This is a genomic window from Akkermansiaceae bacterium, assembly GCA_019634595.1.
Lineage (GTDB): Bacteria > Verrucomicrobiota > Verrucomicrobiia > Verrucomicrobiales > Akkermansiaceae > Luteolibacter.
Genome location: JAHCBC010000007.1, coordinates 1 through 115343 on the forward strand (window position 1 = coordinate 1; position 115343 = coordinate 115343).

The window sequence follows — 115343 nt, forward strand, 5'->3', positions numbered from 1 at the left end:
GTCGCCGTTCGGGTAGGGCTGGAAGCGGACCGGGTCCTCACCGCCTTCACCGGAGTCCGACTTCGCGCCGATCCGGTTCATGGCGATGGCGAGGGTCTCGTGGGCCTCCGGGGACAGCGCGCCCAGCGACATCGCCGCTGTGGTGAAACGCTGGCGGATCGTCTCGATAGACTCGACTTCCTCGATCGGGATCGCGCCACCCGCAGACGGCACGAATTCGATCAGGTCCTTGATCGCCACCGGATTGACTTCCAATGAGACACGCACATATTCCTCGTAATCCTCGGCACGACCGGATTTCACGTAGGTGTGGAAATTCTTGATGTTTTCCGTGGTGAAAACATGGCGCTCACCGGACTTCCGGTAGCGGTTGTAGCCCGGGTCACCCAGGTCGAGGGTCTCGCCGACAGGGACTTCCACTTCGTAGGCCGCGCGGTGGCGGATGAGGGACTCTTCCGCGATTTCCGCGAAGCCGATGCCGCCGATCTTCGAGGAAACGCCGGTGAAGGAGAAATCCACGACATCTGTGCCGATGCCGATGGCTTCGAAGGTCTGGGAACCCTGGTAGGAGTTGAGGACGGAGATGCCCATCTTCGACATGATCTTGAGCAGGCCCTTCTCCAACGCCTTGCGGTAGTTGGACATGGCCTTCTCGGTGCTGATGTCGAGCTTGCCCTTGCCTTTGTCCGCGGCGACGAGCTGGCGGACGGTGGCGTAGCCGAGGTATGGGCAGACGGCCGTCGCGCCGAAGCCGAAGCAGCAGGCGATCTGGTGCACGTCCCGCGCTTCACCGGTCTCGATGACCAGGGAGGCACGCATCCGCTTGCGGATCCGGGTGAGGTGGTGGTGGATCGTTCCGATCGCCAGCAGCGTCGGGATCGGCACCTTGCCGGCGGAGGTCGCCCGGTCGGAAAGGATGAGGATGCTGTGGTTCGACTTCACCGCTTCCTCGGCTTCGAGGCAGAGCTTGTCGAGGCGGGGCTTGAGGCCTTCCGCTCCGCTGGAGGCGGCCCAGGTGCAGTCCAGCGTGACAGCCGGGAAGCCTTCCTCGCCGAGGTCCTTGGTCTTCTCCAGTTCGTGTTCGAAGAGGATCGCGCTTTCCAGGCTGACGGTGCGGCAGTGGCCGGGAGTTTCCTCAAGGAGATTCCGCTCCGGTCCGAGGCCCGCGCTCAGCGACATCACCGCCCATTCGCGGATCGGGTCGATCGGCGGGTTGGTCACCTGGGCGAAGAGTTGCTTGAAGTAGGTGTAGAGCAGGCGCGGGTGGGTCGAGAGGACCGCCAGCGGGATATCATCCCCCATGGAGAAGACGGCCTCCTGCGCACCCTTGATCATCGGCGGGAAGACCATGTCCAGTTCCTCGAGGGAGATGCCGTGGGCGACCTGCTGGCGGGAAAGGTCCAGCGGGGTGAAGTCGATGTCCGGCGCGTGGGCGGAGGGCGAGACGAACTTGCGCAGTTCCAGGCGGTTCTCGTCGATCCAGCGGCGGTAGGGCTTCTGCTGGGCGAGTTCTTCCTTGATCTCGCGGTCCATCTTCAGCTCACCGGTCAGGGTGTTCGCCGACATCATCTGTCCCGGGCCGAGGCGGCCCTTGCGGACGATGTTGGAGTCCTCGAAGATCACAGCACCCGCTTCGGAGCCGATGTAGAGGATGCCGTCAGCGGTCACCTTGTAGCGGGACGGACGGAGGCCGTTCCGGTCGAGCGAGGCGCAGAGCTTCGTGCCGTCCGTGAAGACGAGGCCCGCAGGACCGTCCCATGGTTCGGAGAAGGAGCGGTTGTATTGGTAGAAGGCGCGGAGGTTGTCGGAAATGTCCTCGTCGTTCCGGTAGGCGGGCGGCACCAGCATGCACATGGCGTGCTCCGGGGAGCGGCCGGACAGGATCAGCAGTTCCAGCGCGTGGTCCAGCGAGGCGGAGTCGGACTCGCCGTGGCGCATCAGGTCCTTCACCAGATCGATCTCGTCACCCCAGATCGGGGAGGAGAAGAACTCCTCGCGGGAGGTCATCCAGTTGCGGTTGCCTTCCACGGTGTTGATCTCGCCGTTGTGGCACATGTTCCGGAACGGCTGGCCGAGCGGCCAGGCCGGGAACGTGTTGGTGGAGAAACGCTGGTGGTAGAGGGAAATGGCGATCTCGTAGTCCGGATCCTGCAGGTCCAGATAGAACGCGCGCAGGGCGGCCGGCATCGCCAGCGCCTTGTAGGACAGCAGACGGCTGGAGAAGGACGGCATGTAGAAGCCGTGGATCTCCTTCGTTTGGTGCTCGATCTCGCGGCGGCAGAGGTAGAGCTGGCGCTCATAGACATCCGCCTCCATGCCCGCTGGCTTGAGGAGGAGCAGGTGCTCGATCTGCGGGCGGCTTGCCTGGGCGATCTTGCCCAGCGCGTCCACATCCACCGGCACCTCGCGCCAGCCGATGCGGGTGATGCCGCGCCGGTCGGTCACCTCGGCGGCGATCTTCTTGATGTCCGCCGCCGCGCCTTCGTTGTCACGGGGGAAAAAGAACACGGCCACGCCGAGATCGGCCTCGTTCTCCAGCGTGTGGCCGAGCTTTTCAGCCGCCTTGCGGAAGAGCGGGTAGGGGATCTGGGTCAGCACGCCGGAGCCGTCACCGGTCTTCATGTCCGCATCCACCGCACCACGGTGGGTCATGCAGCAGACGGAGGTGAGGGCGTGATCGAGGATCTGGTAGCTGCGTTTTCCCTTCAAGTGGGCGATGGCGCCCATGCCGCAGTTATCATGTTCCTGGGAAAGCCGGTGGAGTGAACCGGGAACGAGCGGGGTGCTTGAATGGTAGAACGGATTCATCTGGGATTCTCTAAATCAAAGAGGTAGAAGCCGGAGTGGGGACAGATGGTCCCTACCTCCGGCGCTGGCCGAATAAAAGCGACCGGGGAAGGTCTGCCAAGCAGGAATTGTGCCCGGAATGCGACAGCCGCCGCGGAGATTCACAAAATGGGGCTTTCCTCCGGAGCGCTTGGCTCCGGGCTGAGGAGGCCGTGCTTCACGAGGAAGCGGTCCATCGCTCCGACGGTCAGTTCGAAATTCTGGTGACTCACGTTGAAGTTGAAAAAGCTGTGGTCAGCCCGTTCGAAATCAACCAGTTCAATCGAATTCCGCCTCCAGCGCAGGCGGCGGCGGAATTTCTCCACTTCATCAAAGGAGGAGATCCGGTCGGATCTGCCATGGAACATCAGGATAGGAGGGAGTTTGCCCCGCACCAGTGAGGTCGGACTCAGCCGCTTTGCGGTCTTCGCATCCGGGAAACGCGCTCCGTGGGGAGACTTCGGGCCGGTGTTCACCGTCGCACTGAAAAGGACCAGCGCCTGGGGGCGGCAGTCCACGCCATCCACCGCCGGGAGATCCTTCTCCTTCGGCAGGGTGGTGAGCAGGGCAAGGTAGGCCCCCCCGGCTGCTCCGCTGATGGTGATGCGGGCCGGGTCGATGTTGAGGGTCTCCGCATTCAGCCGGATCCAGCGGATCAGCTCGCGGGCGTCTTCGACCGCCTCCACCGGGCCGGTGCCATGGCGGGAGGTCGTGCGGGTTTCCGCCGCCACGGCGACTGCCCCACGGCTGGCGAAGTGGAGGCAGTGGGGGACGAACTGGGTCGGCATGGCCGCGTCCCAGAAGCCACCATGGAAAAACACCACCGCCGGCCTGGGAGTGGCGCTGATGCCCTCCGGCTGGAAAACGTGCGCCAGGATCTCACCCTGCGGGGTGGAGTGATAGACGTAGGAAGCGGAGTCCTTGAGCATCTCGCGTTCACGCGCCTCTCCGATAGGTGCCACCTTCTGCAAAATGCTGCTCATACCAATAAAAACGCGGCTCTCCCACACAAGTGGGGAGCGGCGCGATTTGTTTGTTGTGGAAAGGTGGGTCTTGTCCAATCTTTTGCCTCATGATCCGTGCATTTTTTGCAGTTTTCTTTTCCTTCACCGTGGTTGCAGCAGCCCAGGAAGATCTCCGTCCGGCGCTTGAAACCACTTACAACACATGGCGGCAGGCAATCGTGAACAGGGATTTCGGCGCATGGGAGCGGGCCACGGCCAGCAACCGGCGGATCGAGGTGAGGAATCTCATCTACTCGGAGAAGCGGCCTTTCCCGGCGAGCATTTTCAACATCCCCGGGTCTCCGCCCGCCTTGCAGGGACTCAAGTTCCTGGAGGCCACCCAAAGCGGTCCGACGGCAAAGGCTTCCTATTTCGGTAAGATCGACTTCCAGGTCGATGGTACGCCCACGGACAACCTGCTGGTGCTGTCCTTCATCCGGGAGGGGAATTCATGGCTCTATGACCGGGCGGACTTCGTGAATCTGGTGGCTCTGCCGGAGGTGAGGAGGGAATTGGCCGAAGGGAAGCTGGATTACCTGGCGGAGACGCCGGAGGCGCGCGCGTCCGGCCAGTTGCCACCTCCGGCGATTCCGGTCAATCCGGCGAAATACATCGCAAAGGTGTATGTGTTCTCCCCGGGACGGGAGGTGCATGTGCAGGTCAACAAGGTCAGCCGCCACCGCTTCGCCAATGCGAAGGACGCGCAGATCGTCATCGGCGGCCTGAGGGACGGGGCCAATGAGGTCCAGTTTTCCGTGAAAAAGCTTGAGGGTGGCAAGGGGACGGAGGCGATGACCATCCGTGTTTATCTGTTCTCCGAAGTCGAGGGGGTGAAGCCGGTGAAGGCATTCGAATACCAGCTCGCGGAAGGGGACCAGCCGAAGGACTTCGGCACCCAGATTTTCACCGTGGATGAAATGATGGTCCGCCAGATCACCGGCAAGTGAATGAAACCGTGGCTGCGGCGTCCCGCCGCAGGCAGTGGCGATGGCGTCCCGCCGTCGCTCTGTGGGAAGTGGACGCTTCATGATCGATGAAGAGTTCAACCACAGATGGACGCAGATAAGAAAAGGATTGGGATGGGATTCTTCAATCTGCGTCCATCTGCGGTTTAATTACATTTCGGTACTGTGTTTTGGCAGTAGACCGATGATGTCCGGAGCAGTGCCTCCCTGAAAAGAGTTGCGGCGGGACGCTGCAGCCACGGTTTTGATTTTTTCGAAAAAAATCGGGGAAGGATGTCCTCGATTTCCGGGGCCGTTCGTCGTGATATTGGAAAGGGCAGAAGTGTGGTCCATCGGGATCACCACCATGCCCTGGAAAAGTGCCTTCACTTGCTATCCTGATTGCCATGACCAGAAAAATCCTCGCCGCTGTTGCTCTACTCCTCGCCGCGTTCCTGATCTATGTGGCCAGCCGCCCGGGCGAATTCCGCGTCAGCCGGAGCATCACCGTCGCGGCTCCACCGTCTGCGGTGTTCCCTCTCGTGAGTGACCTGCGCGCATTCCAGACATGGTCGCCCTGGGCTAAGATGGATCCGCAGGCGAAGGTGACCTACGAAGGCCCCGCCTCCGGAGTGGGATCTTCCTTCACCTGGCAGAGCGCGAAGACGGGAGAGGGGACGATGGCCCTTTCCGAAAACAGGCAGGATGAGTTCATCCGCTTCATGCTGCACTTCCGGAAACCGTTCGAAGGAACCAACACCGCCGAGTTCACTTTCAAACCGGAAGGCGGCGGCACCGTGGTGACCTGGTCGATGCATGGCAGGAACAACTTCATCGCGAAAGCGGTGAGCATGTTCATGGACTGCGAGAAGATGATCGGCGGTCCGTTCGAACAAGGTCTCGCGGATCTCAAAACCCTTGCGGAGGCAAAACCATGAGCGATCACGATATCCACAGCAGCCGGGCATTTCCTGTTTCCCGCGAGCGCCTGTATGAAGCCTTTTCCGATCCGGAACAAGTGGCACTCTGGTGGGGACCGGCGGGCTTCACCAATACCATCCACGAATTCGACCTGTGGCCCGGCGGCCATTGGCGGTTCACCATGCACGGTCCGGATGGCCAGACCTATGAGCAGGACAAGAGCTTCGGCGAAGTGATCCCCGCTGAGAAAGTCACTTTCCGTCACCACGGTCCGGTGCATGGTTTCCTGATGGAGCTTTCCTTCCATGATGATGGCACGGGCAGCCGCTTCGACTGGCTCATGCGCTTCGATGATCCCGGCGAGGCGGCAAAGCTGCGGGACTTCATTTCCAAAGCGAACGAAGAGAACTTCGACCGCCTCCAGTCCCACATGTCCGCCATCCCCCAACCCTGAACTCTCCATAATGCCATGAAACATATCCCCAATATTGTCGGAGGCCTGCTCGGCCTGATGTTCGTCTTCGCCGCTTCGATGGTTCTTTTCAAACTGGGACCCACCCCTCCGGCACCACCGGAGGGTTCTCCGCCGGCCCATTTCATGGCGGCCTTCGGGCCGACCGGCTACCTGACCTTCGTCAAGGTGTGCGAATTGGTTGGAGGCATCCTGGTCGCGATCCCGAGAACCAGGAACTTCGGCCTGCTGATCCTGGGCCCGATCATCATCAACATCATCGCCTTCCACGGCTTTGTGACCGCAGGGGTGGGCCTTTTTTCGCCAATGCTCATCCTGATCTGCCTCGCCGCGCTCTACCTGCTGTGGGTGGGACGCCGCCAGTTCCTCGCATTGAAAAACTGACCCATCACCAAACCACGAACCCACTACGATCATGGAAACCTACGTTGACGGATTCGTCCTGCCGCTGCCCAAGGACGGGATCGAGAAATACAAGGAAATGGCCACCACCGCGGCCACTGTCTGGCTCGACCACGGAGCATTGGAATACCGCGAATGCCTGCTGGATGACGCCACCTGCCATGACATGGTCAGCTTCCCTGCATTGGCAGGTGCCAAGGAAGGGGAGACGGTCGTCTTCGCCTACGTCGTCTATAAATCCCGCGAGGATCGGGACGCGGTGAACGCAAAGGTGATGGCCGACCCGCGCCTCAACTGCGAGGGCTGCCCGTTCGACTACAAGCGCATGGCCTACGGTGGCTTCAAAACCATCGTCTCGGCCTGAACCCAACCGACAACCGTCATGAGCAAATCCCAATATCTGCTGTTGTTCCGCGACACCAACTGGCACCGTGAGCTTTCGCTCAACGAGATCCAGGAAATCATGAGCCGCACCAACGCGTGGTTCGAAAGTCTGGCCCAACAGGGTGTCATCAAGGCCGGCCAACCGCTGGATGGTGTGGGGGCGATGGTTTCCTACGAATCCGGTGCCGTGGTGGATGGTCCCTTCACGGAGACCAAGGAATCCGTGGGCGGCTATATCCTCATCGAGGCGGGCAGCCTGGAGGAGGCGGTGGCCGTCGCCCGCCAGAATCCCATGGTCCCCTGCGGACTGAAGGTGGAGGTGCGCCCCGTTTCCGATGACTGCCCGGCCAGCAGGCTGGCGAAGCAGAAACTCTTCACCGTCGGTGCGTGAAAGGGGAGCGGGTCACGGTGTCCTCCGCGTCTGAGATCCCGCGGATCACGGAGAAGCTTTTCCGCCATGAGGCGGGGAAGCTGGTTTCCATGCTCACCGGCATCTTCGGCATCACCCGCCTGCAGCTCGCGGAGGACGTGGTGCAGGACGCGATGATCCGTGCGCTCCAGACATGGCCCTACACCGGCGTGCCGGACAACCCTTCCGCATGGCTGATGCAGACGGCGAAGAACCGTGCGCTGGATGTCATCCGCCGGGAGAAGTTCTTCCACGACAAGCAGCCGGAGATCATCACCTCGCTCGAGCAATGGGTGCCGGAGGAGGCGGACCTGAAGTTCGATGACGAGATCAAGGACGACCGGTTGCGGCTCATCTTCGCCTGCTGCCATCCGTTGCTGCCGCAGGACGCGCAGACCGCGCTCGCATTGAAAACGCTCTGCGGATTCAGCCCCGGGGAGATCGCCAGCGCGTTCCTTTCCACCGAGGCCGCGGTGGCGAAGCGGTTGACCCGTGCGCGGCAGAAGATCGCGGAACTCGCCATCCCATTCGAGATCCCCGCCGGACAGGATCTGACGGAGCGTCTGGATGGGGTGATGCGGGTGATCTATTTCCTTTTCAACGAAGGCTACAGCGCCTCCACCGGCGACAGCGTGGTGAGGGAGGATCTGTGTTTCGAGGCCATCCGCCTGGCGAGCCTGCTGGTCGCGCACCCGGTCGCGGACCGGCCGAAGCTGCACGCGCTGCTGGCGCTCATGTTCATGAACGGCGCGCGTCTTTCCGCCCGTGAGGACCGGCAGGGGAACATCCTGAGGTTGAAGGACCAGGACCGCTCGCTGTGGGACAGGAGCATGATCGGCCACGGCCTGCTGCATCTCGCCAGCGCGGCGCAGGGTGGGGAGCTTTCGGAGTTTCATCTGCAGGCGGGCATCGCCGCTTGTCATTGCGTCGCGGAAAGCGACGAAACGACGGACTGGAACAGGATCCTCGGCTACTACGACCAATGGATCGCCATCTCCGACTCGCCGGTCGTCCGATTGAACCGCGCCGTGGCGCTCGCAAGGGTGAACGGCCCGGAAGCGGGAATGGGTGCACTGGAGACCTTGCTGGAGAAAGGTGATCTGGATTCCTACTACCTGCTGCACGCGGTGATGGGCGATCTGGAAGAACGGCTGAACCATCCGAAGGCTGCGGTAGGTCATTTCGAAAAAGCCCTCCAGCTCACCGGAGTCAAATCGGAGCAGGTTTTTCTCGCGAAGCGGCTGATGGATTGCCGGGCGTGACTCTGGTAGCGAAGGTCGTGAGACCTTCGGCTGGGGGGAGTCCATGAAAAAACCGGAGCTTGTTTTCCGATGGACGTTCACCCCGCCGAACCTCTCACGAGGTTCGCTACTCAACGCACCAGCACGAACGGCGAAACCACGACCGCCGTATAGGCCTCCGCACCTTCGCGTTTCCCGAAAGTCTCCTCGTCCGCCTTCACCAGCAGTTCCTCATCAAGCCATGCCTGCACCCGCTTCCGGTCATCACGGATGAAGGCCATGCCGACATCGGCTAGATCGAGCGCCTCATGGACGACGATCAGCACGCCGTTGCGCAGCGGTCCTAACAGATAGTCATAGGAAACGGGTCCGGTGTATTTCCGGAGCCGTTCCTCCCCGGTGAGACCGTCGTCCCCGAGCATCTGGTAGCGCAGTCTGTCGTCGTCCGGGGCAGCCATCAGATCACGCCGTTGGCGCAGTTGGTCTCACCTTCGCCCTTGAGCGCGTTGATGAGGTTTGTGAGGGATTTCATCGCCTGGCGCGGCACGCTTTCAAAGGTGCGGGAGCCGACGTGCGGGGTGATGATGACCTTCGGGTGGTGGAGCAGCGGATGGTCCGGGGAAGGGGGTTCCTCGTCGAGCACGTCGGCGGCGTAGCCCGCCAGTTTTCCGGAATCCAGCGCGGCGATGATCGCATCCTGGTCGATGAGTTCGCCGCGGCCGGTGTTGATGACCCATGAGCCGTCCGGCATCATGGCCAGCCGCTCCGCATTGATGCAGTGGTGGGTTTCCGCGTTCAGCTTCGTGTGCGGGCTGATGATGTCCACGGACGAGAAAAGGGAGTCCAGCGAGTCATGGCGCTTGATCTGGAATTGCTCCGCGATGTCTTCCGGCCAGTAGTTGCCGTAGGCGTGGACCTCCATCCCGAATGCGTGCGCCCGGCGGGCGACTTCCTGGCCGATGCGGCCCAGCCCGATGAGGCCGATCTTCTTCTGGAACAGCTCGTTGCCCGTCTTGCGGTCCCAGCGTCCGGCGCGGGTGCCGTCGATGGCGTAGGGGAAGTTCTTCGCCATCGCCAGCAGCAGCAGGAAAGTGTGCTCCGCCACGGTGTCATGGTTCACCCCGGGGGTGAAAAGCACCGGAATCTTCAGATCCTTGGTTGCCGCGATGTCGATCTTGTCCAAGCCGATGCCGTATTTCGAGATGACCTTCAGGCGGGGCAGGGACTTCTCCAGCACCTCGCGGGTGATGGCGTCGTCACCGCAGAGGAACGCGTCGAATCCACCGGCGATCTCCAGCATTTTCTCAAGGGAAAGCGGCCCGCGCTCGCGGACGATTTCCCAGCCCTGGGCTTCGAGCAGCGGGTGGTGGGGGCCGGGGGTGTCTTGGAAGGAACAGGTGGAGAGCAGGACGCGCATGGGGGAAAGTTGAACATCGAACATCGAACGTTCAACATCGAACATCGAAGTGGAGGGAGTGGGCGGAGGAGCACAAATTTTGCGGCCCTTCGCGGCCTTTGCGACTTTGCGGTGAACTCATTTTCTGGCTAGTTTGCGGCGTGCTCCCTTGGTTCCAGAACAAATTCCCGCTCTACCTCGCGCCGATGGCGGGGGTGACGGACCTCATTTTCCGCCGCATCTGCAAGGAACTGGGGGCGGATGTGATGGTGACGGAATTCGTCTCCGCGGAGGGGATCATGCAGGCGGACAGCCGCACGCGGAAATACACGGAGTTCACCGACGAGCAACGTCCGGTGGGGGTGCAGCTCTTCGGCGCGGACGGGGAGCGGATGGGTGAGGCTGCGAAGAAGGTGGTGGACTGGAAGCGCCCGGATTTCATCGACATCAACTTCGGCTGCCCGGTGAACAAGGTGGTGGCACGGAACGGCGGCTCGTCCTTGCTCAAGGACTGCCCGGTGCTGGCCTCCGTCGCCGCCGGAGTGGCGAAGGCGGTGGGCGACCAGGTGCCGGTCACGGCGAAGATGCGGATCGGTTGGGATGAAAAGACCATCAACGCGGTGGAGGTGGCTAAAATTCTGGAGGACAGCGGCATGCAGGCCATCGCCGTCCACGGGCGGACGCGGGCGCAGGGCTACGGCGGGGAGGCGAACTGGGAGGTGATCGACGCGGTGGCCCGTGCGGTTTCCATCCCGGTCATCGGCAACGGCGATATTTCCTGCGGCGAGGATCTGGTGAAACGGAAGACCACCACGGCCGTCTCCGGGGTGATGATCGGGCGGGCTGCGATGCAGAATCCGTGGGTGTTCCGGGAGGCAAAGCACTTTTTGGAAACCGGGGAAACCCTGCCGTCCGTGCCGCTGGAGGAGCGTTGGCTTCTGGTGCTGCGGCATTGCCGGCTGGCGGTGGAGTCGGGCCGTTATGGGGATGAAAAGCAGACGCTGACCGCCATGCGTTCGCGTCTGATGAGCTACTGCAAGGGATTCCCCGGTGCGCGGGATCTCCGCCAGAGGCTTTGCCAGGTCGGTTCCGTGGCGGAGGTCGAGGATCTCGCCGCGTATTCCATCGGCCAGGCGGAGCTTGCCGAAGTGGAGCCGGTTTTCTGATTCCCGGCTTTCCAAGTTGGCCCGGGCCGTGCAATTTCCCCGCATGGAAAGCCATGAGGTATTGAAGCGGGCATTGAAAAAAACCAGCCCCAAGGCGGTCGCCGCGGAACTGGGGATTTCCCTGTCCCTTGTCTACAAGTGGGCGGAGAAGCCTTCGGAGGACGGCTCTGGCAGCAGGAACCCTCTGGACCGGCTCCAGAAGGTGATCGACCTGAGCGGGGATACCAGCATCGTGGAGTGGCTGTGCCGCCAGAATGGCGGGCATTTCGTCATGGACCCGGAGGTGGAGGAACTGGACATCCAGCACGTGATGCCGGCGACCCAGGAACTCATCGCCCAGTTTTCCGGGTTGCTGAGTCAGATCTCCGCGGCGGCGCTCGATCACTCGATCACCAAGGATGAGGCCAAGGAAATCCGCGGGATATGGGACAAGCTCAAGAGCTACGCGGAGGGATTCGTCCGCTGCTGCGAGAAGGGCGACTTCGAGCGGGTGGTGAACAACCGGCCGCCGAACTGAGGTTCCCGAAGCCAGGTCCGAAGGCTCAATCTTTCACCGCGGGCTGCTCCGTGGCCTCCGCCGGTTGCGGTGCCAGCTTCTGCGCCCGTGCGAGCAGGCGGGTCTTCAGGGACTCATAGGGCACATCCTGGACGGAGACGTTCCCATCCAGCGCCAGCCCGGCGGCCGCGCCCGCGGATTGGCCGAGAACCATGAAGGTCCATTCCAATCTCACGGCCCCATATCCCGCGTAGCTGGAGGAAAGGGCGGAGGGGACCAGGAGGTTGGAGCACTCCGCCCGCTTCGGCACGATGGAGCGGTAGGGGATGCCGAAAGGCCGGTAGTTCGTCAGGTCGAAATAGGCACCTTCATTGTAGATCTTCCCGTTCCGGATGACGGTCCGTGCATTGTGGAGATCGACCGCCCACCAGCAGATGCCGATGGGATCCTCCACGGCAGGGCGTGGCGTGACGGAGCCGATGGGATCCCTGCGCACGTCGGCCTCGGTGATGACGTAGTCGGAGATCATGCGTCGCGCGCAGCGGATGTAGAGCTGGCGGGGCCAGCCGCCGTTGTCGGTGAACTCGTCGGCGGGCAGCCCCCACTTGCTCCACTCATCGCGGATTTCCTGCGGCACGGACGGATCGGTGGAAAGGAAGTGGATGAGACCCTGGGTGTATTCCTTGTGTTCGCGGTAGATTTCCTGCCGCCGGGCATGGCTGGCGGTCGGATAGTCGTGGTTGCGGCCGTAGAAGTTCCCGGAAAGATCATGCCAGCTTCCCAGATCGAACAGCTTGTGATTCGGATTGGAGTTGGGGGAGCCGGGGCCGTCCAGCCAGTCGTTCTTTCCTCCTGCTGCGAGGAATCTGCGGTAGATTTCGTAGTCCGCGGGATCGTAACCGGGTGGAGCGGTGATGGGGATCTTGTTGGCGGGGTTCTTTGTGAGCGGCAGGCGGAGGCAGAATCCCATTGCGGCACGGTCTGCCGCACCGTGGGTGCCCACCGGCTCGTTCTGGACGCCCTTGATGACCCCGGAGGAGGGATCCCCGGGAATAACGTAGGGATCGACCGCAACCGTGTATTGGTCCTTGCGGGTGGGATTGAGGATGCCGCCGACATTCTCCCCATACGCGGCATTTCCCTCCCGGCCCCACGCGTAAGTGACGCCCGCGGCGGCCATCAGGTCGCCCTCCACGGTGCCGTCGATGAAAACCTTTCCATCGATGCGGGTGCCGTCCTCCAGCTTGAGGGCCGTGATCCGGTCATCCTTTTTCGCCACGGCGTCCGGAGTTTCGGCAATACGGGTGCCACGGAGCTGGCGGATCTTTTTCTCATCAAGCCAGGTGTCGATTACCTTTTGCGCGACCTTTGACTCGAAGTGGTAGCGCGGTCCTTTTCCGCCATAGGCGGCCCCGATGCGCCGGTAGAACTCCGCGGTCAGTCCGCCGATGGGTTCGCCGCTGCCGCTGCGTTTGTCGATGTCCTGGTGACCGAGTCCTTCCACCATCATCCCGCCGACGTGGGCGACCGGAGAGACGAGCAGGACATCATGCCGGGAGTCGGCGAGTTCAAGAGCCGCGGAGAGCGCTGAAGGGGATTCCCCATAGACGACGACATCCGCCTGATGGGTTTCCGCGGCAAGGGAGATGGAGCAAAGGAGGAGCGGAAGGGCGGAAAGGAGGCCGGATTTCAACATGATGGATAGGATGGAGTTTCACCGGCGGCGGCGGAAGACCAGAAATGCCGGAGCGATGATGGCTGAAAGGAACACGGAAGGCTCGGGAACAACCGAAATCACCACATTGTCGATGGCGAAATCCTCGGCGACCGATGTGCCCGTGAAGATGCTGAAGGTATTGAAATTGGTGGCGATGCCGCTGCCATCGGTGGCGGTCATCGTGCTGATGATGTTGCCGGAGGTGTCCCGCATCTGGTAGAACAGGTTCATGCTGTCCGCACCGGTCCGGGTGAGCGAGAAGGTGATGAGATAGCGGAGATCATCCGTCGCCAGGTTCGCGGTGCTGCCGATGGAATGGCTGCTGTTCGCCGGAGTGAGGGTCGTGGTCAAGGAAATGGGGCTGGCCGCTCCCGCCCACAGCGTTTCACTGGTGCCGGTGCGCTGGCGGAGGGTGGACTCCGGGGTGGTGTCGATGGCGGTGTCCGCGTGGATGTCGGCGAACGCTCCGTAACCGGTAGCCGCGCTCCAGTTCGGGTCGGAAATGCCGGAGTTCTTGTCCGCGTTGACCGGGGTTGACACATTGAAGAAGCCGACCCGGAAGGGACCGTCATCCGCGGACAAGATCCCTCCGGTCGCATCAAAGTTGAAGCTGACGGACAGGGTTTCCCCGATGTTCAGGGTGGTGCCGGAGAAGGTGGTCCAGACCTGGGCGTTGTTCCTGGTCGCGGCATTGAGCAGCAGATTCTGCCTCGCTCCGTTGGTGGTGAGGGTGGTGCCAGTCAGGCCCTGGGCGTAGTACCACGCGGGGGATGTCCGGTTTCCATCGGAGAAATCATCACTGAGCAATACCGTGGCGGTCACAGGCAGTGCGGTGGCCGAAAGCGCCAGAACGACGGGGAGGAAGCGTTTCATATGGATTTGGGTTTCCCCTGAACCGTGGAGGAAGGGGCGGGATGCGTCCAGTAGGCGAAAGGCTAGTGAACCTGGAAGTGGATCGACAGCCGGATGCGGGGTGCCTATCACGGAAGCGATGCTCCGCCTGCTGCCGATGGTTCTCTCCTGCTGTGTCTGGATGTGTGCCCCAGGCTGGCTTCCTGCGGCGGACCTCACCACCGCGGAGCAGGTGCGCCGCCTGACCCTCAGGGAAAGCGCCTCCCGTATGCCGGTGAAACTCACGGGAGTGGTGACTTACGTCCGCGGGCAGGGAGCGGGGTTGGTGGTGCAGGACGGAACCGGCGGCGTGATGCTGGAGTGGCCGCGCATCAAGGAAAGCGAGTTCCCGGACCCATCCTTCCGGGTGGGCATGAAAGTCGAGGTCACGGGACATACCATCACCTCGCCCCCCACGCCGCGGATCCATGTGGAGGGATTCAGGGTGCTGGGAACCGCGCCTTTGCCGGAGGCGGTGGAGATGGATGTGTCCGCACTGCGGGCTTCGGAACTGGATGGATCGTTCGTGGAATGTGAAGACGTCATCCGCGTGGCAAGGATCGAGGAGGATGTGAAGCCGTCACGGTTGGTGCTGGAACTGGGGCCTGCCTCCGGGCGGCTGATGGTATGGATATCACGGTGGGATGAGGAAACACGGCGGCTGCTCGTCCCTGGCGCGACCGTCCGTGTGCGGGGTGTGCTGATGCGGTGGAAGACCATCAACTGGCTGCCGCTGGTTCCATTCGTGGTGGTGAACCAGCCGGATTGGGTGACGGTGACGCATCCGGTTCCGGAATTCGGCGCGGTGGCCCGCCTGCCATTGGCGGAGGTGCTGCCCGCGGCTGCTGACGATGTGTTTTCAGAGATCTTCCGCGTGGGCGGGGTGGTGAACTATGCGGACGATGAGATCGTGGTCATCCGGGAAAAGGATGAGGTGCTCTGGATCCGGCCGGGCGGGACCACGCCGCTGATGCCGGGAGATCGTGTGGAGGCGGTGGGCTATCCCGGACTGAACGGCCCGCGGGGTGAGCTGGAGGACGCGACGATCCGGAAGACCGGCCGTGAAACCCTGCCTCCGGCGGAACGGATGGAGCCGGAATATTTCCTGGAGAAAGAGTTCCTCTGGAAAGACGGCATGCGCGTGCGGATGAAGGGGACGGTCACCCGCGGCTCCGCGGAACCGGCGGGCGCGCCGCTCCAGTTGCTCTTCGGCGGACGGCAGATCCCCCTGTATTTTTCGGAAAAGCCATCGGACCGGGATCTGCCCGCGGCGGACAGCATCATGGAGGCGACGGGTGTGCTGGAGGCGGGCCTGAACGCCCGCGTCCTGCGCGTGGGCCGTGGGGAGGCGGACTACCGGCTGCACCTCCAGAGCGTGCGGGATCTGCGGATGATCCAGGTCGGGCCGTGGTGGACGCCGTTGCGGATCTTCATCGTGGTGGCGTCCGCGGCGGTGGCCACCGCATCCGCCGCCGTCTGGGCGCTGCTCCTGAAGCGGCGGGTGGCGGAAAAGTCGAAGGCGCTGGTCCATGAGATCGCCGCACGGAGGGAACAGGAGATCGTTTTCCAGGAGCGCCGGAGATTGGCCGCGGATCTGCATGATACCCTGGAGCAGACGCTCACGGGGGCGTCACTCCAGCTCGAAGCGATGGGGGCCGCCGAAGCCCCCAAGCCGCTGGTGCTCGCCCGCCGGTTGCTGGACCGCAGCCGGGATGAACTGCGCCGGGCGGTGTGGGATCTGACGCCGGAAGTCATCGAGGAGCGGGGCATGGCCGACGCTCTGGCGGTCATCGCGGAGGACCAGTCCGAGCGCGGCATGGCGGTGGACGTCACGATTTCCGGCGACGCCGCGGAGATCCCGGACCGCATCGCTGCCCATCTCTGCCGCGTGGTGCAGGAGGCCATCTCCAACGCCGCCCGGCACGGACACGCGGAAAGGGTGGGGATATCCCTGGCGGTGGAGCGGAGCGGCGTGGATCTGGTCATCGAGGATGACGGACGGGGATTCGACATGGAGGTGGCACCGGGGATCTCCACCGGACATTTCGGTATCAATGGCATGCACGAGCGGCTGCGCCGTCTCGGGGGCGTGCTGGAAATCCGCAGCCAAACGGGCGGTGGCACGCGCGTCCGTGCTTGCTGTCCCATCCCCACCGGAGGAAATACGGAGGTGAACCGGTGAGCGGAAAAGCAAGGACGCTGCGCCTCGTGCTGGCGGATGACCATGCCGTGGTCGTCATGGGACTGGAGGCGGTGCTTTCGCTGGAGCCTGATCTGGAGGTCGTGGCGACGGCGGATGACGGATGGACCGCGGTGGAAACCTACCGGCGGGTCAGGCCTGACCTCATCCTTCTGGACCTCCGCATGCCGGACATGGATGGCGTGGAAGCCGCCCGCCAGATCCGCCGGGAATTCTCTGATGCGAGGATTCTCTTCCTCACCTCCTATGAAACGGAGGATGAGATCCAGCAGGCCCTCGCATCCGGAGCGGCCGGGTATGCCTTGAAACGGAGCAAGGCCGCGGAGCTGGTGCAGGCCATCCGCACGGTGGCCGCCGGTGGTACATGGATCCCGGAACGGCTGGTGCGCCGGGCGAAAGAAGCCGCGGACGCGCCGGTTCTGTCCGAACGCCAGCGGGAAGTCCTTTCGTTGGTTTCAAAAGGCCTCAGCAACAAGGAAATCGCCGAGGTGCTGGGCTTCACCGAAAGCGGCACGAAGCAACACCTCCGGCAGATCTTCGCCAAGCTGGGCGTCACCGGAAGGGCCGAGGCCATTTCCGAAGCGATGCAGCGGGGGATCCTCAAGCTGGACGCGTGAAGGTGAAGTAGTGCTATGGAAAGAAGAGCGTCCATCTTTTCCATTTCCGTTGACGCGACAATCTGAAGCTGCTTCTCTCGCCGCCGCGAAGTGCCCCTCGTTGACCCTATGGTGATACTGGATGCAATTCGGCGATGGTTAAGGCCGCTGTAGCTCAGGGGTAGAGCAATTCATTCGTAATGAATAGGTCGTCGGTTCAAATCCGACCAGCGGCTCCATCTAACCCACCTTTTCGCATTTCGACGGCGTGCCATCGCGCATCTCGACGAGATTCTCCGCATCCATCCCTGATAGTTCACAGGCCCACGCGGTCTCCCCGTGTTCGGGATTACCGGCGTGAGCCTGGATCGGGGGGAGGAAAGGGACTCAGCCCGCGAGCAGGGAGCGGTGTCTGACAGCCGGGTGGCGGATCTCAATCTTCTGCTCCGGCGGAACTGGTGGATTGCGGCGGGTGACCACTTCGTGAAGCAGTTTTCCGTGGGTGCTTGCGGAGGTTTTGGTCTGGCCACTGAGGAAGATGGAGGTGGAGACCCAGAAATCCATGACGGGGGCGTTTTTCATGATGTCGGATCATTCATTCATATGGGTTTGATATCAAGATCCCCTGATCACGCAATCACGGGTGGGCTTGATGGCCGGACAAGTGCACCATGCGGACAAGGCGGGAGATCCACCGTTGCCATGTCATCGGGTTGATTCTGATGGACGTTGCTTCGATGTCGGCGGCTCCTCGGGAGATCGATCCGAAGAATCGAGGGAACCTGGACGGATAGAGGCAAATCAACGCGGCCGGAGGAGCTCCCAGGACAATCTGGTGAAGACGTTGCAGTCCGGGACCGTCCATGAGTTCCCAGCGAAGACGGGAAATCGGTGAAACGGGTACCCGACGGACAGGGCTGGCACCGGGATCGGGAGAGCGGCACCCACCAAGAATTCGTCCCGGTCTTCCAAGGGAAGCCGGGACGGGGATATTCGCGGGTGGAGCATCACCTGGAGGCTCCGCACTGGCAGGGCCTCAGCCTTATTTCTTGGTGTCCTCTTCGTCGTCGATGCTGTGGTTCAGGATGAACTGCAGGTCGTCGAGGCCGAGGTTGGAGGCGAAGCCTTCGTCGCCGAGCACGTTGGTGACGAGCTGGGTCTTCTGGTGCTGGAGGATGCGGATCTTCTCCTCCACCGTGTCGCGGGTGAGCAGGCGGTAGGCGATGACCTTGTTCTTCTGGCCGATCCGGTGCGTACGGTCGATGGCCTGGTTCTCCACCGCCGGGTTCCACCATGGGTCATAGAGGATGACGTAGGATGCGGAGGTCAGGTTCAGTCCGGCGCCACCGGCTTTCAGGGAAAGCATGAAGACGGATGGATCCTTGGTCGTCTGGAAGCGTTCGATCTCGCCCTTCCGGTCCTTGGTCTGGCCGGTGAGGTAGTGGTAGGGGCGGCCTTCCAGTTCGAGGCGGGCCTTGATGAGGTCCAGCATCGAGACGAACTGGGAGAAGACGAGCACTTTGTGGCCTTCCTCGTGGAGCTGGTCCAGGAGATAGAAGAGGGATTCCATCTTCGCGGATTCCTCCTTGAGGTACTTCGGATCGATGAGGCCCGGGTGACAGCAGATCTGGCGGAGGCGCATGAGGCCTTGCAGGATCGCGAAGGAGTTCTTCTTCACCGCTTCATCGGAGTCGAGTCCCAGAAGGGCTTTCTGGATCCGCTTGAGCTCCGCCTTGTAGAGTTCGAGCTGGACGTTCTCCATCTTGGAATAGACCTCTTCCTCGGTCCGCGGCGGGAGATCCTGTGCCACCTGGAGCTTCGTCCGGCGGAGAAGGAACGGTCGGAGGCGGGAAGCGAGGCGGGTCTGGGAAAGGGGATCCTTCCGTTTGTCGAACCGTTTCTTGAAGTAGGCCCGGGAGCCGAGGACGCCCGGCATGGCGAAGGCCATGAGCGACCACATGTCCAGCAGGCGGTTCTCGATGGGCGTTCCGGTGAGGACGAGGCGGTTCTGGGAATCCAGTTCCCGTGCGGCTTTCGCCGCCTTGGAGTCCGGGTTCTTGATCTGCTGGCCTTCGTCGAGGATGGTGGTGAGCCACTTCACTTCGTTCAGCAGATCACCGCAGACACGGAGCTGGGCGTAGTTGAGGACGAGGATGTCGATCTCGTTCTGGATCTCGTTGACGTCGATGTCCTCGCGGTTCTTGAGGATCTTGACGCGGAGCTGAGGGGTGAATTTCCCGGCCTCGCTGTGCCAGACGTCCAGAACGGACTTGGGACAGACCACCAGGGCGGGTTTCTTCATGCCCTTCTGGCGGACATTTTCCTCGAACAGCCAGAGCAGGTAGGTGAGGGACTGGATGGTTTTGCCGAGACCCATGTCATCCGCGAGGATGCCGCCGAAGTTGTTCGTCGCGAGATAAGCGAGGAACTTGAACCCGTCGATCTGATAGGGGCGCAGGGTGGCGTTGAGGCCATCTGGTACGTCCGGGTTGACCTCGAGCTGGATGTCGCCGGCGCGGTTCTTGATGCGCTCCCATGCCTTCGGGTCGAAGACCTCGGCCGCTTTCGGATCGGCGAGCTGCAGGGCGTGCATGCGGTGGGTTTCCCCGGAAAGGTCGAACGGGTCGAGGCCCAGGCGGGTGACCGCCTCGCGTTGGTCCGCGTCCAGCTTGATTTCGAGGCGCATCCACGAGCCGTCCTCCATGCGGACGTAGCCTCCGCGGGCGGCGACGAGCTGGCGGATCTGCGCCTTGGAAAGATTGACGCCCTGGACGTCGATGACGATGCGCAGGTCGAACCAGTCGATGTCCTGGCCGACGACCTCGAACCGCACCGCGGCGGTGACCGGGTCCGCGAGGATGGACCTCAGGCGGAGGTCGATGTCGAGATCGACATTCTCCGGCATCGCCTTGATCCATTCGGCAAATTTCTCCGGGAACTGCTTCGTGATGCGGGATTTGAAGGAAAGCAGCTTCTCATCGTAGGTGAGGCCCATCTCGTCGAGGATGGACGGCACCGGATAAAGGTCTTCGCGGGCGAAGCGCAGGAGCTGCTTGCCTTTGAGCGGCTGTTGCTCGACCAGCTCCCAGCCTTCCTTCGTCAGGCGTTCGGTGCGGCGGCCTTTCGACTCGATGGCCTGCACGTCGATGACGAGGTGCTCGGTCTCCGCTGCGGTCAGGCCGGCGACCAGCTTCATCTCGAAGCGTGGCTTCAGCTCCAGGTCCACCACGCGCTTGACGAGGGACTCCGGAAGGGAGGCACCGATCTTGCGGAGGAACTCCACGCCTTCCAGCGAGTCGATCACCCGCTTGGGGATGAGGTAGCGGGGCATGACTTCCGTTTCCTCCAGCCAGCGTGGCGGGCCGGGGAAGACGGTTTCATCGGACTGATAGAGTTCCTTGCGTCCCGGCAGCAGGCGGACGGAGTGGGAGACATTCTCCCCGGCGGCGGTGACCAGTTGGAGGGCGAAGGATTTCGGATCGTAGGGATCGTCCTCGCAGACCCACTTGAGCGCTTCGGTGACGACCTTGAAATCCTTGTCGTCGAGGTTGACGATGTAGCCCTTCAGCGCGGGCTGGCGGAAGATCCGGTTCATGAACCGGCAGGCTTCCTCCTGGTCGAAGTCGAGCGTGGTGTCGCCCAGCTTGCGGACGTAGGAAAGGAAATGCTCCCACAGCGTCTGGCTGGAGGAGTCCATGAGGAGCGCCGCTTCATGGTGGAGGGAGACGTAGTGCTCGATCTCGTTTTTCTCGCGGAGCTGGACCCATACGTTCGCCTTCTTCTCGCGGACTTCCAGGCGGGCTTCGTTGATGGTGGCCACCAGCCGGAACTCGACATCCAGCGGGGCTTCCTGCGGCGGACGCTCGTTGACCTGTTCGATGCGGTCATACCAGGCGGCGACTTCGCGCTCCTGTTCCCAGTCCGCCATTTTCTTCTGAACGTGGCCGAGGTCGGTGATCACGCTCATGAACTCCGGGTAGGGGAGCTTCTTCTTGTAGAAGGCGTAGGCGATGTAGTTCCAGAACTCCAGGATGTCGCCGGGCGGCATCGGCCACAGTTCCAGCGGCTCGTAGGTGGTGATCTCCCAGCGCGGGGTGATGCGGACCATGTCGTGGTCGTGCAGCTCGCCTTCGATCACATAGCGCCGGTAGCGTTTCTCGATCTTGGTGACGAAGTCCGCCTCCTTGTCATCCAGCTCGCGGCCGAGCTTCTCCTCGATGATGTCGAGGATGGGGGTATCGTCGAACTCGTTGGGGGATTCCGGCAGGTCTTCGCCGCGGTGCATCCGCTCCATCATGGTGGCGTACTGGCAGGCACCGGAGACGATGTCATCTTCCGCGGTACAGGACCCGAACCAACGGTTACCCTGGAGGCGGAGGCTGGTGCGGAAGGTGCCGGTTTCGTCTTCGACGCGGCCCTGGATGAAAAGGTGATTTCCGAAAATTTGGGTGACGGCACCGTCCTTTTGAAGCATTTCACCGCGTTTGCGGGCCTCCTCGGGGAAGCTGTTCAGGAAGTTCAGTGTGGCTCTGTCTGGATTCATCGTGTGATGGATAAAATGGCTCCGGGATGAGCTGTATCACCATCCCGGTACAAGCGGTGGGGGCGCAGCATACTGCACGGCCTTTCATTCAATCAACAAAAACTTGAATGAACGCGAAATGCTCAGAACCGAAGCTTGAAACGGAAAAATGAGCCGATGAAAAGCACTCCTCCTGTTAGGATGATCGCCGCGCCGAGGTTGCAGTTGGCCCAGGTGGCCAGATAGATGCCACCGATGGAGGAGAGCACGGCGTGGAGGATCACCCCGGTGAGGACGCCCGGCAGACGCTTGGACACCAGCAGCGCGGAGGCGGCGGGCAGCACCAGCAGGGCGACCGACATGACCGCTCCGACCGTCTGGAAAGCGGCCACCACCACGGCGGCGGTGGCACCGAGGAGCATCGACTGGGACCGGGCCGGGGCCTGGTCGGTCAGCTTTGAAAGCACCGGATCGAACGAAGTCGCCAGCAGGCGGTGGTAGAGCAGGGTGATGAAAAGGATGGCTCCCGCGGCGGCGGCTCCCGATGTCAGCGTGATATTGGGGACGTCCAGATTGAGAAACCGTGTGGTCTCCCCGTGAATGGCGGTTTCCAGGTTTCCGAAAAGCACGCAGTCCGGATCCAGATCCACCTTTCCCGCAAATTGGCGGAGCAGCAGCACGCCGATGGAGAACATGGCGGTGAACACCACCCCGGTGGCGGCGTCCTCGCGGACCCCCGCCTTGCGGTGGAAAAACTCGATCACCATCACCGTGAGCCAGCCGGAGAACGCCGCGCCGAGGATGATCCACGGGGAGTCCAGCGTGCCGGACACCAGGAAGCCGATGACGATGCCCGGCAGCACGCTGTGGCTGATGGCATCCCCGGTCAGGGACATCCTCCGCAGGACCAGGAAGGCACCGGGCAGGCCGCAGGCGATGGCGGTGAAGGCGGCGGTGACGGCCAACCAGAGGATGGTCGGGGACTGCCACGGGTCGGTCCAGAAAGACAGGTTCATGGTCGCGCCTCCTTTCCGTCATCTTCCGCAGGGATGCGGCTGCCGTGCGGGTCCAGCTCCTGCCGCCCGAGCCGTTCCTCCAGCCGGCGGCGGCCTTCCTCATCCAGCCAGTGTTCCGCCCGCTCGGCGGATTCGTGGACGTGGTCCGGCTTGTAGGATGCCCGCTCCGTCAGATAGCGCTCCCACAGGCGGTGGGCGCGCACCAGGCTGGCGGCGAACTTCCGGCCGGACCGGGTGAGGGATACCTTGTATTCGCTGACCTCCACCCATCCCGAGGAGGTGAGCTTGCGGAGGGCGGCCGCGACATTTCCCGGGATCGCCTGGCGGAACTCGGCTGTGGGCAGCGCGACATCCTTGCCCACCACTTCCTCCCGCTGCCACAGGCGTTTCAGCATATCCTCACCCACGATGCGGATGCGCTCCCGGCGCCTGCGCAGCAGGGTGGGCACCCATCCGGAGCGTTTGCCGAAAAGGGTGGCACCGAGAAAGATCGCGGTCACGGACAGCGCCATCAGCGGGCCGGTCGGCAGGCCGCCGCCTTGGGCGGAAATCGTGACGCCGGACACACCGCCCGCCGCTCCGAAGATGCAGGAAAGCAGCGCGGTCCGTGGGAGGGAGGCCGTGCAGAACCGCGCCGCCGCCGCAGGGGTGACCAGCATGGCCGTCACCAGCACCACGCCCACCGCCTGCATGGCGATGACGATGACGATGGTCAGCAACAGGAAAAACCCGATCTCGATCCATTTCACCGGCAGCCCCATCAGACGGGAGAAGGCCGGATCGAACGAAACGATGCCCAGCACCCGGAACAGGAGTGGCAGCAGGACCGCCGTGAACAGCGTGACCACGGTCAGCAGGATCAGGTCGTTGCGGTCGATCGCCGCCACCTGTCCATAGAGGAATGCCTGCACCCCGGCGGGCTGCAGCTTGGAGATCATTGCGATGCCGAAGGCGAAGAACACCGACAACACCAGTGCCAGCGCGGCATCACCCTTCAGCTTCGTGTGGCGGAGGATGGCGGTCAGCGTCAGCGTGCCGATGACACCGGCCGCGACGGCACAACCGAGGACAACCAGCGGATTCCTCGTGGTGCTCCATGCCAGACCGGCGACGATGCCCGGCAGCACGGCGTGCGAGATCATGTCTCCCGTCAGCGCCATCCGGCGCACGACCACAAAGGTCCCGAGTAGTCCGGAAACCACGCCCAGCAGCAGGGCGGCGATCACCGCCGAGGAGATCGCCGCGACCGTGAACGCCATGGTCATGGAGCCTTGCCTCCTTCTCCGCGTGCGGCGCGGTTGGAAATCTCACTGAGCATCGTCAGCTTTCCGCCGTAGGTCTGGTTGAGGATCTCCGGCACGAAGACCTCTGTCGTCGGACCATGGGCGACCACATGGCCGTTGAGCAGCAGAAGCCGGTCGAAATAACGCTCCGCCGTCTGGAGGTCATGGTGGACGACGATGACCGTCTTTCCCTCATCCCGGAGTCCATGGAGCAGCGAGACGATGGTGCGCTCCGTGGCGATGTCCACTCCGGCGAACGGTTCATCCATCAGATAGATCTCCGCCTGCTGGGCGAGCGCCCGTGCAAGGAAGGTCCGCTGCTGCTGGCCGCCGCTGAGTTCGCCGATCTGGCGTCCCGCGAGGTCCGCGATGCCGGTCTGCTCCAGCGCCTCCCGTGCCCGCGCCTTCTCCGCCTTTCCGGGTCGTCCGAACCAGCCGAGCTTCGCATACGTCCCCATCAGCGCCACATCCGCCACGGTCACCGGGAAATCCCAATCCACCGACTCCCGCTGCGGCACGTAGCCGATACGGCCCAGCACCTGGTCCAGCGGCTTGCCCAGCAGTTTCACCCACCCGGTGTCCGGCTTCACCACATCCATGATGGCCTTCAGCAGGGTGGACTTTCCGGCCCCGTTGGGACCCATGATACCGGTCAGAGAACCATAGGGGATCTCCACGTCCACACCATGCAGCACGGGCTTCCCCCGGTAGGAGACGGACAGGTCGTGGGTTTCCAGGGCCGGATTGCTTTTCATGTCAGAAACGGAAGGTGACGCCTTGGGCGACGGAGAAGTCCTCCGCAGCATCGTTCAGGCCGACTCCGACGGCAATATCCCATTGGAGGTTTTCCGTGGATGCCCAGGTGAGTCCCACGTTCCCGGTGGCTTCATAGTCACCGTCACCCGCAACCCCCACATACTCGATGAACAGGCCCAGCTTTTCCGTGAGGGAGACGCCCAGCACGGCGGAGTGGAGGAAATCCCACTCGTATTCGCCGCTGTCGCCTTCCCATACCCGCGCCGCCTCGACCTGGAAGCCAAGGCCGAGCCGTTCCGTCAGCTCGATGGAGACGGGGAAGATCACTCCGCCTTCCCACTCGCCGCTGCTGACGGCGGTCTGGGAGGGGATGGAAACATAGGGCATCAGCGCACCGGCGGTTTTGCCTCCGTCATTTCCCCAGAGGTTGTGTTTCAGCCGCAGTTCGATGTCGCCGAAGCCTTCGCTCGTTTCACCATCGGCCTGCTCGTGGATCCATGGACGCAGGACAAGCTGGAGGTCGCTCGAAGCGGTCAGGCCCGCCTTGAGGTTCATCTCGCCGAGCGTCCATGTTTCGTCGGAGCCATCCTTGCCGAAGGCCCACACGCTGGACTCCACCTGGAACCTTCCGGCCTCCACGGTGATCGGGCTTTCCGTGGTGTCCGGCCGGTCGGCGGAGAGTTCGCGCTGGAACTCCGCGGCGTGGAGGGTAGGGAGAAGGAGAGGGAAAAGGAACAGTGGTTTCATGGTGGTGATCATTTCAGGCCCTTCACGACGGAGTTGATGTTGTGCTTCACCATGCCGATGTAGGTGCCCTTGTCGTAGGTCTCACCGTCCACGGTTGCCGTGTCACCCGGCGCGCCCAGCGCGTCGGAAAACAGGGGTTGGTCGGACACTGCCACACCGGCCTCTGCGGCGACGGCGGAGATGCCTTTCTCATTGATGGAGGTTTCCGCGAACACGGTCTTCACTCCCTGGCTGCGCAGGTATTCCACCAGTTTGCTGCGGTCTTTCAGGCCCGCCTCTGCGGTGGTGGAGACGCCTTGGAGTCCCCGCACCTCGAAGCCGAACGCGCGGCCGAAGTAGAAGAAAGCGTCATGGCTCGTCACCAGGATCCGCTTTTCCCGGGGGATCGTGGAGATCTTCTCCTTTGCCCATGCGGACAGCTCGTCGAGCTGCTTTTTGTAAGCTTCACCGTTCGCCTGATAGGCCGCCGCGCCATCCGGGTCCGCCTTGGTGATCGCGGCCACAGCGGTATCGACCGTCTGTTTCCACAGCAGGGGATCACCCCAAACGTGCGGGTCCTTTGTTCCCTCGAAGTCTTCCTGCGGGGAAAGCAGGCTGGCCGGATCGATCCCATCGGTCACCGCGACCACATTTCGGCCGCGCTTTGCCATCGCCTCCAGCGTGGTCTGGAAGCGGCCTTCCAGGTGCAGGCCGCCATAGAGCACGACGTCCGCCTTCTCCAGCAGGTTCGTGTCGGCCAGCTTCGGCACATAGTTGTGGGGATCCACACCCGGTCCCATCAGCCCGCGCACCTCGACGCGGTCGCCTCCGATGACCTTCGCCAGGTCCGCGACCATGGTGGTGGTCGCCGCGACCACCGGCTTTCCGCTCCTGGCGGTTTCCGACTTCGTGCAGGAGACAGCCAGCAGAGCGCCGGCCATCAACATCAATGGTTTCATGAACATCATGGACGGACCCTAACAACAATCGGATCACTCGCAACTGAAAAAATTAGCTTATGCTAAAATTGATTGTAATGGATAAATGATCGGTTGTCAGATTGACCTGCCTGAAAACAGCAAGGCCGCGCCGTAAATGGCGCGGACGGAACGCGGGGAGCAGTTCGGGATCAGGCTCCCATCACCACTTCACCTCGCAGCCGATGCCCAGCACGCGCGGTGCGCCGATGTCCGCGTTCATGGACGGCACCACCAGCCCGACCATCCGTGCCTTGGCGTAGCGGTCGTCCAGCAGGTTGTTGCCGAACACATGGACACTGACGTTCTCCCACGCGTAGCCGAGGCGGACGGAGAGGAGCTTGCGCGTTTCCACGCTGGTCACCGCGGCGTCCTGCACCGTGGTGAAGCTGGTGTCCGCCCAGGTGAAGCGTGAGGATGCGAACCACCCGCTGGGATGTTGGAAGGCCAACCCCACACTCGCGGTCAGCTCCGGTGCGTTGGAGAACTTGCTTCCGGAAAAGTCGGCTCCCTGAAGCTGCAGATCCCGGTATTCCGTGTGCAGCCATCCCAGCCCGGCATGGCCGGTGAAGCATTCGGACATCTTCCAGCGTGACTCGATCTCCGCCCCGTAACGTCGGGAACTGGATGAGTTCGCGATGAGCTGATCCAGGACCGCGACCCCTCCGGCAGCCGCGAATGGCACCTGCTGGTCCTCGATCGCCGATGCGAACACATTGAACGACACGGCCAGATCCGTCCGTGGCTTGTAGTCCACGTAAAGCTCCGCGTCCCAGCTTGATTCCTCATCATAAGGACGGGCGATCGCGAGGGTCGCCGCATAGGCGACGCCGCCCGCACGGTGACCGCGGCTCACCCGGAGTCCGGCTTCCACCTGTTCGTGCCCCGTCCAGTGGATGCCGAGTTCCGGCAGGATGGCGCTGTCGCTCGTCCTGTCATCCGCGAAGCGCGCGGGGAAAAGGAACCGTGTGGAGGCGTCCACATCCCTCCGCTCATGCAGGGCTCTCAATCCGCCGCTGATCCTCCATGCGGGGGAAAGCTTCCAGTTGAGGCTGCCGAACACGGCATACTTCGTGACATCCTCATCCAGTGTGATGTCGAACGGGCTGCCGCCGGGGAGGGGGAAGATGCCCACGCCCGCGTTGCCGGTTTCATAGCGGCTCGATTCGAAGTAGGCCCCCAGCTTCCAGTCCAGTGTCTCACCCTGCCTCTCAAGCAGGACGTCCTGGGTGACGCGGAATTCATCGTTGTAGCCTTTCGCGAACCAGTTGAGGAAAGGGGAGGAGTCCAGGTCCAGCAGCCTGCCGAGGTCGAACCTCTGGACCGTGCTCAGGGAGGTCAGCGTCAGATCGTTGCCCAGCGAGAAATTGCCCTTGAGCGAGCCGAACCAATGGTCCGCCGGAAAGGAGGGTTCCGTATTCCGTGCCGTCTTGCCATCCAGCTCATTGCCGATCAGGCCCGCCACCCGGAGTGTGTTGCCCAGGGAGTTTCCCCGCGAGCCATCATACCCAGCATTCAGAACGACGGAGTCCCCTCCGCCGAACCTGGGTTTCCACAGCAGGGTGGCGGTATGCCGCTGGCGTTCGGTGGCGGCGAACTGGTGGTTACCATAGGTGATGTTCTCCAGGTGGCCGTCGGACTCCTCCCAGTGGGAGGAAAAACGGAGGGTCAGCTCATCCGGGAGGATCACCAGGTTCTGCGACAGATAGGCGCGGCGGAAGCCATAGTCACCCGCACTGAGGGCCGCCTTCCCCGCGAAGGAGAACTCCGGGAGCGGGGAGGTGAAACGGAGCGCACCGCCCAGCGACGACGCGCCGGGAGTGACGATCTGGGGACCATTGGCGATCTCCATCCCATCCAGATCCGTCACCAGCGGCGGGAGGTAGGTGAGGACATGGTAGGAAAGCGGGATGCCATCGCGGGTGGCCGTGATCAGCGGGTTCGAGCTGGTACCCACCGTGGAGAACATGCTTTCCTGGCCCAGGCCACGCAGGGTGAAGCCCAGCGAAAAATCCCCGGACACATAGGCATTCGGAACGGCAGGCAACAGGTCGAGGAAGTTGGGGCTGGCCGTGGCCGCCGCATCGAGATCCTCTTTCTGGATGGTGTGCGAGTAGGAGGAGTCCGAAGTCGTGGCGCGTTGCGCGGTGACTTCGATCTCGGGAAGTGCATTCACATGCAGGCTCTGGGCGAGGGACGCACAGAGGATGATAGGAGTGTTCCGACGGCTCATCCGCATCAGGGTTTTTTCCACGCGGAAACTGTCAGCCGCTGCCTTTGAGGCAATCTTATTCAAACACGAAAATTTCCGCTTTTCCCCAAAAGGGATGACCTTGCAGAAAGCTGGGTTCATGCGCTTTCCGGCGGCTTCCTGCCTGCCGTGAAGGCCCGCACGGTGATGCCGAGTCCGCCGGCCACGAAAAGGGCGGGGAACCAGATGGAGTAGCCGGGGGCCTTCGTGTCCGGCTTGAGAACCGAGAAATCCGGGTTCTGCGGATCGACCCGGCAGGTGGTGCTGGTGCCTTCCTTGAAGGCGTCCAGACGCTCCTGGATCACATCGGGCTTCGACGTCCACGGATTGCCGCGCCAGGTCATGTGGTCACCCGTCCGCGCCTGGCCGTTGAACTCGTAGCCGTAGGTCACGTTGACCCGGTATTCCGCGGGCGAGTTCGGATCGATCCTGCGTTCTTCGGCTTTGGACTCGATGATCACGCACCGCACTTCCGGCCATGATTGCATGTGGCGGGCACGGTCAAAGCTGCGCCACATGAGCCAGAAAAAGACGCCGCCCATGAGGGCGAGGCTCAGGCCGATCGCGGCGAGATAGAGACGGGCGGCGGTGGAAGGTTTCGCGGAGGCGGACATGGAAGACCGGCGGAGATGATGGAAGGTCAGAGGCCGGGCTTGGGCGCGGCGGCAGGGGCATCCCAGGCGTTGATGCCGGTGAGTTTCGTTTCACGCTTGAAGACCTTGTCCCCGGCGGTGGCGAAGAGGGTTTTCCTCTCCGGTCCCGCGAAGCAGAGGTTGGAAGGGAACCGCGCGCCGACCGGCATCGGGATAATGAGATTCACCCGGCCCGGCTGGTCGCAGACCTGCACGCCCATGGAGGTGGCGACGAGGAGCCAGCCGTCCTTCGTCATTGCAGTGCCATCCGCGCGGCTGCGGTTGTCCAGATCACCCGGAGGCAGGTGGAGATGGTGGTAGGGCTGCGCGTCCGACAGGGAGCCGTCCGGCTGGCGCATGATGGACCAGACGAAACGGTTCCCCGGATCCGTCACGTCGAAGCGTCCCTGGTCCGGCACGGCCTCGATGCCGTTCACGCCGCCGAACTTGTCGCTGCCCAGCACCTTCTCCTGGCCGGGACGGATGATCCACACGGACTTCGTCGGTGGCTCGGTGGCATAGATCACCCCGTCGTGGGTGACCACCAGATCGTTCGCCTTGATGTCCTTCGCGTGGATCTTCTCTTCCTTCGTCTTCACGTCCCATGAAACGATCTCACCGGCACCGGCACGGCAACCGTAGAGCCGTCCGTCCGGACCGAAAGCGAGGCCGTTGGTCTTGTTGGTGTTCTCAAGGAAGACGGAAACCTTCCCATCCGGAGCGATGGTGTGGATCTTGCTGTTGGGGATGTCGGAGAAATACACCGTGCCATCCGCGGAGGCGACGGGGCCTTCGGTGAAGCCGTGTCCTTCGCTCACCAGTTCCCAGCCTTTGCCGTCCACCAGCATGTCCTTCGTCCTGCCCTTGCAGGCGTCGAAGTGGGTGGTCACGGGCTGCGGGTGGTCCTTCCAAAGCCAGCGCATGGCATCCGGGAGGATGGCACCGCCGTGCTGGCCGGAGTGCTTTCCTTCGCCCCACACGTGGTTCACCTCGTAGCCGGAAAAGGTCAGCGCGCGCTCCATCGCCTGGTTCGCCATCCACCAGTCGCCGCAATAGATGTTGTTGTCGTTGGAACCGTCCTGGAGGAAGATGCGCAGCGGCTTCGGCTCCGTCTTGCGCAGCAGGGTCACGATCTCGTCGCCACCACGCAGGCCGACGTAGGTGCCGATGGTGGAATACACGCGGCGGAAAGAATCCGGCCGGAACCACGCGACGTTGAACGCGGCGATGGCCCCGGAGGACGAGCCGCAGATCCCGCGGTCGTTCGGGTCCGTGCTCACCTTCAGGTCCTTCAGCGCGACCGGCAGGATCTCATCGATGAGGAAGGAAGAATAGTCGGCGGTGAAGGCGTCATACTCGTAGCTGCGGTTGAAACGGGGCTGTCCGTCCGGCTTCGTCGCCGGAACCACGCCGGGGCTGATGAAGACCGCGATGGTCACCGGCATTTCCCCGGAGGCGATGAGGTTGTCGAAGACGATCGGCACCTTGAACGATCCCTTTTCCCCGATGTAGCCGCCGCCATCCTGGAAAACCATCAGGCAGGCGGGTTTCGAACCATCATATTGGGAGGGCACATAGACCCAGTAGTCCCGTTCCGTGCCCGGGAAGACCTTGCTGCCGGAGAACTTCGCCTGGGTGACCTTTCCGGCGGGGATGCCTTCCTTCCGCACGGAGGCGGGGTCCACGGGATAGGGGCCTTCCGCGAACAGCGGGGAGAACGGCAGCAGCAGGAGCAGGGCGATGGATTTTTTCATGGGCGGCGCGGATAGTAAGCGGAGAATACGGCGGATCTTACCAGCAGTTTCCGGAAGTGATTGAGGGGTGGACGGCCCGCGATTGATGCTCCAGATTGCGCGGCAGTGAAGCTTGATTCATCCCATCTCTCCTACTGCACCAACATCCACCCCGCTGAAACGTGGGAAGCCACCGCGGAAGTTCTCCGGACGCACGTGCTGGCGGTGCGCGAGCGCCTGCTGGCCGACGGTGAGCTGGAAGATGGCGCGCCATTCGCCATCGGGCTGCGGCTGTCCGCGGTGGCGGCTGAGGAACTGCTGGCGGGTGAGCGGCTGGACCGCTTCCGCGACTGGCTGGCGGAGACGAACACCTACGTTTTCACGATCAACGGCTTTCCCTACGGCAGCTTCCACGGCACGCGGGTGAAAGAGCAGGTCTTCCTGCCGGACTGGACCGACCGCGCGCGGCTGGAATACACGAAGAATCTCTTCCGGATCTTGTCCGTCATCTCCCAGCCGGGCACCGGGGCGTCCGTCTCCACGCTACCCGGCTCCCACAAGACCTTCCACCCGCAGGAAGGACCGATCCTGGCTCACCTGGTGGAGCTGGCGTTGTTCCTGGATGAACTGGCGAGGGAGCACAACAGGGACTTCCACCTCGGCCTGGAACCGGAGCCTCTGGGCCATTTCGAGAACACGGAGGAAACGCTCGCCTTTTTCCAACGCCTGCACGCCTCCGCACCGGAGTATTCGGAGGTCATCCGCCGCCGCATCGGCCTGAACTACGACGCCTGCCATCTGGCGCTGGAGTATGACGAGGCGCGGGAATCGCTCGATGCCCTTGTGACCGCGGGCATCCGCATTTCGAAGATCCATCTTTCCAGCGCGCTCGCGCTCGATCCCCGCGACTCCGCCGCCCTCGAAGCGATCCGCGAGTTCGATGAGCCGATCTATTTCCACCAGGCGTTGCTGCGCGATCCGGAAGGCCGCATCAAGCGTTACCCGGATCTGCCGGACTTCTTCCAGTCACTCGATTGCGGCGAGGCGTCTCCCGCCGACTTCAGGGAAATGCGTGTCCATTTCCACATCCCGCTGGATGCCTCACCGGAGGCACCGCTCCGTTCCACGCAGGACCAGATCCAGCAGGTGCTGGCATGGCGGCGCGACAACCCGGAGGCCTGCAACCACTACGAGATCGAGACCTACACCTGGGGCGTGCTTCCGTCCTCCATGCACCGTCCGGTGGACGAACAGCTCGCCGCGGAATACCGCTGGGTGCTGGCGAACGCGTGACCCTGCGGACGCATCACCTCCGCCCGTATCGGAACCCGGGAAAGGCCCGCACCAGCCGCCGCATCTCCAGCTTCATCAGCGTGGCCGTGACCACCTGCGCGGGCAGGCCCGCACGCTCGATGATGCGATCCACCGGTTGGTCATCCACTGTCACGGCGGCGAAAACCTTCGCTTCCTCCTCCGGCAGCTCCGGTTGACCGGATGGGGCTTCCGACTCTGCCGCCGGCTGCTGTTGGAAAGGCAGCTCGCCCAGATCGTCCAGCAGGTGGGACGCATCCGCCACCAGGGTGGCACCGTCCCGGATGAGCTGGTTGCAGCCCATGGAGGTCGGCTTGTCGATGGGACCCGGAACGGCGAAGACGGGCTTTCCATACTCCGCCGCCAGATTCGCCGTGATGAGCGAGCCGGAGCGCAGCGGACACTCCGTCACGAGCAGCGCGCGCGACCACGCGGCGACGATGCGGTTGCGCATCGGGAAGGTTTGTTGATCCGGCGGGGTGTGGAGGGAAAACTCGGAGACCACCGCGCCGTGACCTTCCGCGATCATCTGGGCAAGGCCGAGGTTCTCCGGCGGATAGAGTTTCCCCAACCCGGAGCCGAGCACCGCGATGGTCCGCCCCTTCGCCGCGATGGCGGCCTCATGGGCGGTGGTATCGATGCCCCGTGCGAGTCCGGACACGATGGTGAAACCGGCGTGGGCGAGCTGGAACGCCAGCTTCTTCGTCACGGCCGTGCCGTAGTGGGTCGAACGCCGCGAGCCGACGATGCCGATGGCGTGGCGGTCCCGAGCCTCCAGCTTTCCCCAGACGTAGAGCAGCAATGGCGGGTCATAGGTATTTCGCAGCGGGGCGGGGTAGTCCTCGTCCGCCTGCGTGACGATGGAAATGCCGCGCTCCTCCGCCTCCCGCAGCTCGCTCCCGGGATCCGCATGGTCGCGCCATCCGGTCAGGATCTTCGCGGTTTCCTCACCGATCCCATCCACCCTCATCAGGCGGTCCTTCGGAGCGCGAAGGATCGCGTCCGGGGTGTCGAATGCCTCCAGCAACCGCTTCACCCGCACCGGCCCGATCCGGGGCAGCAGGTTCAGGGTGACGATGGCTTCACGCGGACTCATGGACGGACCCGCAGGATGCCGGGATGGACGGGCGAGTCAAAGGGGAAACGGTAGTGGGGGGCTGGGCTTTTGGCCAAGACACAGGCTAGCTCTTCGATTCAATCCATTGATTCGATCTGCTGGTTTGCCCTTTTGATTTTTATGTTGATCTCCGCTGCGACAGTTTGAGCTTCCCTCATCATGTCGAGGATCTTTCTCCAGTTGTCCCAGTGCTTCGTCCAAAGTTCTTCACCAATCATGGAGCTAAAATCGTGCTGTGACGGCTGGAACTTTTCTTCATATGCATCAAGAAGGTCCATTTTTTTGCGTAAGTCGGCGATGTTCCGTGCTTTTGGCGCACGGGGCGCCGAACTAATCATCCATGGTTTCCAATGTTTATTCCCCTTTGACTGGTTGCACTTGCCGCACGCTGGAACGAGGTTGGCAATTTCAGAAACGTAACCCGTCGGTTTTTTGTCTTTGACCAGAGGATTGAGATGATCCCATTCGGTGGAGGAGTCCCCACAATATACGCATCTAACATCATGCACGTCCATTTCCAGGGTTTCAAGAGCTTCTCGGATTTGATCCGACGTTGGAGCAAGAACGGGAATTATCGAATTGATGAATGCATTGGTAATGGATGAAGACCTCCCTGAGATTTTCATTGGGGTCGGCATCCGGAATATCGAGAGATAGGGCATCTTGTTTTGAACTGACGGATAGGATTGGGTGCGGAACTCTTGTTGTCTGTATCTGGTGGCTCGGTCTAATCGATCCCAACCACCACATCGTCCTTGATGATCTTCCCTGAGGGCAGGCGCAGTTCGATGGGAATCACTGAAAGCGTGTTCCTGGTTTCGGTCTTGATGGATCTCGGTGCATCCCACTGTACCCATTTCGTCTCCCCGTGACCGATGATGTTGATCCGTTGCGTCTGGATCCAGGTTCCCTCGGGATTGATCACGGAGAACCAGACTTCAGTGGCACCGATGCCGACGATGTTGCCTATGGATCGCGATTGGACGATCTGGCACCGCAGGTTGGTTCCTTCGATCTCGGCTGATCCCAAGGTTCTTTGGGAGTCGATCCGCAGAATGATCACCGTAGCCAATGCGAACGCCAAGCCGATAGGGACGGATTTGTTTTTCATGGCATCTGAAGGGTAATAGGGATCACGGCGTCCGTGTTGCTGTGGAAAACCTACGCCTTCACCCTTTCCAACTTGATCGGATAGGTGTTCCCGGAGTTCCACTGGGCGATATAGACGCTTTCCTCATCGTCGATCAGGATACCATGAGGATTGGTGAAAAGCTTCGTGTCGCTCCCCATCGGTTGCAGCTTGCCGTCCATGTAGTCCGGTGCCGGAGCGCCGAGGTTGGAGAGGACTTTCAGGTCGGGGCCGAGGATGCTGATGAAACCACTCTGGATCTTCTTTTTGTCCCCTTGGTTGCCATTGAGGTAGGGGACCATGGTGAATTCACCGAAGGGGACGATGAAGTTCGGCTTGGTGCCCGGGAGGTCGATGACATCGACCAGTTCACCCTCCATGGTGAAGCGCTTCAGCTTGCCCTCCGTACGGGAGGTCACCCACAGGAGGTTCTTCGCATCCCGGGTGTCCACCCAGGCTCCGTGGGCGCAGGCGAGGCTGCGTCCGTCCGGCTCATTGCCACCGAAGGAAGCGACGTATTCGCCCTTCGCGTCATAACGGTGGACCCAACTCTTGCCGTAGCCGTCCACGACGAAGAATCCGCCATCCGGAGCGAGGGCGATGTGGGTGGGCTTGAACTCCTCCGGCTTCGTGTATTTCCCGCTCGCCTGCGGATGGTCCCAGGTGCGGAGAACCTGGCCGTCCAGTGCCAGCTTGTAGAACTGGTGGCGGCTGTGGTCGGTCATGTAGAAAACTTCCTTTCCGTCCTCGACTGCCAGGGTGAGGCCATGCGCGCCCGGATACTCCGTGCCCCATTTCCCGAGCAGCTTGCCCGCCTTGTCATAGATGATGACGTTGTTCTTCGTGTGGTTGGTGAGCAGGAAGATCCGTCCGTCCTTCACCTGCACCATGGCGTGGCAGTCCTTCACCGGCGTCTCCGCGTCCAGCACGCCCCAGCCGGGGACCACCTTCCACTGGTATTTGCCCTGTCCCAGCACGGCGGCTCCGGTGGTGGGGTCCTGCGACTGGGCGGAAGCGACGGCGAGACCCGCCACGGCGGCGGAAAGGGAGGCGATGAATTCGCGGCGGTCGGTGTTTTTCATGGGTTGGCTGCCATTGAATGCATCCGGCGGAAGCTGGCAAGAAATCCCGCATGGAACCTGTTCGTGGCCATGGACGGCGGGCGGATTTCCGCTAGGATGGGGGCCATGATGATTATCGAGGAGTCGGTGAAGCTGCCCGCCCAGTTCCGCGTGGAGGAGGAACTGAGGGAGCAACTGAGCGGCAGGCCCGGGCACCAGCGCTGTCTGGAGGGCCGCGGCGAGCTGCTGCTGATCGTCCACGAGGTGCCGAAGCCCCGTGTCCCGGAACGCACCGGCCTCTATTTCTGGAAGAACCGTGACGGCCGCTGGCATCAGGCGGCAGGTCCGGGCCTCAGTGGCCTGGGTGAGTTGCTGGACCGTTATTCAAAAGCCATCGATGGACACGGGGAAGTGGTCGATGAGGCGGACACGGCGGCTGAAATTTTCACGATCCTGCGGCATTCCGGACCACTTGCACGATCCACGCGGAACCTGGTCCAGGCGCTGGAGCAGACGCTGGCGATGGACCCGGACGACCGGGAGATCCGCGGCTTCCGCGACCGGGCGCGAGAGATCGAACGCGCGGCGGACCTCCTCAACAACGACGCGCGGGTGACCCTCCAGTTCTGGCAGGCGGAACGCTCCGAGCAACAGGCCCGCTCCGCCGCCCGCCTCGGACGGATCGCCTACCGGCTCAACCTGCTGGCGGGATTCTTCCTGCCACTGGTGGCGCTGGGCGGTCTGTTCGGCATGAACATGGATCGCTGGGGTGGCATGTTCTGGGTGGTGGTATTCCTCGGCCTGATGATCGGCGGGTTGCTGCTGTGGGCCGTTGGCCGGAACACCGGCAAGGACGCGGATTTCGAGGATGAAGAAGGCTCTCCCTGATGATCCCTTTTTATGACCGCAGGTGTTCGATCGCCTCACGCAGATCCTCCGCGGTGATTTCCCGGCTGACGAAGGCATTGCCCGGGGAGTCGATCAGCACGTAGCGGATCTGGCCGGAGGAGAATTTCTTGTCCTTGGAAAGCCGGTCCATGACCGTGTCCGTGGTGATCCGGTCCGGCAGGATGACGGGAAGATGGAACCGCTCCAGCAGGCCGATGATGGCGCGGGCATCTTCCGGAGGAAGGCCGGCTTTCTTTTCGGAAAGGAAAATGGCGGCGCGCAGGCCCAGTGAGATCGCCTCGCCATGGAGCATCTCTCCATACGGAACGGATGCCTCGATGCCGTGGCCGATGGTGTGGCCCAGGTTGAGCAGGGCGCGGATGTCCTTCGTCTCATACTCATCCTCCTCCACAACCCGGGCCTTGATGCCGATGTTGCGGGCGATGAGATCCGCCGGGACGTCCCGGCTTTCCGGATTGAGCGCGGCCAGTTCACCGACCATCCGCACATCCCGGATGGCGGCATGCTTGATCGCCTCCGCGAAGCCTTCGTGGAACTCCCGGGCGGGCAGGGTGCGGAGGGTATGTGGATCCACCAGCACGCGCTTTGGCTGGTGGAAGGCCCCCAACAGATTCTTCCCTTCCTCCACGTTGACGCCGGTTTTCCCTCCCACGGAGGAATCGACCTGGGCGAGCAGGGTGGTGGGCACCTGGATGAAGGGGATGCCACGGTAAAAGATGGCTGCGACAAATCCGGCGAGGTCTCCCACCACGCCACCGCCGAGGGCCACGAGGAGGGATTTGCGGTCGTGGTTTTCCCGGATCATCCCGCGGCAGACCTCTTCCGCCTGGGTCATCGATTTCGATGACTCTCCGGCGGGAACGACATGGAGGGTGGCCTGGAAACCAGCCTCAGCCAGCGAGGCGAGGAGGGCCTCCGAGTGGAACTTCACGACGTTGCTGTCCGTGACGACGGCCACCCGGCAGGGCTTGACGTCCGCTTCAAGGATGGCCTGGCCCGCCCGCTGGAGCAGGCCGGGTTCGACAACCACATCGTAGGAACGGTCGGACAGATTGACTCGCACGGAAGGCATGCGCGGAGGATTGGCGAGGATCGGCAATTTCCAAACCCAAAATTCCAAATTCCCAATTCAAACCGGCTGTGATGGGTTGGCGCATGGAGATCCGCAAATACGACGAACAGGTGCCGTTCACGACCAAGGACGGTTCGACGATCCGCAGCCTGCTGGACCGTGCGAACGCACCCGTGGCCAACCAGAGCCTGGCGGAAGCGACGCTGCCTCCGGGAGGGGCGACCGAGCGGCACTATCATGGCGTGAGCGAGGAGTTCTATTACATCCTCGAAGGGACCGGGCTGATGGAAATCGACGGAGAGGAACGCAAGGTGGCCCCGGGTGACGCCATCCTGATCCCGGCAAAGGCCTGGCACCAGATCACCGCGGAAGGCGCGATGCGCTTCCTCTGCTGCTGCGCGCCGCCCTACGCGCATGAGGACACATTCTTTGCCTGAGGACAAAAAAGAGCCGGGGCTGGATGGCCCCGGCTCCTTTCCTTGATGGGAAAATCAGAGTTCCTTCACTCGCAGGGAGCGGAAGGAGACCACGTCACCGTGGTCCTGGAAGACGAGGTGGCCCTTGGCCTCCTTGTTGAACTTCTCCCACTTGGCGAACTTGGACTTGGCAAGCAACTCCTTCCACTCATCCGTGGAGGTGTCCACATCGGCGGTGACATTGCCATTGATGGTGAGGGTGATCTTGGTGCCGTCCACCTTGATGCTGCCTTCGTTCCATTCGCCGGCCGGCTTGGAAACCTCAGGCTTCACCGGGACGATGTCGTAGAAGGCACCGGCCAGGTTGCCGCGCTTGATCTCATGCTGGTAGGCGGTCTTGGAGAGGGAATCCAGCACCTGGTACTCCGGGCCGGTTTCGTAGGGGGCTTTGCCAGCCTCGCTGGAGCGCCACATGATGCCGGAGTTGCCTTCCGGGGCGATCTTGAACTCGAATCGGAACTCGAAGTTCGCGTACTGCTCCTTGGTGAGCAGGTCGCCGCCGCCCTTTTCGGTGAGGGTGATGGCACCGTCCTTGACGATCCACTTGGCGTTGACGTCTTCCTTCTTGAAGTTGCGGAAGCCGTCGAGGGACTTGCCGTCGAAGATGAGCTTGAAGCCGTCCGCCTTCTCCTTGTCGGAGAGGGTATTGGGTTCGCCGGCGAAAACGGGGAGCGCCAGGGCGCTGAGCAGGATGATGGATTTCATAAAAGCGATGCCCATACGAGCGGGTCCCGCTCATTGTTTCAATGAAGGATTTTCACTTGGAGATACCCGGAAGCATAGGATGATGGGGGATGATTTCGTTCCGCGAGGCGCTCGGCAGGTTGTTGGAGGCGGTTCCCCGTGGCGGGACGGAGCGGGTGCGCATCGAAAACGCGGCGGGGAGGGTGCTGCGGCAGGCCATCCTGGCGGATCGGGAGTTTCCTCCGTTCGACCGCGTGATGATGGACGGTTTCGCGCTGCGGAGTGCGGAGTGGGCGACGGGGACGCGGGTTTTCAAGGTGACCGGGCAGGCGATGGCGGGAATGCCACAGGTGTCCATGGCGGAAGGCACGGCGACCTGTGTGGAGGTGATGACCGGTGCTCCATGTCCGGCGGGCGCGGACTGCGTGGTGCCGGTGGAGGAACTTGCGGGGATGGAGGAAGGCGGGGCGAGGTTCAATGACGGAGCCGATCCCGTGGCGGGGCGGTTCATCCATGCCCGGGGAAGTGATGTGGCCGCGGGAGCGGTGGTGCTGGAAGAAGGGACGGTGCTGGGTGCCCGGGAGATCGGCGTTGCGGCATCCTGCGGAGCCGGGTGGCTGGAGGTTTCCAAGCTCCCCACCATCTCCGTGATGGCGACGGGGGATGAACTGGTGGCGGTGGATGAAACGCCGCTACCGCATCAGATCCGCCAGTCGAACGCCCACGCGCTGGCCGCCGCGCTGGGGAGGGCCGGACTTCCCGCCGCGAACGTGGGTACGGTTTGCGATGACGAGGAGGTGGCGGTGGCGGCTCTGGCGGAGTGGCTGGCCGCAGGGGATTGGCTGATCCTGACCGGCGCGGTGTCAAAGGGAGCGAGGGATTTCGTGCCGGTGGTGCTGGGGGAACTGGGATGCACGGAACTTTTCCACGGAGTGGCCCAGCGACCGGGCAAGCCGGCGGGCTGCTGGATCGGCCCGAAAGGACAGATCGTCATGGCATTGCCGGGGAATCCCGTCTCCGCGATCACCGGGCTGCATGCGTTCGTGCTGCCTGCGTTGGCCCGGGCGTTGGGGCTTGGGGAAAGGGCGGCGCGCAAGGTGGTGCCGGTGGACTGCCGGGGGCTGGAGGGGATGACACAGCACCTGCCGGTGGTGCTGCGGGAGGACGGCAGGGCGGAGGCCGCGCCTACGGGAAACAGCGGGGATTTCATCGGCTTGCTGAAAAGCGATGGCTTTGTCACCCTGCCGCCACGCGGGGAACATGCGGGCCTGCCCGCCGCAGTGCCGTTCACCCCGTGGCTCTGATCACCCATGGAAGACAACACATTCACACACGTCCGCGATGGCAGCCCGTCGATGGTGGACATCACGGGAAAAGTGGCGAACCGCCGGACGGCCGTCGCGGAGGCGAAGATGACGCTGGGCGCGGACATCATGGCCAAGCTGGAAGGCGGCGACCTGAAGGGACCGAAGGGGCCGGTGTTACAGACGGCGATCATCGCCGGAACCATGGCGGTGAAGAAGACGAGCGAGCTGATCCCTTTCTGCCACCCGCTGCCGGTGGAAGCCTGCGATTTCACGATCAACCCGGAGGGTGATGGGATCTCGATCCTCTGCACCGTCACGACCACCGGGAAAACGGGCGTCGAGATGGAGGCCATCACGGGGGCCAGCGTGGCGGCGCTGACCGTCTATGACATGTGCAAGGCGCTGAACAAGGGCATCGTGATCCGCGAAACGCGGCTGATTTCCAAAACCGGCGGCAAGTCCGGCGACTACCATTACCAGAATCCATGAGCGGGGAGATTCGGAAGCCGCTTTGTGGACTGGTGCTGGCAGGCGGGCGGAGTTCCCGGATGGGGACTGACAAGGCATCCCTGCGGCACCCGGACGGACGCACGCTCGGCAGGCGCTGCCATGACCTGCTGGAGCAGGCGGGTTGCGCGGACCTGTATCTTTCCTTGCGGGCGGATCAGGAGATCCCGGACGGTTTCGCTGACAAGGCGGCAGAAGTGCTTAGGGACGCAGACGGCAGTTCCGGCCCCGTTTCCGGCATCCTGGCGGCGATGAACTCGCGTCCGGAGGCGGACTGGCTGGTGGTGGCATGTGACCTGCCACGGCTGGACCTTCCCACGCTGGAGCATCTGCTGTCATCCCGGCGGGAAGGGGAACTGTTCCTCGCCTACCGGAGTGAGTTCGACTCTCTGCCGGAGCCGCTCTGCACCTTCTACTCCAGCGAGGCACGGGAGGTGGTGATGAAGGCGGAACTTTTCTGCCCGAGAAAGATCCTCATCCGCAACGGATGCCGCCTGCTGGAGCCGATGACCGGCGGAGCGCTGGACAATGCGAACACACCGGAGGATTGGAAGGCCGCTACGGGATCATGAGGACGTTCAAAGTGCTTTATTTCGGCCTGCTGGCGGAGCGGAGGGGGGTGGCGGAGGAGCGGGTGGACTCGGCGGCATCCACGGCGGCGGAACTTTACGCGGAGCTGGATGCCCGGCATGGACTGGGGCTTTCCACCACGCATTTCCGGGCGGCGGTGAACGATGAATTCGCCGCATGGGACGGGGAAATCAAAAGCGGGGATGTAGTGGCGTTTTTGCCTCCCATGTCCGGTGGTTGAGGGGTAGGCTCCACAAGTCATGAACGACGATATGCCGATCCGGTTCTCGCTCGCGGGTGGGGGCTTCGATGCCAACCTCCTGGCGGATGAGTTGACGGATCATCGGGCCGGAGCGCGAGTCATGTTCGACGGTCGCGTCAGGAATCACAACGAAGGTTCCGAGGTGGCGTGTCTGGAGTATCAGGCCTATCCAGCCATGGCGCTCAAGGTGGGGCAGGCCATCATCGAGGATGAGGCGGCGAAGCACGGACTGCTGCGGGTGAGGGCGGTCCACCGGACGGGGGCGCTGGAGATCGGTGAATCCGCGGTATGGGTGGGTGTGGCATCAGCCCATCGTGCGGCCGCGTTCGATGGCGCGCGGGCGATCATGGAGCGGCTGAAATACGAGCTACCGGTGTGGAAGAAGGAGACCTATCTGGATGGCCGCATCGACTGGGTGGGACCGGACAACAAATCGGCGGAAACCGGCATGGAGAAAGCCGGGGAGGTCGCGGAATGGGACGGACGGATCCGGACGATCTACATTTCCGATGGCCATGATTTCCGCGGGCGTCATGGACTGGGCAGGCAGGACCATGGCATCCGGGCGGTGGATGCCGTCCTGTGCGTGGCGGGCATGGGGCTGAAGGGGGACCGCTATTTCGGGATGAAAGAGGACTACAAGGGACAGATCACCTTTTTCGATGCGCGGATGGTGGAGGCCGTCCGCGGACGGTTCGGGCTTCCGGATCTGGAGGCCGGGATTTTCCGCAGGAATGTGATCGTGGAGGGAGTGGATCTTTCCGCGTGGGTGGGCAGGAAATTCAGATTCCAGGGGGTGGAGTTCGAGGGCAGTGAGGAGTGCAAGCCGTGCTACTGGATGGATGAGGCGGTCGCTCCCGGAGTGGAGGATTTCCTCAAGCCGAACTGCGGTGGCGGACTGCGGGCGAGGATCCTGTCGGATGGCATGCTGAAAGTGGATGCGCCCGGGTTTCCGACGTCATCATGAATCCGATGACACACGGTGCGCCGAAAGGTTCATGGGCGGGGGCGTTTGGCCGGTTGCCCTGACGACCATTTCGCCCTAGGATCCCCGCATGGACTTGCAGCCGGTGACGGACCGTATGGGCCGGGGATTGCGGGATCTCCGGATCTCCGTGACGGATCGTTGCAATTTCCGCTGTCGCTACTGCATGCCGGCGGAAATTTTCGGTCCGGGCTACGCCTTTCTGCCGAAGGGTGAGCTGCTCAGCTTTGAGGAAATGGAGCGGCTGGTGCGGGTGCTGGTGCCGCTGGGGGTGGAGAAGATCCGCCTCACCGGCGGCGAGCCGTTGTTGCGCCGGGGGCTGGAGGATCTCGTCGCCATGCTGGCGTCCATCCGGGGGATACGGGACATCGCGATGACCACGAATGGCATCCTGCTGGGGCATCATGCGGAGGCGCTGGCACTGGCTGGCCTGAATCGGGTGACGGTGAGCATGGATGCGCTCGACGGGGATATTTTCGCACGGATGAATGGCACGGGGGCGAAGGTGGAGCGCGTGCTTTCCGGGATTTCCGCGGCGCAGGTTTTCGGCCTGCCGGTGAAGGTGAACGCCGTCATCCAACGCGGGGTGAACGAAAGCCAGATCCTCCCGTTGGCGCGCTGGGCGAAGGATGCGGCGGTGGATCTCCGGTTCATCGAATACATGGATGTGGGCGAGACCAACGGCTGGCGGATGGACCAGGTGGTGTCCGGGGAAGAGATCCTGCAGATCCTGGGGCAAGAGTTCACGCTGGAGCCACGGCAGGCCGCCTATCGCGGGGAGGTCGCGGTGCATTGGCGGCACGCGGATGATGGCAGGGAGATCGGACTGATCCGCTCCGTGAGCAAGCCGTTCTGCCAGGACTGCCAGCGCCTGCGTGTTTCCGCGGACGGGAAAATTTTCACCTGCCTCTTCGCGGCGGATGGTTTCGATCTGAAAGGCGTGCTGCGTGGCGGTTTGCCGGATGATGCGCTGCGCGAAACCGTGCGCAATGTGTGGCAGGGCCGCACCGACCGATACTCCGAAGAACGTGGTTCGGTGGCGAAGCCGAAGGCGGAGATGAGTTATCTGGGTGGGTGAATTTCCTCGCGGCGATCCGCGGGACCTTGGTTCAAGCCGATGAACAGGGCCAGGGACATGCCGTAGGCAAAGCCCATCAACAGGATCTTTCCTACGGATGTCGCTGTCACGGCGAGCGGACCCGGCAACGTGAGTCCGGATGCCGCGATCCTGATGAAGAGCAGCAGGAGCACCACCGCCACCACACCGGATATGCCCCCAATCATAGTGGTCGGGAACAGGTGGCGATCATACCTACGGGAAATGGCCCTGATCCCTGCCAGAAAGGGCGCGGAAAGCAGGACCAGGAGCGGCAGCGCCAGCAGGAGGCTCCCGGCGAAAACACCCATCGTCCAGACAAAGGCGGTTTCTTCGGGCAGGTCGCCGTGGAAGATGAGGGCGGTGAGCAGCGAACCGAGAAAGGCCCCCATGGAGACTGACTGCCACAGCATCTTCACCGTGCGGAGGATCGTATCTGGCTTCGGGTCTGTGATGCGGGACGGCATGTGTCGTGTTGATAGCGGATGTGTCGTGCGTGGCAAGGTTTGGAGGAGGATCACTGGGACCGCGGAATTCATTCCGCCCCGGAGAATCCAGCCAGCAAAACCAAGCGGAATGAATTCCTCGGTCCCAGTTCCTGGCTGCCGCGCCAAAGCATTCCGGCTTGGCTTCCTGCGGGAAGCGGCAGAGCTTCATCACCATACGCCATGCCTCTTTTCCGTAACCAACTCCGTGCCATTGTCGCCGCCTGTCCGCTCATTCTCGCCGTCATCCTGCCTGCCGGTGCGGCGGAGGAGGGGAAATGGGTGAAGCTTTTCAACGGCAAGGACCTCACCGGATGGACCCCGAAGATCACCGGCCATCCGCTCGGGGAGAACACGCACAATACCTTCCGCGTGGAGGACGGCATCCTCAAGGTGTCCTACGATGGCTATGAGAAGTTCGGGAAACAATACGGCCACCTTTACACCAACATCGCCTACTCCCGTTACATCTTCCGCTGCGAATACCGCTTCGAGGGAAAGATGATGGCGGACGCCCCGCACTACGTGAACCTCAACAGCGGCGTGATGATCCATTCGCAGTCGCCGCAAAGCATGGGCATCGACCAGGAGTTTCCCTCCAGCATCGAGTGCCAGTTCCTCGCGGATGAGGGCAAGGGCGCTCGCCCGACCGGAAACATGTGCTCGCCGGGCACCCACATCGAGATGGATGGAAAGCTGGTCACCAAGCACATCGTCAATTCCACTTCGCCCACATTCCCGGCGGACGAGTGGGTGAAGGTCGAGGTGGAGGTCCGTGGCAACGAGGAAGTGATCCACCGGGTGAATGGCGTGGAGGTGCTCCGCTTCCAGAAACCGCAGCTCGATCCGGAAAACGCCATCTCTCCGGCCAGCGAGCTGCTGGATGCCGGTGCGGCGCGCCTGCTCAGCTACGGACACATCGCGCTCCAGGCGGAAGGGCAGGGCGTCTGGTTCCGGAACATCGAGCTGAAGTCGCTGGAGCAGCCTTGAACTGAGGTGATGCGCGCGACCGGCCTTGGCAACTGTTAGATACACAATGGGCCGCGCGACCTTTCCCTGAGAGGGTATTGTAGTTGAACATAGGTCCGGGATATGTTTCATCGCCCGCCCGTGAAATCCCCGGTCCGTTCCTTATCCCGTGCCGCCGCCCTGTTGCTGGCGGTTTTCCTATCTCTTTCCTGCTATCTCTCCGCACAGATCACGGAGTTGAAGGTATCTTCGCACCGGCTCGACGAACAAGACCGCTTCATCGTCACTGGATCGGTTCCGGCCGGATCCCGCCATGCGATCCTCGAGGCGATGATTCCATCCGAAACCGGAATGGCGTGGCGGCCGATGATCGCCACCGTGCTCGACGGACGTGCCGCCACGGTTGAGTTCCGGCTGCCACGGAATGGAGCGAAGACCATCCTCGCCCGGATCCGCGCGGGGGACGCCACCAGCCACCCCACGCCAGTTCTGACGGACCCGGCACTCTGCAGCGTTAGCTACAGCATGACGGATCGGCAGAAAATGGACTTCCTTGCTTCGGCCAGCGTCAAGTCGAAGGACTGGGATCATCTCGGACCGCAGGCTGGATTCGAGGCTTTGGCCGGTTGGCTGAAAACGCAACCCGGAGTGGCGGATGCCTACCTTTCCGAGACCGGGGCTTCCGTGCTGATCGAACTTGAGGACGGAGACAGCCTGACCATTTTCAATCCGAAACCCGGAGCTACGGCGGAGCCTTCGCCCTTCCGCGGTGCCACCCCATCGTCCGCTTCCGGCGCCCTTTCGAACGACGGGAACAACCAGGCACCGGCGGCTGCCAATGGCATTGTCAAAGGACTGCCTGCCTCCAACCGCGTGATATGCGCCAACTTCCTGGAGCCTTATTTCCCTGATTCCACGCACAAAGTCGCCGGTTGGTTCAACTCCCACGGTTATGCCGCCATCGTAAAGCAGATGAACACGGTGCCGGAGGTAAAGGCTTGGTTCAACAACGGGCCGCTGGGGTCCTTGTTCATCCAGGCCCATGGTTTCGAGTATCCGCACAAGGAAGGCACCATGCTGGCGATCTCGCTCAACCAAGTGACCCAGGAGACCGCCGAAGACGTCCACTACGCGGAAATGCGGCGGACCGGTGAGCTGAAGATTGCCTGTGAGCGGGGCAAAAACACGCCGCTCTATGGCATCACCCGCGTTTTCATCCGCAAGCACATGCTTTTCTCCAATCACGCGGTGGTGGTCGCGGATACCTGCAATGGTGCCAATGCGGAACTGGGCAAAGCGTTCATCGACCAGGGTGCGGGAACCTATATCAGTTGGGATTGGGAATCCGGACCGCAGAGTGTGTTGCGATGCGAACAGATTTTCGACCGCCTGCTGGGAACCAACAAGAGCGCACCGGTTTCCGTGCCGGAGGAACGTCCGTTCTCCATGCAGGCGATCCAGACATGGATGACCAACAAGGGTTACGACCTGGATCCCACCACCGGGCTCCAGACAACCGCACGGCTCAAGTTCCGCCATCACCTCACCATGCCGGGCCACATCCTGCGCCCTGCCATCCGCAGCATCGAGTATGACAATTCGCCCACCCAGACGATGTTGAAACTCACTGGGGACTTCGGCAAGGATCCGGGCGCGGAAGGAAAGGTATTCTGGGGCGGACGGGAAATGCATGTCGCCAAGTGGGACCAGGATGAGGGGATCACCATCGATCAACTGACGGTACCGCTGCCTGTCGGCGATTTCGAGGTCCGCATCCGCGACCGGCACAAAAGCAACCTCACGCCGATGACGGAGTGGACCATTCCTTTCACCTACGAGGTGAAAGGGAATGGCACGCTGAAGTACAACATCAACGGGTCCTACAAGGTCCGGTTTGACGTTCACGGCTTCCGCAACCTGCCGGAGGATCCCGTGAACTATCCGCTGGTGCCGTTCCTCAATCACGCGGATTTCAGCGGCACCGCCACCGCGTCCGGGCAATACGTTGAGCCACCTGTCGGCGAGGGTGGTATCGAGACCATCCACGCATGGAGCGGCAACCGCACGTTGAGGTCCTATGACCAAGGGGGCACCGGCAATCCTGAAAACTTCCTGCTATGCAGCGCGCAGCTCAACACCCGTACCGGTGTTCCTCTGAGCTTCATCATCGGCGCCAGCAGCTATATTGATGTCAGCATGAACGGCTTCCAGATTCCTCCGCTGACCGTCACCTACGATTACAAAACGATGTCCATGCTGCCGCTCGTATTCGACCCCGCCGACAAGTGGAAGTTGAAAGGGGACATCTACCGCAGCGATGCCCCCCTCAGCATCCCGCAGGCGGTCTCCGCCAGCATGACCTGGCCCACCATCACACCGCAGGCGTATCCGGATACAAAAACAGCCAGATGATGGGATGAGGTTCCTGTCTCCGGCCGCTTGTCGACGAGCGGGCGGAGATCAACGTGCGGAGGAGCAATATGGTAGATCGATCCTTGTTTCAAGATGGTAAGAATCGGATCGCCACGTGAGTATCGGCGACTGATGAAAATCCCGCTGTTCCTTTCACTGGCCGTCCTGTCGATGGCCGCTACCGCACAGGATGCCCCGGAGTCATTTCCCGCGCCGAGGTCGCTCGGTGACGTCACCGGGCGGGGAAAGAACATCCAGCGGACGATGCGTCTGCTGGCGGAAAGCACCCCGGAGCGCAGGAACACGGTGCGCATCCTTTTCTACGGCCAGAGCATCACGGAACAGGGTTGGTGGAAGATCGTCGCGGATGACCTGCGGAAGCGTTTCCCGCATGCCGATCTGGTCATCGAGAACCGGGCGCTGGGTGGATTCTCATCGCAACTCCTGGTAAGGACAGCGGAGTCGGACCTCTATCCGTTCCAGCCCGACCTGGTGATCTTCCACGTCTATGGAGCGCATGACAAATACGAGGACATCATCCGCCGCATCCGGGAGCGGACCTGTGCGGAGATCCTCCAGCAGAACGATCATATCACCAAGCCGGAGGCACTGGCGGAGGAAACCGATCCGGCGAAGGCGACGATCCAGGCGGGCGATTGGGACGCGTTCATGAACCACAATTTCCTGCCATCCGTCTCTCGGAAGTATGGCACGGAATTCTGCGACCAGCGTGCGCTGTGGAAGCAGTATCTCCGCGACCATGCCTTGCAGCCGCAAGCGCTGCTCAAGGACAATGTCCACCTCAACGCGCATGGGGAGCATGTGATGGCGGAGTTCGTGAAATCCTACCTCCGGTACGATCCGGCGCTGGGATCATCCCCTGCGGAAGATTGGGTAAAGACCCTGGCGGCAGGAAAGGACTTCCGGTTCAGTGATGGCAAACTGAAGCTCGGGTTCACGGGCAACCGGGTGGATGTCATCTGCAAGGCAGGCGAGACGGCCCCCGCAGCCATCCTGATCGACGGCAGGAAACCATCCGCGCATCCCGAACTCTACGGGGCAACCCGCGCGCAGCCGAAGCCCGGCTGGAAGTGGCCGCCGGTCGCGCCGATCACCCTCGGCGGCACGCCAGAGGTGGAGGACTGGACCATGGAGGTGACCACGGATGCGGGTGGTCCGAAGGTCCATTCATTCACCCTCACCGGCAGTGTTACCGGCGCGGATGGGGAGGGCAGGAGCGACCAGCCCTTTGTCTCAAAATCAGGGAGGATCTCCATCGCACCGGATGCATGGGGCGTTGAGTTCGCATTGGGAACGCTCGCCGGGCTGAAGCCGCTGCCGCCGACGTTCACCGTGACCTGGAAGACCGCGGCCCATTTCACCGACAGCTTCATTTCCCCGGGCATAAAGGATCCGGCGGTGGAAACCACAGTGACCCTTGCGCAAGGGTTGGAGAACGGAACGCACACCCTCGAGATCTCCGGAGGGGAGGCGACCATCTCCGGACTGCGGATTTATCATCCGCCGCTGGGCGGCAAATGACCGCTTATTTCCGCAGGTCCAGCCGGCAATCCGCTTCCGGCTTCACGGGATCCCCGGCTTCTTCCACCGGATGGGTGTAGAGATAGCGCCAGACATCCTCGAACAGGAGGTTGCCGTCCTTGTCCTTGGGCGAACTTTTGCCAGGGGTGACGCAGCTATGGGCCTTCTCCGCGTTTCCTCCCACATCGGCGGCGGTGACCAGACGGCGGGTGTTGCCATAAGGCGGCTTCGCCTCCGCAATATCCACAACGGGACCGAAATTGTTCAGACCGAGCATGATCCATGAGCGGCAGTAGTGGTCGCCGGACCAGCCACCGTCGAGAACGTGGGAGAATCCGAAGTAGCGGTTCTCCGCAGTGGCGGACGGGAGTTTCTGCCACGCCTCGAACTGGTCGCGCGGACCGCAGAACATCACCACCCGGTCCACCTTCGTGTGTTTGGCGAAACGCGCCGCCGTGGTGGCTCCGTGTGAGGCACCGCTGAGGATGACCTTTTCCCATTGCAGTCCCTTGCCGTCCGCCGTGAGGAACTGGCTCCAGTTGCCCTGCGGATTCTCCTTGTCCAGCCACTTCACGAACTGGAAGGACCGCTCCATGATGGAGTCCGGCTTGGGGATGTCGATGGCAGGCCCCTGATCCTCGCCGATGGCGGCTTCCAGACGGATCTTGGACAGCCACAGGTCATCTCCCGGAGGCGTTTCCTTCGACAGCTTGCCGAACCATCCGTTCGCATAGTGGACCTGGATGGCATGGAGGCCGTAGCTGGAAATGCGGTCGAAGTGGGCCTGGTTGTGACCCATCAGCCAGATCACGAGTTTTCCCTGCGAGGCGACGCGTGTATCGACGGAGGCTTTCTCCGTATCGGCGGGTTTGCCTTCCTTTTCGAAAACGAAGCCCACTTCGGGATGTTCCTTCGCCCGTGGGTCGATCTGGCTCGCGCGGGCCGTCAGGTCATACCGCTTGGGGTCGGGGTCGTTGTAGGCGGGAGGCGCGGCGAAGGCGTGGGAGACAAGTGCGAGCGCGGAAAGAAGCAGGGCGGGTTTCATGGAAGGCCAGCACTACGCCCGGAGTGGCGGTGTTCTTACTCCGTGATGTGGGGGATGAACTTCAGGACGTCACCCCGCGACGGGGTCACTCCGCCCACTCGAAGTCGAAGATGTAAGTGCGCTTGTCACCGTCGTTCTTCGCCTGGGCGCGGGTGGGGGAGATGAACTTCACCTTCCATTTGTCCTTCAGGTCGAAAACGAACTCGCCGGTGCGTTTCCCGGTCTGGTTGTAGATGTAGAGGCCGCGGCGGATCTCGCGGTTCTTGCTGCCGCGCGGGGAGATGACCAGCTCCTCATAGGTGCCGAGCTTGGAGAGCTTGTAGTAGTATTCGCCGTGGTTGTCCTTGTATTCCATCCGGCTGCCGCGCGGATCCTTCACAAAGGAGTTGGTGGTGCCCGGGGAGATGGCCTGCACCGGCACTTCGGACGCGGGGTTGAACATGGACTCCGGACCGCACTGGGTGAGCAGGAGCGCGCCGCCGAGGATGGGGAACAGATGCCGGATCTTCATGATTGGGGAAGCTTCAGTGGAGTTGTTAGATTGTCAAGATGCCGACGGAGGGAAAGTCCGGGTTGGTTTCCTGATTTTTTCAACCGCGAATGGACACGAATGGACGCGAATGAAGAAGATTCAGCAGTCCTTGCGGGTGGTTTCCCCCATGAGCCGGACTATTGGAAGAAGTGGATCATCCGTGCGGTTTTTCCATCCTCCCATTTCTGCCCAGATCCGCCTGAATTTGAATTCGCGTCCATTCGTGTCCATTCGCGGTTGGAAAACTCCGGAAACCTTTCCGTTGAAACCCGGGGCCATCTATCCTTGATTGGCAGACCATGAAACCATTCAGCCGCCGTCATTTCCTGCATCTCGGCGCCGCCGCCGCGGCCGTCCCGTTCCTGAATCTCCGCGCCCAGGAGGGTGGCGGGAAGAAACTCGGCATCGCCTTCGTCGGGCTGGGGGACTACGCGACCAAGCATCTGGCCCCGGCGGTGAAGGCGACTTCCAATGCCCGGGTGGCAGGCGTGGTGACGGGTTCCCCGGACAAGGTCCCCGCGTGGCAGAAGGAATACGGCATCCCGGATGGCAACGTGTACAGCTACGAGAATTTCGACTCCATCAAGGACAACAAGGACATCGACGTGGTCTATGTGGTGACCCCCACCGGCCTGCACGCGGAGTATGCCATCCGCGCGGCGGAGGCGGGGAAACACGTCATCTGTGAGAAGCCGATGGCTCCGACCGTGGAGGACTGCGACCGCATGATCGCCGCGGCGAAGAAAGCGGGCGTCACCCTCCAGATCGGTTACCGCCTCCACTGGGATCCCTACCACCTCCAGTTGATGGATGCGCTCAAGACGAAGAAATACGGCGACTGGAAATCCATCGAGGTGGGGAACGGCTACAAGGTGAACAACTTCACCGGTCACAACGCTTGGCGGATCAAGAAGGACATGGGCGTTGCGGGTGCGCTCTATGATGTAGGCGTCTATGCCGTGCAGGGCGCGCTCTACACCGCGCAGGTGAACCCCATTTCCGTCACCGCGAAGAAATCCACGGAGCGTCCTGACATCTTCAAGGAAGTGCCGGAAACCTACGAGTGGACGCTGGAGTTCCCCGGCGGCAGGAAATCGGATGGCTTCTCCAGCTACGGGCGGAGCGGCAACTACGTGCGGGCGGAACTGGAAAAAGGGAAGATCGAGATTTCCCCCTCCTATGGCTACGGCGGGCAGAAGGGGTTCACTCCGGATGGTGCGATGGCCCACCTGGTGGTGAATCAGCAAGCCCTGCAGATCGAAGGGCAGATCGCCGCCATCCTGTCGAAGCAGCCGAGCCGCGTGCCGGGCGAAATGGGCCGCCGCGACATCGGCGTGATCCGTGGCATCGTGGAAGCGGCGGACACAGGTTCCGCGGTGAAACTCGCGGATCTCGGCTACTGAGCCGCGCTCCTCACCCGATCACCAGTCCACCGGCCTGCTGGTTGCCACCGAGCGCGGTGGCGACCGCCTGCTGGCAGGTGCCGGAGCGGATGGACGCGGCGGCCACGACCACCTGCAGGGCCGCGGACGCGCCCATCGATTCGCCCAGGATGCGGCGCGGGGAGAGGCGGGCACCGCTCCAGTCCTGCCACGCGTCTGATTCCGCACGGTCGATCCTTGGGATGCCGATGGTTCCGTCCACCAGCAGGGATGTCTCCTCATTTCCGCCACGCAGAATCTCCCGCAGGTTCCGTGCGGCCTGGGTGCGGGAGACGGCGGAAAAAGGAATGGGGTCCGGTAGCTTGAGCAAGCGCACCGGACCGTCACCGCGTTCCAGATAGACCGCGGCTGCACCTTCGGACGGAACATAGTGCCGGGAGTAGAGGAGGAGAGCCTCCGCGCTCAGCCAGTCGATCTCCTCGCTGGCGACCACCAGGCAGCCATCGACGTCCCCGCGGAGGAGCCATTCGGCAGCAAGGTCAAGCCCACTGAAAAAGCCCGCGCCATCCGTGACGAGCGTGTCGTTCGGGCTGCGTCCGCCGATCATGGCGGAGATGTGGCTGGAGGGCGCGTTGAAGACGGTCTCCGGAAAGAGGATGGGGCTGGCGACGGCGGGATTTGCCAGCGCTTCGCCGAAGAAGCGGTTCGAGTAGTTCACGCAGCCATTCGTCAGCGTGAAGATGACACCGATCCGCAGGTCACCCGCGACACTGGCGGCGATGCGGTCCGGCCCGAGTGCCTCCGCTACGGCGGCGGCGGCGAATTTCGAGATCGGGCTGGTCCTGCGGAGCCGGGCGAACTTTGGCGTGGCGGTGGGATCCGCGGGAACTTTCAGCACCTGCGTGCGGACGACTCCATCCTCCAGCGGACGCTCGATTTCCGACGTCCGCAACGCATCGCCTGCCGCGAGGGATGCCATCAATGCGGGAACTCCCCAGCCTGCCGGCGAAACGGCGCCGATGCCGCTGATGACCAGTCCGGAGCCACTCATCGCAGGCCCTCCTTGGCGAAGATGAGCGTGGCATTCGCACCGCCGAAGCCGAACGAGTTGGTGAGCACGCGGCTGACCGTCGCCCCGCGCGGTTCACGGATCAGGTCAAAGGTGCACACGGGATCGGCTTCACGGACATTGAGATTCGCGGGCAGAAACTGGTTCTCCAGCGCGATGAGGCTGATCACGGACTCCACCGCGCCCGCGCCGCCCAGCAGGTGGCCGATGGAGGATTTCGTGGAGCTGACTTTCACGCCGGGAGTGGCCGGTCCCGCCCATCGCCGGATCGCATTTCCCTCGGCGATGTCATTGAGCGGGGTGCCTGTGCCGTGGGAGTTGATGTAGTCGATCTGCTCCGGCGACAGCCCCGCCATCCGGCAGGCCGCCTGCATGGTGGAAAGGGCGGCGTCACCCTCTGGTTGCGGCTGGGTGAGGTGGTGGATGTCCGTTGCCGCACCGTAGCCGAGGACTTCGGCGATCACCCGTGCTCCGCGTTGCTTCGCCGCTTCCGCGGATTCCACGACAACGAAGCCAGCACCTTCGCCGAGGGCGAGGCCATCCCGCGCGGCGTCAAAGGGGCGGGGGATGCCGGAAGGGCTGAGCGCCTGGAGCGCGTCGAACCCGGCGAAGACGAGCTGTGAGAGCGCGTCATAGCCACCGGCGAGCACGCGTTCCGCCCGACCGGATCTGACGAGATGGAAGGCATGGCCGATGGCATTCGCACCGGACGCGCAGGCGTTAGAGATGATCCGCAGGGGGCCTTCCACATCCAGCAGGCGGGCCATGTTCGTGAGCTGCCTCTGTGACTGGTACCACTCCACCCGGGAAAACTGGTCATGGCGGCGGCGACCGGGCCGCAGGGCCTCCTTGTAGTATTCCTCGCCGATGGGCATGGCGGCGGCGGAAGTGCCTACCACGATGGGCATCACACCACCATCCAGCCCTGCGCTGGCGAGGGCCTCACGGGCGGCGATCCAGGCGAGCTTCGTGCCGCGGTCCATGCGGGACCACGCCCTGGAGGAAATGCGTGGGGAAGGGGACGTTCCCGGCAGATCGACCTGTCCGGCGGTGCCCACCCGTTGCTTCGACACGTCGAACAGGGTGATGGGACGGAAGGTGGTCTTTCCTTCGCGGAATCCGGCCGCATTTCCCGCCCAATCATCCCCCATGGGTGAGATGATGCCCGCTCCTGATATGACCACGGGCCTCGTCTGGACCGGGTGGGGAGCGTCATGGAAAAAGGCCACGGGAAATTTCTGGGGAAGTTAAGGCTCGTCAGACAGGGTCCGCGCTAGCTACGGACTGCCGCGCACCTTGTCAAATGCTCTATCTCCGTTGGCTGGAAACCTCAAGGCGGCATGCCGCCCGACCTGCTGTTTTCGACAGCGGGCGAGTCGTTTCCTTCTCGGAGCTGGCGGAGAGGGTGGAGCAGGCACCCGTGGCGGAATGCACGTTGGTTGCCAGGACAGGGGATGCTGGATTTTTCGTGACCATCCTCCGCGCGTGGCGTGATGGGGTGGCAGTCATCCCCATCGAAAAGGATGCGCCGGAGCCGGTCCTGAAATGCGACCCACCGGAGGGAACCTGTCTGGTGAAATACACACCCGGGTCCAGCGGGGTGCCACGGGCGATCTTCTTCAGGGACCGGCAGGTGATCGCCGACGGGGACCGGTTGTTCCATGCGATGGGGCTTTCCCCGCAGGTGCCGAACCTGGCGGTCATCTCGCTGGCCCACTCCTATGGCTTTTCGAACGTGGTGATGCAGATGATCCTGCACGGCGTTCCTGTCTGTCTCGCGGCGGTGCCATTTCCACGGGTGGTGGAGGAAATCTGCCGCGAGCAGGAATCGGTCACCATCCCGGCGGTGCCGTCGATCTGGCGGGCTTGGCACCGGGCGGGCATTCTGCCATCCCTGCCGGTGAAGCTGGCGGTATCCGCGGGAGCGCCGCTGTCGCTCCTGCTGGAGCGGGAGATCTTCGAAGCCGCTGGGCTGAAGATCCACAATTTCTACGGAGCCAGTGAATGTGGCGGCATTTCCTTTGATGCGACGACCACGCCCCGGGACCAACCGGACATGGTCGGGACGCCCTTGCCCGGTGTGTCCGTCTCCATCGGTGCGATGGGGCGTCTGTTGGTGGAAAGTGATGCGGTCGGCACCGGCTATGACGAGGGGCGCGACGATGACCAGCTGAAGGACGGCCGGTATCTGACGCGGGACATCGCCTTTCTGGACGGGGAGTCCATCCTCCATCTCTCCTGCAGCACGGGTGGAGCGATCAATGTCTCCGGCAGGAAGATCAGCCCTTCCAAGGTGGAGGCCGCGCTCATGGCGACGGGGCTTCTCCGCCGCGTCCGGGTCTTCGGCGTGCCCAGTCCGGACCCGGACCGGTTCGAGGAAATACTCGCACTCTATGACGCCGGGCCGGGTGTTACGGTCGAGGCGCTGAAGCACGCGACCTCCAGCCGTCTGGAGTTGTGGGAGCTGCCCCGCCACTGGTATGATGCGCCGGAACTCTGGCAACTGGACGCCGCCGCGCTGAAGGCGAAATGGGTGGCGAAGGAACTCTGACGGACAACGGGAATCATGCGGAGCATCAGTCAGTGGTTGAGATGTGAGGAATCCGGCGGGCCTTTCACCCACTGCGTCCGCTGTCGGCTGCCACTCAGGGAGATCGCCGCGCCATGGCTGGTCAACAAGGACTACCACCGGGAGGAATGCGTGCTGGAATACGCGATCTGCCAGCCGTGCCGCGATGTGATGTCGGCGGAGTTTTCCGAGGAGTCGAAGGAGTCCGTCCGCAACTTCCTCGAAAAGGAGGTCGATTGGGAGGAACGGCAGAAGGAATTCATGCTGATGCATGATGACGCGGAACGCCTGGAGGCCTGCATCTCCTGCCGGAAAGGGCGGGGGGAGTGTGAGGGCTTCTCCATCTCATCGCTTTTCGATGCCGGTGGGAATCTGGTCACGGGGCCGCTGCCGCTGCTGGTCTGCAACGGATGTGTCGGCAGGATCATGGCAGGGGTGTCCCCGGAGAGCAGGGAGGTGTGGCGGCGATTCATCGCCGATCACTTCGACGGCCCGCCGGATGAGGACGGCATGGAAGGTTTCGGCCTCTTCTGACCGGGTCAGGCGTGTGACAGCGCTTCCTCGAACACGGAGATGATGTGCTCCAGCGATTCCTGCCCGACGGATACCCGCAGCAAGTTCGCCGACACACCGCATCCTTCCGCCCATTCAAGCTCGGTGTAGTGCGCGAGCATGGTGTAGGGGCAGACGAGTGTGAACGAGGTGCCGAAGCTGGGACCCTTGCTGAAGCGCAGGGAGTCATAGACCTTCGGGGTTTTTTTCTGCGACTTCAAGACGAAGGAAAGCAATCCGCCGAAGCCTCCGCCGGGACGCATGACGTCCTGGTAGTGCTCCGTATTGACCAGCGACGGGTGCCACACCTCGGCGACGGCGGGATGGGCCGCAAGCCACTTGGCGAGCGCCAGGCCGTTTTCGTTGATGATCTTCATCCGGGCCGTGTAGCCCTTCATGTTGGAAAGGAGGACCTCCGCATCTCCGATGTAAAGCGGTGCGTTTTCCGTGGAGTCTTCCGCGAGGGATTGGCGGAACTGTTTTGCGAATGGGGATCTGTCGCGCACCCCTGCCATGCCAGCCATGACATCGCCCGCACCGGACACCCATTTCGTGAGGCTGCCGGTCACCACATCCGCGTATTTCAGTGCGTCCACGTTCAGCGGACCGGCGGCGGAGTCATCCACCACCAGAGGAGTGTTGCCCTCCGCACATGCCTCCGCGACACGCTTGAGGTCGATGGTGCGGAGGAGAGGGTTGCTGGGGACCTCCGTGAAGACTCCGGCGAATTCGCCTTGGCGGATGCGCTGGAGAGCTTCGTCGAAGGATTCGCCGACGGCTTCGTTCAGATAGACAACGCCATGGCCGAAGAGTTCCTGGATTTTGAGGGAGTCCACATAGGGGAACTCGATCTGCAGGGTTTTCTTGCCCTCCAGCATGCCCGGGAGAGCGCGCTGGACCGCGGTGACGGCGGACATGCCGCTGGTGAAAATGAAGACATCCTCCGCAGGGATATTGAGATATTTGGCGACAGAGCGTGCGACGAGATGGGACTTCGATCCTTCGCGCAGCTTGCCTTCCAGGAAATCCTCCGCCTGGCGGCTGCTCACGACCTCGCCGGAGAACCTCCAGTAGTATTGTGCGTCGGCCTTGGCCTTCGCGGGCACCACCAGCACCTGGAGGCCATGGAAGCTGGCGATCCGGACGGCGGTCGATGACTGGCGCTCCACCCACCGGTGGGCGCGCTGGACGGCACCGCGGGTAGGCAGCACGATGACTTCCTCATTTTCCCCGGCGACCTCGCTTTTCGCGGTGGTGAACAGGCGCTCCACAAGTGGATGGCGGAAAAACCGTGGATAGCCCGTGCGCATCCGGCGCGTGACTTTTTCACGTCCTTCCTCATAGCCCACAATGGCATCCCAGGTAGGGAGACATACCGAGCACGCGTGCAGGGAATCTGGGAGCGGTGCCCCCAGATCCTCTTCTTGCCACGCAGGGTCCGCAATCAGGTCACGCATCGCAGGAACTGCATGCCCGGACCTCGGGCGGAGGGCAAGCCGCATCTGAGCGAAGGGGCGAAAGTTTCCGGAAAAGTTGATTGTAATGAAATTGCATTGTCGAAAAGCGGAAGAATCCGCCGGTTTCAACGGCGTTATTTCACCCCAGACGCAGGGCCGCCATGCCCAGCCCGGCCAGTGCCATCAGCACACAAGCGGGCCTTTCCACCGCACTGCGGTACCAGGCGCGGTTCCAGATCAGGGCGACCGCCGCATAGGCGAGGCCCAGCACCGCCAGTTGGCCGAACTCCACGCCCAGGTTGAAGCTGAACAACGCGGGCAGGAAGTCCTCACGGGGGATCGGCGTCGCCGCGAACGAGTGGGCGAACCCCATCCCATGGACCAGCCCGGAAACAAACACGACCCACGGCCGCCAGGCCCGCAGGCGGTTCCCGGCGTAAAGGTTTTCCACCGCCACGAAGGTGATGCTGAGCGCGATGGCCACCTCGATCCACTCCACCGGCAGGGCGATCACTCCGTAAAGGGACAGTCCCAGCGTCAGCGAGTGCGCCACCGTGAACAACGTCATCTGGAGCAAAAGCAGCGGAAAGCTACGGCTCAGGAAAAACAGCCCCAGGATGAACAGCACGTGGTCCAGCCCGTCCGGCAGGACATGGGTGAACCCGCTCAGGAAATACGTCGGGATCACCGCGCCGGCGGCGGCCAGCGCGATGATCGACCCGATGAGGACACGCATCATTGACGTGCGGGATACTGGAAGATCCGGCCCCGGAGGAAAGAAGGATTTCCCCCCGGCGGACACCCATGGTCAGAACCTCTTCGTGAAGGTCACGCGGAAGGTCCTTGGTTCCGAAGGGTGGAGGTGGATGTCCTCATGGCCGCCAGTCGGTCCGGTGCCCGCCGCCTCCCCGGGCATCAGGGATTCGTAGAAATACTCGATGTCGTTGTCCTTCCGGTCGAGCAGGTTCAGGCAGTCCAGGGAGACTTCCCAATCGTTCTTCCGGTAGCCGATGCGGGTGTTCACCTGGAGGCTGGCGCGGGATTCCTCGCTGCCGTCCTCGATGAGAGGCCGCGGGCTGAAATAGCGCGACCGCAGGGTGCCGAAGAAGCCTTCCTGCTTGCCGATCGTGATGCCCGCGCTCCAGACAAACGGAACGGCTCCCGGGATCTTGTCATCGCCGCCCACGCCCTTGAGCTTCCCTTCGGAGAGCGTCACTTCGTTGTCAACCATCAGCCACTCCGTCGGACGCCAGTAGGTGGCCCACTCCACGCCATACCGCTCGGTGGCGGGGCCGGCCTCCGATGTACCAGCATCCCCGACATACAGCAGTTCGGAGTCACTGTGGAGGTAGAAGAAGGAAAGCGTGCTGACCACGTTCTCCAAGGCCTCCGTCCGCACGCCGATCTCCCCGCCGTAGGTGCGCACCAGCGGATCCACACCGTCCACGCCGAGGTTCACGCCGCGGGCATCATTGCTGTGGAAGCCGTAGCCGCCGCTCACATAAAGCTCGGTTTCATTCCATGGCCCGAAGACGAGGTTCAGCTTCGGCGAGATGATGGCGTCATTGTCACTGCCGGAGTTCACGGGGTTGTCGCTGTCCACGTCGAAGTGGAAAAAGTCCGCCCGGATGCCCGGCTGCACGCGGAACCATGGATTCACATGGAAGTCGAGCGAGCTGAAGATGCCCACCGTGTTCACCGTCACGTCATCCTGCCGGATGGTGCCGGTCCGCGCGCGGTCGGTGGTGTTGTAGAGGCCGATGTCGTTGAGGAAATCATTGCGGGTCTGCACGCCCACGATGAGGCGGTTCTTTTCCGCGAAGTCCCACTCCCGGCGGACCTCGCCGCCCACGAACCAGCGCTCGTCCTTCTGCTCGAACTGGTCGCCGCCGCCGAGGACGTAGGTGAAGTTCGAGAACAGATCGAGGTCGTAGTAGCCGGCGTAGGCGTTCACATGGGTGCGGCCGTTGGTGTGCTCACGGTCCCACGCGGCCATCAGGCTGTAGCGGTTCGAGTTCCCGCCCAGGGTGGGGTCGATGTTACCGAAGCGGCTGAGCGTTCCGTCGTCGATCGCACGCTTCGGGATCTGGTCGGTGGAGTTCCAGTCACCGGTGTAGGCCATGGCGGTGAGGCTGAACTTGTCCTGCCCCGCTTCGTGGAAATACTTGAGGAATCCGTTCGCCCGCTCGGAGTCGGACTTCATCGTCCACGGTCCGTCATAGTAGTTGTACTCCAGCGCGTAGGTGAGGCCGGATCGGACGGACAGGCCGCCATCTCCGGAGGAGAGGTCGATGGTGTCGGCGACCAGGCCACGGTAGAAATTGTCCTCGCCGATGGTGAAGCTGGCGATCCCGGATGGCAGCATGTCGAAGAAACGGAACTTGGCCGCTCCGGCGGTGCTCAGGTCGCCCAGCTCCGCGAAGAACGGACCTTTCCAGTAGTCGATGGATTCGACCAGTTCCGGGATGATCGGGTTCAGGTCGGCGTAGCCCTGGCCGTGGGCGTGGGTGATGAAATTCACCGGCTGCCCGTCCATGAAGATCGAGAAGTCGGTGCCGTGGTCGAGGTTGAAGCCGCGGACGAAATACTGGTTCGCCTTACCGTCGCCGGAGTGTTGCGTGATGATGACGCCGGGAACGGATTCCAGCAGTTCACCGCGCCGGAGGAACGGGCGCTCGGCGAGTTCCTTGGCGCTGGTCTGGCCCTGTGAGGAGGTCCGTGCCTTGCCGATGAGGTGCTCCGCCTTGCCGACCACCTCCACGGTGGGCAGCTCTTGGGAGGTATTGGTGGATTGGGCGTTCGCGCCGAGTGAGAGGACGAAAAGGTAGAATGGGGAAAAACGGGAAAATTTCATATTGGAGGAGGATTGGAGACAAACAAACGGGACCACGCGGAACGGATCATGTCCGTCCCGGCGCGGGGTGGGTCGTTGTTCATCCAATCCTCGGCGGCGGCCCCGGCGGAGCCTGCGGCCATACCGGCGTCCACCTGCGGCACCAGTCGGAACAGGCGGCCAGTCCGATGGACGGCGGCGGCAGCGTGCGACCCATGCGCCAGTCGGTCGCGGGCATCTTCACCTTCCCGGAATCCTTGACGGGTTCCTTGGACGGGGAGGGGGCCTTTTCGCTTTTGGATGCCATCGGCTTTCCGGCTGCGAGGGCGGCTTGGAATTCCCCGCTGCGCCATGCCTTCGTGAAAGCCGGGCCGATGCCTTCCTGCGGGATCTCACGCACCGTGAGTTTGCACAGGAGGCTCACCTGCAGGATGATCAACGGCCCCGCCATGAGCTGGAACAATGCCAGCGCATAGAGCCATTTCGCCTTCCTGAGGCATGGGATCCTGAACACGGCACGGATGCTGGCAGCTCTAACAGCGGCGGGCAATTTCAATCACGCTTCCCGATAGGGAAATCCACTCTCTCCCTCACAGCGTTTTCAACGCGGTGTCCGGACTAAGATCCCTGAAAAGCCGGGCGGCGTTGATCTTCGCCACATCAGTGGAAAACCCGCTGTCGCGGAAAACCACGCGGACCGGCTGACGTTCCGCCAGTTCCCGGATGAGGGCATCATCCACCCCGGTGGCGAAGCAAGCGGCCAAGGCGTTCTCCGCGACGAAGAAGACCTTCTTCCCGGCGAGTGTTTCCTCCCGGATGGGCAGACCCAGGTCCACACCGCAGCCCAGCATCACCTGGAACAGCAGATCCTCATCCGTGCGGCTGTCGCTCCCGACTTTCAGAACGCGGAAGCCGATGTCCGGCGGGGTTTCTCCCGGAGGGAGCCTTGATCTCCATTCCTCCAGAACCTTCTTTCCGGCACGGCGGAGGCGCTCCTTGCCGATCTCCGCGATGGTCGTGTAGCCGGCCTTCCGCGCGTCGCTCCTGTCATCGCACGGCTCCGCAAGCTGGACCATGATGTGGCGGCGGTTGCCACCATCCTCCGCATTGAGTTTCATGACCGCGTGGGCGGTGGTAGCGGATCCGGAGAAGAAATCGAGCACGATGGCATCCCGGCCGTCGATCAGCCGCAACAGGAAGGCGACCAGTTCCGTGGGTTTGCAGAAGGGGAAGGGGATGCCAAGCGCCTTGAGCTCCTTCGTCCCCCGGGAGTTCGGGTAGTCGTAGATGACATCCTCCGGATGCAGCGTCGCTTCGGCGTCCTCGTCGAAATAGACCTTCGGGTAGATGTTCCACTTCGACTGCCTGCCATGCTCATCCAGCAGCGGGTTTCTCGATGATGCCGGCGTGAAGATCAGCAGATGCCTCTGCCGCAGATAGGTGTCCACCGACCACCGCCACACCTTGTCCGCGTTGGAGAGGGGTCTGACTTTGCTGCCGTCCTTGCGCTCCTCAGGGAAGACATTGCCCGGAGGAATGATCAGGCTGCCGTCCGGTGCCTCGATGTAATACCGCTGGTTCGGGCGGGAATCCAGCGACGGCTGGAACAGGGACGCCCCGCTCTTTTTGTATCTCCGGCCGTTCTTCTCGGACCGGGTGTAATCGCCGATGTCCCGGACCTTCCTGACGCCGAACTCCGGCAGGTCCCGGATGCTCTTCGCATAGGCGAGGATGTAGTCCTTCGTCGGGCGGAAGTGGGTCCCCTTGTCGGAGGTCCGTTTCGCGATCCTCGTGACCTGGGAGATGAAGTTGTCGCTGCCGAAGATCTCGTTGCACAGCTTCTTCAGGTTGGCGATCTCATCGTCACCGATGCTGATGAAAATCACGCCATCATCCGCCAGCAGGTTCCTCGCCAGCTTCAGCCGGGGATACATCATGGACAGCCATCCGGAGTGAGTGCGGCCATTCGTCGCGGACAGAGCGTCGCCCTCCTCATCCACTTCACCGGAGCCGCGGGCATATTCTTCCCGGCTCATGGAGAAATCATCGTCATAAATGAAGTCGTTGCCCGTGTTGTAGGGAGGGTCGGTGTAGATCACCCTGATCTTGCCGTGGTAGCTCTCCAGGAGCAGCTTCAGCGCGTCGAGGTTGTCGCCCTCGATGTAGAGGTTGCCGGTGGTGTCGAAATCCACCGACTCCTGCCTGGCGGGGCGGAGGGTCTTGTCGATGGGGGAGTTCGCCAGGGCGAGCGCAGCCCGTTTTCCCGGCCAATCGAGCCGGTAGCGTTCCTGCGGGCCGTCCACCAAGTCCGGCGAAAGCTCCTGCCGCAGCAGATCAAAGTCGATGGCGCGAACCGTCTTTCCATCGGCGTCCGTGGTTTCCGTCACGCAGTTCGGAAACAGCCTCGCGATCCGGTCCACATTCCGGGCAGTGAGGTCAGGAGTCTGGAGGTCGAGGCGATCCATGCGGGCGGAGGAGGTCGTGCCGGGCACGGCTTTCTACACATGCCGATGGCAGGGACAAAGCTTCCGTTTTTGCGTCATCGGAACTGCCAGGGGTGTGGGTCCAATGACGGGCTTACAGCAATCCGATGGATTGAATTCCGCATTACATACATTGTAACAAGTAACTATTGGCGACCTCAGGAGGCCGGATTCCCACCCTTAATCCAGAAAACCAACCGGTTCCGGACTTCCAGCTCCCCGGAGTCCACTTGCTGCCACTCCATCTCCGCCTGCAGTTCCGGAATCTGTCGGTAACCCCGCTTGTTCCAGAAGGCTTCGTTGGTCCGGTAGTCCGCTGGCTTCAATCGATGATCGTCCGGGCGCACGACCGCACAGAATGCGGTGACCGCGTAGCCGAGGCTGGCGGCGTGCTTTTCCCGCTCATCGAAAAACCGGTGCCCGATGCCTTGGCCGCGTTCCTCCTTCGCCAGGACGGATTCTCCGAAGTAAAACACCGTCGAGATGTCCCAGCCTGCATCCAGAAACGGCTTCTGGAACGCTTCGTCGGCTTCGGACAGCGGCAGGCCCGTGGAGATGCCGACGGCGCGGCCGTCACGGACCGCCAAGACGATCACGGCATTTGCGGACTCTCCATAGGTGGCCAAATAGCCGCGCTCATACTCTTCCGTGCCTTCGTAGAGGTAAGGATATTCGCGGAAAACGGCGATCCTGAGCCGGGCCGCATCCGCCAGATACGGCTGGAGCGATTCCCCCACGGCACTGAAGACCTCAATCATTACTTGTGACAATCCGAATCACCCTTTCGGCAGGCCAGCCAGCAGAGTTTCCCACCTCGCCTTGAACGTCGCATTGTCCAGCGAGAGCCGGTCGGCGGCGGCAGTGGCCCGTGCCCGGTCCCCCACCAGCCAGTCATAGGCGATGGCCGTTTCATGTCGGGGCTGCAGCTTTTCCGTCTCCGCGGCGCGGCTACGTGAGTAGGTGGTGCGGTAGAACTGGACGGCGGATCCGGGGTCGATGTCCCCCCACCCGAACTGGCCCGCCTGCCCGCCCGGAGCGATGCCGGAGAGCTGCCCGGGAGCGGTGATTTTCACCTGGTCGATGGCCTCGCCGGTGCGCAGCCGGAGCTGGACCGGCTGGAAACTGCCACTGATCTCCTGTTCCAGGAAATCCAGAAAATCAATCGCAAGTCGGTTGATTTCCAACAAGGAATCACGTTTCGCCCCGGGTGGATCGGCGGTGAGTGACTTGAGGAAGTCCGCCGTCTCCCGGAAGCGGCATGCTTTGGTGAGTTCCTGAAACTTCACCATCGGATCATCCGGAGAATCGGGCACCGCAGGGGCAGCTTCGGCCACCACCGGCGCCTTCGCGGGAGCCGCCTCCAGCAGGGCGATCTGCCTCCGCAGGTCGAGCTGGAAGGCGCGGATGTTGAACCGGGTGCGCCCTTGGGTTTTCACCGCGGGCAGGAGTTTCTCACAGATGCTGATGGCCGCCAGGCAGGCGGGTTTCTCAGCCGGAATGGAAGCGAAAACCTTGTCGGAGAGTAGCCGATGGTCCTCCAGATAGTCCTTCGAGATCTTCTGGTAGATCTGCACCCACTGGTCCTTCGGCTTGAAGCGGGCTTCCGCGAGCGGTTCGAAGAAATCCTTCGCCGCGGAATCCGAAAGCCCCTGCTCCCAGTTTTTCAATCCGCCGAGGATCATCGTCAGCGCCCAGGCGGCGTCGTGCTCGGCAGGCGCGAACGGCTCCATCGGTTCGATCGCGTCAAGCTTGGCGAGCGTCCGCACCAAACGGTCCCCGGAGCGCTGTTCGGCGAGTTCCGTTTTGCGGATGTGCGCCGCCGCCAGTCGCGCCTCTTTCCGGGCCGCGTCGTTCCTGCCATCCAGGAAGGTTGCCACGGCGGCCTCAACCCCCGCCCAGCTCCGGGTGGGTTCCTGGACGTCATCGTCGTCCCTCAGGGCGACGAAAATTTGGGAGGCTTCCGGATATTTGCCTTCTTCCATCGCCTGCCGGGCCTCGCGGTAGAGCTGGCCGATGGCGGCGTTGCCCCCATTCCCCTCGGTGATCTCCTGGGAGGCGATGAGGGTTTCCTCCTCCTTCTTCGCCGGTTCCTCCCGCAGCACCCACACCACTCCAGCCACCACGGCAGCCAGCACCACGGCGGCAGCCGCACCGATGGCAATCCATTCCTTTTTCCGGGCGGCGGCGCGGGTCTCCCCGGTGCGTGATTTCCCTTTCTTCAGCCGGGACTGGGCCACCTTCAGTTGGGAGATCATCTCCTCATAGGAGGAAAACCGCGCCTCACGGGCATAGGCCATGGCCTTGTCCACGATGGCGCAGGTATCATCCGTCACATCCGCGGCGGCGGTTCTCAGCGGCCTTATGTGCTTCTTCGCCTCGCGGAGCTTGTCCGTTGCCATCGTCTCCTCATCGCACGGCGGTTTCCCGGCGAGGGCGTGGTAAAGGGTCGCGCCGAAGGCATAAAGGTCGGAGCGGAAGTCCTCCGGATGGCCCTCGATGGTCTCCGGCGGCACATAGTAGGGCGTGGCCCAGATTTCCTGGGCGGTGGCGCTGCCGTCCTTTGTCAGCAGGGCGAGGCCGAAGTCCACGATCTTCGCGCTGCCCTGGGCATCCAGCAGGATGTTGCCAGGCTTGATGTCACGGTGGATCAGCCCTGCGGAGCGGGCGGCCTCCAGACCCTCCGCGACCTGCACGGCGAAGGGCAGGATCTCCGCCTCCGGGATCTTCCCCCGCTCCCGGATCTGATGCTCGAAATGGCCGCCGGGGACGAGTTCCATCGCGATGTAAAAGCGGTCGAACGCCCTGCCGGTGGTGAATACCCGGACGACGTGCGGGTGGCTGAAGGAGGCGGTAATGCGGGCCTCCTCCTCGAACGCGGCGATGCGTTTTTCATCGGCGGAGTAGGCTTCGTTGAGGATCTTCAGCGCCACCTCGCGGCCCAGGGTGTTGTCCATCGCCACGAAAACGAGGCTCATCCCCCCCTCCGCCAGCCGCCGGGTGAGCGTGTAGTGGCCGAACTCCGTCTTCACCCGCTCCTTCGCCCCGCAGGTGGGGCATTCCACGTTGGAAAAGGGAGCCACCGCGGTGACGTTCATCGCGTTTCCGCATGTCCCGCAGTTGGTGATGGTCTGCTCCGGTTCCGGCATGAGCGTTTCTATCTACGTGCCCCGCCGCTGGAAACTTGAAACTTGTCCGAAGTTTTTTCCCGGAAAGACTCCCGCCAGTGGAAATCCAGGTCGAAACGAACTCCGGGGAGCGGCTGGACGCCTTTTTGGCGTCGCAGCTCGCGGACCTCTCGCGCTCGCGCATCCAGACGCTCATCCGCGACCAGTTCATCCTTGTGAACGGCAACCCGGCGAAACCACGTGACGGCGTGAAGGCCGGCGACCGCATCTCCGTGGCCCTGCCGGAAGCCGTGCCGGACAAGGCGCAGCCACAGGACATCCCGCTGGATGTGATGTATGAGGATGACGACCTGCTGGTGTTGAACAAGGCGTCCGGCATGGTGGTCCACCCCGCCCCGGGAAATCCGGACGGCACGCTGGTGAACGCACTCCTCCACCACTGCAAGGGGAAGCTCTCCGGCATCGGCGGCGTCGAGCGGCCGGGCATCGTCCACCGGCTGGACAAGGACACCTCCGGCTGTTTGGTGGTGGCGAAGTCCGACCCGGCCCACCAATCCCTGGTCACCCAGTTCTCCGAGCGCAGCACCATGGAGAAAATCTACCTGGCGGTGACGGATGGCGTGCCGAAGCCAGTAAAGGACACCGTCTTCACCCACATCGGCCGGCATCCGGTGAACCGCCAGAAGATGGCGGTTGTGAACCCGCCCGGAGGAAAGACCGCCATCACCGACTACGAGGTGCTGGCCACGGATGCCGCCACCGTGACCGCGCTGGTGCTGTGCCACCTGCACACCGGCCGCACCCACCAGATCCGCGTCCACATGCACCACAAGGGCGCACCGCTCGTCGGCGATCCCATTTACGGGAAGTCCAACAAGAACGCCACCCATGCCGGGCGGCTGATGCTGCACGCCTGGCGCCTCGCTTTCAACCATCCCATCACCGGCCAGCCGCTGAAGTTCGAGTCCCCCATCCCGGCGGAGTTCGAACCCTGGACCTCCAAAGCTCCGCTCCCATGAACAACGACCTCCTTCCCGATCTACTCATCGCCGTCGAGCAGCAGCTCGTTTCCCCGCAGACCCCCTATGTCCGCAAGACCCTCGACCGGCTGGTGAAGCTGGAGATCGGGGAAGCCGATGCGAAGACGCAGATCGCCATCTGTCTGGGCGAGCAGATGGACGAGGTGATGCGGACGAAGAAACCCTTCGATGAAAAGGCCTACCGCGCCGCGCTGGAGGAACTGCCATTCGCGGACGAGGAAGAGGACGACGAAGAAGAGGGCGAGGAGGAATGACCCGGCTGGCGGGGCCTATATCATGCCCCCAAGAAATCCGCCCATGCCGCGTTTCCACCCAATATGAAACGCCGGCATTTCCTCGGGCTGTCCATCGCCTCGCTGTTGGCAAGCGGATCCGCCATCGCCGCGGAGGACGCATCCGGCCTGCCCGCCATCCGCAGCCATACGTTCACCGTGCCCGCCCGCATCGAGACCTCGGCGCAGGATGGTGGTGAGCGCCTGTTCATTTCGGATGGGAAGCAGAGCTTCCAGTTCTTCTACGCGTCGCATGATACGGGCCGCCGCCTGTCCCCCTTCCCCTTCGTGCTGGAGGCGGGAAAGACCTATACTTTCACCGTCGAGGAACGGCCATTCCCGCCCATGGTGAGGATCCGGGATGAAGGCGCGAAGGAGGAGGACAAGGTGCCGGACTACTTCTGGACGCCGGTCCTCATCCGTGTGGTGGATGGGGATGTGGCGCTGTTCGACATGGAGGTGTGCGAACTCCACAAGTGCCGCATGGAGCGGAGGGAGGTCCCCATCACCTATGGCCTCATCCGCGTCCAGCGGGGCCTGCCGACGCTGGAACAGGAAAAGGAGCTGTTCCCCCATCGCCGTGACTACGTTCTGGGCGGTTGCATCGTTATGCCTGGCAAGAAAACGGAGACCATGTATATCTGTCCGGAATGCAGGGCCGCCTACGAAGCCTGGCGGAAGGCAAATCCGGAACCCACCGACTGAACGCCATGAGACGCAGCATGACTTTCATTCCTTCCCTGATCGCCATGCTGTGCGCTGGTGCCTGTTCCCCTGTCAGCGGATCGGTTTTCCGGGAACCGCGTGATGCGAAGGTGTGCGGAATCCACCATCTGCCTCTGGAAACCAGGAAGGTCGCCATCTCCTACGGCCTTCCTCCGGCCCCTGGAAAGGGCGACCCCACCGCGGACCAAACCGCCCGCCTCTTTCCCCACCGCACCCGCAGTGTCGAAGGAGGATGCATGGTCGGCCCGGAGAAAACCGCCGCCCTGAAGGTGTGCAAGGGATGTGATGCCGCCCATGCGGACTGGCTGGCGAAGCGCCGGTGAATGAGGATCAACCGTTACCCAGTGATGAACCCGATCAAGAGAGCCATCCGCGCATTGATGGGGAATCCATGGCTCCCCGTTTTCATCGGCATTCCCTTTCTGGCCATCGCATGGCTGGCCGCCAACTACGTGCGGCCGATGGGCGAGGACTATTACGGACTGTTCGCACTTTCCATCGCCGCCGCCCTGATCGGCAGCAGCTTCCTCGGGATCTCCCTCTTCCGCGGTGATACTGTGATCCGGATCCTGGCTGTGCTGTTCCTGCTTTCGAATTGGAAGATTGCGACCGAATGGATCGAGGTTAAACCATGGATATCGAGGACGGCGGTGTACCCGGTCCCTCCGGCGAGGATATCGGTGGTCGACTCACGGCCAACAATGGAGCCCAAGGATGGCTATACGAGGATCGTGCTCGCAGGTTCCGATCCTGAAATATCCTTTTATGACCATCGGCTTCCCGCCAATCTGCTGGCTGCGGATCAATCCTACCGATTCACGTTTGAGGAGACGGCATACCCTTACATCAGCGGGTTGCAACAAATGGAGAACGGCAAGATCACCCTCATGGGGCAGCGACACCCGCCCGAGCCACCGGATTTCATGTGGACGCGGGAAATCCTGACGGTCGAGCGCGACGGATCAACGATCTTCGACCGCACTGTCTGTGAGGTGCATCATGAGAAGATGGAGCGCCGGGATCTGTCGATCAGCTACGGCCTTCCGGATATGAATTACTTCCCGCCACCCTTGGTGGAAGCGAAGGAATTTCCCCATTACCGGGAGTTTGTGCTCGGCGGCTGTTGTGTCGTCGTCGGCAGGGATACCCAAAGGGGCTTTGTCTGCAGTGGCTGCGTGAAAGCTTTCAAGGAGTGGCAGAGCAAGAACCCTCTTCCTGTGAGATGAGCATGAGTTTTCCATAGCGGGTCTTTTCCCGGCGGGAAACCACCTTGCATCCCACCCCTTCCGCCATTATGGCTCCCGCGTGTCCAAGATGGACGAGCGCACGCGGGCATGGCTGCGCCGCGTGGTCACACTGCCGGAATTCACCCCACGCCTGGCCCCGTTGGCTTCCGGCGATGGCGAACTTGTGCTTGATCACGCCGCTGAGGCCTCCCACGCATTCCTTGCGGCGGTGACGATCCTCGCCTCCCGCGACCTGAAAAAGAACCGCCACTGGCTGGTGTGTGATCTTCCCCGGCACCGCGAACGCCTCGCCGCGGAACTGGAGCTATGGGGCATCCGCGCGATGGTCCTGCCGGAGCCACCGACGGAGACGGGAGACGGCACCATCGCGGATCCGGAGTCCGCCGCGGAGTGGTTCGCGGTGCTGGAGACACTCGCACGGTCGGACAAGACGGTGGTCATCTGCGGCAGCGATGCTTTCTCCGGAAAGGCCCCTTCACCCGGTGCGCTGCGCGCCAGCCGCACGCCGCTGCAACCCGGCACCACGCTCGACCCTGCTGTGCTCGCGGGACAACTCGCGGACCATGGCTACGAGCGCACCCCGACCGTTACGGCACGGGGGCAGTTCGCGGTGCGCGGCGGCATCATCGACCTGTTCGCATGGCAGGCGGCGAGGCCCCTGCGGCTGGAATTTTTCGACACCGAGCTGGAGTCCGTGCGGGAGTTCGACCTCGATTCCCAGGCGTCCACCAACAAGCTCACCGAGGCGGATCTGTTGCTCGCCGAACCGGCATCCGAGGCAACGGTGGCCGACTATCGCCGGAAGGATGACCTCACCATTTCCTTCCAGGCGGAGATCCCGCGGCCGGATGTCCGGATCACCGAGGATGCGGCGGATCTGGAGGGAGAGGAAGACTTCACCCTCGCCTGCTACGGCAGTCCGCTGGGAGTGTTCGAGGCCGGGGACTTCGTGCTGGAGGAAGCGCGGCGGGATGCCTTTTTCAAGCAACTCAATGAATGGAAGCGCGACGACTGGGATGTGGCGATGGTCTTCGGCAACAAGGGTGAGGAGGAACGCTTCGCCGAGCTGGCGGGAAAGGATCTGGAGCGGGACCTGGGCCTGATCCCCGTGCGCGGCGAACTGCTCGCCGGATTCACCATGCCGGTGGCAAAGCTGGCGGTCCTTTCCTCATCGGAGCTGTTCGGCCGCTACCGCACGCCCGGCGGGCCGCGCCGCTCCACCCTGGACCGCGCCCGCGCCGCCCGTGCCAGGGCAACGCTGGACGAGATGGAGGAAGGTGATCTTGTGGTCCACTATGAATACGGCGTGGGCCGGTTCAAAGGCATCCACCAGGGCGATGAGGGCGAGGAACTCATCATCGAATACAAGGACGGCTCGCTCCTTTCCGTGCCGCTGGAGCAGGCCCATCTCGTCGGCAAATACGTCGGCCTCGGAGGCAAGACGCCGGAGCTGAACAAACTCGGTGGCACTGCCTGGAAAACGGCACGGAAGGCGGCGGAAAAATCCATCCTCGACTACGCGGCCCAGCTCCTCCGGGTGCAGGCGGAGCGCCAGCATGAAGCGGGCTTCGCCCATCCACCGGACTCGAAGTGGATGTATGAATTCGAGCAGTCCTTCCACTACACCGAGACCGCGGACCAGCGTCGGGCGATCGATGAAACGAAGCTCGACCTGGAGTCACCCCGTCCGATGGACCGGCTGATCTGCGGTGACGTCGGCTTTGGCAAAACCGAGGTGGCGATCCGGGCGGCGTTCAAAGCCATCACAGGCGGCAAGCAGGTGGCCCTCCTCGTTCCCACCACCGTTCTCGCGGAGCAGCATTGGAGGACCTTCCGCGAGCGGATGTCCGACTACCCCATGCGGGTGGATCTGCTCAACCGCTTCCGCACCCCGTCCGAAGTCCGCGAGACGCTGAAGGGGCTGGAGGATGGTTCGGTGGACATGGTCATCGGCACCCACCGGCTGGTTTCCGGGGATGTGCGTTTCAAGGATCTGGGCCTCGTCGTGGTCGATGAGGAACAGCGCTTCGGCGTGGCGCACAAGGAGAAGTTCAAGCAACTCTTCCGCCAGGTGGACGTGCTGACCCTTTCCGCCACCCCCATCCCGCGGACGCTCTACATGGCGCTGATGGGCGCGAGGGACATGTCCACCATCGAGACTCCCCCGCCCAACCGCATCCCCGTTTCCACCACCGTCTGCGCTTATGACGAGCGCGTGATCCGCGACGCCATCAAGCGGGAGATGAAACGCGGCGGGCAGGTCTTTTTTCTCCACAACCGGGTGAAGACCATCGAACTGATGGCATCGAAAATCCGCCAGCTCGTCCCGGAGGCCCGCATCGTCATCGGCCACGGCCAGATGGACAAGGATGACCTGGAGGTGGTGATGCACACCTTCGTCCAGGGACAGGCGGACGTGCTGCTGGCCACCACCATCATCGAGACCGGCATCGACATCCCCAATGCCAACACCATCCTCATCGACCGCGCCGACCGCTTCGGCCTGGCTGACCTTTACCAGCTCCGCGGCCGGGTGGGGCGTGCCGGGGAAAAGGCCTACGCCATCCTGCTCCTGCCACGGGACATGATGACCGTCGGTGATGCCCGCAAACGCATCCACGCCATCAAGCAATACACGGCGCTGGGTTCCGGCTTCAAGATCGCCATGAAGGATCTGGAGATCCGTGGCGCGGGGAACCTGCTGGGGACCAAGCAATCCGGCCACATTTCCCAGATCGGCTTCGATCTTTACTGCCAGTTGCTCAAGCAATCCGTGGAACGCCTGAAAGGGAGGCAGGATGCGCCGAAGACGGAAACCACCTTCAAAGCGGACTTCGTCGCGTTCTCCGAGGCTGCTTTCGCCAAGGAGGATCCGAAAGCATTCATCCCCGCGTTCCTCCCCTCGAACTGGCTCCAGGAAACCAAAATCCGCATCGCCGCGTTCCGGGAGATCTCGGAAGCATTGACGCCGAACGCGGTGAAAAATCTGGAAAAGTCGTGGCGGGACAAATTCGGCAGGATTCCTGCTCCAGCGGACAACCTGATCAAAATTGCACAAATCAAGGCACTTGCCGCCGCTGAGGGGATAGCTTCGGTTGAAATTCAGGGGCAACGCCTGATGCTGCACCGGAACGGAGACTACATTCTCATGGAAGGCCGCCGCTTTCCCCGCTTGCAATCCGCCTCACCACAAGGAAAGCTCGCGGAAGCGATCACCCTGTTGCTCAAATTTTAAATCGTTCATTTTCAAATCAATGACAATCAGTCCATTCGGTGCATTCGCCCTGGTCGCAGCCTTCAGCGGGGCGCTGCTCGTCCAAGCCCAACCAGAGCCACCGACGCCACCGGATCTCCCCGTGGCACCTGAACCAGCCCCTGCCCCGGTCCCCGTGCCGGCGCAGCAGCAGATGCCGTCCGGCCCCATCGAGGTGAACGGCATCGTCGGCAGGGTCAATGGCCGCATCATCACAAAGAACCAGGTGGGCTTCATGCTGGCACCGATCTATGCCCAGCTTGCGGCCCAGTTCCCGCGCCGTGGCCCGGAGTTCGAGCGCCAGTTCATCGAGGCCCAGGACAAGGTCATCCAGGAACTGGTGGATCGCCAACTCATCCTGGATGAGTTCAAGCGGATGGGTGCATCCATCAAGCCCCATTTCATTGATGATGAGATCAAGCGCCAGCTCCGCGAACTCTACAACGGCAACGAGGCGAAGTTCCGCGAGGAACTGAAGCGCAGCCGCATGACCATGGAAGGCTACCGCGAGATGACGAAGGAGAAACTCATCGTCCAGGCCATGCGCCAGCAGAAGTTCGCGGATGCCCCGCCTCCCCTGCCGAATGAAATCAACAGGGAGTATGCGGAGATCAGAACCAGCCTGCGCGACACCAGCAAGGACGTGATCTCATTCCAGAAGATCTTCATCCCCCGTCTCGACCAGCAGAACCCGGGTTCAACTCCGGAAACGCAGCTCACCCTCGCGGAGAGCATCGGCAGCCAGCTCGCGGAAGGAAAGGACTTCGCTGAACTGGCGAAGACCTACTCTAAAGACGCTTTCGCCGAACAGGGCGGCATCCAGAATGATGTGCCCCGCACCGACCTCGCCGCTGAATTCGCCGCCATCATCTTCGATGCCCCCGATGGGAAAGTCGTCGGTCCTTTGGAGGATCCGCAGGGATTCACCCTCGTGAAGGTCACCAAGAAGAACCTCGGTCCATCCCCCGCCCTGCAAGGCGAGGTCCGTCAACAGGTGGAGGAACGTGTGCGCCGCAAGAAGACCTCCGTCCAGTATGACCGCTGGATCGAAGGTCTCCGCAAGAAGGCCATCATCGACATCCGGAAGTGAGTTTTCCGTAGCGGAAGTCGTGAGACTTCCGGCTGAGGGGAAGCTCGTTGGGAACCCGGGCTCGTTCCGGGAAGACATTCCACCTGAAAACCTGGAAGGGCTTGCCATGCTTCCACCCAACCCGCTGGATCTCCCGTGAGATTCGCGCCTCCCGCATTTCTTCGGGTCGCAAATCTCAGATTTTTCTGTCCAGCACCTTCTCCAGTTCCGAATGATACTCTTGTCGTGCCAGTTCATAGCCGCCGAACTGACGGAGATGACTCGTCATCCACTGGGTGTCCAACAGCTTGAAGCCATCCTCACGCAGACGCTCCACCAGCGCGACGAGGGCGATTTTTGAGGCATCCGTCTTCCGCGAGAACATGCTCTCCCCGAAAAACACGCCGGGAAGTTCCACCCCATAGAGTCCTCCCTGCAGGCCTTCCTCATCCCAGCATTCCACCGAATGCGCGTGTCCCGCGGCATGCAGGGCACAATAGCTTTCGAGAATCACCTCATCGATCCACGTTTCCTTCCGGGCCGCGCAGCCCAGCATCACCTCCCTGAAGGCGGTGTTCCATCGGACTTCGAACGGCTTCTTCCGCAGGGATTTTTTCAATCCGTGTGGAATATGGAAGCGGTCATCCAGCGGGATCAGTCCGCGCCGTTCCGGAGAAAACCACAGGATTTCCCCATCTTCCGCCATCGGGAACACGCCACGGGAATATGCCTCCAGAAGCACGTTCGTTGGTATCAGGCGGGACATCCGGGGAGAATTTTCGGTGAATGCGGCCTGTTTGCCAATTTTCAAATCGCATGGACGATGGGAATCCCAAGGTTCCCTGCATGAGGAGAAATTGAACCACGATCGAAGCGCGGCGAAGATGGGCGGGCCTGTTTTTTCCGGGCCGAATGAAGGCAGGGTTGATTTCCACCCCTCCCTGTCGTCCCTGCCTCACGACCGGAGCACGGCGAGCAGCTTCTGCAGGTCCGCCGTCGTACGGGTCATGATGCTGCCATCCGCAGGAGCGTTCTCCGTGAGGGCACGGGTCACACGCTCGCGGGGGATTTCCGCGCGCCCGGCGAGAAACTGGAAGAAATCCGCATCCTTCCTGCCGGCAGCGGCGGCGGCCTTCTGCCCTCCCTCCACGATCCTCTCACGGATGGGGGCCAGCAACGCCGAGCCTTTGTCCAGACGCCACTGGAAGTCCCCCAATGCCTCCAAATGGTGGTCATAGCCCCTCAGCGGGGATGCAGTGGCGGCGGATTCCATGGGGCCGAAGCGGGTGAAGCTTTTCCATAACCAGATGATGAGGGCGACGGCCAGCCCCACCAGCACCGGCCAGAGATGGCGGGCCAGCATCCGCCAGAGGGAGATACCCGCGCCGCGGAGGAACACCACCGACCCTTCCATGGTCGATGATCCGACCAGTGCGGAAAGCAGCGCGGCGTGGTCCTTGTCGCCGATCTTGCGGCTGCGGAAGATCCTCGCATCCGGGATGACGGTCACGCGGCCGTAGCCGTATTCCACCGAGGCGAAATTCCCGTCCTTCGCCGCCGGGGTGGAAACCCGCGCGTTGGTATCCACCTCCACCTCATAGGTCCGCTCCCCGAAGGTGACGGTGGTCCCATCCGGCTTTCTGGCACGGGATCTTTCGATCGTCACTCCGGCATCCTTGAGGAAATCCACCAGCGGTTTCTGGAGTTCCGGCACGCTGCGCTGGTGGTCGCTCCAGTCGTTCCAATCGGAGTCCGAGTATTCCACCAGCAGCACCAGATGTCCGCCATCGGAAACCCACTCCTTCATGGCGGACACCACACCGACATTGTTCAGCACCCCCACGGGCACGAAATAGGCCCTGTGATCCCACTCCGGCTTCACCCAGCCACCGGACGAATGGACGTCATGTCCTTTCTTTCCGACGAATCTCTCGGCGGCCAGCCACGGGTTGATCCGCGCCTTGCCCTTGAAACCGGTCTCCTTGGTCACTTCCTCAAATTCGCAGCCTGCGGAAAGCAGGGCGACCACCATCACGAGGAGCCTGACGAGGTGGTATTTCATCCCACCCTCCTTTCCTTGAAAGGCCAACCCTCGCACAAGGCCCGGACCTCCATCTCCGGAGGTTCCTGCGCGGCGTAGGCCAGCTTCATCCATGCTCCGGTGAGGCCCTTGAAATAATCCGGGTGAGCGATGCTCCCGGCGTCCACCACCCGGCGGAGGCAGTCGCCCTCCGTATCGGATTCCTGGATCTCCACCCGTGCGACATCGATCACCTTTGAGATCGTCCCGCGGTAGAGCAAGGCGAGCGCCTCATGCCGCCGTCCGGCGGTCCAGAGCGCCCAGGCCGCGGTGGGGATGTCCTTTGGAAGGGACTCCGCGGTGACCTCCATCCCCATCACCATCCGTGCGGAAGGTGCCTCCACCAGTTTTCCACCCGCCGTTTTCTGCAGGCGGAACGCGTGGCGGTTGATCCAGATGATCCAAGCCAGGAACGCCAGCAGCACCGCCAGGACCGTGTAGCCGAAGACCAGCGCAACGTAACCCGGAATGCTGCCAAATCCCGACGAAGACTTGCCGGACTTGGGTTTCAAAGCGGGCACCTTATAGGTTTCCGAGTGGACCTTGAAATCCTCATGGGCCTTCACCTCGCGGATGATCTCCTGGTCGGTGGAGGGTTCCTGGGCGTGCGACGGAAGCGGGCAGAACAGGAATGCGGCGAATGCCAGCAGGGCCGCCAGCTTGCCCAACCGTTGTCCCAGCCGCTTGAATGCCAGCTCGACATCCCAGCCTTCCAGCCATGTCCGGTTGTTCACATAGACGCCGAAACCGGCTCCGGTGACGAAGATGTCCACCAGCGCCATGCCCAGCATGGCACAACCGGCGGCGGTCCATGAGATGACCAGCGGGATGTCGAACGGGTTGTTCCTGTCAAAGGACTCGATCGCCGCCTGCCACGGTCCGCTTTCGCCTTCCGGCATCATCATGATGACGATGGCGAACACGCTCAGCGCCAGCCACGCGGCGGTGAGGTCCGCGGCGAAGTAAAGCCACATCACTACTCCGTCCCCGCGCCGGGCGAGCTGCTTCGCGCGCTGGCGGTAGGGCTTTCCACGCAATCCCTCCAGATCCTCCACCGCCAGCGTGACCGGCAGCCATGGGGAGAATCTGGCGACGACCATGCGGTGGAAAAACCGGCGGAACCAAGCGCGCGGGATTTCCCGGAACACCGCCTTCCAATCCGGCCGTTCACCGAACAAGCGGCGGCTCAGATCGAACAGGACCATCCGCGAGCCGACGGGCTTCCACCACCAGAACAAGGCGGCCAGCACCAGCGGCATCTCCCGCAGGAACCACCCGGCGATGAGCAGCGGTGCCAGCAATGCCAGCCACCAGACGGCGAAGCAGCGCCAGAAGTCCCTGCGGACCATGGCGAATCCGAGGTCCACGGCCTCCCAATCGCTGCGGGGCCGGATCTCCGCGGTGACATCCTCAAGACGCATGCCTCACGCCCCTCCCGGCGAACAGAAAGTAGGCGATGTGCAACAGCCAGAAGAAGATCCCGACGGAATACTTCACCGCAGAGGGCACCAACTGGGCGGACCAGAATCCCTCGACGACCGCCGCCAGGGTGGTCAGGAGCGCGGCTCCGTAGATGAGGGGCAGCGTGTGCTTCGTGGTCTCCGCCAGCGCACGGACACGCGGCAGCCGCCCGGGCTTGAGGATGGCCAGGCCCAGGCGCATGCCCGCCATGCCGGCGACCACCATGCCCAGCAGCTCGAACGACGAATGGCCGGCGACGAAGGTCCAGAATGACTCCGGATTTCCCGCCACGTTCACGTATCCCGCCGCCGCGCCGATGTGCACGCCGTTGAAGAGCAGGAAAAACAACGTCCCCACACCCGCTGCCATGCCCCCGGCGAAGATCCGGAAGTCGATGGCGACGTTGTTGTAGATGTAGAAACAGAACATCATGAAGTTCGATCCATACTCGGACCTCAGGTGGGCGATCTGTTGTTCGCGGCCACCATACATCTGGTCCATCGACGCCATCCCCTCCGCCCCCAGCGCGGCCTGCACCCAGCTGATGTCATGGTGGGCGGACAGCATCATGGCGAAAAACGGCAGCCAGAACACCGCGCTGCACAGCCAGAAAAGCTTCCAGTCGGCGCGCACCGCACGGGGGAACCCGGCCGCGGCGAACTCCGCGAACGCCCTCCAGCCGCCGCGGCGCGTGCGGTAGATGATTTCATAGCCACGGATCACCAGCGCGTTGAGCCGCTCCGTGAGGCGGGAGCCATACATGCGGCACTCCGCGAGGGAAAGATCGACACAGAGTTCGCGGAACCGCCGCGGGAGCTGGTCAGCATGCTCGTTCGGCTTGCCCTTTTCCAACGACTCCACGAGGCGTTCGTATTCACGCCAGCGCTCCGCGTTCTTCGACTCGAAATCCCCCACCGTCATGTCAGGATCCTCCCTCCCGCTTTTCCTGGACCCAGTGGGCCATCGACATCAGGCGGGTGACTCCGGCGGTACCGGAAGCTCCGCTCAGGGCGGTGGCATGGTCGCCGATTTCCGCCCGCCGCCCTTCGGACCATAGTCCGGCCCGCTCGCGGAACAGGACCAGCGCCCTGGTTTCATCCGCCGTGAGGCCGACCGGGAGAGGCACCGCCTGCATGGGCGGTGGAGCCGCGATGATGATCTGCGGCGCGGTCTTGGTATAGACCACCACCGTTCCCGCCGCCAGATCACCCAGCCGCTGGAAACGCCGCGACGCCAGGCAGCTCCCGAGGCCGATGCCATAGGTGAAAAACGGCATGCCATCGATGAAGCGGAGGAAATTCCGCACCACCGCCTGGCCGAGGGTGATGGGGGAACCGGTGGCCTGCACCACGCGCAGCCCGGCGACGCGCTTGCCGGGGGTGGCACCGCGTTTCCCCGCCTCGAAAATCACCGGGTAGAACCAATCCAGAAGGAACCAGGCCAACATCCACAACCCCATGGCCACTTGTCCGCCGATGGCCAGTCCGCTGATGGTCATGACGATGGTGACAGCCGTGAGAATGAGCATGCGGATCACCAGATCCACCAGATAGGCCCCTGCCCTGACGAGCGGCCCGGCGATGCGCAGGCGGATCTCGATTCCTTCCGCGAGTTCCACGGTCTGCAGGGTATCCAGTTTCTCCACCGCCATTGTCCGTGCCGAAGTTAGGTGATTTTCGCGGTGCGTAAATGCCGAAAGAAGACAACGTGGCTGCGGCGTCCCGCCGCAATTCTTTCCAGGGGAGCGAACAATCGTCACGCCATCGCCGCAGCCACGGGCATTTCAGGAAAACAACGCGGCGACCATATCGACACACTTCGGCCCCGGCATGACGCTCATCTCCATCTGGTTCATCACGTAAGCGAAAGAGATGCCGGACAAGGGATCCACGAAGGCGTGGCTGCCACCGGCCCCCGGGTGGCCGAAGGCGGCCGTGGACGGGCCATAGAGCTGGCGGATCTTCCGCCCGTCCGCATCCACGGGATCCTGCTGGCAGCCGCAGGTAAAGACGGTCGGTTTCAGGAGCACCTTGTCATAGGCGGCGCTGCGCCGGCCGGCCAGCGCACGGCGCACCGTCTCCGGGATCGGGCCGGGCAGCGAACCGGCGGCGGCTTGATGGAACTTGGCGAGGGAGGATGCGGTGCCGATGCCACCCATCGCGGGCAGACCGGCGGCCCATGGACCGGGGTGGTTCATCTCATGCACGGCGTGCAGGCCGCGCGGGGAGGTGAATGCGCGGCGCGTGAGCGTGCCGGGTGTGTTGAACTCCTTGTAGAAACCCGCCTCGATGTCCGATGGCGCGGCTTTCCCCGGATAAAGCTTCGCCACGCGCGGCCATTCCTCCTCCGGCAGACCGATCCAGAAGTCGAGATCCAGCGGGACGGCGATGACTTTCCTCCAGTAGTCCCCCAGCGTCATGCCGGTGAGGAGGCGCACGGGATGATCCACCAGTGTGCCGAAGGTGCGGGGATGGTAGCCATGCCCCTCCCCCAACTGCCATGCCGGTTGCTGCGCCTCGATGGCGGCCACCACGGCATCATGGTCCAGCACATCCGCCGGCTGGTCCAGTGCGGGGAGGCCGCATTGATGGGAAAGCAGGTGGGCGAAGGTCGCATCCTCCAGCGGGAAGCGCTCCCACACCTCCCGGACGGGCGTCTCCGGCCCCATCCCGTTCGCCTCCAGCGCCATCAGCAGCGTGGCGGCGGCAGGCCCCTTCGTGGCGGAGTAAACCGGTACCAGCGTGTCCGTGGTCCATGGCCGCAGGTGCTCCTTCTCGCACCATCCCTGACCGAGTGAGAGGCACTCCACCCCGTCCCACCAGACGCTGACGGACGCACCGATCTCCCCCCTTTCCCGGAAGTTCCTTTCGAAAACCTCCATCACCTCTCCCAGCACCGATGGAGCGACGGACATGCGGTCAGATCTCGTAGTTCTGGCTTTCCCGGGGACCGGACAACACCGGGTTGGTGGACCATTCGTCGATCAGCCGGTAGGCGACCGCGAGCAGCGTGGGGCCGAGGAAAAGCCCCACCAGCCCGAAGGCCAGCGCCCCACCGATGACACCGCAGAAGATCAGCACGAAAGGCATCTTGCTCCCCTGGCTGATGATGAGCGGACGCACGACGTTATCCACACCGCTGATGCCGAAGAAACCCCAGATGAGCATGAAGATCCCCCACCCAGGCCGTCCTTGGGCGAACAGCCAGAGCGTGGCGGGCACCCACACGATCGGCGGGCCGAAAGGCACCACCGCGAAAAAGAACGTCAGCACGCCGAGCAGGATCGCCCCCGGAACATCGGCGATCCAGAAACCCAACCCGGCGACGATGGCCTGGATCAGCGCCGTGCCGAGGAAGCCGTAGATGACCCCGCGCACGGTGTCACCCGCCACTTTCAGGAGGTGCTTGCCACGGTCCCCCGCCAACCGTTCCACCGCCACCTGCAGCCGGTCCGCGAGCAGGGAAGCATCCCGAAGGAAAAAGAAGGCGAGGAACGCGCTGATCATCACCTGGGTGACCCCCTGTCCGACCGCCACCCCGGCGGTGACGAGGGCTTTCCGCGCCATTCCCAGGGTCTGCCCCAGCAGGATCACCAGTCGGGAAGTGTCCGGCCTCTCCATGGCCGCTTCATCCTCCGGCTCGACCGGCAGGGGGACCGGGATGGCTTCATCCACCATCGCCTCCTCCTGCCGCTCCCGCTTTTTCCGGCTGTCCGCCTCCGCGGCCTTCTCCACGTCCTCCATCCAGCGCTTCCGGTCCTCGCTGAACTCCGTCCAGTAGGCCGCCGCCTCATCACCGACGATCGGCAGGCGGTGGACCCACGGCGGAGCCTCCTCCGGCGCGGCGAGGAACCATTTCTTCGTCGCCCCCGCCAGATCCTTGCCGTCCTGGACCAGGCTCATGCCGATGAGCACGATGGGTCCCGCCAGGATGACGGTCAGGGTGAGGGTGACCAGGCACGCCGCCAGCGTGCGGGAGCCGCGGAACCATACGGTGAACCGCCGCTGGAGAGGATACAACGAGTAGGACAGGACGATGGCCCACATCAGGGACGACAGGAATGGCTTCAATACCACCACGCAGCCGACCAGCAGCAAAAGCAGCGCGACCCCACCCAACAAAGGTTCGATCTTGAATCCCGTCCGCCGTGCGCCTTGTTCCATCTGACGGCGGAATAGTAAGACCGTCCCCTGTGCCGGGAGAGGAAAAAATGCGGGGAGCGTTTCTTTTCTTGGAAAGTGTTGGGACGACCGACACGCCTTCGACGAGGGGACGCTGATCATTTCCGTTGCGGGCAGGATTCACCACAACGGATAAATCGGGTGCCTCGATAAGAGGCATGTCTCTTTATTTGGATTCGTTCGCTCCAGCAAATCACTCCAACCAGCCACCTCCGGCATCGCTCCTCAAACCGAGCGATCGATTCGAAAACCGGCTCATACCCCTTGTTTGGTTTCCTCACCGGTTTGCAGATGCTTGCTCTTCAGTTCAAATGGAGTTTGGCGGCGTAACAATCAAACACTTTCCCGATCTCCTCTTCCTGCACTGGAAAAGCTGACGTGAGGCAACCCCGAATTGGGCATTAATGTTCCTATCGCGGAGGTATTCCTTCAATTCCATAACAGCAGGCACACAGCCAAAATCCCCGTAGAATTGCAGTGCTTGCTTAAAAGAAACTTGGTTGGCCCCGCGTTTCCAGCTATTCCACCGGGCAAACCGAAAAGATCCGAATCGGATCCGATTGTCCATGAGACCGCCTCCCTCTCTCCAGAAGTTCTCTCTCCTTGTCGCGTTACTATTTTGTTTCGTACCTTTCAGCGCACTGTCCCAATCCTTTGGCACGGATGATGCCGTGGACGCGTTTCCCACAAGGGAAACACGCCTGCGCCATGCTCCCTTCCCCGCCCAAATAGGGGGCCGTACCACCAAGAACAACATCGGACTTTACTCCGGCACTTATGTGGGAACGTACACTTCGTCAGGGGGGGCCAACTTCGCGATCATCACCCTCCAGTTTGATGAGGCAGGTCGTCTCGTCGACTTTTTTGGATCCGGTGGTCGAGGCGGTTTTTTACGTCCATCGTCCAGCGGTTTCATCGATTCGAGCGGAGCTGTTCATTTCACCCATGACACCGTCTCCACGGAACACGGGGAATGGCGGGGCACCGCGAGAGGCACCAGCATCAGCGGAACCCTCGTATTCACCTATGGAGATGGCCGTCCCTCTGCGTCTGGAACGTGGAGCCTGCAGAAAAAAATCGACTCTTTTGACCCCGATCCAGCGGCCCTCTATGCGGATCCCGTCGACACTGCCACCGGAGCGTTCATCGTCCAACAGGGCTTCCTTCACCAGAACTGCCCCTCGGGCCTGAAGCTCGAAGTTTCCTACAATTCATCCCTGCGTTACACAGGCCCGCTAAGCACGGGATGGAGCCATAACTTCGAGGCGAGGATCGATGAAATGCCAAGCGGCACATCGCTTGTCTTCAACTGGAACCAGAACCGGAGGAATTACTTCCACCGCCAGGGAGACGGGATCACTTACCGATGTTCCGAACGCGCGATGCGCCACGACATCGTCACCAAGAACGTGGATGGAACGTACACCCTCCTGCGCCAGGACGGATCCACCCTTTCTTTCGACAGTGCCGGCAAGGTGAGCCGGATCGCCAACCCCCGTGGCCACGGTATCCTTCTCACCTACAGCACCGCGAACGGCCGTCTGTTGAATGCGAAAGACGAAATATCATCTAAACAACTCACTTTCACCTATGACAGCTCAGGGCGTATCGTCCTGGTGACCGATCCCCTGAATCGGCGCTTGGTCTTCAATTACAGCACATCCGACACCATGAACTACTGGACTCTGTCCAGTGGTTCGAACGTCACTATTTCACGGAACCTCTTCACCTACGACAGTGCGGGGCGCATCCTGACGGTGAAGGATTACGAAAACGTCGTCTTCGCCACCAACACCTACAACTCCGCGGGACGGGTGGCCACGCAGAACGACGCCAACCCCGCGACGCCCCTCACGTTCTTCACCTACGATGACACCTCCACCCCGGGTTACCTCGTCACCACCGTCACCGACCGGAACAAACGACGGCTAGTCTATACCTATGACCCGGATTTCCAGATGGTGTCTTTCGAGGATCAGAACGGTGCAGTCACCCGCCACAGCTATGACGCGGACGGCAACAAAACTTCCACCACCGATCCATTGGGAAGGGCCACCGTTTATTCCTATGACGCGGCGGGGAATCTGACCTCCCTGACGGATCCCGCGGGAGCCGTCACTTCCATGGAGTATGACGTGAGGAACAATCTCACGAAGATCCGCAAGCCGGACGGAAAGGAAAGCACCTTCACCTACGACGCGCGCAACAACCCTGTCTCCGCCACCAACGCCCTGAACCAAACGCGGTTGACAAGCTACGATCCGGCCACGGGGCTTCCCACCCAAAAAACAGACCCGCGCGGCGGCGCCACCCGTTACACTTACACGGCCGGTCTCGTCACCGAAGCGACGGACGCGAACAACCACAAGACGCTCTTCGCATACGATGCCGCCGGACGGCTCCTCAGCACTACAAATCCCGCCGGCAAGGTCCATGCCTTCACTTATGACACCAATGACAATCTTCTCACTTCGAAGGATCCGCTGAACAACGTCACGGCCTTCACCTATGATTCACGGAAGCGGAAGCTCTCTGAAACCGATCCTCTCGGAAAAGCCACGAGGTACGTTTACACCGGGGACGGACTTCTGAGCGCCGTCATCAATCCCCTTGGCGAGCGCGTCAGCTACAATCACGATGGCGAAGGCCGTCTTCTGGAGACCATCGATCCCCGTGGTGGGGTGACCCGGATGAAATACGATCCGGCCGGCCACCTCCTCGCCATCACCAACGCGACCGGAAGCACGAAAAATTTCCGCTACGATGCCGCCGGGAATCTCATCGACTTCATCGATGCCCGTGGAAACAGGACCCGCAGGACACTGGAGCAGCGCAACCTGGTGACCGCGGAGGAAGATTCCCAGTCCCGCACCTCCGCCTCCACCTTCGACAACCTTCGGCGTCTGAGGACCAGCACGGATCCTCTCGGCAACATCACCCGGCTCACCTACGACGATCTCGATCGACTGATCACCGTCAGCGATCCTCTCAATCAGGTATCCCGGCAGGATTTCGACGCCGATGGGAACCGCATCTCCATCACCAACCCGCGCGGTGCGGCCACCACCTTCACCTACGATGCCGGCCAGCGACTGACCTCCGTCACCGTGCCGGGCAACAGGGTCACCACCTACACCTACGACAACCGCAACCTGCCCGTCACCATCACCGAGCCGTCCGGGCAACAAACACAACTTACCTACGATGATGCGGGACGGCTGCTCCAGACCACGGATCCGACGGGCACCATCAACCGCACCTATGACGCTGCGGGCAAGCTCCTCACCGTCACTCAGCACTCGGCGGTCATCACCCGTTCCTATGACGATGCGGGCAGGCTCACCCAATTCACGGACGCAGCGGGGAACGTCCTGAAATATGCCTATGACGCCGCGGGCAACCTGAAGACCCTCACCTATCCGGACAACAAGGCCGTCACCTATGCTTATGACGAAGCGAACCGCCTTTCCTCCGTCACCGACTGGGCGGGCCGGGTAACCACCTATTCCTACGACCCGGACGGACGCTTGGTGAGAACCGTCCGGCCGAACGGCACCGTGGAAAGCCGGACTTGGCTGGCGTCCGGGGAGCTGGCCACTCTCGCCGACAGCATCGGAAATACCGCCATCACCCAGTTCACCCTCGGCTACGACCCGGGAGGGCGCCTCGTTTCCGAGACCGCCATTCCCGTTCCCGCCGCGTTCACTCCCGTCTCCTTCACCGCCGCGTATGATGCGGGCAACCGCCTCACCGCCGTCAACGGCGCTGCGGTGACCCATGATGCCGATGGAAACATGACCGGCGGTCCGGTTGCCGTCGGCACGGGAACCGCCACCTATACCTACGACTCGAGGAACCGTCTCACTTCCTTCGGCGGTGTTTCGTATGCCTATGACGCCGAAGGTCGCCGGACCTCTCTCACAAACAGCTCCGGCACCACCCGTTTCGTCATCAATCCGAACGCGAACCTCAGCCAGATCCTCGTGCGCACAGCACCCGACGGCACCGTTTCCCGGGCGGTTTACGGGCTCGGCCTCATCTACGAGGAAACCGGCACCGCGATCCGCTGCCACCACTACGACTACCGTGGCAGTTCCGTCGCTTTCTCCGACTCCTCGGGCGCCGTCACCGGCCGCGTCGAATATGGAGCCTACGGCGAGATTTCCCTTCGCACCGGCAATACCGCCACCCCGTTCCTGTTCAACGGACGCCACGGGGTGATGACGGATCCGAACGGCCTCTACCACATGCGGGCCCGCTATTATCACCCCGTCATCAAGCGCTTCGTGAACCAGGATGTCATTCTCGGAGCCATCAGCAGGGCCATCTCCCTGAACCGCTTCGCTTATGGCAACGGCGATCCTGTCTCGATGATCGATCCTTTCGGCCTCGAAGCTCAGGACGCGTCGCTTGGTGAGGAATTTATGCCATTGGGACTCGATTTTCTTCCCTTTGGCCTCGAGGCCCAGAACGGGTCGCTCGGCAACGAGCTGCTGTCCTTGGGACTCGATTTCCTTCCCATCGTCGGAACGGGTAAAAGTATCTACGAACTGTTCACTGGCCGGGACATGGTCACGGGCGAACATGTCCCGAGATGGATGTCAGCCTTGGGGATCCTCCCATTTGGAAAGGCGCTGGGCAAATTCGGAAGCGCGTTCGCTGACGTTGAGAAGTATACCGCAAAGAGCGTAGACAAGTTTAACCGAACGCCCAAGAGTCTGATGGATCGGATGGTGCTAGATGCGGCCAAGCAGGGCAAAGGCACTAAAATCATCGATAATCTTGGCGATCCCGAGTTTAAGGGAATGGAGAAATGGAGCTATACGGAAAAATCTGCGGCTGGTCTGCGTTCCGAAGTCCACTATGTACGAGATCCAAAGACTGGTAAATTGATGGACTTCAAGTTTACGCATCATGCGGAAACCTACAGATGACACGGAGGCAAATCACATGAAGGTCCGATGCCGATTTAATCAAATTGGTGACATTCCTGAGATCGATGTCAAAAATCGGTTGGCTGAATCAATTCATCGAAATGGTTCTGACGATGATTTGGTTGAGGGGACGACTTACGCGGTGTTTGCTCTTGCTCGATGGAACGATGGAGGACTACGAGTTTACCTGCACACGATCAAGGAAAGTGAACATCCTTATCCATATCCGTTAGAAATGTTTGAGGTTGTAGACCCAAACATCCCGGAAAACTGGAAATTCGTTTTTGAGCAACGACCTACTGGACTGGAGATAAAGCTCATGAGCTTTCCCGAATGGATTGAAGATATTAGGTTTTATGAAAAACTGGTTGAGGGCGACGAGTGTGCGATTGCATCATACAACCTTCAACGCTTTAGCGTGAAACCACGTCCCACCGCTGGCGCGTGAAGCGACGGCCACCAAGTCCGGGAGCAAACCCCACTCTGTCACGCTGCCTGCAACTAGAACGAAAACGCCTCGACTCGTCTCACTTGGATGAGATTCTCCAAACTTCCCCCGATTCCCTCAATCACTTGAACTCCTCATCGAAAATATTCCGCGGTATCGCCTCCCTTCTCATGGCTGTTGCGAGTTCAGGTTGGTGTGCCGATTTCGCCTACGATGCCACCGGACGCCTCACCGGGGCCGCCGGAGCGGGCAACGTGAAAATCAGCTACACGTATGACGACGCGGGAAACATTACCGGCGTGGCGGCCACACCCTACGCCGCGGCTGCGCCGTTCCTTGTGGGTGGGACCGCACTCACCGGGACGGTCGGCTCACCATTCTCACAGACCTTGGCATCCAGCCGGATCCCGGCGGTATTCGCAGCCGCCAATCTGCCGCCGGGCCTCGCGTTGAATGGCGGAACGGGATCCATCACCGGCACTCCCACCACCGCGGGCGTTTTCAGCACGAAGGTGACCGTCACTTCCGGCGGGACCTCCGCCGAGTCCCCCCTCATCATCCACATTTTGCCGCCCAGCCAGCTTCCCACGGTGGTGCGCCAGCCGGAGTCCACGATCGCCACCATCGGCCAGCGCGTCACGCTGTCGGCGGACATCGAGGGTAAAGCACCACTTTCCTTCCAGTGGAGGAAAGACGGTGCCGTGATCAATGGCGCGACGGGCCTCAGCCACTCAATCCCTTCCTTCACCCAGGCGGACACCGGGGCCTACACCCTCACCGCCACGAACAATGCCGGCTCCGTCACCACTCTGCCGGCCACCCTTTTCCATACCCAGACATTCGCCACCGGGAACAATCCTTCCGGCCTGCCCGTCACCCACGGCGGCACGTTGCCGTGGTCTCCGCAAACCACGGTGACCCGGGACGGGATGCCCGCGATGCAGAGCGGGGCCATCACTCACGGCGGCACCAGCATTTTCGAAACCACGGTGACCGGGCCGGGTGTTTTCGTATGGTACTGGAAAACATCGTCGGAATCCAACGACCGGTTGTATTTCCACCTTAATGGCAGCCAGATCGGCTATCTTTCCGGGGAAACGGACTGGCAACCCGCCGTGAAACTCATTGAGGCGGGCACCCACACCCTGCGCTGGTCCTACATCAAAAGCAACTTCACCACCGCCGGGCAGGACAAAGCTTGGGTCAGCTCCGCCACCATGTATTACGGATGGGCGATCAACGCCGTCCCGACAGGAAACGGTGAAATCACCCGAAGCCCGGCGGTCACGGAAACTTACCCGAACGGATCGCAGGTGACTCTCACCGCCGTTCCCGCGCCGGGCCATTATTTCGCGGGCTGGAGCGGAGACCTCACCGGCACCATGAATCCCGCCGCCATCGCGATGACTTCCCATCGCTCCCTCACCGCGATCTTCAAGGAGGATCTCGGGATTGCCCTCGGGGCCTACGGGTTGAAATGGATCACCGGAGGAAACGCCGACTGGAAAAGCCAGTCGTTCGTCACGAAGAACGATGGCATCGCCGCCAGCAGCGGAGCGATCGGCAACAACCAGAGTTCCTGGGTCGAAACGACGGTCACCGGCCCCGGTAACCTGAGTTGGTGGTGGAAGGTTTCGTCGGAAACGGGCTATGACAAACTGATATTCTCGATAAACGGAGTGGCGCAGGAAGACATCAGCGGCGAAGCGGACTGGGCCAACCGCGTGCTCAGTCTCGGAGCGGGTAGCCAGACACTCCGCTGGTCTTACGTAAAGGATATCCGGACCGTCGCCGGCGTTGATACGGCTTGGCTGGATGAGGTGAGATTCCTGCCGGCTGCCGCACAGAGCTTCAACGACTGGGTGGCGACCTGGAATCTTCCCCCAGGAAAACGCGGAAGAACGGATGATGCCAATGACGACGGCATCCCGAATCTCCTTGCGTTCGCTTTCGGCGTCCCCCCGATGGAAAATGCCACCGCCAATCTGCCGGTCGTGAGCCGCAATGGTTCGAACCTCACGATCACCTACAAGCGTTCCAAGAAGGCTCTTGGAATTGCTTGGACCCCTCAGGTTTCCGACAATCTGGTCGATTTCAGAACCACTGGAATCACCCATTCCAAAGTAGGCGAAGATTCGGAAGTCGAAACCTGGACGGCCACGGTCACGACGGCCGGGTTTCCGAAGAGGTTCCTGAGGATCAACGTCGAATAAGCATGTTGGCCATGACGACAACGAAAGAGAATGACGAAAAATTGCTCAGAATAGACATCGGCAGAGACAGCATCCTCACAACAGCAGGCCCTGCTTGAAGCCTATGAATCGATCGGTTTGAGCGGCCCGGGGTTCGGTGCAACCGGGATCGGCTGCCGCTTGAGAACACGCTTCCCCCCGGGCACCGGAGCATTCAGAGAATCGATCCCGGCCCGTAGGCGGCGGCCTCCGGGCTGGCTTGTTCCAGCTTGCGGACTTCTGAGGCGAACGCGTTGATCTGGGCTTTCGCGGCGCCGCTTTCGCGGTCGCCCCTGGAAAGAATGGCATCGAGGGCGGCGCGGTCGAGGCCGAGGCGGGAGTCCCCGGCAAGGCGTTCGACGAGGTTGTTTTTCTCCACCTTGCCGGTGCGCAGGTCGTTCACGGTCGCCACGGCGTGTTCCTTGATCGCTTTGTGCGCGGTTTCGCGGCCGACACCGGCTTTCACCGCCTCCATCATGATGGTGGTGGTCATCAGGAACGGCAGGTAGTGGGTGGTTTCCGCGGCGATGACGGCCGGGTAGGCGTCCATCTGGTCGAGCACGGTGAGGAAGGTTTCGAAGAGTCCGTCGATGGTGAAGAAGGCGTCCGGCAGCATGACGCGGCGGACCACGGAGCAGGAAACGTCGCCTTCGTTCCACTGGTCCCCTGCCAGGCCCGCTGCCATGGCGAGGTGGCCCTTGAGAATGACGTGGAAGCCGTTCACGCGCTCACAGGAACGGGAGTTCATCTTGTGCGGCATGGCGCTGGAACCGGTCTGGCCGGGGGCGAAGCCCTCGCTGGCGGTTTCGTGCCCGGCCATCAGGCGCAGGGTCTTGCAGAGAGAGGACGGTCCGGAAGCGAGGTCCGTGAGGGCGGCGACGACGCGGAAGTCGAGCGAGCGTGGATAGACCTGGCCGACGTTGGTCCAGACAGCGGGCATGCCGAGGTGGGCGACGACGCGTTGCTCCAGCTCCGCGACCTTGGCGGCATCCCCTTCGAACAGGGAAAGCTGGTCCATCTGGGTGCCGACGGCGCCTTTCAGGCCGCGCACGGCGTATCCGGCGATGACGGCATCCAGCGCGGCGAGGGCGGAAAGCAGTTCCTCACCGAACATGGCGACGCGCTTGCCGAGGGTGGTCGGCTGGGCGGCGACGTTGTGGGTGCGGGCGGTGAGAATGAGATCGCCCCATGCTTCCGAACGCTCGCGGAAACGGCGGAGCGCGGAGACGGTCTTGTCACGGATGATGAGAAGGGAGCGGAAAACCTGGAGCTGCTCGACGTTCTCCGTGAGATCCCGTGAGGTCATGCCTTTGTGGATCTGCTCGTGCCCGGCGAGGTCGTTGAACTCCTCGATGCGGGCCTTCACATCGTGGCGGGTCACGCGCTCCCGCGCCATGATGGAGCCGGGGTCCACGCTGTCCTTCGCCTTTTCGTAGGCGTCGATCGCTTCCTGCGGGATGTCGAGGCCCAGATCCTTCTGGGCCTTCATCACCGCGATCCAGAATTCGCGTTCGAGGATGATCCGGCCTTCGGCGGACCAGATGGCTTGGATGGCGGAGGAAGCGTAGCGTTCGGCGAGGACGTTGGGAATCACGCGCCGACTCTGGCGGGCCGGTCAGCGGGATTCAAGAGACACTTCGGATGTTTTCGGAAGTCCGCGGGCTTCCGCAGCGGCCAGTTTTTTCTGCCGCTCGATGAACATCACCACCGCTCCGAAGATCATCATGACCGTCACCACGCAGTAGAAGCCCCAGATGGATCCCTTTCCGGCGGTGAAGCCGTAGTTGTGGAGGCCCACCCCGAGGAAATTCACGTGCCACCAGGAGAAGACGACCACGCAGGCGGTGAACAGGGAGGCAAGGTGGAGGCCCCATTCCTTGATGTAGCCGCCGAGGCGGGCATGGAGGATGGCCAGCGTCCAGAGCACGATCATGAGCGCGCCATTCTCCTTCGGGTCCCATCCCCAGAAGCGGCCCCAGGAGTAGTTCGCCCAGATGCCGCCGAGGACGGTGCCCACCAGCGAGAGGAACAGGGTGAGGCAGATCATGCCATAGACCGCCCGGGTGAGGGAGCGGCGCATGTCCTTTTCCCCGTTGTCCAGTCCCAGACCCCGCATGAGGATATAGGCGGACGAAAGGACCGCGGCGGCGAGACCACCACAGTAGCCCAGCGCGATGGTGATGACGTGGGTGGCGAGCCAGAACTTCGAGTCCAGCACGGCCACCAGCGGATCCATGTGATCCTTCCCTTCCCCGAGTTCATAGCGGCGGGAAAGGATGATGAGCAGGACCCCCGCGATGGGCGCGAGGCCGAGGGCGAAGCGCCGCTTCGTCATCAGCTCGGTGATCAGGCAGAGGAACACCACCACGGCACAGATGAAGATGATGGTGTCGTAAAGGTTGCCAACCGGCGGCCGGCGCATGATGAGGCACCGCTCGACGATGGCGATGGTGCAGAGCACGGCACCCGTGGTCGTCAGCAGAGCGGTGATGCCGCCGAAGATCCTGCCCGCGGTGCTGCGGCCGGTCGCCCACATCACGAGCGCGCAGACCATCCCCACGACGAAGCACACCATGGTCCAGTAGAACCAGTCCGCGCGGTAGTAGTGGGCTTCCAGGCCGATGCGCTTGTATTGCCCGCGCTCCTCGGCCCGTTTCACGAAGCGGTCATGGACGGCGGACAGCTCCGTGCGGAAAGCCTTGTCGTCGTCAGGCTCCACGGCGCGGACGAGTTTTTCGATGGCCTTGATGTCCTCGATGGCCGTCTTGGAATCCCCCGCTTCCTGCTGCATCACGGTCCAGATCAGGTTTCCGGCGGTGTTCCACTTGGTTTCCGACCTTTCGGACGGAGGCACCATGAAGAGTCCGAATTTCGAGAAATTCGCCAGGTCCACCACCTGCTGGAGCAGGTTCTGCATCTGCGGGTTCATCGGCAGGCCGGCCTGCTGGTCTTCCGCGAGCTTCCGCTTGATGACGGGAGCGGTGAGCATGATGTCGCTGATGTCGGCGCGGCGGTCCGGATTCCCATCCGTGCCCGTGCCAGCCAGCGTCACTCCGGAGCGAGCAAAGCTCATGTAGCCGAGGATCGCCTCATAGTTCCGGATGTTGTAGGCGAGCGTGATGGTCTGTTTCTGGACCGGGTCCCGCTTGCTGTCGGCGATCTTCTCGTAGGAAAGCGCCAGCTCGATGATCTTCTCCCGGCCTTCCTCGATGTCCGCGTAGCTGTAGCGGTCACGCTTGCCGCGGATCTTGATGCCCGCGTTCGAGAGGATCTCGGAGTTGTCGATGCCGAAGGTGGGCAGATCGACCGCCAGCTTCGGGCGGAAAATCGAATCCATCATCCACTCGGTCGGGGAAATGGTGATCTTCTTCCCGCTCTTGCCCTTGATCTCCATGGAGCGCGCCTGGTGGAGCGACATCATGGTGAACCCGGCCTGGGAGGACAGCGGCTTGATCCGTCCGCCTTCCTGGACCGGCAGGGTCTCGAACAGCCTGACGGTTTCGTCGCTCCATGGCACGTAGGCCGGGAGTTCACGGACCTCGCCCTTCGGGCGGTTGTCCTTGGCGACCTGGAGGAGCACCAGTATGACCGCGCCGAAAGCGAGTCCGGCGGCGATCCAGCGGCCTGTGGTGGGTTTTTTCTCAGACATTGCGTTTCTTGGATGTGGTTCCGATGATGAAGCCGTAGAGCTTCATGATGAAGTGCACCAACAGGCCGAAGGTGACGATGTAGAGGCTGTATTCCGGCCATTTGTCCGCCGGGTTTTTGACGATCTCGAAGACGGAGAACAGATTGTCCCCGGGGCCGGCGCCTTCAGGGCCGTAGCTGGCCTGGAAGAAGGTGAGGCCCTCATAGCGCATCGGCTCGTTCATTTCGATGCGGATCTTGGCTTCCGCGCCGTTCTCGATGCGGGTGATGTCGCTGATGAACTTCGCCGGGCGGGTGGTGCCGGGGTGGAAGTCCGCGGTGAACTTGTCCAGCTTCACCTGGAATGGCATCGGCCACAGGCGCTTGCGCATGTCGATGGTGAAGACACGGTCGTCCACGCGGACGGTGTAGGGATACAGGCTGGCACCGGTGAGGATGAAGATGGGGGACTTTTCACCATTCTTGTAAAGCAGCCTCGCGTGGCAGCCCGCGGTTTTCCGCTCTTCTTCGACCGCCTTGCCCCCGACCTGCTCCTCCTGTTGTTCGAGGAAGTAGCCGTCGAAAAGCTGCTCGCCATTCCGCGGCGCGCGCTCGGTGGCGGCGATCGGCACGGCATAGCCGTAGTAGGCGGTGATCTCCAGGTCAAAGGGCATGTCCGGCAGGCGGAAGATGCGGCGTCTCTCACCCTCCAGTTGCTTGAGATACTGGTTGCCGATGACGCGGATGTTCTCCGGCTTGTCGTTCTTGATCTCCGCCGCTTCGACCACCCACTCGAAGTAATCCTGGGCGACGTCGCTCACCCTTCCTTCATGGATGGCCATGTTGCCACGCTTGGAGAAATGGTCGGTCACCCCACCACCGATGAGCATGAAGATGATGCCGAAGTGGGAAATGAGCACCCCGGCCTGCTTCCAGCCCTTGCGGATGCGGACGATGCCCCCGAGCAGCAGGTTGAGCGTAAGCAGCGCGCAGACGTAGTAGCCGCCGGGAAGCGGGATGGTCAGCGGGTTGCCGTTCACGCGCGGGTACCAGGTGTTCTCCGGGGAGACCGCGTCTGGCAGGACGTAGAGCGCGCGGTAGTCGAAGTATTTCCGCAGCGTGGGATAGAGGCCGTTATGGATCTGCTCCAGGGTGGCCAGCCAGGTCAGGACACCCAGCAGGACGAGGAGGAAAGTGGCCAGCCCGAGGCCGGAAAGGAAGTTGAAGACACGCATCCCGGGGTTACCGGATTTCCGGACGGGCGGGAGCGATTCGGAGGATTCCATCATGGGTTGGCGGGAAAGTTGGATACGGTGCGGAATGCGGGGATCATTCAGCGCCTGTGAGGCGGAGTGAGGAGACGAGTTGCTTCAGTTGCGGTTGGGCGTTGGCGACCTCATCCTTCGGGCCGACCATTTTCACGGTCAGGATCTTGCCGTTGACGGAAACGACCACGCCGGAGAGCGCGGAGTCGGACTGGGCGGCCGCGCCCATGGCACCGGTGTAAGTGCCTTCCGCGGTGACCCACACGCCATGGCCACCGGCCGCGTCCGCATGTTCCAGCGCATCCAGCCCGGCTTGGTCCACGTGCTCCTTGCCGAACTCACCCAGCCAGCGGTTCACGTTGTCCAGCACGCTGCCGCCGACGATGGAAACCCAGGCCTCCCCCTTTCCGCTGTCGCCGAACCGGTAGTTGAGCGCGCGGAACTGGTTGGCCGGCGCGGTGCGCCATCCTTCCGGAAGATCCGCCTGCACGGGACTGGGCTTCGCGTCACGGAAGCGTTCGTCGCTGGTGGCGAAAAGCTTCAGTTTCTCGTCCGCGGTGGTGATGCGGCGTGTCTCGGTGACCGTCAGATCCTCGAATACCTCCGGCTTCTTGTCGCAGCCGGACAGGAACAACAGACCGGCGGACAGGCAGATCGGGACGTTTCTCATGCCTGCGGGGTTAGTCTCGCGGGCAAGTCCATGCAAGAGGAATCCGGCAGGAAGCATCCGCCTGATCGTGGGATGACATTTTTGAAAGTTATTGGAATAAAACAACGATGCCCCCCCTTGTCTTTCCGGCGGCTGTCAGCGGATTTTCCAGATCTTCACATCGTCGATCCAGACGGTGCGGGGGATCAGCAGGAGCCGACTCAGAAAGGTTCTCATGGCGGATGTACCCGGACGCCGGGATGCGGAAATTTCAAGGTCGCCCCCATGAAGGGCAATCACAAAGCCGGATTTTCAGCGCGCGGCCCGGCGGATCTCCTCGTTGCTCAGGCTGCGGTTGATCATGGCGAATTCATCGATCCGGCCGTTGAAACTCCGGCTCTCGACGTACTTGACCCGTTCACCGGGAGGAGCGTCGAAGTTCCCGAGATTCGCAAGCCCGAGCCGGACCGGAGTGGGGCGGTTGATTGGGCCGGAGGCGATCTGCTCACCGTTGACGAAATGCCTCATCATTTTCCCATCGCCATCAATGACGGTGGCGATGTGCATCCAGCGACCGAGATCCCTCCGTGTCACCACCACGGGACTTTCAAGACGCTCCCAGGAGCTGTATTTCAGATCCTTCGAAGCACGCATTCCAATGATAATCCGACCGGATTGCCCCAGCTTCCAGTGGATCTCCCCGACTTCCTCCGGACTCATCGTGAGAAGCGAACTGTGTTCAAGAAGAATGCTGTCCACGCGCACCCAGGCCATCAGCGTGAGGGAGGGCATACTCCCGGAAATCCGGAAGCGGACGCGGTCACTGGTCTTGGTGAAGCCGATGGCACTCTTTCCCGGCCAGCGCCCCGAGAGGGCTTCGCAACCGACCACCGTTCCGAAACTTCCCGTGTCCGCCATGGCCGCCCGGTTGGGAAGAATGGAACTCCCTGGCTCGCGGTTCTCGAAATCGAAATAAACGAGGAGGCCCGGTGTCGAACGGAACGAATCCGACGCCTCCCTCCATGTCTTCCATTGTGCTTCGCTTTCGAGCACTTCCTCCTTGTAAAGCGCGGCGGGATCCATGAACGAACCACGGTCCGCCCGAAGGCTGACCACGGTCCCCTCCCGGATCGCCAGTGCGCTCCCCTGCCGTAGCTCGCGGATGGCGGAGGCGGGCACCTTCCCCTGGAGTTCCACCTCCCCCTTGAAGACGTGAACCTCGCAGTCCCCCGGTTTTTCGACATTCATGCCGAACTCGGTCCCCCTGTCCACCACACGGAGATCCGCAGCAACGACGGTGAAGCCTTCCGCAGGTGGCGGTACATTCGCGATCAGCTTGCCCTTATCAAGCCTCATCAGAAATGGAGAGATCAGCTCGAGCGAGGCAGGCCCCTCCACAATCACGGTGGCTCCGCTGTAGAAGTCCAGGCGGAGATTCCCCTTGCGGAAGTGCAGCCACCCCTTTGGCAGGGGGCTTCCAGCCAGGAGGCGCGGGGTGCCGTCGCTCCATTCCACTCCCGTGGTCGGGCCCAGCATCGCCACATCCGCATGCGGGGAGCCTCTCCGCGGTTGTCCGGAAATCCGAGGTTCGCCGGGCATCCTCTCCGGTTTCCTATCCCCTGCCATCTCCGACGCCCTCTCAGGGGGATTTCCAGAGCGATGGAAAACCGGCCATGCCAGAAGCAGGCAGGCGGCGATACCCGCCCCCGCACACAGGAGTTTCAGAAGCCGCCGCGGTTTCGGAGGCACCGGCACGACGTCTGCCGGCAGGGGTTCCAGCGACATCTCCCTCAACGCCCATTCGCGCGTGAGGCCATGCCAGTCGGCATGGTCGAGAAAGATCTCCCTTGCTCTCGATGAGCCGAGCAACATCGCTTCGAACTCCCTTTTCTCGTCCGGCTTCAGCCTTTGGTCGAAATAGGATTCAATGAGGTGGTTCAATCTCGCTTCGTCGAACATCGGTGATCAAGGGGTGTTGGTGGACATTTTCCGGATCACACATTCTCTCAGGAAAGTGCGCGCACGTGAAAGGGTGACATTCACGGATTGAACGGTGCATCCCATGAGATTCGAGATTTCAGGGGGCAGATGGTCGTTCTGGTAGCGGAGGATGATCGAACGCCGGGCCTGCGGCGCAAGCTCCGAAAGGCAGTCGGCCAGCAGGCACAGCCGTTCGTCGGTCTGGTGTGGGAAATCCCGCTGCTCCGCCCCCAAGGCCTCGAGGACATCTTCCGAAAGTGTTTCGAACCTTCCGCCGATCGATGTCCGGATCATCTCCAACGATTTGAACCGGGCGATCACCTTCACCCATGCCGGAAAACTCGACCCCAAGGTGAAGGTGCGCGCCTTCCTCGTGATCACCAGAAACACCTCCTGCATCACGTCATCCGTAAGGGAGAAATCCGGGATCATCGAGAGGATATAACTCCGGATCGCGGGCTGGTGCTGCAGGAACAATCGCTGCACCGCCTCCGTGTGGGCTGCGTCGTGGACTTCGGAATTCTCGGACATTTTGCAAAGGCTCCTATCAAGGATGATTCCAGAAGCCGCGGAACTTAGCATACCAGGGTCATTTTTATCCGAATCATCAAAAATTTTCTCCATCCATGCTAAGTGGGGACGGGTCGCAACTCATTTTATCATAACGCATGGGAACAATCCATGTCGTCAAAAAGCCAAACCCAATGAAAAGCATCCCATCCTTGGCCATCGCGGTCCTGGGCCTGGCCGGCGGACTGTCATCCGCCGCAAACCTCATGCTCGATTTCGGGCCGACCGCGGTCGGCTCCGACTACCAGACCCTGAGCCCGGGACACAATTCCGGCACGGTACCCACCGGCCAGGTGACATGGAACCAGATCAGTTCGATGATTCCACCCTCCCTTTTCTACGGAGACGGAACCGCGACATCCGGGATAACCCTGACGATGGGGCAGGAAAGCACCCCCGGCAACAATTCGGTCGATTTTTCCACCGCCATCACCAATCTGGCTCTGGCTGGCAGCGGAGGAGGTACCGCCGGAAGGCAGAACCTGCTCACCACCGGCTCGATTTATGGAAACAACTCCAGCAGCACCGCGGTTTCGCGGGATGGATTCTTCGGTGGAGGCTCCGGCTCCGTCGGTTCCGCGGTCGGCCTCCGCTTGGACGGACTCGCATCCGGCCGGTATCTGATCTACGTGATGGCGAGGAACACCAACTCCAATGCCAACCCCGGCGCGGCGATGAACGTCTATGCCAATACCGGGGAGAGTTCCGAAACCTTCGATTTCAGCTCCCTGTCCGCATTCAGCCAGAGCAATATCACTTATGCGACTTCGGGCTACACCGACCAATACACCCATTTCGTGAATGGGGGGAACTACGTGGTGATCGACATCATGATCGCGGACAACGACTCCCTCTTCCTTGCAGTCGATGGCACGGGTTCCGAGAACCGCGGCTTCCTGAACATGGTGCAGATCGTCCAGATTCCGGAACCGGCGTCCGCATTCCTGGGGGCGGCGGGATTCCTCCTCTTCTTCCGTCGCAGGAGGTGAGGACCCCGTGGATCTCCTGCCCGATGTCACCGGGCAATCCGCGATGAGTCCCTCTTGCCCTTGTCCGCTTCCCGGTCTAGAAGCGCGCCGTGGAATCCATCCATTATCACAACCGCGAAACCGGAACCCTCGATACGGAGAAAGTCTATGGCGAATCCTTCCTGCGCTGGGCGTATGGAAATCCGCTGGGACCGGTGGCGTTGAACGCCTTCATCAAGAAGCCGTTCTTCTCCGCTTGGTATGGGAAGCGGATGAGCACTCCGGAGTCGAAGTCCCGCATCGCGCCGTTCATCGCGGAATATGGGCTGGACCCTGCGGATTTCGCGGAGTCTCCGGACGCCTACGGCAGTTTCAACGAGTTCTTTTACCGCAAGCTGAAGCCGGAAGCCCGCCCGATCGACCGGGACGCGAACAGCGTGGTCTTTCCCGCGGACGGCAGGCACCTGGGTTTCCAGAAAGCGTCCGCCATCGAGGGTGTGTTCGTGAAGGGCCAGAAATTCGACCTTTCCGCCCTGCTGGGTGACGCGGAACTGGCGGCGAAGTATGCGGACGGCGCGCTGGTGCTGTCCCGCCTGTGCCCGGTGGACTACCACCGGTTCCATTTCCCCGCCGCGGGCATCCCGTCGGAAACGGTGGTGCTCAACGGCCCGCTGTTCTCCGTCTCCCCCATCGCCCTGCGGAAAAACCTGGGCTACCTGTGGGAGAACAAGCGCACGGTCACACGGCTGGAGACGCCGAACCTGGGGACCGTGCTCTGCATGGAGATCGGTGCGACCTGCGTGGGCACCATCGGCCAGACCTTCGATCCGGGCAGTCCGGTGGACAAGGGCGCGGAGAAGGGCTACTTCGCATTCGGCGGATCCTCGACGATCACCATTTTCGAGCCGGGTGCCGTGTTGCTGGAGAACGACCTGCGGCACCACTCCGCGAAACAGGTGGAACTCTACGCGAAGATCGGCACCCGCATGGGCTACGCGTCTTGACCTTCGGCCGGAAAGGCGCAGCTTTCATCCGTCCCGCCGCTCATGCCCACCCACCTGAAAACGCTCGAAACCCATGCCCGGAAGGCTCTCGAACCGGCGCTGAACGGACAACTGTCCCCCGCGGAGCGGATCTCCCTCTACAAGCGTTTCCTGAAGATCGAGCAACACCGGATCTACCTCCGCCACCGCGCCGGAGCGGGCGGGCTGGAGATCGCCCGCGCCCGGGCCGGGCTGATCGACACGGTGGTCGGTTCCATTTTCCAGGCCGCGCTGAACAACCGCGGTGGCAGCGAACTACCGATGGCGGTGGTGGCGATCGGTGGCTATGGCCGTGGCACTCTCAACCCACGCTCGGACGTGGATATCCTTTTCCTCCTTCCCCGGGCCTCATCGAAGCTGCCGAAGGCCCAGCAGGAACTGCTTCAGGAAGTGCTGTATCTCCTGTGGGATGTCGGCTTCAAGGTGGGGCACGCGTGCCGCTCGATTGTCGAATGCATCCAGGAAGCGGCGAACGACCAGCTCAACAAGACGGCGCTGATCGATGCCCGGTTGGTGGCCGGGGATGCCGCGCTTTTCGCCGACTTCGAGAAGCGGTTCGCCACGGATTGCCTGGACAAGAAGAAGGACGAATTCTTCGAACTCCGGCGGCAAGACCTGCGCAGCCGCCACAAGAAATACTCCTACACCGTCTTCCTCCAGGAGCCGAATGTGAAGGAAAGCTGCGGTGGCCTGCGCGACTACCAGAACATCCTGTGGGTGTCCCGGGTGAAACGCGGAACGTCGGACCCGCAGTCGCTGGTGGACGACCGCCTGCTCACCGCGACCGCCTACAAGGAGATCGAGGAAGCCTACGATTTCCTCCACCGCGTGCGCAACGAACTGCACTACCACACCCGCAAGGGCACGGACCAGCTCACGCTGCAGCTCCAAGGTGTGGTGGCCACCTCTTTCCGCTATCCCCAGCGCGGCATCCTGCGCCGGACGGAGGAGTTCATGCGGGACTACTACCGCCACACGCGAAACATCTACCAGCACACCACCTCGCTGATGGAGATCTTCGAGATCGAGCAGGAGCGGAAAGCGGACACCCGCCTCACCTCATTCCTGACCTTCCGGAAAAAGAACCGCGAGGAGTTCGACGGGTTCGTGGCCCGCGACGGCCGGATCTACCCGGAGAACAATGACATTTTCAAAGACGACCCGAACCGGCTGATGCGGCTGTTCCAGCACCTTCAGGTGCGCGGCCTGCGCCTCAGCCCGCCGATGCGCAAGCTGGTGAAGGCCCACTGGGAGGACATCGACCGGCCCTTCCGCTACTCGAAGGCGAACCGCCAGACCTTCCAGGCGATCCTGGAGCGCAAGGGCGACGTGGCGCGCGCGCTGCGGCGCATGCACCGGGTGGGCGTGCTGGGCCGCTACCTGCCGGAGTTCGGCGCGCTGGACTGCCTGGTGCAGCACGAGTTCTTCCACCGCTACACGGCGGATGAGCACACGCTCCGCTGCATCGAGGAACTGGACAAACTGGTCGGTGAAACGAATCCGTCCCGCGCGATCTACAGCCGCCTTTTCCACCAGATCGAGGACGCCTACGGTCTTTACCTGGCGGTGATCCTGCATGACACGGGCCGCGCGGAGAACGTGCGGGAACACATCGACGGCTCCGCCATGCTGGCGGCCCGGCTCTGCAACCGCCTCCAGATCCACGGCGAGCGCCGCTCCCTCATCATGTATCTGGTGGACAACCACCTCACCTTCTGGCGCACCGCCACCACCAGGAACCTGGAGGATCCGGAGGTGATCGCGGAATTCGCCTCCATCGTCAAAACGCAGTCGCGGCTGGACGCGCTGTTCCTTTTCACCTTCGCGGACTCGAATGGCACATCGCCGGATTCCTGGAACAGTTGGAAGGAATCCCTGATGCTCCAGCTCTACAAGTCCACGACGAATTTCCTGAAGAACGGCCGGGAGCAGTATTCCCGCCAGCTCGACGAGGACCGGACCGCCCTGCGCGACGAGGTGATCTCGATCATGCGGGAGGACTACCACCCGGATGTGCAGCGGCATTTCGAGCGGATGCCCGCCGCCGCCTTCACCTTCCGCCAGCCGCAGCACATCGTCACCCAGGTGCGCACCATCCGGCATTTCCTCCAGCGCGAAGAGGACTCCGGGGACCCGAACTCGACGTGCATCAAGTGGATCGACCACCCGGACGGCGGCTACACGGAGATCGTGCTGGCCACGTGGGACAAGCCGTTGCTGCTGGAGAAAGTCTGCTGCGCCCTGGCCGCGGAGCAGATCAACATCCTTTCCGCGGACTTCTTCACCCGCACCGACGGCATCGTGGTGAACATCTTCCGCATCAACACCACCAACTTCGAACCGGTGTCCGATGCCGGGCTGCGGAGGCGTTTCCTCGAAACCTTCGAGAAAATCCTGCGCTCGGAAAAACACGAGCCGGAACTCTACCTGCGGCGCAGGGCGAATTTCCTGAAGCCTCGACCGGAACAGGATCTGCCCATCCCCGTCCGGGCCCACGTGACCAACGACGTCCACCCCACCTGTACGACGGTGGAGATCCAGGCGCTCGACCGCATCGGCCTGCTGCACGACCTCTTCCACACCATCAACCGCCACGGCCTCAACACTGCCCATGCCCGCATCTGCACGGAGAAAGGCGTGGCGATGGACACCCTCTACATCACCACCCAGAACGGTGAAAAGGTGAACGATCCGGCCTTGCTGGACCATCTCCGTGAGGACTTCACCAAGCTGGTGGCACGCGGCGAGAATGACTGATGTCCGGCGGTTCCGCAGAGATCATTTAAGTAATCTTAAGAAAAATGCGAAATCACGGAAGATTCTGCTTGGCATCCGCCGACAAATGATCCAATTTCCGCGCCCGCCCGCTACCGGGCAACCCGAAACTTCTTCCATCATGGCCGTAGCTCTCCGTCTCAACCGCAAGGGAACCAAAGACCGCCCTTATTATAAAATCGTCGCTGTGGACAGCCGCAAGCGCCGCGATGGCCGTTATATCGAGCAAGTCGGCACCTACGACCCGCTTCTTGAAGGCGTGAACTACACCATCGACCTGGAGAAGGCTGACAAGTGGCTCGGCGTCGGCGCGAAGCCGTCCGAAACCGTCAACAGCATCATCCGCAAGGCCCGCACCGCCTCCAAGGCGTGATTGGGCGCTGGCATCCGCCGGCATATCCATCTTACATCAACCGCGTTCCTGAAAGGGACCGCGGTTTTTTCTTTTCGTGACCCCGCATGTCCGGAAGCCAGCCACTCCTCCGCTTTGACCGGTTCATGGATCGTGCCCTGCATGATCCGGAGACGGGATACTATGCCCGGCGGATCACCGGCGTGGGCCGCGGCGGGGACTTCACCACCGCCCCCACCCTTTCCAAGGTGACGGGAAAGGCGGTCGCAGCCTGGGCGGCGGCGGCGATGAAAGCATGCGGCACCTTCCATTTGATCGAGATCGGCCCGGGTGAAGGAAAGCTGGCGGCCGCGGTGCTGGAGCATCTGCCGTGGTTCACCCGCCTGCGGACAAAGCTGCATCTGGTCGAGACGTCCCGTCCCCTGGAAGAGATCCAGCGGAAGCTGCTGGGCAACCGTGCCACCTGGCACCGGACACCCGCGGAGGCCCTGCGCGCCTGTGGCGGAAAGGCGGTCATTTTCTCCAACGAACTGGTGGACGCCTTTCCCGTCCGTTGCTTCCAGAAAACCGAAAGCGGCTGGAAGGAACTGGCGGTGCGGCTGGGATCACCCGTGGAGGAAGTCCTGCTGGAGGTGGATGACTTGCCCATTTCCTCATCCTTCGCCGTGGGGCACCCTCCCAGCCAGCGGATCGAGGTCCATGAATCCTACCACCAATGGCTGGCGGAATGGCTGCCGCTGTGGAAGGCGGGGCGGATGCTCACCATCGACTACGGCGCGGAAGCGGCGGATCTATACCACCGTCGGCCAAAGGGATCTTTACGGGCCTATCTGATGCAGCAACGGCTTGAGGGCCTGGCGATTTACGGAAATCCCGGCAGGCAGGACCTCACGGCGGATGTGAACTTCACCGACCTGCGTGACCGGGGGCGGGAATGGTCCACGGAAAGCACCCTCCGGACTTTCGGGGAGTTCCTAGGGCCGTTCCTCGATTCCGGAAACCCGGCGGACGCCTATCTGGCGGACTCCAGCGGCCCGGGCGGAGCGTTCCTCGTGCTGGATCAGGGGAGGTAAGGAGATCGTAAGGAGGGAGGACACTCTTGTCCTCCGGCGGCATTGGTGAACAAGGAGGAGAAGTTTTCAGTTTTCAGGAAGAGAGCAATGCGGTGCAGAATTCCGCCAATTTGGAATCCCTTTTTCTCTCCGCGCTCCTTCGCGGCTTTTGCGACTTTGCGGTAGATCTTTCATGATTCGCCAATGCCGCCGGAGGACAGGAGTGTCCTCCCTCCTCACCGCCTTGGCCCGCGGCCACCCCAGCGGCCTCCGCCTTCCAACATGCGCTGCTTCATGTTGTCCGGGATGGATGCCGAGCTTTGGATGTAGTTCTTCGCCGCGGTTTCGTCCTCGCGCATCCAGCGCATGGCGGCCATGCCGACGGTGCGGTTGCGGTCGCCTTCATCCGTGATGGTTTCGGCGAGGGAGATGAGCACGGATGGCTCACTCTTGCGGTCAAACTGGATCAGCTCCTGGATCCCCCGGTCGCGGACCGGTCCCTGGGCGAGGCCCTGCACGTGGCTGAGCGCGGCGGCATTGTCAGTCGCGGCGAGGTTCTGGATCACCGGGCCGATGGAGCGTTCCTGCTGTTCCGGGGTGAGCGTGGCGAGTTGCTTGAGCGCGGCGGTGGAGTTCTGTTTCGAGAGGTTCTCCAGCACGTTGCGGAGCGCGCGATTCTTGTCGTCGCCGTCCGGCATGGCCTGGGCCTTTGTCCAGGCGAGGTCCGGACTGGTCTGGGAAAGCCCCTCCAGCGCGGAAGCCATGGCACGGCCCTGTTCATCCGCCGGCAGGGAGCGGACCCAGATTTCCGCCTCACCGAAGTTCTTCGCGCCGTAGCTGCGGGCGATGGATGAGTAGGCATCCCCCCGCTCCGCGGGATCCATGGAGCCGGCCATTTCGGCGGCTTTCTTTGGATCGTTCATGGCAACCTCGCGGATGACGGAGGTCATGGCGCGGTTCTTGTCCGCACCGGGAAGGGAGCTGGCCCAGGCGAGCGCGGCCTGGGGATCCTGCTTCGCCCACTCCGCGGCGATCATGGAGGCGCCGTTGCCACCTCCCGGACCGGGGCCGCCCATCATGGCGAACTCACGCGGGTTCTCGTTGTAATATTTCGCCGCATTCTCCGGGTCCACGCTGGCCCAGCTCTGGAGGATGGTGGGCCGGACAAAACCGGCGGCAAAGCCCATGGTGTTCGCGTGCGCCATGGCAGCGGTGGGATCCACCTCCGCCCAGCGGCCGAAAAGGAGGAAGGAAGCCATGATCCGCTCGCTCATCGGCATGCCCTCCAGCTTTTTCGCCTCCTCCGCCAGTTGCTCGGGGGTAAGGCCGGAGTAGAAATCGAGGAGATTCTTGATGCGGGCGGAGTGACCGGGGGTGTTGATCGCATCCTCCAGATTCTTCGGGCGGGCGGCTCCACGACTGCTTTCATCGGCGGAATCGATGACGCGGCTTGAACCGCGGGCACGCTGGCCGGCTTCGGAGGTGGCAGCACCCGCGCTGTCCGGGGAGCTGGAACCCTTGCCGGTGATGAAGCCACCGGCCGCTCCCAGTGCGAGGGCGGCGGCGGGGAGAATCCATGGGTTTTTCATAGTGGTTTTGGTGATCCTTCCAGTGAAACCGGCGGCCTTCAACAAAGTTGCGGAAAAAATTCACCCTACGTGATGCCGGGTGACGGATCCGCTTGAAATCCCCTCCGGATAGTACTAAATGGTTCCCGTCAATCCCCCCTGACAATCAATGATGGAAAGCTTCCAGAAGCCCCACCACGTGCTTTTCGTGTGCATGGGCAATATATGCCGTTCCCCCGCCGCAGAGATCATTTTCCGGAAACTCGCATCCGACTCAGGTCGCGCCGGTGAATTCGAGATCGATTCCGCGGGAACGATCAGCCATCACCACGGCTCCCCTCCGGATGAGCGGATGGCCGCCACCCTGCAACGCCGCGGCTACACCGTCACCGGACGCGCGCGGCGTATCAGCGCCCGCGACCTGGAAAAGTTCGACCTGATCCTGACGATGGATGAGGACAACCTGGCGGCGGTGCAGCGCCTGGACCTGAACAACACGCATCACCACAAGATCCGCCCGTTCGTCGAATTCTGCAGCCACGGGATGGATCTCCGGGTGCCGGATCCCTACTACGGCGGCCAGCGTGGCTTCGACCACGTGATGAGCCTGCTGGAGGATGGCTGCCAGGGCATCCTGGAGCATTTCGCTCCCGTCAAAATGGCGGGTTGAGATTGCCCGTGGCGGAGCGGCGGGGTACACCTGCCGCAGATGTCGCACCAAGGAAGAATCCGCCCTCTGCTCGCCACGGCCCGCATCGCCAACGTGCCGAGCGTGATCAGCAACGTGTGGGCGGGCATCGCCATCGGCTCGCTCGTCCAGCGCTGGGAGCACGGCGGCCAGCCGGTGTGGCTGCATGCGGTCTTCCTCATGCTCGCGGGTGTGTGCCTCTACATCGGGGGGAATTTCCTCAACGATTGGCATGACCGGGAATGGGACTCGAAGAACCGCCCGGAGCGCGCGCTGCCCAACGGGCTGTTCTCCCCCGCCACCTACCTGCTGACCGCATTTCTGTCTGGAGTCACGGGCCTGGTGCTGGCGTTGCTGGTGAGCTGGAAATGCGCGGTGGTGGCCGCGTTGATCATCCTCTTCATCGTCATCTACACCGTCTGGCACAAGAAGGCCGCGTGGGCGGTGGTGCCGATGGGGCTGTGCCGCGCGCTGCTGCCGGTCATGGGCTTCGTCGGGTTCGCGGTGGTCGTCCGCTTCCGGCTGGCACCGGAGTTCGGCCTGCCGTCGCCGTCCATGTTCATCACGTATCACGCGCTGGCGCTGCTCATCTACATCGCGGGGCTTTCCCTGGGGGCGAGGCATGAGTCGTCACCTCATCCATCGGCGGCGGCATTGGCGGCATCAAAGGCGGCGCTCGTTTTCTCCGGGCTGCTCGCGGCGGCGTTGTGGGTTTCCCTCAGTGTGAAGGCCGGGATCATCGGTTTCCTTCCCTTCGCCGTCTGGATGGTGGTCTGCCTGACGAAATACCGCCGCCCCATCCCCGTGCATGTCTCCGCGCTGCTCGCAGGCATCCCCCTCATCGACTGGGTCGCGCTGCTGGCCTACTGCCTGCTGCTGCCGCCCCTGTCCTACCCGCCCGCGATCCAGCCCTACGTGGTCGCCTGCCTCATCATCCCGCCTCTGGCATTCATCACCGGCAGGCTGCTGCAACGACTCGCCCCCGCGACCTGATTTCCACCATGACCATCACCGAGAAACAGAACGAACTCCTCGAGGAACTGGGTTTTTTCCAGGACTGGACCGAACGCTACGAATACGTGATCGGCCTCGGGAAAAAGCTCGCACCGATGCCGGAGGAGGCGAAGGACGCGGAGCACCTCATCAAAGGCTGCCAGTCCCAGGTGTGGCTGGACGCTCACATGGACGGCGGAAAGGTGCGCTACCTGGCGGACTCCGACTCGCTCATCACGAAGGGGATGATCGCGCTGTTCGTGCGGGTTCTCGACAATGAGACGCCGGATGCCATCCTGACCGCCGACATGTCCTTCATCGACCGCACCGGCCTGAAGGAGCACCTCGCGCCGACCCGTGCGAACGCGCTCAACCTGATGGCCACGCAGATGAAGCAACGCGCGCTCCAACTTTCCACCGGATCCTGAACCGTGGCCTCCGGCAGCCCCATCCGCCTCCTGCTTTCCTCTCCGCTTTCGTTCGGCCCGGGAAAGGCGGAGCTGCTGGAACACCTCTCCCGCACCGGCAGCCTCCAGGCCGCCGCGGCGGCGATGGACATGTCCTACATGAAGGCATGGAGGATGGTGAAGGGGCTGAACACCATGTTCAGCGCACCGCTGGTCACCATGCAGCGCGGAGGAAAGGACCAGGGCGGCGCGGAACTCACCGCCACCGGCCACGAGGTGCTGGCACTCTACCATGAGGCGGTGGCAACGGCGGAGGCGGCCCTGGAACCGGTGCTGTCCCGCATGAACGTGCTTCTTGCCCCCCATGATCCGGATTCACCCGGATCGAGCGGTTAGGCCGCCGTTATATTTTGAAAAGTATATCGGAATCTGATTGGCTGCGCGCCGATGAAATTCCGCCACCTGCCCTTCTTTCTTTCCGAGTCCCCCCTCCCGTCCCACCTCACGGGAAGCCTCGCTCTCGCCACGGTCGGCTTCCTGACCGTCCTGCCATGCCCGGCGCAGGCACGGGAAGAAGCAACCGGTCCACAGACCCAGGCAAAGGAAGAGGAGAAGCCGGTGCGGAAGGAATCCACCGCCGGGGATGCCGCGGATCCCTTCGAACTCGGCCAGCTCACCGTCTATGGCAAAAGGGATGGCGGTGGCATGAGCGGCCGGGCCTTGTCCCAGGCCGTGGTCACTTCGGAAGACATCCGCATCCAGAACCGCAATACACTGGACGACGCGCTGCGGACCACTCCCGGCGTGGCATCCTCGAATACCGGAGGGGCCAGGAACGAGCGCATGATCTACGTGCGGGGCTTCGACCGCTTGCAGGTGCCTCTTTCCATTGATGGCGTGCGCATCTACCTGCCCGCGGACAACCGCCTGGACTACGGTCGTTTCCTGACGCCGGATCTCGCGGAAATCCAGATCCACAAGGGCCACGCTTCGGTGCTGGATGGACCCGGCGGCATGGGCGGGGCGATCAATCTCGTCACCCGCAAGCCCACCAGGGAGTTCGAGGGCGAGCTGCGTTCAAGCACCGAGTTCGGAAACACGGGCGACCTGGCGACCTACACTCTTTTCGGCTCCGCCGGCACCAGGCAGGACCTTTTCTACCTGCAGGCCAGCGCCTCGCTGCGCGACAGCGACGGATATTACCTCTCACGCGACTACGATCCGGAGAACGTCGGGGCGGGTGGTCCCGTGCAGGGGAAGGGCCAGCGGGATTTCAGCGGGGTGAAGGACTGGCGCGTGAACATCAAGGCTGGGCTGACCCCCAACGCCACCGATGAATACGCGGTCAGTTACACCTACCAGGAGGGGGAGAAGTTCGCGCCCTATCATGTCAGGCAACCGGTCCGCGGCATCACGCCCGGGCCGCTGCCCGCCGGAACCGCCTACCAGCAGGACTGGACATGGCCGGAGTGGAACATCTCCAGCGCCTCCTTCAACTCCCACACACAGATCGGCGGGGACTCCTACGTGAAGACCAGGATCCACTACAACACGTTCGAGAACCTGCTTTCCACGTTCGACAGTTCGGCTTTGGGCACGCAGGCGACCAACCGCGCTTTCGACAGTTACTACGATGACTTCGCCTACGGCTTCAGCGTCGAAGGCGGCACGGAGCTGATCCCCATGAACACGCTCAAGGCCGCCGTCCACTACCGGCGTGACGCCCACCGGCGCTGGCAGCACAACTCGCCGGACCTCACCCCGGCGAACATCTCCCCCTTCCAACGGAGGACGGAGGACACCTGGTCGGTCGCCATCGAGGACACGTTCCACGCCACCGGCACCCTGGATCTCGTCGCGGGTGCCAGCTATGATTGGTACGAAACCCAGGAGGCGGAATTTTTCAACGCGGGTGTGTTTGGTGAATATCCGCTATTCGACAATGACGCTTTCAACTGGCAGATGGCGGCGATCTGGCGCCCGGCCGATGGCACCGAACTCTATGCCGGCGTCTCCAACCGCACGCGCTTCCCGAACCTGTTCGAGCGTTACAGCACCCGTTTCGGTGACGCGCTCCCCAATCCCGGCCTAAAACCGGAACGTGCGGTCAACTACCAGATCGGCGGCAGCCATGAGCTTTTCGACGGCGCGGTGCGGATCGGAGGCGCTGTATTCTACAGCGACATCAAGGACGCCATCCAACCGATCGCTGTCGGCGGCACCTTGGTGCAGAACCAGAACGTCGGACAAGGGGAGACCTATGGTTTCGAGATCTCCGGCGAGTGGGATGTCATGCCTGCATTGACGCTGGGCGGCAACTACACCTACCTCCACCGGAGCCTCGATGACCCCCAGCGCCCGGATCTCAAGCCGGTGGGGACTCCGGAGCAACTGGCCTACCTCTACGCCCACTGGCGTCCGCTCCAGCGGCTCACCATCACGCCCGGCATCGAGCTGTCGGACTCTCGCTGGTCGTCGAACCGGTTCGAGGATGTGTTCACCAGCGTGTCCGGTTTCACCCTCTTCAATCTCAATGTGGAATATGAGTTCAACAACCGGACTTCCGTCTCCGTGGGGATCCGCAATCTCTTCGACAAGAATTACGAACTGGCGGACGGTTATCCCGAGCCGGGACGGACCTTCCATCTGAGCACCAGACTCACATTCTGACCATCTCCATCCACCCGCGCCATGAGTGCCAGAATCTTCCTGCCCGTCTTTTTTTCGCTCGCTTCCATCCTCTTCGCGGAACCGGTCTTCCGCATCCACGACGGGAAGGAATGGAAGGACTTCGATTCGACCACATGGGAAAAACTCCCGCGGGCGGAGATCAAGTCGATGGCGCGGGACAAGACGGAGCGCACCTATTCCGGCGTGCCGCTGGCGGAGATCCTGAAAACCATTCCGGTCCCGGCGGGCGCAACGCTGCGCGGACCGGAACTGGAGCGGGTAGTGGTCATCACCGCCGCGGATGGCTACAAGGTGTCCTTCTCACTGGCGGAGCTTGATGCGAGCTTCCGCAAGCAGAACGTCATCATGGCGGACAGCGTGGATGGGAAACCTCTCAGCGAATTTGAAGGCAAACGGATGCTCGTCTGCGGGGATGAGCTGCGCCACTCCCGCTGGATCCGCCAGGTTACAGGCGTGGTGGTCACCAAGCCGGTGATGCCGGAGTGAGGTTGCGAGGCAGGGATGCCATTCCATGGCGTCCGGCGGGGGACGGTGCCGTAGACCCTACGATACCAGTTTCCCATGGATGGCATCTGTGAGCCAAGGAACTGCCGGGGCATTGGAGCATGTCCCCCACCTGACCGCATGGAATGCGGTCCCTGCCATCTGACCGAATGGAATGGGAGCGCGACGGACATAGCGGCTTTGCCGCCATGCGGTCCCTTCCTTTAGAAAAAACAGCGCGGCCTCAGCGCGCGCCGGCTTTCTTCAGCTCCGCGATCGCCTCATCCAGCCGCTTGCGGGTGGCGACGAGGGAGGAGTTCAGCTCCGTGATCCTCGCGTTGCGCTCGGTGACGGCCTGGTCGAGGGCGGTGAGGTGGGCGGCGGCGAACGAAAGGCCGGTGTGCTGGTGGTGGGCCAGTTCCTTGCCGGACTCGATCTCCTTCTTCATCATCTCTTCCCCGGCTTTCAGGGATTCGATGGAGCCTTTCAGGTTATCGATGTCCACCTGCATCTGGACCACCCGTTGTTCGACCAGGACTTTTTCGTTCTGTGTGTTCCGCTCGCTCAGGCGGGCGGTACGCAGGGCCTTGTCGAGCTTCTGCCCGTCGTGCCACTGGATGAAGATGAAGCCAACGAGGAACAGACAGCCGATGGCGTTGAGTATGGGAAGGACCTTCAAAATCAGTTCGGTTTCTGCGTTTCGAAACTCACCTTGGTGATGCCGGCGGATTTGACCGCATCCAGCACCGCCATCACCTGCTTGTGCTTCGCCTCTTCATCCGCGCCGATCATGACGGCGGTATCTTCGTTCGGCGGCAGGGCCTTGAGCCGGTCGGTGATCTCCGTTGCGGTGACGACGGCGGTATCCCAGGAGATGACTCCGTTCGCATCGATGGCGATATGGATCGGCGGAGCCTTCACCTCCGACTGTGAATTGCTCACCGTCGGCAGCTTGAGCGGCACCCGGTTGAGCTGGGTCATGCTGATGCTCACCATCATGAAGCTGGCGAGCAGGAAGAACATGATGTCGATCAGCGGGACGACCTCGATCCGGGCCTCCTCCTCGTCACCGGCGGCACCTCCTTGGAGTTTGACAGGCATCGCGGCGGTCAGCGGGTGAGGTGGAGCTTGGTGGAGAATTCCTCGATGTCATGGCCGTGCGCCTTGGCGGAAGCGGCCAGCAGCTCGGTGTGGTTGATCCACCGTTCGAATTCCCCGCGAAGCGCGGAAACCCGCTTGCGGAAATAGTTGTAGGGCAGCAGGCAGGAGATGGCGATGCAGATGCCCGCCGCGGTGGCGATGAGTGCTTCCGCGATACCGCCGGTCACCTTGGAAACTGCCAGTTGGTCTTCCCCCAGCGAGGCGAACGATCCCATCAGGCCGACGACGGTGCCGAACAGGCCGAGGAGGGGTGCCAGCGTGATGATCGTGCCCAGCACCCACATGCGGGCCTCGGACTTTTCGATCCAGTGGGTCGCGTCGAGCTGCATGGCGGCGAGCAGCGAGGTATGGGCATGGGAGATGCCGTCACCGAGATTCTTTACGAACGGGTCGCTGCTCTTGTTGCTCAGTTCCCAGGCACCGCCGAAGTTCCCGGTCCCCAAGGCCTCACGGGCCTTCACCTGGTCCCTGCTGCGGACGTTCTTCTTGAAACCAAGCCACCAGATGGTGCGCTCGATCAAAACACAAAGGGCGAGAAACGAGGTGGCGACGATGGGGTACATGACCCAGCCCCCCTCGTGGAACATCTCCAGAACAACATTGGCGGTATACATGAACTATCTGAGCGTGAAACGGACGGGAAGGGTGCAGGTGCCACGGCGGCCGGGAACTTTCCAGCGGCGGATGGTGGACAGGATCGACTGGTCGTGGAGCGATGGGTGTGAGGCGCTGACAATCGAACAACTCAGCACTTCACCGCCGTCACCGAAGGTGATGGAAACCCTGACCGTACCCTCGATCCCCTGCTTCCGGGCGGCCGCAGGATAGGTGGGACGGGGAGTCCTGCCACCGGAAATGCGGCCGCTGCCGTGCTCTCCGGCTCCGGAGCCGCTGTTGTTGGCGTTTCCGCTGCCACTGCCGGTGCCGGATTCCGTGCGGCGGGCGACCGGGCGGTTGGACCCGGGACGGCTGGTCTCGGTCTTTTTCACCACCGGCTTGCGGGCCACCGGCTCCTTTTTCTTCTCAATGGCAAAGGTGTTCTCGGAAGGCTTGGGCTGGGGCTTCTCCTCAGGCAGTTCCGGCACTTCCGGAAGCGGTTCCACTTCGGCGATCTCCGGCACTTCGGGAACTTCCGGAATCACTTCCTCGATCTCCGGAGTGAAGGCCTCCTGGGCGAAATTATCCTCAAGGTTGTTCTCCTCCGCCACCTCGCTGGTGGTCGCGGATCCGCCCGCCATCATGTCCACCTCCATGAACTCGCCATCCGTCATGACAATGTCAGGCATTTCAACCGTTTTCAGTTCCGGCAGAATCTGGGGTTTTCCCGGAACCATGATGCCCACCGTGCTGGCACCCGTCACTCCCAGCCAAGCTGCGAAGGTGCCGATGCTGGCTGCATACAGAAGTGGATTCATCGTTGTGGCGGCGATCAAAGGTCTCGTTTCTTATTGAGAACAAGTCTCAGTTACCCGACCGATTAAATGAGCGCCCTCCCCCCCTGTCAACGTGTTTTTGTCCGATACGGGACCGGGATGGCCTGCGCTCCTTTTCCTGCGGGAGATTCAGAAACGACAGCGGACGGGACGAATCTTACGCATGGATGAAAGTATTCGCCGCATCAGGGAGCTTTGTCCGCCACCAGTGCGGCGAGAATGGCCGAATCCGCGCGCACGATCTTCTCCAGCCAGTCCGCCGCTTCCGCCATCGAGCGCTCACGCGGCAGGGCGAAGCGTTCCAAGGTCATGACGTGGTCGAACAACGGCAGGGCCGCATCTTCCGCCCTCCCGGCCACAGCCACGACCGGCTTTCCGGCCTGCCTGGCCATCGCGGCGACTCCGGCAGGGCCTTTCCCTCCCAGCGTCTGCGCGTCCAGTGATCCTTCACCCGTAATGACGAGATCCGCGGCGGAAATGCGGCCCGCCAACTGGAGGGCATCCGCCACGATGTCAAAGCCCGCCATCAGTTCCGCTCCCGCAAAGCGCATGAGACCGAAGCCCAGGCCACCTGCCGCCCCCGCCCCCGGGGTCCGCGCGATGTCCCCTCCACGGGACACTTCGGACAGCCGCTCCAGCGCGGCGTCCAGAAAGCCGACGTCATCCGGCGTGGCACCCTTCTGCGGACCGAAGACCGCCGACGCCCCGCGCCCGCCGCACAGCGGGTTGTCCACGTCACATGCCACGATCATTTCCGGCAACCGCAGCCGTGCCAATTCATCCACCTCCGCGAGCGACATCAGGCTGATGGGTGATCCATCCAGCTCACCGCCATTTTCATCAAGAAGGCGCACACCCAGCGCAACCGCCATCCCCGCACCGCCGTCGTTGGTCACACTGCCACCGATGCCGATGTAGATGCGCTCCGCGCCCGTCGCCTCCACGGCATGACGGATGAGCATGCCGGTGCCGTAGGTGGTCGCCGCACGTGGTGCCCTGTCCTCCTCCGCGACGCGCCAGATGCCGCTGGCCGCGCTCATCTCGATGAATGCCGTTCGCACACCCTGCAGATCCGCCACGCCATACTCCGCCACACATGGCCGGCCGATGGCATCCACCGTTCCGACGGAAACTTTCCGCCCGCCGGCACCCGCGAGCATCGCGTCCACAAAGCCTTCGCCACCATCCGCGATGGGGCATTTCTCCACCCGCCAGGCATCCCCCAGCCCAGCCGCGACGGCATCCGCCACCCCGACCGCGGACAACGATCCCTTGAACTTGTCGCATGCCACCAGCGCCACCGGCATTTCTCCGTTTCTCATGATTTTTCCAGTTCCTTGGCCACCTCGCGCTTCCTTTCGATGAAGCCCGCCGTCTCCGCGCCGATGAAGAAGATCTGGATCGTGAAATAGATCCACAGCAGGACGACGACGAGCGTCACCGCCGCGCCGTAGGCCGTGGTGACGCTGCTCTGGTTGAAGTAAAAGCTGATGAGGCTGCGCAGCAGGACCAGCAGCACACACGTGATCACCGCCCCGGTGAACGCGGATGAAAAGCGCGGCGGGCTGGGAGGCAGCCATTTCAGGATGGCGGCGAACAGCAGCGCCTCCATGAACAGCGGAACCACCCGCTGGCCCCACTCCCACAGCGCCCAGTTCGCCGGGAGATATTCCGTCAGATGGGTGGCCACCACTTTCAGCACCGCGGCGGCGACGGCGGACACGACCAGCACCACGCCGAGCGCGACCACCAGCAGGAGGGGAATGGCCTGCCCCATCACCATGTCGATGATGACGCCGCGCCTGCCCTCCCTGGCCCGGTAGCCGAAAATGATCCCCAGCGACTCCCGCACCTCCACCACCATCTTCGAGGCGGTGAACAAAAGGATCAGGAAGCCCACGATGGAGGAGATCCCCGTGAAGGCCTGGTCCGGCCGCGTGCTCAGCAACTCCGTCAGGTAGTCGCTGGAACGCTCGTCGAACAACATCCCCGCCGCATGGCCGATGCCCTCCTCCGCCTGGTCCTTGCCGATGAAGGTGGAGGCCAGCCCGGTGACGATCACCAGGATCGGCACCATCGAGAACAGGCTGTAGAACGCGATGGCCGCGGCAGCCCGCGAATGGCTGTGACGCCACCAGCGCTTCCCGATCTCCAGCAGCAACTCGCCTAAATGTCCGGTCGTGCGCCGCACCATCACCCGCATGAACGCTAACCTCCCACGGCTATCGGTGAATCTCAAGCATTCTCCCGGAAGCCGATCCTCCACTTGATGCGGGAAATCCACAGGCAGCAGGTCAACACCACGTTTCCGGATCAATGTTTGGCGGAGCTTTCTCTGGCCACGGATTACAGGATTGCGTTCCCAATCCATCAAAGGCATCGGGCCGGGGTTCCGTTCCTCCTACGCCATCACGTGATTCCAGATGGCCGGAAATGGGTTATGGTGATCACGTTCCCCCCCGGAACTTCCCCCACCCCTCCCCCCGAGGGTTCCCCCATCCCCCAAATCCCCCCACGATCATGGAACGTATTCCATCCCCCTATCGTCACTCCGCCCGCAAACCCGGCGTCGTGAGCAAGGTGATCATCACTCTCTGCTCCCTCATCACCATCGCCCTGCTCATTTTCGCAGGCAGCCGCGATTGGAAATCCGGCCAATCCGTTTCCGCCATCCTTTCCGATACCTCGGACATCCGCAGCCTTGCTGAGAATGCCCTGAAAGCCGGAGTCGCCAAAACGAAGGAGCAGCAAACCAGCGCCCAGCCGAAGGAGCAGACCTCCCTCATCAGCCATG

Annotated in this window: 102 protein-coding genes and 1 tRNA gene (1 of these 103 running past the window's edge); 49 read left to right on the top strand and 54 right to left on the bottom strand. The window is 62.4% G+C overall.

What is annotated here, in order from left to right:
- Together KF712_20455 and KF712_20460 are read right to left on the bottom strand one after the other, a co-directional pair.
- A partial coding sequence (locus KF712_20455) for a glutamate synthase subunit alpha (GenBank protein MBX3743369.1) occupies positions 1-2808 on the bottom strand: 2808 nt, incomplete at its 3' end.
- Positions 2809-2948: 140 nt separating this feature from the next.
- Complete coding sequence (locus KF712_20460) at positions 2949-3809, bottom strand: alpha/beta hydrolase (GenBank protein MBX3743370.1); 861 nt, start codon at positions 3807-3809, stop codon at positions 2949-2951.
- 89 nt (positions 3810-3898) lie between these two features.
- Here KF712_20460 and KF712_20465 point away from each other — a divergent pair, with 89 nt between their 5' ends.
- From KF712_20465 to KF712_20495, 7 genes are all read left to right on the top strand, one after another.
- On the top strand, positions 3899-4777 hold the full coding sequence (locus KF712_20465; protein ID MBX3743371.1) for a hypothetical protein: 879 nt from the start codon (positions 3899-3901) through the stop codon (positions 4775-4777).
- Positions 4778-5181: 404 nt separating this feature from the next.
- Positions 5182-5712, top strand: coding sequence for an SRPBCC family protein (locus KF712_20470; protein MBX3743372.1), 531 nt, complete (start codon positions 5182-5184; stop codon positions 5710-5712).
- Entirely contained in the window at positions 5709-6149 is a 441-nt protein-coding gene (locus KF712_20475) for an SRPBCC domain-containing protein (protein MBX3743373.1), read from the top strand. Before KF712_20470 ends, KF712_20475 begins: the two co-directional genes overlap by 4 nt.
- 15 nt (positions 6150-6164) lie before the next feature.
- Positions 6165-6551, top strand: coding sequence for a hypothetical protein (locus KF712_20480; protein ID MBX3743374.1), 387 nt, complete (start codon positions 6165-6167; stop codon positions 6549-6551).
- Positions 6552-6582: 31 nt separating this feature from the next.
- Positions 6583-6933, top strand: coding sequence for a DUF1428 domain-containing protein (locus KF712_20485; protein ID MBX3743375.1), 351 nt, complete (start codon positions 6583-6585; stop codon positions 6931-6933).
- A gap of 18 nt (positions 6934-6951) precedes the next feature.
- On the top strand, positions 6952-7344 hold the full coding sequence (locus KF712_20490; protein MBX3743376.1) for a hypothetical protein: 393 nt from the start codon (positions 6952-6954) through the stop codon (positions 7342-7344).
- Between the two features lie 89 nt (positions 7345-7433).
- A complete protein-coding gene (locus KF712_20495; protein ID MBX3743377.1) occupies positions 7434-8624 on the top strand; it encodes a sigma-70 family RNA polymerase sigma factor in 1191 nt (396 codons plus the stop codon).
- Between the two features lie 110 nt (positions 8625-8734).
- On the opposite strand, the gene KF712_20500 is transcribed toward KF712_20495, so the two are convergent.
- Together KF712_20500 and KF712_20505 are read right to left on the bottom strand one after the other, a co-directional pair.
- Positions 8735-9061 (bottom strand): DUF2288 family protein, encoded by a 327-nt coding sequence (locus KF712_20500; protein ID MBX3743378.1) that lies wholly within the window; start codon positions 9059-9061, stop codon positions 8735-8737.
- The gene (locus KF712_20505) at positions 9061-10020 is read right to left on the bottom strand and encodes a phosphoglycerate dehydrogenase (GenBank protein MBX3743379.1); all 960 of its coding nucleotides are present in this window, start codon (positions 10018-10020) and stop codon (positions 9061-9063) included. The genes KF712_20500 and KF712_20505 overlap by 1 nt, the downstream gene beginning before the upstream one ends.
- Positions 10021-10160: 140 nt before the next feature.
- On the opposite strand from KF712_20505, the gene dusB reads away from it, so the two are divergent.
- Positions 10161-11165 (top strand): tRNA dihydrouridine synthase DusB, encoded by a 1005-nt coding sequence (dusB, locus tag KF712_20510; protein MBX3743380.1) that lies wholly within the window; start codon positions 10161-10163, stop codon positions 11163-11165.
- Between the two features lie 43 nt (positions 11166-11208).
- Complete coding sequence (locus KF712_20515; GenBank protein MBX3743381.1) at positions 11209-11682, top strand: hypothetical protein; 474 nt, start codon at positions 11209-11211, stop codon at positions 11680-11682.
- Between the two features lie 25 nt (positions 11683-11707).
- Here KF712_20515 and KF712_20520 read toward each other — a convergent pair whose 3' ends face one another.
- Entirely contained in the window at positions 11708-13357 is a 1650-nt protein-coding gene (locus KF712_20520) for an FAD-dependent oxidoreductase (GenBank protein ID MBX3743382.1), read from the bottom strand.
- Between the two features lie 18 nt (positions 13358-13375).
- A complete protein-coding gene (locus KF712_20525; GenBank protein MBX3743383.1) occupies positions 13376-14251 on the bottom strand; it encodes a hypothetical protein in 876 nt (291 codons plus the stop codon).
- Between the two features lie 118 nt (positions 14252-14369).
- Here KF712_20525 and KF712_20530 point away from each other — a divergent pair, with 118 nt between their 5' ends.
- The 3 genes from KF712_20530 to KF712_20540 all read left to right on the top strand — a co-directional run bounded on the left by KF712_20530 (position 14370) and on the right by KF712_20540 (position 17304).
- Positions 14370-16451, top strand: a complete 2082-nt coding sequence (locus KF712_20530; GenBank protein ID MBX3743384.1) for a sensor histidine kinase — start codon at positions 14370-14372, stop codon at positions 16449-16451.
- Entirely contained in the window at positions 16448-17086 is a 639-nt protein-coding gene (locus tag KF712_20535; protein ID MBX3743385.1) for a response regulator transcription factor, read from the top strand. Before KF712_20530 ends, KF712_20535 begins: the two co-directional genes overlap by 4 nt.
- A 143-nt stretch (positions 17087-17229) precedes the next feature.
- Positions 17230-17304, top strand: a tRNA-Thr gene (locus KF712_20540).
- A gap of 148 nt (positions 17305-17452) precedes the next feature.
- On the opposite strand, the gene KF712_20545 is transcribed toward KF712_20540, so the two are convergent.
- The 10 genes from KF712_20545 to KF712_20590 form a co-directional block, all read right to left on the bottom strand.
- The gene (locus tag KF712_20545) at positions 17453-17647 is read right to left on the bottom strand and encodes a hypothetical protein (protein ID MBX3743386.1); all 195 of its coding nucleotides are present in this window, start codon (positions 17645-17647) and stop codon (positions 17453-17455) included.
- Between the two features lie 460 nt (positions 17648-18107).
- Positions 18108-21608, bottom strand: a complete 3501-nt coding sequence (locus tag KF712_20550; protein ID MBX3743387.1) for a DEAD/DEAH box helicase — start codon at positions 21606-21608, stop codon at positions 18108-18110.
- Positions 21609-21730: 122 nt separating this feature from the next.
- Complete coding sequence (locus tag KF712_20555) at positions 21731-22603, bottom strand: metal ABC transporter permease (protein MBX3743388.1); 873 nt, start codon at positions 22601-22603, stop codon at positions 21731-21733.
- Entirely contained in the window at positions 22600-23862 is a 1263-nt protein-coding gene (locus KF712_20560) for a metal ABC transporter permease (GenBank protein ID MBX3743389.1), read from the bottom strand. Before KF712_20560 ends, KF712_20555 begins: the two co-directional genes overlap by 4 nt.
- 2 nt (positions 23863-23864) lie before the next feature.
- Positions 23865-24641: a metal ABC transporter ATP-binding protein gene (locus tag KF712_20565; protein ID MBX3743390.1), complete on the bottom strand. Its 777-nt coding sequence runs from the start codon at positions 24639-24641 to the stop codon at positions 23865-23867.
- Between the two features lies 1 nt (position 24642).
- Positions 24643-25389, bottom strand: coding sequence for a transporter (locus KF712_20570; GenBank protein MBX3743391.1), 747 nt, complete (start codon positions 25387-25389; stop codon positions 24643-24645).
- Positions 25390-25397: 8 nt separating this feature from the next.
- Entirely contained in the window at positions 25398-26309 is a 912-nt protein-coding gene (locus KF712_20575) for a zinc ABC transporter substrate-binding protein (GenBank protein MBX3743392.1), read from the bottom strand.
- Between the two features lie 199 nt (positions 26310-26508).
- Positions 26509-28578 (bottom strand): TonB-dependent receptor, encoded by a 2070-nt coding sequence (locus KF712_20580; GenBank protein ID MBX3743393.1) that lies wholly within the window; start codon positions 28576-28578, stop codon positions 26509-26511.
- Between the two features lie 116 nt (positions 28579-28694).
- Positions 28695-29210, bottom strand: coding sequence for a DUF3592 domain-containing protein (locus KF712_20585; GenBank protein ID MBX3743394.1), 516 nt, complete (start codon positions 29208-29210; stop codon positions 28695-28697).
- 26 nt (positions 29211-29236) lie between these two features.
- On the bottom strand, positions 29237-30982 hold the full coding sequence (locus KF712_20590) for an SMP-30/gluconolactonase/LRE family protein (GenBank protein ID MBX3743395.1): 1746 nt from the start codon (positions 30980-30982) through the stop codon (positions 29237-29239).
- 105 nt (positions 30983-31087) lie between these two features.
- Between KF712_20590 and eboE the strand changes: the two genes are divergently transcribed.
- The gene (eboE, locus tag KF712_20595) at positions 31088-32254 is read left to right on the top strand and encodes a metabolite traffic protein EboE (protein MBX3743396.1); all 1167 of its coding nucleotides are present in this window, start codon (positions 31088-31090) and stop codon (positions 32252-32254) included.
- A 13-nt stretch (positions 32255-32267) separates the two neighbouring features.
- Here the strand turns inward: eboE and dprA are convergent, their stop codons facing one another.
- From dprA to KF712_20615, 4 genes are all read right to left on the bottom strand, one after another.
- The gene (dprA, locus tag KF712_20600) at positions 32268-33368 is read right to left on the bottom strand and encodes a DNA-processing protein DprA (protein ID MBX3743397.1); all 1101 of its coding nucleotides are present in this window, start codon (positions 33366-33368) and stop codon (positions 32268-32270) included.
- A gap of 98 nt (positions 33369-33466) precedes the next feature.
- Positions 33467-34051: an HNH endonuclease gene (locus KF712_20605; GenBank protein MBX3743398.1), complete on the bottom strand. Its 585-nt coding sequence runs from the start codon at positions 34049-34051 to the stop codon at positions 33467-33469.
- A gap of 65 nt (positions 34052-34116) precedes the next feature.
- Positions 34117-34602 carry a hypothetical protein gene (locus tag KF712_20610; protein ID MBX3743399.1) on the bottom strand — a complete coding sequence of 162 codons (486 nt, stop codon included), beginning with the start codon at positions 34600-34602 and terminating at the stop codon, positions 34117-34119.
- Positions 34551-35600, bottom strand: a complete 1050-nt coding sequence (locus KF712_20615; GenBank protein ID MBX3743400.1) for a hypothetical protein — start codon at positions 35598-35600, stop codon at positions 34551-34553. The genes KF712_20610 and KF712_20615 overlap by 52 nt, the downstream gene beginning before the upstream one ends.
- Positions 35601-35705: 105 nt before the next feature.
- Between KF712_20615 and KF712_20620 the strand changes: the two genes are divergently transcribed.
- On the top strand, positions 35706-36467 hold the full coding sequence (locus KF712_20620) for a hypothetical protein (protein MBX3743401.1): 762 nt from the start codon (positions 35706-35708) through the stop codon (positions 36465-36467).
- 10 nt (positions 36468-36477) lie between these two features.
- On the opposite strand, the gene aroB is transcribed toward KF712_20620, so the two are convergent.
- Positions 36478-37560, bottom strand: coding sequence for a 3-dehydroquinate synthase (gene aroB / locus KF712_20625; GenBank protein MBX3743402.1), 1083 nt, complete (start codon positions 37558-37560; stop codon positions 36478-36480).
- Positions 37561-37631: 71 nt separating this feature from the next.
- Here aroB and KF712_20630 point away from each other — a divergent pair, with 71 nt between their 5' ends.
- The gene (locus KF712_20630) at positions 37632-37997 is read left to right on the top strand and encodes a cupin domain-containing protein (protein ID MBX3743403.1); all 366 of its coding nucleotides are present in this window, start codon (positions 37632-37634) and stop codon (positions 37995-37997) included.
- 54 nt (positions 37998-38051) lie between these two features.
- Here KF712_20630 and KF712_20635 read toward each other — a convergent pair whose 3' ends face one another.
- Positions 38052-38741, bottom strand: coding sequence for a DUF1080 domain-containing protein (locus tag KF712_20635; GenBank protein MBX3743404.1), 690 nt, complete (start codon positions 38739-38741; stop codon positions 38052-38054).
- A gap of 89 nt (positions 38742-38830) precedes the next feature.
- Here KF712_20635 and KF712_20640 point away from each other — a divergent pair, with 89 nt between their 5' ends.
- The 6 genes from KF712_20640 to moaA all read left to right on the top strand — a co-directional run bounded on the left by KF712_20640 (position 38831) and on the right by moaA (position 43429).
- Positions 38831-40024 (top strand): molybdopterin molybdotransferase MoeA, encoded by a 1194-nt coding sequence (locus KF712_20640; protein ID MBX3743405.1) that lies wholly within the window; start codon positions 38831-38833, stop codon positions 40022-40024.
- Between the two features lie 6 nt (positions 40025-40030).
- Positions 40031-40516, top strand: coding sequence for a cyclic pyranopterin monophosphate synthase MoaC (gene moaC, locus KF712_20645; protein MBX3743406.1), 486 nt, complete (start codon positions 40031-40033; stop codon positions 40514-40516).
- Complete coding sequence (locus KF712_20650; GenBank protein MBX3743407.1) at positions 40513-41106, top strand: NTP transferase domain-containing protein; 594 nt, start codon at positions 40513-40515, stop codon at positions 41104-41106. The genes moaC and KF712_20650 overlap by 4 nt, the downstream gene beginning before the upstream one ends.
- Positions 41103-41345 carry a MoaD/ThiS family protein gene (locus tag KF712_20655; GenBank protein MBX3743408.1) on the top strand — a complete coding sequence of 81 codons (243 nt, stop codon included), beginning with the start codon at positions 41103-41105 and terminating at the stop codon, positions 41343-41345. Before KF712_20650 ends, KF712_20655 begins: the two co-directional genes overlap by 4 nt.
- A 19-nt stretch (positions 41346-41364) precedes the next feature.
- Entirely contained in the window at positions 41365-42333 is a 969-nt protein-coding gene (locus KF712_20660; GenBank protein ID MBX3743409.1) for a molybdenum cofactor biosynthesis protein MoaE, read from the top strand.
- Between the two features lie 94 nt (positions 42334-42427).
- Positions 42428-43429: a GTP 3',8-cyclase MoaA gene (moaA, locus tag KF712_20665; protein MBX3743410.1), complete on the top strand. Its 1002-nt coding sequence runs from the start codon at positions 42428-42430 to the stop codon at positions 43427-43429.
- Here the strand turns inward: moaA and KF712_20670 are convergent.
- Entirely contained in the window at positions 43414-43914 is a 501-nt protein-coding gene (locus tag KF712_20670) for a hypothetical protein (protein MBX3743411.1), read from the bottom strand. The two genes, moaA and KF712_20670, sit on opposite strands and share 16 nt — an antisense overlap.
- A 201-nt stretch (positions 43915-44115) precedes the next feature.
- On the opposite strand from KF712_20670, the gene KF712_20675 reads away from it, so the two are divergent.
- The 3 genes from KF712_20675 (at position 44116) to KF712_20685 (ending at position 48855) form a co-directional block, all read left to right on the top strand.
- Complete coding sequence (locus KF712_20675; protein MBX3743412.1) at positions 44116-44922, top strand: DUF1080 domain-containing protein; 807 nt, start codon at positions 44116-44118, stop codon at positions 44920-44922.
- 120 nt (positions 44923-45042) lie between these two features.
- The gene (locus KF712_20680) at positions 45043-47313 is read left to right on the top strand and encodes a hypothetical protein (protein MBX3743413.1); all 2271 of its coding nucleotides are present in this window, start codon (positions 45043-45045) and stop codon (positions 47311-47313) included.
- A gap of 132 nt (positions 47314-47445) precedes the next feature.
- Entirely contained in the window at positions 47446-48855 is a 1410-nt protein-coding gene (locus tag KF712_20685; protein MBX3743414.1) for a hypothetical protein, read from the top strand.
- A 4-nt stretch (positions 48856-48859) separates the two neighbouring features.
- Here the strand turns inward: KF712_20685 and KF712_20690 are convergent, their stop codons facing one another.
- Positions 48860-49900, bottom strand: coding sequence for a hypothetical protein (locus KF712_20690; protein ID MBX3743415.1), 1041 nt, complete (start codon positions 49898-49900; stop codon positions 48860-48862).
- 85 nt (positions 49901-49985) lie between these two features.
- Positions 49986-50411, bottom strand: a complete 426-nt coding sequence (locus KF712_20695; GenBank protein ID MBX3743416.1) for a hypothetical protein — start codon at positions 50409-50411, stop codon at positions 49986-49988.
- Positions 50412-50731: 320 nt separating this feature from the next.
- Between KF712_20695 and KF712_20700 the strand changes: the two genes are divergently transcribed.
- The gene (locus KF712_20700; protein ID MBX3743417.1) at positions 50732-51835 is read left to right on the top strand and encodes a Gfo/Idh/MocA family oxidoreductase; all 1104 of its coding nucleotides are present in this window, start codon (positions 50732-50734) and stop codon (positions 51833-51835) included.
- 10 nt (positions 51836-51845) lie between these two features.
- Here KF712_20700 and KF712_20705 read toward each other — a convergent pair whose 3' ends face one another.
- Together KF712_20705 and KF712_20710 are read right to left on the bottom strand one after the other, a co-directional pair.
- A complete protein-coding gene (locus KF712_20705; GenBank protein ID MBX3743418.1) occupies positions 51846-52865 on the bottom strand; it encodes a hypothetical protein in 1020 nt (339 codons plus the stop codon).
- Positions 52862-54034, bottom strand: a complete 1173-nt coding sequence (locus KF712_20710; GenBank protein ID MBX3743419.1) for a beta-ketoacyl-[acyl-carrier-protein] synthase family protein — start codon at positions 54032-54034, stop codon at positions 52862-52864. The genes KF712_20705 and KF712_20710 overlap by 4 nt, the downstream gene beginning before the upstream one ends.
- 152 nt (positions 54035-54186) lie before the next feature.
- On the opposite strand from KF712_20710, the gene KF712_20715 reads away from it, so the two are divergent.
- Together KF712_20715 and KF712_20720 are read left to right on the top strand one after the other, a co-directional pair.
- The gene (locus tag KF712_20715) at positions 54187-55434 is read left to right on the top strand and encodes an acyl--CoA ligase (GenBank protein MBX3743420.1); all 1248 of its coding nucleotides are present in this window, start codon (positions 54187-54189) and stop codon (positions 55432-55434) included.
- A gap of 15 nt (positions 55435-55449) precedes the next feature.
- Positions 55450-55986 (top strand): hypothetical protein, encoded by a 537-nt coding sequence (locus KF712_20720; GenBank protein MBX3743421.1) that lies wholly within the window; start codon positions 55450-55452, stop codon positions 55984-55986.
- Positions 55987-55991: 5 nt separating this feature from the next.
- Here KF712_20720 and KF712_20725 read toward each other — a convergent pair whose 3' ends face one another.
- From KF712_20725 to KF712_20755, 7 genes are all read right to left on the bottom strand, one after another.
- On the bottom strand, positions 55992-57461 hold the full coding sequence (locus KF712_20725; GenBank protein MBX3743422.1) for a PLP-dependent transferase: 1470 nt from the start codon (positions 57459-57461) through the stop codon (positions 55992-55994).
- Positions 57462-57600: 139 nt separating this feature from the next.
- The gene (locus KF712_20730; GenBank protein MBX3743423.1) at positions 57601-58200 is read right to left on the bottom strand and encodes a HupE/UreJ family protein; all 600 of its coding nucleotides are present in this window, start codon (positions 58198-58200) and stop codon (positions 57601-57603) included.
- Positions 58201-58269: 69 nt separating this feature from the next.
- Entirely contained in the window at positions 58270-60315 is a 2046-nt protein-coding gene (locus KF712_20735; GenBank protein MBX3743424.1) for a TonB-dependent receptor plug domain-containing protein, read from the bottom strand.
- A 79-nt stretch (positions 60316-60394) separates the two neighbouring features.
- Entirely contained in the window at positions 60395-60808 is a 414-nt protein-coding gene (locus KF712_20740; protein ID MBX3743425.1) for a hypothetical protein, read from the bottom strand.
- 76 nt (positions 60809-60884) lie between these two features.
- Positions 60885-62759, bottom strand: coding sequence for a site-specific DNA-methyltransferase (locus KF712_20745; protein ID MBX3743426.1), 1875 nt, complete (start codon positions 62757-62759; stop codon positions 60885-60887).
- A 176-nt stretch (positions 62760-62935) separates the two neighbouring features.
- Positions 62936-63535, bottom strand: a complete 600-nt coding sequence (locus tag KF712_20750; protein MBX3743427.1) for a GNAT family N-acetyltransferase — start codon at positions 63533-63535, stop codon at positions 62936-62938.
- Between the two features lie 18 nt (positions 63536-63553).
- Entirely contained in the window at positions 63554-65923 is a 2370-nt protein-coding gene (locus KF712_20755) for a serine/threonine protein kinase (protein MBX3743428.1), read from the bottom strand.
- A 77-nt stretch (positions 65924-66000) separates the two neighbouring features.
- Between KF712_20755 and KF712_20760 the strand changes: the two genes are divergently transcribed.
- The 7 genes from KF712_20760 (at position 66001) to KF712_20790 (ending at position 73530) form a co-directional block, all read left to right on the top strand.
- Positions 66001-66921, top strand: a complete 921-nt coding sequence (locus tag KF712_20760) for an RluA family pseudouridine synthase (GenBank protein MBX3743429.1) — start codon at positions 66001-66003, stop codon at positions 66919-66921.
- Positions 66918-67196: a DUF1841 family protein gene (locus KF712_20765; GenBank protein MBX3743430.1), complete on the top strand. Its 279-nt coding sequence runs from the start codon at positions 66918-66920 to the stop codon at positions 67194-67196. Before KF712_20760 ends, KF712_20765 begins: the two co-directional genes overlap by 4 nt.
- 63 nt (positions 67197-67259) lie before the next feature.
- Positions 67260-67919 (top strand): hypothetical protein, encoded by a 660-nt coding sequence (locus KF712_20770; protein ID MBX3743431.1) that lies wholly within the window; start codon positions 67260-67262, stop codon positions 67917-67919.
- 17 nt (positions 67920-67936) lie between these two features.
- Positions 67937-68263: a hypothetical protein gene (locus tag KF712_20775; protein ID MBX3743432.1), complete on the top strand. Its 327-nt coding sequence runs from the start codon at positions 67937-67939 to the stop codon at positions 68261-68263.
- Positions 68264-68287: 24 nt separating this feature from the next.
- Entirely contained in the window at positions 68288-69166 is an 879-nt protein-coding gene (locus tag KF712_20780) for a hypothetical protein (GenBank protein ID MBX3743433.1), read from the top strand.
- A gap of 79 nt (positions 69167-69245) precedes the next feature.
- Positions 69246-72422 (top strand): transcription-repair coupling factor, encoded by a 3177-nt coding sequence (gene mfd / locus KF712_20785; GenBank protein ID MBX3743434.1) that lies wholly within the window; start codon positions 69246-69248, stop codon positions 72420-72422.
- A gap of 19 nt (positions 72423-72441) precedes the next feature.
- The gene (locus tag KF712_20790; protein ID MBX3743435.1) at positions 72442-73530 is read left to right on the top strand and encodes a peptidylprolyl isomerase; all 1089 of its coding nucleotides are present in this window, start codon (positions 72442-72444) and stop codon (positions 73528-73530) included.
- Positions 73531-73705: 175 nt separating this feature from the next.
- Here KF712_20790 and aat read toward each other — a convergent pair whose 3' ends face one another.
- From aat to KF712_20825, 7 genes are all read right to left on the bottom strand, one after another.
- The gene (aat, locus tag KF712_20795; protein ID MBX3743436.1) at positions 73706-74275 is read right to left on the bottom strand and encodes a leucyl/phenylalanyl-tRNA--protein transferase; all 570 of its coding nucleotides are present in this window, start codon (positions 74273-74275) and stop codon (positions 73706-73708) included.
- A gap of 189 nt (positions 74276-74464) precedes the next feature.
- A complete protein-coding gene (locus KF712_20800) occupies positions 74465-75571 on the bottom strand; it encodes a hypothetical protein (GenBank protein ID MBX3743437.1) in 1107 nt (368 codons plus the stop codon).
- A complete protein-coding gene (locus tag KF712_20805) occupies positions 75568-77010 on the bottom strand; it encodes a hypothetical protein (protein ID MBX3743438.1) in 1443 nt (480 codons plus the stop codon). The genes KF712_20800 and KF712_20805 overlap by 4 nt, the downstream gene beginning before the upstream one ends.
- Positions 77000-77971, bottom strand: a complete 972-nt coding sequence (locus KF712_20810; GenBank protein ID MBX3743439.1) for a stage II sporulation protein M — start codon at positions 77969-77971, stop codon at positions 77000-77002. The genes KF712_20805 and KF712_20810 overlap by 11 nt, the downstream gene beginning before the upstream one ends.
- A gap of 1 nt (position 77972) precedes the next feature.
- On the bottom strand, positions 77973-78701 hold the full coding sequence (locus KF712_20815; GenBank protein ID MBX3743440.1) for an RDD family protein: 729 nt from the start codon (positions 78699-78701) through the stop codon (positions 77973-77975).
- A gap of 132 nt (positions 78702-78833) precedes the next feature.
- On the bottom strand, positions 78834-79964 hold the full coding sequence (locus KF712_20820) for a beta-lactamase family protein (GenBank protein ID MBX3743441.1): 1131 nt from the start codon (positions 79962-79964) through the stop codon (positions 78834-78836).
- Between the two features lie 4 nt (positions 79965-79968).
- Positions 79969-81213, bottom strand: coding sequence for an AI-2E family transporter (locus KF712_20825; GenBank protein ID MBX3743442.1), 1245 nt, complete (start codon positions 81211-81213; stop codon positions 79969-79971).
- Between the two features lie 1298 nt (positions 81214-82511).
- Between KF712_20825 and KF712_20830 the strand changes: the two genes are divergently transcribed.
- The 3 genes from KF712_20830 to KF712_20840 all read left to right on the top strand — a co-directional run bounded on the left by KF712_20830 (position 82512) and on the right by KF712_20840 (position 88826).
- The gene (locus tag KF712_20830; GenBank protein ID MBX3743443.1) at positions 82512-86165 is read left to right on the top strand and encodes a hypothetical protein; all 3654 of its coding nucleotides are present in this window, start codon (positions 82512-82514) and stop codon (positions 86163-86165) included.
- 16 nt (positions 86166-86181) lie between these two features.
- Positions 86182-86613 carry a hypothetical protein gene (locus KF712_20835; protein MBX3743444.1) on the top strand — a complete coding sequence of 144 codons (432 nt, stop codon included), beginning with the start codon at positions 86182-86184 and terminating at the stop codon, positions 86611-86613.
- A gap of 170 nt (positions 86614-86783) precedes the next feature.
- Positions 86784-88826: an immunoglobulin domain-containing protein gene (locus tag KF712_20840; GenBank protein ID MBX3743445.1), complete on the top strand. Its 2043-nt coding sequence runs from the start codon at positions 86784-86786 to the stop codon at positions 88824-88826.
- Between the two features lie 193 nt (positions 88827-89019).
- Here the strand turns inward: KF712_20840 and KF712_20845 are convergent, their stop codons facing one another.
- From KF712_20845 to KF712_20870, 6 genes are all read right to left on the bottom strand, one after another.
- Complete coding sequence (locus KF712_20845) at positions 89020-90438, bottom strand: adenylosuccinate lyase (GenBank protein ID MBX3743446.1); 1419 nt, start codon at positions 90436-90438, stop codon at positions 89020-89022.
- Between the two features lie 21 nt (positions 90439-90459).
- On the bottom strand, positions 90460-92493 hold the full coding sequence (gene ccsA, locus KF712_20850; GenBank protein MBX3743447.1) for a cytochrome c biogenesis protein CcsA: 2034 nt from the start codon (positions 92491-92493) through the stop codon (positions 90460-90462).
- Positions 92486-93760, bottom strand: a complete 1275-nt coding sequence (locus tag KF712_20855) for a cytochrome c biogenesis protein ResB (GenBank protein ID MBX3743448.1) — start codon at positions 93758-93760, stop codon at positions 92486-92488. Before KF712_20855 ends, ccsA begins: the two co-directional genes overlap by 8 nt.
- Positions 93761-93800: 40 nt before the next feature.
- On the bottom strand, positions 93801-94406 hold the full coding sequence (locus KF712_20860; GenBank protein MBX3743449.1) for a hypothetical protein: 606 nt from the start codon (positions 94404-94406) through the stop codon (positions 93801-93803).
- A gap of 291 nt (positions 94407-94697) precedes the next feature.
- Positions 94698-96344: a FecR domain-containing protein gene (locus KF712_20865; GenBank protein ID MBX3743450.1), complete on the bottom strand. Its 1647-nt coding sequence runs from the start codon at positions 96342-96344 to the stop codon at positions 94698-94700.
- Between the two features lie 6 nt (positions 96345-96350).
- A complete protein-coding gene (locus KF712_20870; GenBank protein ID MBX3743451.1) occupies positions 96351-96896 on the bottom strand; it encodes a sigma-70 family RNA polymerase sigma factor in 546 nt (181 codons plus the stop codon).
- Between the two features lie 173 nt (positions 96897-97069).
- Between KF712_20870 and KF712_20875 the strand changes: the two genes are divergently transcribed.
- The 5 genes from KF712_20875 to KF712_20895 all read left to right on the top strand — a co-directional run bounded on the left by KF712_20875 (position 97070) and on the right by KF712_20895 (position 103146).
- Positions 97070-97924 carry a hypothetical protein gene (locus tag KF712_20875; GenBank protein ID MBX3743452.1) on the top strand — a complete coding sequence of 285 codons (855 nt, stop codon included), beginning with the start codon at positions 97070-97072 and terminating at the stop codon, positions 97922-97924.
- Between the two features lie 89 nt (positions 97925-98013).
- Positions 98014-98907 carry a phosphatidylserine decarboxylase gene (locus KF712_20880; protein MBX3743453.1) on the top strand — a complete coding sequence of 298 codons (894 nt, stop codon included), beginning with the start codon at positions 98014-98016 and terminating at the stop codon, positions 98905-98907.
- 42 nt (positions 98908-98949) lie between these two features.
- Positions 98950-101703, top strand: coding sequence for a [protein-PII] uridylyltransferase (gene glnD, locus KF712_20885; GenBank protein MBX3743454.1), 2754 nt, complete (start codon positions 98950-98952; stop codon positions 101701-101703).
- Between the two features lie 139 nt (positions 101704-101842).
- Positions 101843-102094: a 30S ribosomal protein S16 gene (gene rpsP, locus KF712_20890; GenBank protein MBX3743455.1), complete on the top strand. Its 252-nt coding sequence runs from the start codon at positions 101843-101845 to the stop codon at positions 102092-102094.
- Between the two features lie 86 nt (positions 102095-102180).
- On the top strand, positions 102181-103146 hold the full coding sequence (locus KF712_20895) for an SAM-dependent methyltransferase (protein ID MBX3743456.1): 966 nt from the start codon (positions 102181-102183) through the stop codon (positions 103144-103146).
- A gap of 215 nt (positions 103147-103361) precedes the next feature.
- Here KF712_20895 and KF712_20900 read toward each other — a convergent pair whose 3' ends face one another.
- Positions 103362-104714 carry a hypothetical protein gene (locus KF712_20900; GenBank protein MBX3743457.1) on the bottom strand — a complete coding sequence of 451 codons (1353 nt, stop codon included), beginning with the start codon at positions 104712-104714 and terminating at the stop codon, positions 103362-103364.
- A 151-nt stretch (positions 104715-104865) separates the two neighbouring features.
- On the opposite strand from KF712_20900, the gene KF712_20905 reads away from it, so the two are divergent.
- The 6 genes from KF712_20905 to KF712_20930 are packed head-to-tail and all read left to right on the top strand — an operon-like array spanning position 104866 to position 109958.
- On the top strand, positions 104866-105363 hold the full coding sequence (locus KF712_20905; protein MBX3743458.1) for a low molecular weight phosphotyrosine protein phosphatase: 498 nt from the start codon (positions 104866-104868) through the stop codon (positions 105361-105363).
- A 39-nt stretch (positions 105364-105402) separates the two neighbouring features.
- Positions 105403-106374, top strand: a complete 972-nt coding sequence (locus KF712_20910) for a UbiA family prenyltransferase (protein MBX3743459.1) — start codon at positions 105403-105405, stop codon at positions 106372-106374.
- A gap of 8 nt (positions 106375-106382) precedes the next feature.
- Positions 106383-106802 (top strand): SufE family protein, encoded by a 420-nt coding sequence (locus KF712_20915; GenBank protein ID MBX3743460.1) that lies wholly within the window; start codon positions 106383-106385, stop codon positions 106800-106802.
- 3 nt (positions 106803-106805) lie between these two features.
- Positions 106806-107177: a LysR family transcriptional regulator gene (locus KF712_20920; GenBank protein ID MBX3743461.1), complete on the top strand. Its 372-nt coding sequence runs from the start codon at positions 106806-106808 to the stop codon at positions 107175-107177.
- A gap of 51 nt (positions 107178-107228) precedes the next feature.
- Positions 107229-109451 (top strand): TonB-dependent receptor, encoded by a 2223-nt coding sequence (locus KF712_20925; GenBank protein ID MBX3743462.1) that lies wholly within the window; start codon positions 107229-107231, stop codon positions 109449-109451.
- 21 nt (positions 109452-109472) lie between these two features.
- Positions 109473-109958 (top strand): hypothetical protein, encoded by a 486-nt coding sequence (locus KF712_20930; protein MBX3743463.1) that lies wholly within the window; start codon positions 109473-109475, stop codon positions 109956-109958.
- Between the two features lie 241 nt (positions 109959-110199).
- On the opposite strand, the gene KF712_20935 is transcribed toward KF712_20930, so the two are convergent.
- From KF712_20935 to KF712_20960, 6 genes are all read right to left on the bottom strand, one after another.
- Positions 110200-110634, bottom strand: coding sequence for a hypothetical protein (locus KF712_20935; GenBank protein ID MBX3743464.1), 435 nt, complete (start codon positions 110632-110634; stop codon positions 110200-110202).
- 2 nt (positions 110635-110636) lie between these two features.
- Positions 110637-111056: a biopolymer transporter ExbD gene (locus KF712_20940; GenBank protein ID MBX3743465.1), complete on the bottom strand. Its 420-nt coding sequence runs from the start codon at positions 111054-111056 to the stop codon at positions 110637-110639.
- 8 nt (positions 111057-111064) lie between these two features.
- Entirely contained in the window at positions 111065-111730 is a 666-nt protein-coding gene (locus KF712_20945; protein ID MBX3743466.1) for a MotA/TolQ/ExbB proton channel family protein, read from the bottom strand.
- A 3-nt stretch (positions 111731-111733) separates the two neighbouring features.
- Positions 111734-112531, bottom strand: a complete 798-nt coding sequence (locus tag KF712_20950; protein ID MBX3743467.1) for an energy transducer TonB — start codon at positions 112529-112531, stop codon at positions 111734-111736.
- A gap of 203 nt (positions 112532-112734) precedes the next feature.
- A complete protein-coding gene (locus KF712_20955; protein ID MBX3743468.1) occupies positions 112735-113871 on the bottom strand; it encodes a glycerate kinase in 1137 nt (378 codons plus the stop codon).
- Positions 113868-114788 carry a YihY/virulence factor BrkB family protein gene (locus KF712_20960; GenBank protein MBX3743469.1) on the bottom strand — a complete coding sequence of 307 codons (921 nt, stop codon included), beginning with the start codon at positions 114786-114788 and terminating at the stop codon, positions 113868-113870. Before KF712_20960 ends, KF712_20955 begins: the two co-directional genes overlap by 4 nt.
- A gap of 281 nt (positions 114789-115069) precedes the next feature.
- Here KF712_20960 and KF712_20965 point away from each other — a divergent pair, with 281 nt between their 5' ends.
- Positions 115070-115343, top strand: the 5' portion of a protein-coding gene (locus tag KF712_20965; protein MBX3743470.1) for a hypothetical protein. The gene runs 71 nt beyond the window's last position; only the first 274 of its 345 coding nucleotides appear in the window; its start codon is at positions 115070-115072; the stop codon falls past the right edge of the window.

Excerpts from the sequence above, each read along its gene's own strand:
- KF712_20580 (MBX3743393.1), bottom strand. The coding sequence starts at position 28,578 with ATGAGCCGTCGGAACACTCCTATCATCCTCTGTGCGTCCCTCGCCCAG.
- aroB (MBX3743402.1), bottom strand. The coding sequence starts at position 37,560 with ATGCCTTCCGTGCGAGTCAATCTGTCCGACCGTTCCTACGATGTGGTT.
- KF712_20910 (MBX3743459.1), top strand. The coding sequence starts at position 105,403 with ATGTCGCACCAAGGAAGAATCCGCCCTCTGCTCGCCACGGCCCGCATC.
- KF712_20770 (MBX3743431.1), top strand. The coding sequence starts at position 67,260 with ATGAAACGCCGGCATTTCCTCGGGCTGTCCATCGCCTCGCTGTTGGCA.
- KF712_20900 (MBX3743457.1), bottom strand. The coding sequence starts at position 104,714 with ATGAAAAACCCATGGATTCTCCCCGCCGCCGCCCTCGCACTGGGAGCG.
- KF712_20955 (MBX3743468.1), bottom strand. The coding sequence starts at position 113,871 with ATGAGAAACGGAGAAATGCCGGTGGCGCTGGTGGCATGCGACAAGTTC.
- KF712_20635 (MBX3743404.1), bottom strand. The coding sequence starts at position 38,741 with ATGAAATCCATCATCCTGCTCAGCGCCCTGGCGCTCCCCGTTTTCGCC.
- KF712_20725 (MBX3743422.1), bottom strand. The coding sequence starts at position 57,461 with ATGCGTGACCTGATTGCGGACCCTGCGTGGCAAGAAGAGGATCTGGGG.
- glnD (MBX3743454.1), top strand. The coding sequence starts at position 98,950 with ATGCCCACCCACCTGAAAACGCTCGAAACCCATGCCCGGAAGGCTCTC.
- KF712_20830 (MBX3743443.1), top strand. The coding sequence starts at position 82,512 with ATGCCAAGCGGCACATCGCTTGTCTTCAACTGGAACCAGAACCGGAGG.
- KF712_20530 (MBX3743384.1), top strand. The coding sequence starts at position 14,370 with ATGCTCCGCCTGCTGCCGATGGTTCTCTCCTGCTGTGTCTGGATGTGT.
- KF712_20750 (MBX3743427.1), bottom strand. The coding sequence starts at position 63,535 with ATGATTGAGGTCTTCAGTGCCGTGGGGGAATCGCTCCAGCCGTATCTG.
- KF712_20860 (MBX3743449.1), bottom strand. The coding sequence starts at position 94,406 with ATGAGAAACGTCCCGATCTGCCTGTCCGCCGGTCTGTTGTTCCTGTCC.
- aat (MBX3743436.1), bottom strand. The coding sequence starts at position 74,275 with ATGTCCCGCCTGATACCAACGAACGTGCTTCTGGAGGCATATTCCCGT.
- KF712_20690 (MBX3743415.1), bottom strand. The coding sequence starts at position 49,900 with ATGAAACCCGCCCTGCTTCTTTCCGCGCTCGCACTTGTCTCCCACGCC.
- KF712_20590 (MBX3743395.1), bottom strand. The coding sequence starts at position 30,982 with ATGAAAAAATCCATCGCCCTGCTCCTGCTGCTGCCGTTCTCCCCGCTG.
- KF712_20575 (MBX3743392.1), bottom strand. The coding sequence starts at position 26,309 with ATGGCCGGCGCTCTGCTGGCTGTCTCCTGCACGAAGTCGGAAACCGCC.
- KF712_20495 (MBX3743377.1), top strand. The coding sequence starts at position 7,434 with ATGCTCACCGGCATCTTCGGCATCACCCGCCTGCAGCTCGCGGAGGAC.
- KF712_20550 (MBX3743387.1), bottom strand. The coding sequence starts at position 21,608 with ATGAATCCAGACAGAGCCACACTGAACTTCCTGAACAGCTTCCCCGAG.
- KF712_20745 (MBX3743426.1), bottom strand. The coding sequence starts at position 62,759 with ATGGATCGCCTCGACCTCCAGACTCCTGACCTCACTGCCCGGAATGTG.
- KF712_20705 (MBX3743418.1), bottom strand. The coding sequence starts at position 52,865 with ATGAGTGGCTCCGGACTGGTCATCAGCGGCATCGGCGCCGTTTCGCCG.
- KF712_20660 (MBX3743409.1), top strand. The coding sequence starts at position 41,365 with ATGAACGACGATATGCCGATCCGGTTCTCGCTCGCGGGTGGGGGCTTC.
- KF712_20605 (MBX3743398.1), bottom strand. The coding sequence starts at position 34,051 with ATGCCCTATCTCTCGATATTCCGGATGCCGACCCCAATGAAAATCTCA.
- KF712_20710 (MBX3743419.1), bottom strand. The coding sequence starts at position 54,034 with ATGGGGGATGATTGGGCGGGAAATGCGGCCGGATTCCGCGAAGGAAAG.
- KF712_20640 (MBX3743405.1), top strand. The coding sequence starts at position 38,831 with ATGATTTCGTTCCGCGAGGCGCTCGGCAGGTTGTTGGAGGCGGTTCCC.
- KF712_20835 (MBX3743444.1), top strand. The coding sequence starts at position 86,182 with ATGAAGGTCCGATGCCGATTTAATCAAATTGGTGACATTCCTGAGATC.
- KF712_20500 (MBX3743378.1), bottom strand. The coding sequence starts at position 9,061 with ATGGCTGCCCCGGACGACGACAGACTGCGCTACCAGATGCTCGGGGAC.
- dprA (MBX3743397.1), bottom strand. The coding sequence starts at position 33,368 with ATGAGTCCGCGTGAAGCCATCGTCACCCTGAACCTGCTGCCCCGGATC.
- KF712_20515 (MBX3743381.1), top strand. The coding sequence starts at position 11,209 with ATGGAAAGCCATGAGGTATTGAAGCGGGCATTGAAAAAAACCAGCCCC.
- KF712_20810 (MBX3743439.1), bottom strand. The coding sequence starts at position 77,971 with ATGACGGTGGGGGATTTCGAGTCGAAGAACGCGGAGCGCTGGCGTGAA.
- KF712_20865 (MBX3743450.1), bottom strand. The coding sequence starts at position 96,344 with ATGTTCGACGAAGCGAGATTGAACCACCTCATTGAATCCTATTTCGAC.
- KF712_20695 (MBX3743416.1), bottom strand. The coding sequence starts at position 50,411 with ATGAAGATCCGGCATCTGTTCCCCATCCTCGGCGGCGCGCTCCTGCTC.
- KF712_20555 (MBX3743388.1), bottom strand. The coding sequence starts at position 22,603 with ATGAACCTGTCTTTCTGGACCGACCCGTGGCAGTCCCCGACCATCCTC.
- KF712_20465 (MBX3743371.1), top strand. The coding sequence starts at position 3,899 with ATGATCCGTGCATTTTTTGCAGTTTTCTTTTCCTTCACCGTGGTTGCA.
- KF712_20895 (MBX3743456.1), top strand. The coding sequence starts at position 102,181 with ATGTCCGGAAGCCAGCCACTCCTCCGCTTTGACCGGTTCATGGATCGT.
- KF712_20815 (MBX3743440.1), bottom strand. The coding sequence starts at position 78,701 with ATGGCGGTGGAGAAACTGGATACCCTGCAGACCGTGGAACTCGCGGAA.
- KF712_20460 (MBX3743370.1), bottom strand. The coding sequence starts at position 3,809 with ATGAGCAGCATTTTGCAGAAGGTGGCACCTATCGGAGAGGCGCGTGAA.
- KF712_20855 (MBX3743448.1), bottom strand. The coding sequence starts at position 93,760 with ATGATGGAATCCTCCGAATCGCTCCCGCCCGTCCGGAAATCCGGTAAC.
- KF712_20905 (MBX3743458.1), top strand. The coding sequence starts at position 104,866 with ATGGAAAGCTTCCAGAAGCCCCACCACGTGCTTTTCGTGTGCATGGGC.
- KF712_20825 (MBX3743442.1), bottom strand. The coding sequence starts at position 81,213 with ATGGAACAAGGCGCACGGCGGACGGGATTCAAGATCGAACCTTTGTTG.
- KF712_20485 (MBX3743375.1), top strand. The coding sequence starts at position 6,583 with ATGGAAACCTACGTTGACGGATTCGTCCTGCCGCTGCCCAAGGACGGG.
- KF712_20670 (MBX3743411.1), bottom strand. The coding sequence starts at position 43,914 with ATGCCGTCCCGCATCACAGACCCGAAGCCAGATACGATCCTCCGCACG.
- KF712_20565 (MBX3743390.1), bottom strand. The coding sequence starts at position 24,641 with ATGAAAAGCAATCCGGCCCTGGAAACCCACGACCTGTCCGTCTCCTAC.
- KF712_20655 (MBX3743408.1), top strand. The coding sequence starts at position 41,103 with ATGAGGACGTTCAAAGTGCTTTATTTCGGCCTGCTGGCGGAGCGGAGG.
- KF712_20915 (MBX3743460.1), top strand. The coding sequence starts at position 106,383 with ATGACCATCACCGAGAAACAGAACGAACTCCTCGAGGAACTGGGTTTT.
- KF712_20875 (MBX3743452.1), top strand. The coding sequence starts at position 97,070 with ATGAAAAGCATCCCATCCTTGGCCATCGCGGTCCTGGGCCTGGCCGGC.
- KF712_20505 (MBX3743379.1), bottom strand. The coding sequence starts at position 10,020 with ATGCGCGTCCTGCTCTCCACCTGTTCCTTCCAAGACACCCCCGGCCCC.
- rpsP (MBX3743455.1), top strand. The coding sequence starts at position 101,843 with ATGGCCGTAGCTCTCCGTCTCAACCGCAAGGGAACCAAAGACCGCCCT.
- KF712_20730 (MBX3743423.1), bottom strand. The coding sequence starts at position 58,200 with ATGATGCGTGTCCTCATCGGGTCGATCATCGCGCTGGCCGCCGCCGGC.
- moaC (MBX3743406.1), top strand. The coding sequence starts at position 40,031 with ATGGAAGACAACACATTCACACACGTCCGCGATGGCAGCCCGTCGATG.
- KF712_20840 (MBX3743445.1), top strand. The coding sequence starts at position 86,784 with ATGGCTGTTGCGAGTTCAGGTTGGTGTGCCGATTTCGCCTACGATGCC.
- KF712_20950 (MBX3743467.1), bottom strand. The coding sequence starts at position 112,531 with ATGAATCCACTTCTGTATGCAGCCAGCATCGGCACCTTCGCAGCTTGG.
- KF712_20630 (MBX3743403.1), top strand. The coding sequence starts at position 37,632 with ATGGGTTGGCGCATGGAGATCCGCAAATACGACGAACAGGTGCCGTTC.
- KF712_20790 (MBX3743435.1), top strand. The coding sequence starts at position 72,442 with ATGACAATCAGTCCATTCGGTGCATTCGCCCTGGTCGCAGCCTTCAGC.
- KF712_20820 (MBX3743441.1), bottom strand. The coding sequence starts at position 79,964 with ATGTCCGTCGCTCCATCGGTGCTGGGAGAGGTGATGGAGGTTTTCGAA.
- KF712_20755 (MBX3743428.1), bottom strand. The coding sequence starts at position 65,923 with ATGCCGGAACCGGAGCAGACCATCACCAACTGCGGGACATGCGGAAAC.
- KF712_20805 (MBX3743438.1), bottom strand. The coding sequence starts at position 77,010 with ATGCGTCTTGAGGATGTCACCGCGGAGATCCGGCCCCGCAGCGATTGG.
- KF712_20675 (MBX3743412.1), top strand. The coding sequence starts at position 44,116 with ATGCCTCTTTTCCGTAACCAACTCCGTGCCATTGTCGCCGCCTGTCCG.
- KF712_20940 (MBX3743465.1), bottom strand. The coding sequence starts at position 111,056 with ATGCCTGTCAAACTCCAAGGAGGTGCCGCCGGTGACGAGGAGGAGGCC.
- KF712_20570 (MBX3743391.1), bottom strand. The coding sequence starts at position 25,389 with ATGAAACCACTGTTCCTTTTCCCTCTCCTTCTCCCTACCCTCCACGCC.
- KF712_20775 (MBX3743432.1), top strand. The coding sequence starts at position 67,937 with ATGACTTTCATTCCTTCCCTGATCGCCATGCTGTGCGCTGGTGCCTGT.
- KF712_20520 (MBX3743382.1), bottom strand. The coding sequence starts at position 13,357 with ATGTTGAAATCCGGCCTCCTTTCCGCCCTTCCGCTCCTCCTTTGCTCC.
- KF712_20470 (MBX3743372.1), top strand. The coding sequence starts at position 5,182 with ATGACCAGAAAAATCCTCGCCGCTGTTGCTCTACTCCTCGCCGCGTTC.
- KF712_20685 (MBX3743414.1), top strand. The coding sequence starts at position 47,446 with ATGAAAATCCCGCTGTTCCTTTCACTGGCCGTCCTGTCGATGGCCGCT.
- KF712_20560 (MBX3743389.1), bottom strand. The coding sequence starts at position 23,862 with ATGGCGTTCACGGTCGCGGCGATCTCCTCGGCGGTGATCGCCGCCCTG.
- KF712_20720 (MBX3743421.1), top strand. The coding sequence starts at position 55,450 with ATGCGGAGCATCAGTCAGTGGTTGAGATGTGAGGAATCCGGCGGGCCT.
- KF712_20715 (MBX3743420.1), top strand. The coding sequence starts at position 54,187 with ATGCTCTATCTCCGTTGGCTGGAAACCTCAAGGCGGCATGCCGCCCGA.
- KF712_20650 (MBX3743407.1), top strand. The coding sequence starts at position 40,513 with ATGAGCGGGGAGATTCGGAAGCCGCTTTGTGGACTGGTGCTGGCAGGC.
- KF712_20945 (MBX3743466.1), bottom strand. The coding sequence starts at position 111,730 with ATGTATACCGCCAATGTTGTTCTGGAGATGTTCCACGAGGGGGGCTGG.
- KF712_20925 (MBX3743462.1), top strand. The coding sequence starts at position 107,229 with ATGAAATTCCGCCACCTGCCCTTCTTTCTTTCCGAGTCCCCCCTCCCG.
- KF712_20480 (MBX3743374.1), top strand. The coding sequence starts at position 6,165 with ATGAAACATATCCCCAATATTGTCGGAGGCCTGCTCGGCCTGATGTTC.
- KF712_20475 (MBX3743373.1), top strand. The coding sequence starts at position 5,709 with ATGAGCGATCACGATATCCACAGCAGCCGGGCATTTCCTGTTTCCCGC.
- KF712_20930 (MBX3743463.1), top strand. The coding sequence starts at position 109,473 with ATGAGTGCCAGAATCTTCCTGCCCGTCTTTTTTTCGCTCGCTTCCATC.
- KF712_20765 (MBX3743430.1), top strand. The coding sequence starts at position 66,918 with ATGAACAACGACCTCCTTCCCGATCTACTCATCGCCGTCGAGCAGCAG.
- KF712_20620 (MBX3743401.1), top strand. The coding sequence starts at position 35,706 with ATGATGATTATCGAGGAGTCGGTGAAGCTGCCCGCCCAGTTCCGCGTG.
- KF712_20780 (MBX3743433.1), top strand. The coding sequence starts at position 68,288 with ATGAACCCGATCAAGAGAGCCATCCGCGCATTGATGGGGAATCCATGG.
- KF712_20490 (MBX3743376.1), top strand. The coding sequence starts at position 6,952 with ATGAGCAAATCCCAATATCTGCTGTTGTTCCGCGACACCAACTGGCAC.
- ccsA (MBX3743447.1), bottom strand. The coding sequence starts at position 92,493 with ATGTCTGAGAAAAAACCCACCACAGGCCGCTGGATCGCCGCCGGACTC.
- KF712_20735 (MBX3743424.1), bottom strand. The coding sequence starts at position 60,315 with ATGAAATTTTCCCGTTTTTCCCCATTCTACCTTTTCGTCCTCTCACTC.
- KF712_20585 (MBX3743394.1), bottom strand. The coding sequence starts at position 29,210 with ATGTCCGCCTCCGCGAAACCTTCCACCGCCGCCCGTCTCTATCTCGCC.
- KF712_20870 (MBX3743451.1), bottom strand. The coding sequence starts at position 96,896 with ATGTCCGAGAATTCCGAAGTCCACGACGCAGCCCACACGGAGGCGGTG.
- KF712_20800 (MBX3743437.1), bottom strand. The coding sequence starts at position 75,571 with ATGAAATACCACCTCGTCAGGCTCCTCGTGATGGTGGTCGCCCTGCTT.
- KF712_20525 (MBX3743383.1), bottom strand. The coding sequence starts at position 14,251 with ATGAAACGCTTCCTCCCCGTCGTTCTGGCGCTTTCGGCCACCGCACTG.
- KF712_20700 (MBX3743417.1), top strand. The coding sequence starts at position 50,732 with ATGAAACCATTCAGCCGCCGTCATTTCCTGCATCTCGGCGCCGCCGCC.
- KF712_20615 (MBX3743400.1), bottom strand. The coding sequence starts at position 35,600 with ATGAAAAACACCGACCGCCGCGAATTCATCGCCTCCCTTTCCGCCGCC.
- KF712_20545 (MBX3743386.1), bottom strand. The coding sequence starts at position 17,647 with ATGAAAAACGCCCCCGTCATGGATTTCTGGGTCTCCACCTCCATCTTC.